General features: G+C 43.1%; 115 protein-coding genes, 1 tRNA gene, 3 pseudogenes and 1 CRISPR repeat array (1 of these 120 running past the window's edge). Of the genes and pseudogenes, 49 read left to right on the top strand and 70 right to left on the bottom strand.

Translation table 11 applies throughout. The annotated features are described in order from the left end of the window. Both secE and B0182_RS05615 read right to left on the bottom strand, forming a co-directional pair. On the bottom strand, positions 1–49 hold the 5' end (the start) of the coding sequence (gene secE / locus B0182_RS05620; RefSeq protein WP_029102315.1) for a preprotein translocase subunit SecE. The gene continues 461 nt to the left of window position 1, outside the view; only the first 49 of its 510 coding nucleotides appear in the window; its start codon is at positions 47–49; its stop codon lies off the left edge, out of view. 57 nt (positions 50–106) lie between these two features. After that, positions 107–182: transfer RNA gene (locus B0182_RS05615), tRNA-Trp, on the bottom strand. 132 nt (positions 183–314) lie between these two features. On the opposite strand from B0182_RS05615, the gene B0182_RS05610 reads away from it, so the two are divergent. Further along, positions 315–791: a DUF302 domain-containing protein gene (locus tag B0182_RS05610; protein ID WP_078273974.1), complete on the top strand. Its 477-nt coding sequence runs from the start codon at positions 315–317 to the stop codon at positions 789–791. 57 nt (positions 792–848) lie between these two features. On the opposite strand, the gene B0182_RS05605 is transcribed toward B0182_RS05610, so the two are convergent. The 3 genes from B0182_RS05605 to B0182_RS05595 form a co-directional block, all read right to left on the bottom strand. Then, a complete protein-coding gene (locus B0182_RS05605; protein ID WP_078273973.1) occupies positions 849–1,742 on the bottom strand; it encodes a DMT family transporter in 894 nt (297 codons plus the stop codon). A 130-nt stretch (positions 1,743–1,872) separates the two neighbouring features. Then, positions 1,873–2,265 (bottom strand): hypothetical protein, encoded by a 393-nt coding sequence (locus tag B0182_RS05600; protein ID WP_078273972.1) that lies wholly within the window; start codon positions 2,263–2,265, stop codon positions 1,873–1,875. Between the two features lie 46 nt (positions 2,266–2,311). Continuing rightward, positions 2,312–2,629: a BolA family protein gene (locus tag B0182_RS05595; protein ID WP_078273971.1), complete on the bottom strand. Its 318-nt coding sequence runs from the start codon at positions 2,627–2,629 to the stop codon at positions 2,312–2,314. Between the two features lie 110 nt (positions 2,630–2,739). Here B0182_RS05595 and B0182_RS05590 point away from each other — a divergent pair, with 110 nt between their 5' ends. From B0182_RS05590 to B0182_RS05570, 5 genes are all read left to right on the top strand, one after another. Next, positions 2,740–2,919, top strand: a complete 180-nt coding sequence (locus B0182_RS05590) for an oxidoreductase-like domain-containing protein (protein ID WP_078273970.1) — start codon at positions 2,740–2,742, stop codon at positions 2,917–2,919. Between the two features lie 133 nt (positions 2,920–3,052). Beyond that, positions 3,053–4,015, top strand: coding sequence for a ferrochelatase (hemH, locus tag B0182_RS05585; protein WP_078273969.1), 963 nt, complete (start codon positions 3,053–3,055; stop codon positions 4,013–4,015). Positions 4,016–4,141: 126 nt separating this feature from the next. Next, entirely contained in the window at positions 4,142–5,020 is an 879-nt protein-coding gene (locus B0182_RS05580; RefSeq protein ID WP_078273968.1) for a cell division protein ZipA C-terminal FtsZ-binding domain-containing protein, read from the top strand. Between the two features lie 95 nt (positions 5,021–5,115). Beyond that, on the top strand, positions 5,116–7,191 hold the full coding sequence (gene ligA, locus B0182_RS05575; protein WP_078273967.1) for an NAD-dependent DNA ligase LigA: 2,076 nt from the start codon (positions 5,116–5,118) through the stop codon (positions 7,189–7,191). Between the two features lie 512 nt (positions 7,192–7,703). Then, complete coding sequence (locus B0182_RS05570) at positions 7,704–9,089, top strand: APC family permease (protein ID WP_078273966.1); 1,386 nt, start codon at positions 7,704–7,706, stop codon at positions 9,087–9,089. Between the two features lie 89 nt (positions 9,090–9,178). Here the strand turns inward: B0182_RS05570 and B0182_RS05565 are convergent, their stop codons facing one another. After that, positions 9,179–9,886, bottom strand: coding sequence for a ParA family protein (locus B0182_RS05565; RefSeq protein ID WP_078273965.1), 708 nt, complete (start codon positions 9,884–9,886; stop codon positions 9,179–9,181). A 120-nt stretch (positions 9,887–10,006) separates the two neighbouring features. Here B0182_RS05565 and B0182_RS05560 point away from each other — a divergent pair, with 120 nt between their 5' ends. Both B0182_RS05560 and B0182_RS05555 read left to right on the top strand, forming a co-directional pair. Beyond that, positions 10,007–10,345, top strand: a complete 339-nt coding sequence (locus B0182_RS05560; protein WP_112742540.1) for a type II toxin-antitoxin system HicA family toxin — start codon at positions 10,007–10,009, stop codon at positions 10,343–10,345. After that, positions 10,326–10,661 (top strand): type II toxin-antitoxin system HicB family antitoxin, encoded by a 336-nt coding sequence (locus tag B0182_RS05555; RefSeq protein ID WP_078273964.1) that lies wholly within the window; start codon positions 10,326–10,328, stop codon positions 10,659–10,661. Before B0182_RS05560 ends, B0182_RS05555 begins: the two co-directional genes overlap by 20 nt. 9 nt (positions 10,662–10,670) lie before the next feature. Here B0182_RS05555 and B0182_RS05550 read toward each other — a convergent pair whose 3' ends face one another. Then, positions 10,671–11,429 carry a TetR/AcrR family transcriptional regulator gene (locus B0182_RS05550; protein ID WP_078273963.1) on the bottom strand — a complete coding sequence of 253 codons (759 nt, stop codon included), beginning with the start codon at positions 11,427–11,429 and terminating at the stop codon, positions 10,671–10,673. 261 nt (positions 11,430–11,690) lie between these two features. Here B0182_RS05550 and B0182_RS05545 point away from each other — a divergent pair, with 261 nt between their 5' ends. The 3 genes from B0182_RS05545 (at position 11,691) to truD (ending at position 15,501) form a co-directional block, all read left to right on the top strand. After that, on the top strand, positions 11,691–12,872 hold the full coding sequence (locus B0182_RS05545; protein ID WP_078274027.1) for an acyl-CoA desaturase: 1,182 nt from the start codon (positions 11,691–11,693) through the stop codon (positions 12,870–12,872). 645 nt (positions 12,873–13,517) lie between these two features. After that, entirely contained in the window at positions 13,518–14,285 is a 768-nt protein-coding gene (locus B0182_RS05540) for a carbonic anhydrase (protein WP_078273962.1), read from the top strand. 133 nt (positions 14,286–14,418) lie between these two features. Beyond that, the gene (truD, locus tag B0182_RS05535) at positions 14,419–15,501 is read left to right on the top strand and encodes a tRNA pseudouridine(13) synthase TruD (protein WP_078273961.1); all 1,083 of its coding nucleotides are present in this window, start codon (positions 14,419–14,421) and stop codon (positions 15,499–15,501) included. On the opposite strand, the gene B0182_RS05530 is transcribed toward truD, so the two are convergent. The 13 genes from B0182_RS05530 to murG form a co-directional block, all read right to left on the bottom strand. Then, complete coding sequence (locus B0182_RS05530; RefSeq protein ID WP_078273960.1) at positions 15,498–16,391, bottom strand: PHP domain-containing protein; 894 nt, start codon at positions 16,389–16,391, stop codon at positions 15,498–15,500. The two genes, truD and B0182_RS05530, sit on opposite strands and share 4 nt — an antisense overlap. 85 nt (positions 16,392–16,476) lie before the next feature. Beyond that, a complete protein-coding gene (gene ftsZ, locus B0182_RS05525) occupies positions 16,477–17,661 on the bottom strand; it encodes a cell division protein FtsZ (RefSeq protein ID WP_029102327.1) in 1,185 nt (394 codons plus the stop codon). 179 nt (positions 17,662–17,840) lie between these two features. Further along, entirely contained in the window at positions 17,841–19,163 is a 1,323-nt protein-coding gene (gene ftsA, locus B0182_RS05520; protein WP_078273959.1) for a cell division protein FtsA, read from the bottom strand. A gap of 105 nt (positions 19,164–19,268) precedes the next feature. Then, positions 19,269–20,015: a cell division protein FtsQ/DivIB gene (locus B0182_RS05515; protein ID WP_244893651.1), complete on the bottom strand. Its 747-nt coding sequence runs from the start codon at positions 20,013–20,015 to the stop codon at positions 19,269–19,271. Between the two features lie 388 nt (positions 20,016–20,403). Beyond that, positions 20,404–21,312 carry a D-alanine--D-alanine ligase gene (locus B0182_RS05510; protein WP_078273957.1) on the bottom strand — a complete coding sequence of 303 codons (909 nt, stop codon included), beginning with the start codon at positions 21,310–21,312 and terminating at the stop codon, positions 20,404–20,406. A gap of 46 nt (positions 21,313–21,358) precedes the next feature. After that, positions 21,359–21,652 (bottom strand): PIN domain-containing protein, encoded by a 294-nt coding sequence (locus B0182_RS05505; protein WP_158079641.1) that lies wholly within the window; start codon positions 21,650–21,652, stop codon positions 21,359–21,361. 26 nt (positions 21,653–21,678) lie between these two features. Then, positions 21,679–21,783 carry a type II toxin-antitoxin system VapC family toxin gene (locus tag B0182_RS15140; protein WP_143821674.1) on the bottom strand — a complete coding sequence of 35 codons (105 nt, stop codon included), beginning with the start codon at positions 21,781–21,783 and terminating at the stop codon, positions 21,679–21,681. 95 nt (positions 21,784–21,878) lie between these two features. After that, positions 21,879–22,040 carry a hypothetical protein gene (locus B0182_RS14270; protein WP_158079640.1) on the bottom strand — a complete coding sequence of 54 codons (162 nt, stop codon included), beginning with the start codon at positions 22,038–22,040 and terminating at the stop codon, positions 21,879–21,881. Between the two features lie 9 nt (positions 22,041–22,049). After that, entirely contained in the window at positions 22,050–23,501 is a 1,452-nt protein-coding gene (gene murC, locus B0182_RS05500) for a UDP-N-acetylmuramate--L-alanine ligase (protein WP_078273955.1), read from the bottom strand. Positions 23,502–23,673: 172 nt separating this feature from the next. Beyond that, positions 23,674–24,198 carry a GNAT family N-acetyltransferase gene (locus B0182_RS05495; RefSeq protein WP_078273954.1) on the bottom strand — a complete coding sequence of 175 codons (525 nt, stop codon included), beginning with the start codon at positions 24,196–24,198 and terminating at the stop codon, positions 23,674–23,676. Between the two features lie 68 nt (positions 24,199–24,266). Further along, positions 24,267–24,452: a hypothetical protein gene (locus B0182_RS05490; protein WP_143821673.1), complete on the bottom strand. Its 186-nt coding sequence runs from the start codon at positions 24,450–24,452 to the stop codon at positions 24,267–24,269. Next, a complete protein-coding gene (locus B0182_RS05485; protein WP_078273952.1) occupies positions 24,445–24,774 on the bottom strand; it encodes a type II toxin-antitoxin system RelE/ParE family toxin in 330 nt (109 codons plus the stop codon). The genes B0182_RS05490 and B0182_RS05485 overlap by 8 nt, the downstream gene beginning before the upstream one ends. Then, a complete protein-coding gene (gene murG / locus B0182_RS05480) occupies positions 24,771–25,853 on the bottom strand; it encodes an undecaprenyldiphospho-muramoylpentapeptide beta-N-acetylglucosaminyltransferase (protein WP_078273951.1) in 1,083 nt (360 codons plus the stop codon). The genes B0182_RS05485 and murG overlap by 4 nt, the downstream gene beginning before the upstream one ends. A gap of 347 nt (positions 25,854–26,200) precedes the next feature. On the opposite strand from murG, the pseudogene B0182_RS05475 reads away from it, so the two are divergent. Further along, positions 26,201–29,071 (top strand): annotated as a pseudogene (locus tag B0182_RS05475) (DNA translocase FtsK); the annotation flags it as partial. A 192-nt stretch (positions 29,072–29,263) separates the two neighbouring features. Here the strand turns inward: B0182_RS05475 and B0182_RS15315 are convergent. Further along, a pseudogene (locus B0182_RS15315) lies at positions 29,264–29,398 on the bottom strand (IS982 family transposase); the annotation flags it as partial. Between the two features lie 441 nt (positions 29,399–29,839). Between B0182_RS15315 and lgt the strand changes: the two are divergent. The 6 genes from lgt (at position 29,840) to B0182_RS05445 (ending at position 33,492) form a co-directional block, all read left to right on the top strand. Next, positions 29,840–30,715, top strand: a complete 876-nt coding sequence (gene lgt, locus B0182_RS05470) for a prolipoprotein diacylglyceryl transferase (protein WP_078273950.1) — start codon at positions 29,840–29,842, stop codon at positions 30,713–30,715. After that, positions 30,712–31,230, top strand: coding sequence for a hypothetical protein (locus B0182_RS05465; RefSeq protein ID WP_078273949.1), 519 nt, complete (start codon positions 30,712–30,714; stop codon positions 31,228–31,230). The genes lgt and B0182_RS05465 overlap by 4 nt, the downstream gene beginning before the upstream one ends. Then, positions 31,199–31,747, top strand: coding sequence for a hypothetical protein (locus B0182_RS05460; RefSeq protein WP_078273948.1), 549 nt, complete (start codon positions 31,199–31,201; stop codon positions 31,745–31,747). The genes B0182_RS05465 and B0182_RS05460 overlap by 32 nt, the downstream gene beginning before the upstream one ends. Beyond that, positions 31,744–32,586 (top strand): thymidylate synthase, encoded by an 843-nt coding sequence (locus B0182_RS05455; protein WP_078273947.1) that lies wholly within the window; start codon positions 31,744–31,746, stop codon positions 32,584–32,586. Before B0182_RS05460 ends, B0182_RS05455 begins: the two co-directional genes overlap by 4 nt. Positions 32,587–32,602: 16 nt before the next feature. Further along, positions 32,603–33,127, top strand: coding sequence for a dihydrofolate reductase (locus B0182_RS05450; RefSeq protein WP_078273946.1), 525 nt, complete (start codon positions 32,603–32,605; stop codon positions 33,125–33,127). 176 nt (positions 33,128–33,303) lie between these two features. Next, a complete protein-coding gene (locus B0182_RS05445) occupies positions 33,304–33,492 on the top strand; it encodes a hypothetical protein (RefSeq protein ID WP_078273945.1) in 189 nt (62 codons plus the stop codon). Positions 33,493–33,810: 318 nt separating this feature from the next. Here the strand turns inward: B0182_RS05445 and B0182_RS05440 are convergent, their stop codons facing one another. The 4 genes from B0182_RS05440 to B0182_RS05425 form a co-directional block, all read right to left on the bottom strand. Beyond that, positions 33,811–36,315, bottom strand: a complete 2,505-nt coding sequence (locus B0182_RS05440) for a TonB-dependent receptor (RefSeq protein ID WP_244893648.1) — start codon at positions 36,313–36,315, stop codon at positions 33,811–33,813. Positions 36,316–36,475: 160 nt separating this feature from the next. Beyond that, positions 36,476–37,069 (bottom strand): cytochrome c maturation protein CcmE, encoded by a 594-nt coding sequence (gene ccmE / locus B0182_RS05435; protein WP_078273944.1) that lies wholly within the window; start codon positions 37,067–37,069, stop codon positions 36,476–36,478. Positions 37,070–37,072: 3 nt separating this feature from the next. Further along, positions 37,073–37,279, bottom strand: coding sequence for a heme exporter protein CcmD (gene ccmD, locus B0182_RS05430; RefSeq protein WP_078274024.1), 207 nt, complete (start codon positions 37,277–37,279; stop codon positions 37,073–37,075). Between the two features lie 22 nt (positions 37,280–37,301). After that, positions 37,302–38,102 (bottom strand): heme ABC transporter permease, encoded by an 801-nt coding sequence (locus B0182_RS05425; RefSeq protein ID WP_078273943.1) that lies wholly within the window; start codon positions 38,100–38,102, stop codon positions 37,302–37,304. A gap of 313 nt (positions 38,103–38,415) precedes the next feature. Between B0182_RS05425 and B0182_RS05420 the strand changes: the two genes are divergently transcribed. From B0182_RS05420 to B0182_RS05385, 7 genes are all read left to right on the top strand, one after another. Beyond that, a complete protein-coding gene (locus tag B0182_RS05420) occupies positions 38,416–39,186 on the top strand; it encodes an ABC transporter ATP-binding protein (protein ID WP_078273942.1) in 771 nt (256 codons plus the stop codon). A gap of 56 nt (positions 39,187–39,242) precedes the next feature. Continuing rightward, positions 39,243–40,139: a transporter substrate-binding domain-containing protein gene (locus B0182_RS05415; RefSeq protein WP_078273941.1), complete on the top strand. Its 897-nt coding sequence runs from the start codon at positions 39,243–39,245 to the stop codon at positions 40,137–40,139. A gap of 32 nt (positions 40,140–40,171) precedes the next feature. Continuing rightward, the gene (locus B0182_RS05410) at positions 40,172–41,077 is read left to right on the top strand and encodes a transporter substrate-binding domain-containing protein (RefSeq protein WP_078273940.1); all 906 of its coding nucleotides are present in this window, start codon (positions 40,172–40,174) and stop codon (positions 41,075–41,077) included. Between the two features lie 84 nt (positions 41,078–41,161). Continuing rightward, a complete protein-coding gene (locus tag B0182_RS05405; RefSeq protein ID WP_078273939.1) occupies positions 41,162–41,959 on the top strand; it encodes a transporter substrate-binding domain-containing protein in 798 nt (265 codons plus the stop codon). Between the two features lie 191 nt (positions 41,960–42,150). Next, a complete protein-coding gene (locus B0182_RS05400; protein ID WP_078274023.1) occupies positions 42,151–42,882 on the top strand; it encodes an ABC transporter permease in 732 nt (243 codons plus the stop codon). Beyond that, positions 42,879–43,586: an ABC transporter permease gene (locus tag B0182_RS05395; RefSeq protein WP_078273938.1), complete on the top strand. Its 708-nt coding sequence runs from the start codon at positions 42,879–42,881 to the stop codon at positions 43,584–43,586. The genes B0182_RS05400 and B0182_RS05395 overlap by 4 nt, the downstream gene beginning before the upstream one ends. A gap of 616 nt (positions 43,587–44,202) precedes the next feature. Beyond that, a complete protein-coding gene (locus B0182_RS05385; protein WP_078274022.1) occupies positions 44,203–44,565 on the top strand; it encodes a diacylglycerol kinase in 363 nt (120 codons plus the stop codon). A gap of 55 nt (positions 44,566–44,620) precedes the next feature. On the opposite strand, the gene B0182_RS05380 is transcribed toward B0182_RS05385, so the two are convergent. The 3 genes from B0182_RS05380 to B0182_RS05370 form a co-directional block, all read right to left on the bottom strand. Then, positions 44,621–44,986: a DUF423 domain-containing protein gene (locus B0182_RS05380; RefSeq protein WP_029102349.1), complete on the bottom strand. Its 366-nt coding sequence runs from the start codon at positions 44,984–44,986 to the stop codon at positions 44,621–44,623. Between the two features lie 17 nt (positions 44,987–45,003). Next, positions 45,004–45,855: an RNA polymerase sigma factor RpoH gene (gene rpoH / locus B0182_RS05375; protein ID WP_208624110.1), complete on the bottom strand. Its 852-nt coding sequence runs from the start codon at positions 45,853–45,855 to the stop codon at positions 45,004–45,006. Between the two features lie 674 nt (positions 45,856–46,529). Continuing rightward, complete coding sequence (locus B0182_RS05370; RefSeq protein ID WP_143821672.1) at positions 46,530–46,892, bottom strand: sulfurtransferase TusA family protein; 363 nt, start codon at positions 46,890–46,892, stop codon at positions 46,530–46,532. 320 nt (positions 46,893–47,212) lie between these two features. Between B0182_RS05370 and B0182_RS05365 the strand changes: the two genes are divergently transcribed. From B0182_RS05365 to epmA, 3 genes are all read left to right on the top strand, one after another. Beyond that, positions 47,213–47,854, top strand: coding sequence for a YidB family protein (locus B0182_RS05365; RefSeq protein WP_078273936.1), 642 nt, complete (start codon positions 47,213–47,215; stop codon positions 47,852–47,854). A gap of 144 nt (positions 47,855–47,998) precedes the next feature. Then, positions 47,999–49,063 (top strand): 4-phosphoerythronate dehydrogenase, encoded by a 1,065-nt coding sequence (locus tag B0182_RS05360; RefSeq protein WP_078273935.1) that lies wholly within the window; start codon positions 47,999–48,001, stop codon positions 49,061–49,063. Further along, positions 49,056–50,024, top strand: coding sequence for an EF-P lysine aminoacylase EpmA (gene epmA / locus B0182_RS05355; RefSeq protein ID WP_078273934.1), 969 nt, complete (start codon positions 49,056–49,058; stop codon positions 50,022–50,024). Before B0182_RS05360 ends, epmA begins: the two co-directional genes overlap by 8 nt. On the opposite strand, the gene trmD is transcribed toward epmA, so the two are convergent. The 3 genes from trmD to nfsA all read right to left on the bottom strand — a co-directional run bounded on the left by trmD (position 50,025) and on the right by nfsA (position 52,202). Beyond that, entirely contained in the window at positions 50,025–50,783 is a 759-nt protein-coding gene (gene trmD / locus B0182_RS05350) for a tRNA (guanosine(37)-N1)-methyltransferase TrmD (protein ID WP_078273933.1), read from the bottom strand. It abuts the gene before it with no gap. Positions 50,784–50,789: 6 nt separating this feature from the next. Beyond that, positions 50,790–51,275, bottom strand: coding sequence for a pantetheine-phosphate adenylyltransferase (coaD, locus tag B0182_RS05345; RefSeq protein ID WP_078273932.1), 486 nt, complete (start codon positions 51,273–51,275; stop codon positions 50,790–50,792). A gap of 144 nt (positions 51,276–51,419) precedes the next feature. Further along, entirely contained in the window at positions 51,420–52,202 is a 783-nt protein-coding gene (gene nfsA / locus B0182_RS05340; protein ID WP_078273931.1) for an oxygen-insensitive NADPH nitroreductase, read from the bottom strand. A 344-nt stretch (positions 52,203–52,546) separates the two neighbouring features. Between nfsA and smpB the strand changes: the two genes are divergently transcribed. Then, positions 52,547–53,014: an SsrA-binding protein SmpB gene (gene smpB, locus B0182_RS05335; RefSeq protein WP_029102357.1), complete on the top strand. Its 468-nt coding sequence runs from the start codon at positions 52,547–52,549 to the stop codon at positions 53,012–53,014. 45 nt (positions 53,015–53,059) lie between these two features. Here the strand turns inward: smpB and infC are convergent, their stop codons facing one another. From infC to B0182_RS05320, 3 genes are all read right to left on the bottom strand, one after another. Then, positions 53,060–53,581 (bottom strand): translation initiation factor IF-3, encoded by a 522-nt coding sequence (gene infC / locus B0182_RS05330; RefSeq protein WP_036387272.1) that lies wholly within the window; start codon positions 53,579–53,581, stop codon positions 53,060–53,062. Between the two features lie 144 nt (positions 53,582–53,725). Continuing rightward, positions 53,726–54,139: a hypothetical protein gene (locus B0182_RS05325; protein WP_078273930.1), complete on the bottom strand. Its 414-nt coding sequence runs from the start codon at positions 54,137–54,139 to the stop codon at positions 53,726–53,728. Between the two features lie 18 nt (positions 54,140–54,157). Then, a complete protein-coding gene (locus B0182_RS05320; protein ID WP_078273929.1) occupies positions 54,158–54,817 on the bottom strand; it encodes a hypothetical protein in 660 nt (219 codons plus the stop codon). 436 nt (positions 54,818–55,253) lie between these two features. On the opposite strand from B0182_RS05320, the gene B0182_RS05315 reads away from it, so the two are divergent. Together B0182_RS05315 and B0182_RS05310 are read left to right on the top strand one after the other, a co-directional pair. Next, positions 55,254–55,913: a hypothetical protein gene (locus tag B0182_RS05315; RefSeq protein WP_078273928.1), complete on the top strand. Its 660-nt coding sequence runs from the start codon at positions 55,254–55,256 to the stop codon at positions 55,911–55,913. A 140-nt stretch (positions 55,914–56,053) separates the two neighbouring features. Continuing rightward, complete coding sequence (locus B0182_RS05310) at positions 56,054–56,455, top strand: hypothetical protein (RefSeq protein ID WP_078273927.1); 402 nt, start codon at positions 56,054–56,056, stop codon at positions 56,453–56,455. A 202-nt stretch (positions 56,456–56,657) separates the two neighbouring features. Here the strand turns inward: B0182_RS05310 and B0182_RS05305 are convergent. The 5 genes and pseudogenes from B0182_RS05305 to B0182_RS05285 form a co-directional block, all read right to left on the bottom strand. Beyond that, a pseudogene (locus B0182_RS05305) lies at positions 56,658–57,094 on the bottom strand (transposase family protein); the annotation flags it as partial. Positions 57,095–57,345: 251 nt separating this feature from the next. Beyond that, the gene (locus tag B0182_RS05300) at positions 57,346–57,567 is read right to left on the bottom strand and encodes a DUF2788 domain-containing protein (protein ID WP_062501070.1); all 222 of its coding nucleotides are present in this window, start codon (positions 57,565–57,567) and stop codon (positions 57,346–57,348) included. Between the two features lie 68 nt (positions 57,568–57,635). Further along, positions 57,636–58,829 (bottom strand): 5-demethoxyubiquinol-8 5-hydroxylase UbiM, encoded by a 1,194-nt coding sequence (ubiM, locus tag B0182_RS05295; protein ID WP_112742560.1) that lies wholly within the window; start codon positions 58,827–58,829, stop codon positions 57,636–57,638. Between the two features lie 27 nt (positions 58,830–58,856). Then, complete coding sequence (locus B0182_RS05290) at positions 58,857–59,294, bottom strand: hypothetical protein (RefSeq protein ID WP_078273925.1); 438 nt, start codon at positions 59,292–59,294, stop codon at positions 58,857–58,859. 283 nt (positions 59,295–59,577) lie between these two features. Next, positions 59,578–60,621 (bottom strand): FAD:protein FMN transferase, encoded by a 1,044-nt coding sequence (locus B0182_RS05285; protein WP_078273924.1) that lies wholly within the window; start codon positions 60,619–60,621, stop codon positions 59,578–59,580. A 200-nt stretch (positions 60,622–60,821) separates the two neighbouring features. On the opposite strand from B0182_RS05285, the gene cas12a reads away from it, so the two are divergent. From cas12a to cas2, 4 genes are read left to right on the top strand one after another with little or no spacing between them, the layout of a single operon-like run. Continuing rightward, positions 60,822–64,607 (top strand): type V CRISPR-associated protein Cas12a/Cpf1, encoded by a 3,786-nt coding sequence (gene cas12a / locus B0182_RS05280; protein ID WP_078273923.1) that lies wholly within the window; start codon positions 60,822–60,824, stop codon positions 64,605–64,607. Between the two features lie 46 nt (positions 64,608–64,653). Beyond that, a complete protein-coding gene (gene cas4, locus B0182_RS05275; RefSeq protein ID WP_078273922.1) occupies positions 64,654–65,208 on the top strand; it encodes a type V CRISPR-associated protein Cas4 in 555 nt (184 codons plus the stop codon). A 13-nt stretch (positions 65,209–65,221) separates the two neighbouring features. Beyond that, positions 65,222–66,250 carry a type V CRISPR-associated endonuclease Cas1 gene (gene cas1 / locus B0182_RS05270; RefSeq protein WP_078273921.1) on the top strand — a complete coding sequence of 343 codons (1,029 nt, stop codon included), beginning with the start codon at positions 65,222–65,224 and terminating at the stop codon, positions 66,248–66,250. Next, positions 66,247–66,516, top strand: a complete 270-nt coding sequence (gene cas2 / locus B0182_RS05265; RefSeq protein ID WP_029104087.1) for a CRISPR-associated endonuclease Cas2 — start codon at positions 66,247–66,249, stop codon at positions 66,514–66,516. The genes cas1 and cas2 overlap by 4 nt, the downstream gene beginning before the upstream one ends. 181 nt (positions 66,517–66,697) lie before the next feature. Then, positions 66,698–70,039: direct repeats of the CRISPR family, unit length 36 nt; unit sequence GTCTAACGACCTTTTAAATTTCTACTGTTTGTAGAT. 217 nt (positions 70,040–70,256) lie between these two features. Here the strand turns inward: cas2 and cmoB are convergent. Further along, on the bottom strand, positions 70,257–71,261 hold the full coding sequence (cmoB, locus tag B0182_RS05260; protein ID WP_078273920.1) for a tRNA 5-methoxyuridine(34)/uridine 5-oxyacetic acid(34) synthase CmoB: 1,005 nt from the start codon (positions 71,259–71,261) through the stop codon (positions 70,257–70,259). Between the two features lie 119 nt (positions 71,262–71,380). Beyond that, positions 71,381–72,181 (bottom strand): carboxy-S-adenosyl-L-methionine synthase CmoA, encoded by an 801-nt coding sequence (gene cmoA, locus B0182_RS05255; protein ID WP_078273919.1) that lies wholly within the window; start codon positions 72,179–72,181, stop codon positions 71,381–71,383. A 76-nt stretch (positions 72,182–72,257) separates the two neighbouring features. On the opposite strand from cmoA, the gene msrA reads away from it, so the two are divergent. Beyond that, complete coding sequence (gene msrA / locus B0182_RS05250; protein ID WP_078273918.1) at positions 72,258–72,776, top strand: peptide-methionine (S)-S-oxide reductase MsrA; 519 nt, start codon at positions 72,258–72,260, stop codon at positions 72,774–72,776. Positions 72,777–72,985: 209 nt separating this feature from the next. Here the strand turns inward: msrA and B0182_RS05245 are convergent, their stop codons facing one another. From B0182_RS05245 to B0182_RS05130, 24 genes are all read right to left on the bottom strand, one after another. Further along, entirely contained in the window at positions 72,986–75,103 is a 2,118-nt protein-coding gene (locus tag B0182_RS05245) for a PhoX family protein (protein WP_078273917.1), read from the bottom strand. A 184-nt stretch (positions 75,104–75,287) separates the two neighbouring features. After that, positions 75,288–76,238: a glutathione synthase gene (gene gshB / locus B0182_RS05240; protein ID WP_078273916.1), complete on the bottom strand. Its 951-nt coding sequence runs from the start codon at positions 76,236–76,238 to the stop codon at positions 75,288–75,290. Positions 76,239–76,260: 22 nt separating this feature from the next. Further along, a complete protein-coding gene (locus B0182_RS05235; RefSeq protein ID WP_078273915.1) occupies positions 76,261–76,725 on the bottom strand; it encodes a type II toxin-antitoxin system VapC family toxin in 465 nt (154 codons plus the stop codon). After that, complete coding sequence (locus B0182_RS05230; protein WP_078273914.1) at positions 76,722–76,961, bottom strand: hypothetical protein; 240 nt, start codon at positions 76,959–76,961, stop codon at positions 76,722–76,724. The genes B0182_RS05235 and B0182_RS05230 overlap by 4 nt, the downstream gene beginning before the upstream one ends. Before the next feature lie 8 nt (positions 76,962–76,969). Beyond that, positions 76,970–77,608 (bottom strand): orotate phosphoribosyltransferase, encoded by a 639-nt coding sequence (gene pyrE, locus B0182_RS05225; protein WP_078273913.1) that lies wholly within the window; start codon positions 77,606–77,608, stop codon positions 76,970–76,972. A gap of 124 nt (positions 77,609–77,732) precedes the next feature. Beyond that, on the bottom strand, positions 77,733–80,081 hold the full coding sequence (locus B0182_RS05220; protein ID WP_078273912.1) for a TonB-dependent receptor domain-containing protein: 2,349 nt from the start codon (positions 80,079–80,081) through the stop codon (positions 77,733–77,735). A 429-nt stretch (positions 80,082–80,510) separates the two neighbouring features. After that, positions 80,511–81,389, bottom strand: a complete 879-nt coding sequence (tsf, locus tag B0182_RS05215) for a translation elongation factor Ts (protein WP_078273911.1) — start codon at positions 81,387–81,389, stop codon at positions 80,511–80,513. 138 nt (positions 81,390–81,527) lie between these two features. After that, positions 81,528–82,280: a 30S ribosomal protein S2 gene (gene rpsB / locus B0182_RS05210; protein ID WP_078273910.1), complete on the bottom strand. Its 753-nt coding sequence runs from the start codon at positions 82,278–82,280 to the stop codon at positions 81,528–81,530. Positions 82,281–82,576: 296 nt separating this feature from the next. Then, positions 82,577–83,032 carry a chemotaxis protein CheX gene (locus B0182_RS05205; protein WP_029103043.1) on the bottom strand — a complete coding sequence of 152 codons (456 nt, stop codon included), beginning with the start codon at positions 83,030–83,032 and terminating at the stop codon, positions 82,577–82,579. A 135-nt stretch (positions 83,033–83,167) separates the two neighbouring features. Next, positions 83,168–83,530 carry a response regulator gene (locus tag B0182_RS05200; protein ID WP_029103044.1) on the bottom strand — a complete coding sequence of 121 codons (363 nt, stop codon included), beginning with the start codon at positions 83,528–83,530 and terminating at the stop codon, positions 83,168–83,170. A gap of 230 nt (positions 83,531–83,760) precedes the next feature. Next, complete coding sequence (locus B0182_RS05195; protein ID WP_078273909.1) at positions 83,761–85,935, bottom strand: ATP-binding protein; 2,175 nt, start codon at positions 85,933–85,935, stop codon at positions 83,761–83,763. Between the two features lie 840 nt (positions 85,936–86,775). Continuing rightward, complete coding sequence (locus B0182_RS05190; RefSeq protein ID WP_158079639.1) at positions 86,776–87,867, bottom strand: SPOR and LysM peptidoglycan-binding domain-containing protein; 1,092 nt, start codon at positions 87,865–87,867, stop codon at positions 86,776–86,778. A 137-nt stretch (positions 87,868–88,004) separates the two neighbouring features. Continuing rightward, on the bottom strand, positions 88,005–89,324 hold the full coding sequence (locus B0182_RS05185) for a bifunctional folylpolyglutamate synthase/dihydrofolate synthase (RefSeq protein WP_078273907.1): 1,320 nt from the start codon (positions 89,322–89,324) through the stop codon (positions 88,005–88,007). 125 nt (positions 89,325–89,449) lie between these two features. Continuing rightward, complete coding sequence (accD, locus tag B0182_RS05180) at positions 89,450–90,337, bottom strand: acetyl-CoA carboxylase, carboxyltransferase subunit beta (RefSeq protein WP_078273906.1); 888 nt, start codon at positions 90,335–90,337, stop codon at positions 89,450–89,452. Positions 90,338–90,407: 70 nt separating this feature from the next. Further along, positions 90,408–91,226 (bottom strand): tryptophan synthase subunit alpha, encoded by an 819-nt coding sequence (gene trpA / locus B0182_RS05175; RefSeq protein ID WP_078273905.1) that lies wholly within the window; start codon positions 91,224–91,226, stop codon positions 90,408–90,410. A gap of 121 nt (positions 91,227–91,347) precedes the next feature. After that, positions 91,348–91,821, bottom strand: coding sequence for an HNH endonuclease (locus tag B0182_RS05170; protein WP_078273904.1), 474 nt, complete (start codon positions 91,819–91,821; stop codon positions 91,348–91,350). Continuing rightward, the gene (gene trpB / locus B0182_RS05165; RefSeq protein WP_078273903.1) at positions 91,821–93,023 is read right to left on the bottom strand and encodes a tryptophan synthase subunit beta; all 1,203 of its coding nucleotides are present in this window, start codon (positions 93,021–93,023) and stop codon (positions 91,821–91,823) included. The genes B0182_RS05170 and trpB overlap by 1 nt, the downstream gene beginning before the upstream one ends. 20 nt (positions 93,024–93,043) lie before the next feature. Next, positions 93,044–93,421, bottom strand: a complete 378-nt coding sequence (locus B0182_RS05160; RefSeq protein ID WP_208624043.1) for a type II toxin-antitoxin system VapC family toxin — start codon at positions 93,419–93,421, stop codon at positions 93,044–93,046. Positions 93,422–93,429: 8 nt separating this feature from the next. Continuing rightward, positions 93,430–93,666 (bottom strand): hypothetical protein, encoded by a 237-nt coding sequence (locus B0182_RS05155; protein ID WP_078273901.1) that lies wholly within the window; start codon positions 93,664–93,666, stop codon positions 93,430–93,432. Positions 93,667–93,674: 8 nt separating this feature from the next. Continuing rightward, entirely contained in the window at positions 93,675–94,427 is a 753-nt protein-coding gene (locus B0182_RS05150) for an SDR family NAD(P)-dependent oxidoreductase (protein WP_078273900.1), read from the bottom strand. A 10-nt stretch (positions 94,428–94,437) separates the two neighbouring features. Beyond that, a complete protein-coding gene (locus B0182_RS14600; protein ID WP_208624044.1) occupies positions 94,438–94,680 on the bottom strand; it encodes a PIN domain-containing protein in 243 nt (80 codons plus the stop codon). Positions 94,681–94,853: 173 nt separating this feature from the next. Continuing rightward, positions 94,854–95,090: a hypothetical protein gene (locus tag B0182_RS05140; RefSeq protein WP_078273899.1), complete on the bottom strand. Its 237-nt coding sequence runs from the start codon at positions 95,088–95,090 to the stop codon at positions 94,854–94,856. 11 nt (positions 95,091–95,101) lie between these two features. Then, the gene (locus B0182_RS05135; protein WP_078273898.1) at positions 95,102–95,503 is read right to left on the bottom strand and encodes a hypothetical protein; all 402 of its coding nucleotides are present in this window, start codon (positions 95,501–95,503) and stop codon (positions 95,102–95,104) included. Between the two features lies 1 nt (position 95,504). Further along, positions 95,505–96,161 (bottom strand): phosphoribosylanthranilate isomerase, encoded by a 657-nt coding sequence (locus B0182_RS05130; RefSeq protein ID WP_078273897.1) that lies wholly within the window; start codon positions 96,159–96,161, stop codon positions 95,505–95,507. Positions 96,162–96,474: 313 nt separating this feature from the next. Between B0182_RS05130 and gdhA the strand changes: the two genes are divergently transcribed. From gdhA to B0182_RS05090, 9 genes are all read left to right on the top strand, one after another. Then, positions 96,475–97,815, top strand: a complete 1,341-nt coding sequence (gene gdhA, locus B0182_RS05125) for an NADP-specific glutamate dehydrogenase (protein WP_078273896.1) — start codon at positions 96,475–96,477, stop codon at positions 97,813–97,815. A gap of 322 nt (positions 97,816–98,137) precedes the next feature. Further along, entirely contained in the window at positions 98,138–99,166 is a 1,029-nt protein-coding gene (locus tag B0182_RS05120; RefSeq protein WP_078273895.1) for an aspartate carbamoyltransferase catalytic subunit, read from the top strand. Between the two features lie 9 nt (positions 99,167–99,175). Then, the gene (locus tag B0182_RS05115; RefSeq protein WP_078273894.1) at positions 99,176–99,406 is read left to right on the top strand and encodes a hypothetical protein; all 231 of its coding nucleotides are present in this window, start codon (positions 99,176–99,178) and stop codon (positions 99,404–99,406) included. A gap of 8 nt (positions 99,407–99,414) precedes the next feature. Then, entirely contained in the window at positions 99,415–99,771 is a 357-nt protein-coding gene (locus tag B0182_RS05110) for a type II toxin-antitoxin system VapC family toxin (protein ID WP_158079638.1), read from the top strand. Positions 99,772–99,773: 2 nt separating this feature from the next. Beyond that, positions 99,774–100,316: a Uma2 family endonuclease gene (locus B0182_RS05105; protein ID WP_078273892.1), complete on the top strand. Its 543-nt coding sequence runs from the start codon at positions 99,774–99,776 to the stop codon at positions 100,314–100,316. Positions 100,317–100,387: 71 nt separating this feature from the next. After that, on the top strand, positions 100,388–101,281 hold the full coding sequence (locus B0182_RS13880; RefSeq protein WP_158079637.1) for a tetratricopeptide repeat protein: 894 nt from the start codon (positions 100,388–100,390) through the stop codon (positions 101,279–101,281). A gap of 21 nt (positions 101,282–101,302) precedes the next feature. Further along, positions 101,303–102,445, top strand: a complete 1,143-nt coding sequence (locus B0182_RS13875; protein WP_143821669.1) for a dihydroorotase — start codon at positions 101,303–101,305, stop codon at positions 102,443–102,445. A 260-nt stretch (positions 102,446–102,705) separates the two neighbouring features. Beyond that, a complete protein-coding gene (locus B0182_RS05095) occupies positions 102,706–104,952 on the top strand; it encodes a TonB-dependent receptor domain-containing protein (RefSeq protein WP_078273891.1) in 2,247 nt (748 codons plus the stop codon). 374 nt (positions 104,953–105,326) lie between these two features. Further along, complete coding sequence (locus B0182_RS05090) at positions 105,327–106,826, top strand: mechanosensitive ion channel (protein WP_425319927.1); 1,500 nt, start codon at positions 105,327–105,329, stop codon at positions 106,824–106,826. 127 nt (positions 106,827–106,953) lie between these two features. Here B0182_RS05090 and efp read toward each other — a convergent pair whose 3' ends face one another. Beyond that, positions 106,954–107,523 (bottom strand): elongation factor P, encoded by a 570-nt coding sequence (efp, locus tag B0182_RS05085; RefSeq protein WP_029103061.1) that lies wholly within the window; start codon positions 107,521–107,523, stop codon positions 106,954–106,956. A gap of 97 nt (positions 107,524–107,620) precedes the next feature. Between efp and epmB the strand changes: the two genes are divergently transcribed. Beyond that, a complete protein-coding gene (gene epmB, locus B0182_RS05080) occupies positions 107,621–108,625 on the top strand; it encodes an EF-P beta-lysylation protein EpmB (protein WP_078273889.1) in 1,005 nt (334 codons plus the stop codon). Between the two features lie 79 nt (positions 108,626–108,704). Here epmB and B0182_RS05075 read toward each other — a convergent pair whose 3' ends face one another. After that, positions 108,705–109,277: an FxsA family protein gene (locus tag B0182_RS05075; RefSeq protein ID WP_078273888.1), complete on the bottom strand. Its 573-nt coding sequence runs from the start codon at positions 109,275–109,277 to the stop codon at positions 108,705–108,707. Positions 109,278–109,417: 140 nt separating this feature from the next. On the opposite strand from B0182_RS05075, the gene ruvC reads away from it, so the two are divergent. After that, positions 109,418–110,020 carry a crossover junction endodeoxyribonuclease RuvC gene (gene ruvC, locus B0182_RS05070; protein ID WP_078273887.1) on the top strand — a complete coding sequence of 201 codons (603 nt, stop codon included), beginning with the start codon at positions 109,418–109,420 and terminating at the stop codon, positions 110,018–110,020. Positions 110,021–110,164: 144 nt separating this feature from the next. Further along, positions 110,165–111,469 carry a solute carrier family 23 protein gene (locus B0182_RS05065; RefSeq protein WP_078273886.1) on the top strand — a complete coding sequence of 435 codons (1,305 nt, stop codon included), beginning with the start codon at positions 110,165–110,167 and terminating at the stop codon, positions 111,467–111,469. Between the two features lie 93 nt (positions 111,470–111,562). Here B0182_RS05065 and B0182_RS05060 read toward each other — a convergent pair whose 3' ends face one another. Further along, positions 111,563–112,066: a redoxin family protein gene (locus B0182_RS05060; RefSeq protein WP_078273885.1), complete on the bottom strand. Its 504-nt coding sequence runs from the start codon at positions 112,064–112,066 to the stop codon at positions 111,563–111,565. 201 nt (positions 112,067–112,267) lie between these two features. Then, positions 112,268–113,662, bottom strand: coding sequence for an FAD-binding oxidoreductase (locus tag B0182_RS05055; protein WP_078273884.1), 1,395 nt, complete (start codon positions 113,660–113,662; stop codon positions 112,268–112,270). Positions 113,663–114,373: 711 nt separating this feature from the next. Between B0182_RS05055 and B0182_RS05050 the strand changes: the two genes are divergently transcribed. After that, positions 114,374–115,057, top strand: a complete 684-nt coding sequence (locus tag B0182_RS05050; protein ID WP_280522578.1) for an MBL fold metallo-hydrolase — start codon at positions 114,374–114,376, stop codon at positions 115,055–115,057. Positions 115,058–115,101: 44 nt separating this feature from the next. On the opposite strand, the gene B0182_RS14595 is transcribed toward B0182_RS05050, so the two are convergent. Then, on the bottom strand, positions 115,102–115,343 hold a 242-nt coding region (locus B0182_RS14595), incomplete at its 5' end, for an integrase core domain-containing protein (protein ID WP_211271630.1).

Raw genomic sequence — 115,343 nt, 5'->3', positions numbered from 1 at the left:
CTAAATCGCTTTTGGTGTCGTTTTGGGGATTATTCTTATTGTCGCTCATGCAAAAGGTTTCCTTAAAATAAGGAAGTGATGATTAAAAAAAGGGGAAATAAAAAGATGGCAGGCGACGAGGGACTCGAACCCCCAACCTGCGGATTTGGAGTCCGCTGCTCTACCAATTGAGCCAGTCGCCTAAGGGTGTTAAGGACTGCTATTATATACATATTTTTGGCATTTGCAAGTATTTTTTTAAAATTTTACTAAAATTTTTGGCTTTCTTTTCATCTCATTTAGTGTTAGGATATTTTTATTTTTAGGAAATTATCATGAAAATATTCGCCCTACCCCTGCTCGCCCTAGCCTTATCGCTCGGTGCGTGTGCCACCACCAATCCTGTTCACGAACCCACAAAAGCCACCGCCATGACTCACACCACCCTAATCAGCTCTTATGATTTTGATACCACCGTTCATCGCCTAAAATCCACCATTGAAAGCAAAGGTATGACCGTATTTGCCGTCATTGACCACGCCAAATCTGCCCAAGAAGTTGGCATGAACATGCAACCTGCCACCGTCCTTATCTACGGCAACCCCAAAGCAGGTACGCCACTCATGCAAAAAGACCCTGGGTTTGCCTTGGTACTGCCCTTAAAAGTACTCATCACCGAAACAAACGGACAAGTGCAAGTCATCTACACCCCTGCCAATCAGCTGATTAAAGGCAGTCAAATACAGCCATCTGATGTGGCAAATACCCTTGCCAATGCCGAAAAGTTGATTAAAACGGTGTTGGGGCAATAATTCAAAACGGCAGTAAATTGGGTAAATTCCTTGCCCAATTTACTGCCGTTTTTTTAACTACCCCTTTCTAGGCGAACCCAAATAAATGGCAAACATTACCAAAAACGCCCCACCCCATTGCATGGCGTTAATTGGTTTATCTAGCCAAAAATAATCAATAATGAGCGTGGCAACAGGTTCAGTCAAAAGCAACAGCCCCGTCAAAGACAAGGCGATTTTTGGGATAGAATACGCAATCAGCCCCCACGCCATGCACTGCATGACCGCCCCATAGACCAATATCCAGCCCCATTCGGGCAGTGTGGTTGGCATGATTTTGCTCATATCAAACATCAGCATGAGTGGCAACAGAGCCAACGCACCGCCCACGCCCACCAAAGTCATCATGGGAAAAATCGCCACATCTGCCACTTCATGCGTGCGTCTGACAAAGGACATGGACACCGCCAAAAACACCCCTGACAAAATCCCCGACACAAAACCCCACAAAGCGGACGAGTTGTGGGCAAACTCAGGGCTTGCGATGAGTGCCACGCCAATCGACGCAAGTACCAGGCTAAACAGTTGTAATTTGGTCTGTTTTTCGCCAAACCAAAGAAAGGCGATGAATGCCAAAAAGAAAATCTGCAAGCTATTTAATAAAGTAGAAATACCCGGCCCTACGGCATAGATGCTCTCATGCCAAAGCCCCAAATCAAGCCCCAACGCACCGCCTGAGATGAGTGCCAAGATGACCTCACGGCGTGAACTAGGAAACGGCTGGCGAAATATCAGGGCAAGCGATAAAAATATGAGTGCCGACACACTCAGTCGCCAAAACGCCATGGCATACGCCCCCACGCCATCCACATGGGCGACAATCAGACTGCCAAGCCCAAACAGTACACAGCCGATGACTAAGCCTATCATGGAAAATAGGTTTTGGGTGTTGGGGGCGTTTACGCAGGGCATGGTCAGTCCTTTTTAACCAGAGCGTGTTGAGCCTTTATCACATAATGTAAATTTTAGAAATATTGTAGAAATAAACTACATGACCAAATCTTGTTTTTTATTGCAAATATAAAAGGCAGATACGCTCTAATTACTCGCCATAAATCTTGACATTTTGAGCAAAAGCACAGCCTTTTTGGCGGGCGGCGACAATCATCGCATCATGCTCGCCATAGAGTTTGGCTAGGGTGTTGGTTTTGGCTTGTCTTGCCCCACTGCCAAGCCCTGCCCCCACACTGATGGTTGGGTAGATACCGCCACGACCGCCAGCAAGACCAATGCCGATACCTGTGGCGGACAGTCCGATGTTTTGATTTTCGGTGGCTTTGGCGGTTTGGCTAATGCGAGCCACTTCGCTTTGTAAAACGGTGCAATCATGGCCTTGATAATTGGCAGGATTGACGTATTGGGGAGCGATGTTGGTGGTGGCACAGCCTGTGAGAGCGACAGCGACAACTGTCAGTAAGATGAGTGTTTTTTTCATAAAGATACCTATTTTAAAAAGGGTGTGTAAAGTATAAAGGCTGGGATTATTTATTTTGTCCGGCACAGTTGGGGCTGTTTGGGGCAGATGATAGGCTTGCCAATTCATCAGGCGTGTAGGCGTGAATGGCAAGGGCGTGTACCGTACCGCCTTGTGTGGTCAGATAGGGATTGACCAAACCATAGACAAGCTGATGACGAGACGCCAGACGTTTGCCGACAAATTCATCACTGACGATGATGAGTTTAAAATGACTCTCTTTACCGTCAAAGTACCCTGCGTGCATATGACTTTCGTTATCTAAGGTTATGTGCGTGGGGTGCAGGGCGGTTAGGGCATGGGTTAGGGCGGTTTGGGTGTTCATGATGTGGCTTTTATTTGTTTAAAAAGTTTAAAAAGGCTTAAATTAGGGGTTATAATACCATTTATCAAAACAATTATCAAAAATCATTTACCTAAACCGCGGAGACCATTATGAGCGACCATTCATTAGAAACCGAAATCCCAAACGGCATTCCACCCCCACCCGAACCGCCCGAAGATTATGAATGCTGTGATAATGGCTGTGATGAGCTGTGTGTATTTGAAATTTATAAAATGCAAAAAGCGGATTATGATGCCAAATGGGGTCATGTGATTGATAAAAATGAGTGATTGGGATTTTATGAGATTATCCAAAGATGATTAAAATTTCATTAAATTTCTCAATGATAAAATTTATCAAATAATTCTCGCAATTTTTCCAAAAAATGATAAACTAAGTTAAACTTTTAAATGATAAACATTCATGAAAACCGCCATTATCCTTGTCAATCTAGGCACGCCTGACGAACCAACCCCACAGGGCGTTCGCCGTTATTTGCGTGAGTTTTTGTCCGATACTCGGGTGATTGAGATTCCACCCTTTATTTGGCAAATTATCCTTAATCTGTTTGTATTAACCACCCGTCCCAAACGTGTCGCTCATGCGTATCAAAGCGTATGGACAAAAGACGGCTCACCCCTGCTAGCGATTTTAAAACAGCAAGCAAGCCTGCTTGAAGACCACCTTGCCAAGCAGGGCAAAAACATCCCTGTTGTCCCTGCGACTACTTATGGCAATCCTAACATCAAGGTGGTCATGGCGGATTTACAAGATAAAGGCTATGATGACTTTATCGTCTTTTCGTTGTACCCACAATATTCGGCAACGACCACAGGGGCGGTGTTTGATAAAGTGGCGGAGTACTGCATGAAAAAGCGTAATATGCCCGCCGTGCAGTTTACCAGAGATTATCACGACCACCCGTTATACATACAGGCGTTGGCGGACAGTATCCGCAAATTTTGGGCACAGCATGGGCGAGCGGACAGGCTACTCATGAGCTTTCACGGCATTCCTAAGCCCTATGCTGACAAGGGCGACCCTTATGCCGATGAGTGTCGTAAAACAGCAGTGCTAGTGGCAAGCGAGCTAGGACTTGGCACACACGAATGGGCGATAAGTTTCCAATCACGCTTTGGAGCCCAAGAATGGCTAAAACCCTACACCGATGAGCTTCTGACTGAATGGGGCAATCAAGGCATGTCGGTGCAAGTGCTAAGCCCTGCTTTTTCTGCTGACTGCTTGGAGACCTTAGAAGAGCTGGCGGTGGAGAACCGTGATAACTTTATCAACGCTGGCGGTAAGTCGTATGAGTATATCCCTGCTCTAAATATCGATGAGTTACATATCAAGCTCATGGCGGACATGGTGGGGCGGTATTTGTAAGTGTGCTTTGCTATGCCAATTTTATGCCCAAATGCCAAAATTTTACCGCCAAAATAGATGACTAAATCAAGCAGGCGTGATAAACTAACAAAATTTATTTGAAAAAGATTTTTGGAATTTGGTGCTATGAGTACTTTTTTGACGATAGTCGTTGTATTGGTCATTTTGCTGGGGCTGTGGTTGATTATCCGCAGTATGCTTGCCAAGGATTTTGAAGGCGATACCAAGACATTGGCGTACAAGGACGGTTTGCCGATTTTGCCCCGAGATGAGCGGGGGCAGTCGGCATTATCGGTGGGGACGCAGAGCCAAAATGAGACGGTCAGTGCCAAGCCTGTCAAATCAGGGCGAGAGCTGGCTGATGAGGCCAAAGCGGACGCTCTGTCAAGCCTTGCCATGGTCGCAAGCCAAGACCCTAATGCTCATAACGCCCCCCAAGATGATGGTGCCGACATACTAGCCGATGAACCCATTAAAAAAGAGCGGTTTACCGAGCCGTCAAGTGACTTTGTCCAAAACTCGCCTGTGCTTGACCGTCATCTCGAAGAACAGCAAGCCTTTGACCAAGACAACGACCCCTTGCTCAACGCCCAAGAGACAGTCACGGTCGTCATCACCCCCAAAGACCAATACAATGGACTCTCAGGCAGGGCGGTGCTTGATATCGTTAGAGCCTATGGGCTAAAATATGGCGTGATGAACATGTATCATCGTTATGAGCGTGAAGACGGCACGGGCAAGCTGTGGTTTAGCATGTTGGGTGTGGGCTATGACGGTTCGGTGGAAGGCTTTGATTTGAACACCTTAACTGACAGTCATTTTAGTGCATTATCGTTGTTCTTGTCTTTGCCACACCCCCATGCCTTGCGTGGTTTTGACAGCATGGTGTCGGTCGCTCAGATGATAGCCAAAGACATCAATGCCGATGTGCATGATGATGAAGGCTATATCTTAGACGGGGCGTATTTGGCAAAACTGCGTGCCAAAGTTGCCGATTACCGTTAATCAACCATGATTGAAAAGCCGTCTTTGATAGGGCGGTTTTTTAAACGTTAAAATTTACCTATTTTTAAATTATTCAATTAAAATCCTAAAACACCATGACTGATTTATTTACTTCTGCCGACTTATCTGCCGATACGCCTGCCAATGACGATAAAGCGATTATCACTCAAATGCGACAGCTTATCACCGCCCTAAAACGCCATAACCACGCCTATTATGTGCTAGACAACCCAACCATTACAGACGGCGAATATGACAGTTTGCGTGCCAAGTTGATTGAGCTAGAAAATGATTTTCCCACGCTAAAACAATCCGACAGCCCGACCGATAACGTGGGCGATACGCCCTTGCCGTTTTTCACCCAAATCACACACGATTTGCCCATGTTGTCGCTTGGTAACGTGTTTAATGCCGATGACATGGCAAATTTTGTCCGCCGTGTCAATGACCGTTTGGACGGCAAAAACCAAAATCCCGAATTTGAAATGGAGCTTAAACTGGACGGTTTGGCGGTGTCTTTAAAATATGTGGGTGGCGTATTTAGCCAAGCCGTAACTCGTGGGGACGGACGGGTGGGCGAAGACATCACGCACAACGTCTGCACCATTCGTAACCTGCCACTGGTGCTTGATGATTGCAGGGACATTAAGCTCTTAGAAGTGCGTGGCGAAGTGTTAATGCCAAAAGCAGGATTTTTAAAATTAAACAATGAAAGCCAAAAGCGTGGCGAGAAAACATTTGCCAACCCCAGAAATGCGTCCGCAGGGTCATTGCGTCAGCTAAATCCTGCCATTGCCAAAGCCCGTCCATTGGCGTTTTATGGTTATTCGGTCAATCAAGGCTTGCCCGATGACATCACGACCCAAAGCGGGGCGATGAGCTTTTTGCAGTCGCAGGGGTTTGATGTATCGCCCTTTAAAGTCGTGGCAAATTTACAAGATATTGATGACTTTTATCAGGCGACCATAGCAGGGCGAGATGAGTTGCCCTTTGAGATTGACGGCATGGTGGTTAAGGTAAACTTGCTTGCCCTACAAGATGATTTGGGTTTTTTAAGTCGCGAGCCACGTTGGGCGACCGCTTACAAATTCCCTGCCACGACCGCCACGACACGCCTTTTGGACATAGAATGGCAAGTGGGGCGGACAGGACAGCTTACCCCTGTGGGCAAACTTGACCCTGTCAATGTCGGGGGTGTTACCGTGAGCAACGTTACCTTGCACAACTTCGGCGAGATTGGACGGCTTGGGGTCATGATAGGCGACATTGTGAGTATTCACAGGGCAGGGGACGTGATTCCCAAAGTCTCAGGCGTGATGATTGATTTGCGTGATGACAACGTGCGTGCGATACATTTGCCGACCGCTTGCCCTGTCTGTGATTCGCCCGTGGTGCTACCAGACGGCGAAGCTTTGGCACGTTGTACGGGCGGACTTGTTTGCACCGCCCAAGCCCAAGAAGCTCTGATACATTTTGTTTCACGAAAAGCCATGGACATTGACGGTTTGGGTTCGCAGTGGCTCATTAAGTTTTTTGATATGGGACTAATTAAGACCGTGGCGGACATTTATCGTTTGACGGATAAAGTGGAAGTTTTACAAAACCTAGAAGGCTTGGGCGAAAAGTCGGTTGCCAATATGTTATCCGCCATTGACAAATCAAAAGCTACAACCCTGCCACGTTTTATTTTTGCCTTAGGCATTCGTGGGGTGGGCGAGAGTACGGCACTAAACTTAGCTGAGCATTTTGGCGAGCTTGATAAATTACAATCGGCAGGCGTGGACGAGCTATTAAAGGTGGTGGACATTGGCGAGATTACCGCCAAAAATATCCATGAGTTTTTTCGTGCCGAGCATAATATGGCGGTGGTTCGTGATTTGGTGGCGTTGGGCGTGCATTGGCAAGCGGTCATCAAGGATACAGGCAACGCTCCACTAGACGGGCAAACGTGGGTGGTAACAGGCACGCTTGGAGCAATGGGGCGAGACGAAGCCAAAGCCCACTTACAGGCGTTAGGGGCGAAAGTCTCAGGGTCAGTATCCGCCAAAACGAGCGTGCTACTGGCAGGCGAGAGGGCAGGCTCTAAACTAGATAAGGCAAATGAGCTTGGCGTGCGTGTGGTGGGCGAAGATGAGTTTATGGCACTGCTCGCCGAGCATGGGCGGGTGTGAGGATTGGTTATGTATTGATAAAAGTTGAAAACGTTTGGTAAATTGTTGTTTTAAAATCAGATAGGGCAAATTGCAATTTGCCCCTACGATATTCTGTCAAATCATGACAAATTTATCATGTCAAAACCGCTTACCTAGGGCGTGCTTGATAACACTATTTACAACTTAGACATATTTTAGAAATAAAGACTTACTTTTTATGTGGATTTTTTTGATTAAAAACCCATCAATGTTACAAAAATCTTGTTAGATATAAATGAAATTTTTAAAAACGCATTGGCATGGGTCAATTTTTGGGGTAAAATTAGCCGTTTTTTACGTCTGTAAAAATTTGCAAAGAGATTGCCATTTCGGTCAATCATTTTTTAACTCGGAGTTGATAGCTTAATCAAATCTCAAACACGCCCGCTAACAGATTTTATCTGCCAAAAGTACGTTTGATAACAGTATTAGCACCCCCAACGCCTTTTCTGAAGTTTTGCGTTTACGCACGCTTTTTGGAGGACTCTACGTTGAGTACACCTGTTACTACCCAAGCTGCAAAATTGCGGCGAAATCTTGGTCTATGGCACGTCATCATCATTGGTTTGGCTTATATTCAGCCGATGACTTTGCTTGATACTTTTGGTATGGTCTCCCGTGATAGTGGTGGACACGTGCCGATGTCTTATCTTTTTGCACTGTTTGCCATTTTGCTAACATCTATCAGTTATGGGCATATGATTCGTGCCTATCCATCATCAGGCTCTGCCTATACTTATACCCAAAAAGCGATTAACCCGTCTATGGGTTTTATGGTCGGTTGGTCAAGCTGGCTTGATTATCTGCTCTCGCCCATGGTAAACATTATCCTTGCCGTGCTGTATCTTGAAGCTCTATTCCCTGCAGTGAACCACTGGGTGTGGGTACTTGGTCTGACGGGGCTGATGACAGTGGTCAATATCTTTGGCTCAAAAACCGTTGCCTACTTTAACAGTTGGATTGTGGCAGTGCAGCTGCTTGTGATTGCCGTCTTTACCTACCTGATTTATAGCAAATTGCAGATGGCAGAGTACGCCGCCAACACCAATCCAGAAGACATCTATGAGCTGTGGAGCTTACAGCCGTTTTGGAGTGAGATGACTTCGGTGGGGGCGTTAATTACAGGTGCGACCATTTTGTGTTTCTCGTTCACAGGCTTTGACTCGATTTCTAGCCTTGCCGAAGAGACCAAAGACGTCAAAAACACCCTGCCAAAAGCGATGATTTTAACCACCCTAATTGCAGGTGCGGTGTTTATTGTTAGTGCTTACTTTATGCAGACTTATTTGCCAAGTAACCCTGAGCTGTATTTTGAAGCGGTAGACGAAACTCAAGCCGAAATCCTACTATTGGTGGGTGGTTCAGCGTTCCAAGCGATTGTGTTAGGCTTTGCCATTGTAACGGTGATGGCGTCTGGCATCTCGGCTCACGCTGGCGTGTCTCGCCTCATGTATGTGATGGGTCGTGATGGTGTGATTAGCAACAAAATCTTTGGTCAGCTAAGCCCCAAATTCTTAACCCCTGTCAATAACATTCTGATTGCAGGTGGTGTGGCTTTGACCGCAGGCTTTATTAGCTTGGAGACGGTGGTAAACCTAATCAGCTTTGGTGCATTGACGGCATTTAGCTTTGTAAACCTATCGGTCATTTTCCGCTATGCGGTGCGTGATAAGATGGTTAAAACGCCTAAGCAAATCATCAGCTATGTCGTGGTGCCTGTGATTGGCTTTATCAGTATTTTTTTGATGTGGCTAGAAGTGGACAGCACAACCTTTGGTGTGGGTCTGTTCTGGGCATTCTTGGGCTTTATCTGGCTTGGCATCAAGACCGGTGGCTTCAAAAAACCTGTACCACAATTCAAAGAAGAAGATGTATAATCATCTGCTTTATAAAAATCCCGTCTTATGGCGGGATTTTTTGTGGACTGTTAAATTTAAATTGCCAATATTAAAAAGGGCAAATAAGCCTAAAACCAACTGCCGTCCGTACTCATGCTCGAACATTTGCCGCTGACTGACAGCTTATTTTTGATGAGTGCCAATATCGGTTGCCATTGCCCTTTGGCGTTTTGGTAGGGCTTTTGTGTCTTGTCAAAGATGGTCAGTGCGTTATCGGCAAGCTGAGCGTAGGCACTTTTTTCACTGATATAAGCCAAAGGGCGTTGCCCTATCTCATCAAATATCGCCAACAGTTTGTCGCTTGGCACGCCCCCATCCATGAGTTGTGGACGTATGCGGTTGGCGATGAGATGAACGTCCACTTTGCCTTTTCTGACTCGCTTGATGTCGGCGATGTTCTTTAAAAATCGCTTGGTGCTGTCTATGTCAAAAAAGGACGGCAACACCGGCACAAACATCAAATCACACTCGCCAATAAGCCGTTCGGCACGCTTGCCTGCCACCGCCCCTGGAGCGTCGATGATGAGAACATCGGGCTTGGCTTTGTCTATCTTTTTAGTCAAATCACCAATGTCGTCGCTGTCTCGCCAGTCAATGCCCATGATGGGCGTGACGTCATCGGGGCGGTATTTTAAAAAACGCAAGGCGGACTTTTGGAGGTCGGCGTCTGCAATGGCGACTTTATAGCCTTCATGAGCCAAGGCGACAGCTAGGGTCAGACTGATTGATGTCTTGCCACAGCCTCCTTTTTGGTTGGCGGTGAGAATGGTGAGCATGCATTAATCCTTAATTGTCGTGTGGTCATTGGTGATGAATGATTGTACCGAAAATCAGGGGTAAATGCAATTGCATTATTTTTTACTTAGGTTTATAATAAAATGATACTATGAGATGATATCGTTCAAAAGAAACACCAAAAGACCCTACAAGCCATTTTTAAAAATCCCATATCCGCCAACATCAAATTTAAGGACATTGAGGCCTTATTTGTAGCATTAGGGGCGGACATCTCTGAGCGAGCAGGTTCACGCATGGCTGTGGCGCTAAACGGGCAAGTCATGGTTTTTCATCGCCCACACCCAAGCCCAAATACTGACAAAAGTGCGGTTATGAGCATTAGAAAATGGCTTGATGGCATGGGTATCACACCATTAGATGACGACAGCCAAACAGACGAATACGCAGACAAACAAACCGACGAACAGGAGCAGACTCATGAACACCATGACAATTAACAATCATAAAGCCTTAATCACTTTTGACAGTGAGTTAGGACTGTTTCGTGGGGAGTTTATCGGATTAAATGGCGGGGCAGATTTTTATGCTGACAGCGTAGATGGTCTCAATGAACAAGGGGCTTTATCCCTGCAAGCCTTTTTAGATGTATGTCAAGAACAGGGCATTAGCCCTTATCAGTCGTACAGTGGCAAATTTGTCACACGCCTACCCAAAGAGTTACATCAAAAAATCGCAGAAACTGCTACCGCCAAGGGTATTAGCCTAAACCAGTGGATTAATGAAACACTCAGCCGTGAAGTTGGCTTTGCCTGATTATTAAAATCACACCAAAGGCGGTGTTAATGGCTTAATCAGCTTGGGCGTGATAGCAGGGGCTTGCTCATCGCTGGTGGGGGCAATGTCCGTCTCATCGTTTGTCTGTGACGATATTGGCTTGACCGCAGTGTCTTGATTGGGGTCTTTAACAGCATGTTGGACAATGTCCTGGGTGTAGAGTTTTGGTAAGTCCAGCATTTGCACGACAAAGGCATACTTTAAGGTGTCTCTGTCACCCAGATAACGCTGATAAAAGCTAGAATTTAACAGCCCTGCCCCGCCTTGTCCCAACGCCCAAATGCTTGCCAAAAAATCTCGGGTCGCCATGGTGCTGTTCTGCTCAGACAGATACCGCTCGGCAATCTCATAAATACGCTTCATGCGTTCACGGCGAATCTTATACAGCTCACCGAACAGACGGTTTAGCCCCGACGCTGTCGATGACAGCTTATCTTCTAGGTGGTGAAACATCATCGCTCGCTGTGGACGCAAAAGCAGTTGTAGCACCATGCGAGCCACGCCCGCCCCCACCCCGTCATCGATGGCGTTCATCTCATACAAGCGTTTTTCGTACTCTATGAGTAGTCTTAGCAGTAACTCATCCTTACTCACAAAATGCTTGTACAACGTCCCCTTTGCCAAATCCAAATGGCGTGCCAAACTGTCCAAAGTCAAATCATAATCGCCTGATTCTAATAACAACTGTTCAGCAGTCGCCAAAATCTGCCGTTCTCGGTGCTCAAACTGTTCTTTACGACTGCTCATGTCTTAATTCCCTGAGTGGGCAAAAATGTAAAATTCTCTCAATTATAACAAAATTTTAAACATTGTGAAATATGTTAAAAACAACCACCCTACCACACACCATTCATTCCCAAAATTTTGATAAAAAATTATTAAAAAACAATCACTTTTTATTGCTTAACAAATGTTCATTTTTAATAAATTTTTTTGTGTATGGGCGTTCACATCTTTAGCAAATTCATGTATAATAGCACGCCAAAACAGGCAACACAGGAAAACACCATGACTGCCAAACACAATCCCCAAGATTTTGAAAATCCCCCCATTAACTGGGTGCCTGCTGTTTTTCTTATCAGCACGCCCTTGCTCGCCTTGATTTTGGTGCCGTGGTATCTGTGGACGCACGACACCAGCCCTGCCCTGTGGATTGCCTTTTCGCTGTTTATGGCGTGGACGGGGCTGTCTATCACCGCAGGCTATCACCGCTTATTTGCCCATAAGTCCTATGAAGCCCACCCCGCTGTCAAATATTTTTTGCTTATCGGGGCGACCTTAGCGGTACAAAGCTCTGCCTTTGACTGGTGTTCAGGACATCGTGTCCATCACCGCCATGTCGATGATGAATATGATGACCCCTACTCGGCACGTCGTGGTTTTTGGTTTAGCCACATGCAGTGGATGTTAAAAAAATACCCCAGCGGTCAATACGACTACAAAAACATCCCCGACCTAAAAAAAGACAAGGTGCTGGTACACCAACATGAACATTATGGACTGTGGGTGCTACTGACCAATGTCATCATCCTAAGTGCTGTCGGGCTTATCATTCGCGACATGCTCGGGGCATTTATCATCGTGGGGCTACTGCGTATGGTGCTGACCCATCATTTTACCTTTTTTATCAACTCGCTGTGCCACATGTTCGGCACACGCCCTTATACTGATGAAAACACCGCCCGTGACAACCCGATTTTGGCGATTTTTACTTGGGGCGAAGGTTATCACAACTACCATCATTATTTCCAATACGACTATCGTAACGGGGTCAAATGGTGGCAATACGACCCAACCAAATGGCTCATCGCAGGCTTATCCAAAATCGGTCTTGCCAAAGAGCTAAAAACGGTCGATGACCTAACCATCAAGCACGCCGAAGTCACCATGCAGTTTAAACGTGCCGAAGCTCGCATTGCAGGTGGGGATTTGTCCTTAGATGATAAACTCATGCTGTTTAAAGACAAAATCAGTGCCGAATACGACGCCTTTACCAATACCGTGGAAGGATGGCACGCCCTAAAAGCCAAATCCATGGAGCTAAAACGCACCGAATTTGCCAACCGCTTGCATGAAGCTGATGAATACCTAAAAGAACAGTTCGCCCAAGTGGAACAAAAAATCCGTGACCACAGCGAACGTGTAGAACAAGCCTTTATGCAATTAAAAGGTAAAGCCGTTAAGGGTTGATTGGGCAGATTAATCCATTAAGAGGGTAGATTTAGATTTACTCTCTTTACTCCAATCTCAAATTAAAATAGGGCGTGTTAAACATTGGTATTTGCAATGAAAAATAAGAAAAATCGCACGTTTTTCAAGGAAAAAACAAAGGCTGTGAGTTTTCTATCAGACAAGTTTTTATTATGAAAAACAATCCGACCGCTTAATTTTAAGAGATTAAGTTTTAAAAATCTTAAAAATCTACATGATTAAGTGGTCGGATAGCCATTTTTCATGCAAAAATTGATTGATATTGTCAAATTCTCATCTTGTTTTATAAAATGTTATCAATGTTCAACATGCCCTAGTAACTTATTGATTATTTAATAATTATTTTTTGAATTGTAGGGGTGAATTACATTTACCCTTGACAAATCAGTCATTTATGTCAAGTTGAAAATAAGGTACTGAAATAAGTGGAATGGAGGTTGAGATATGTATCATTAATGAATAATGAATTGATATATAATAACATTTTTACTTCTATTTATTGCTATTAAGTTGCGAGATGTTTTTTTATGGGATAAATGGGTAACGCATAGGTAAAATTTAGGATATAATGTAAGAGTTTTTAACCAAAGACAGTTGTTTTAATTTTGCTCAAAATAATCTCTTATGTTAAAGCCTACTCTTGCCATCAGCGTACTTGCCCTAGCCTTATCTGCTTGTACCACCACCCAAAGCGTCAAGCCTGAACACGCTCATGCTTATAGCCATGACCATCATCACGACCATGACCACGGCTGGGACTATGCCCATCTAGAAAAATGGGGCGACCTAGAAGTGAACAAACTGTGTGGCACAGTCGTAGAGCAGTCACCCATTAACATCGACACCGTAGTCAAGCCACGCCCTGACTCACAAGGCAACTTTACCCTAACCCCGAGCTACACCGCCAGCGATTTTGAAGTTAAAAACAACGGTCACACCATCGTCTTTAATGTCAAAGATGACAAAAACGCCCTAAATGTCAATGGCGTGGACTATAAATTGCTACAATTTCACTACCATGTACCTAGTGAACACACCGTGATGAATGCGTTTTATCCGTTGGAGATTCACTTTGTTCATCAAAATGCCAATGGCGGTTTGGCGGTGGTTGGCGTCTTGGTAGAAAAGGGGGCAACCAATATCAATCTTGGCAGAATCCTAACCGACCTATCCAAAGACAGCAAATATAAAGGCATACTCTCCACCTTTGATGTCTCCACCATCATGCTCAAAGACAGCAAAACTTATGCCTATAACGGCTCACTTACTACCCCACCATGCTCAGAGCAAGTGCAATGGCTACTAAAAGCCAAGCCAATCAGTGCCGACAGCGAACAGCTAAATAACCTTGGCAAGCTCTACAACGGCAACAATCGCCCTGTACAGCCATAAGGTGACCGTACTGTCTATGTGGTAGAATAATTGGCAACACTTGACAGTCATGCTAAAATACAAACGCTCGAGTCTGTGCTTGAGCGTTTTTCAATTTATAAGCAGTCACGCCCTAAATTTTAAGAGAATTGTCATGACTCATCACGCCCTACATCGCCCTTTTGCTCCTGCCATCATCTCGGCTGATTTTAAGACTTATCCTACTGATTTTATCGTCAAAGAGCTGATGACTGTTGATTTTAGTGGGCAAGGCGAGCATTTGTGGGTGCATGTCTGCAAAGTCGGTATGAACACCGCCTTTGTTGCCAAACTTTTGGCGGACTGGGCGGGCATTGCCATGCGTGATGTCGGCTACTCGGGACTAAAAGACCGCCATGCCCAGACGTATCAATGGTTTAGCCTAAGATTGCCCAAGCGTGGTATGCCTGCATTAGAGTTTGATGAGTGTGTCAAAAACCATTTAAAAGAGGGTGAAAGCCTAACGCTCATCGCTCATCACTGGCACGACAAAAAACTCCACCGTGGCACGCACAAAGCCAATGCCTTTACCATTACGCTAAGACAAGTGGCAGGTGAGATATCCGCCATCAATGCACAGCTTACTCATATCAAGCAGGCAGGCGTGCCAAACTATTTTGGCGAGCAACGCTTTGGGTGTGATGGCGATAACATCAATCAAGCCAAAGCCTTTTTTGAAAAAATACTCTCATCTGCCAAGCCTTATAAGCCCTTTAAAAAAGACATGGATAAGCACAGCCTATATGTGTCATCCGCCAGAAGCATGCTGTTTAATGCCTTGCTTAGTGAGCGAGTACGGCTTGGGTGTTGGAATAAGGCAGTGACAGGAGATGTGTTCAACCTAGACGGGGCGGGTTCTATTTTTTGTGCCGACATTGACGATGAGATAATTCGACGAGTATCAGAGCAGGACATTCATCCCACCGCCCCACTGTTTGGGGTGGGCGAGCCAAAAAATACCGATGAGAGCCTACGCATTTATCAGGCGGTATTGGCACAAGATGAATTTGAGCTTATCAAAAATGGACTCTTAAAAGTCGGGGTCAAACTGGCTCAACGCCCCTTACGTCTAAGGGTTTGTGAGCTTGACTGGCAATGGCATGATGACAGTCTAACGCTAGACTTTGAGTTGCCCACTGGCAGTTTTGCCACCAGTGTGCTGTTTGCTTTGTGTGAGAATTTGGTCGAGAACCGTTAAAACCGCTCCCACACTCCCACCTGCTCCGCCTTAGGTGTGGCGACTTGTCCAAGTTTTCGCCATGGCATGTTTGCCCCATGAAAATCCGACCCCACCGACACCATGAATCCATGCTCTGCTACACATCTGTCTATCATCGCTCGGGTAGACATGGGCTCGCTAGGGCTGGGCAACTCAACCGCCTGACCACCTAGCATGGCAAAGTCAGCGATGAGCTTACGCACACGAGTGGCGGACAAATCATAGCGAGTGGGGTGAGCCAGTACCGAAATCCCACCACATTCATGGATAAGCTCTATGGTCTGACCCATGGTTAAGCTATCAATGGCAACATAAGCTGGCTTATTATCCGCCAGATATTTATCAAAAGCATCTTGCACCGTCCGCACCACACCCAGTTCAAATAATACTTGTCCAATATGAGCCCGTCCCACGGCTTTGGCATTGCCGTTTGCCTTACCCAATACCGCTTGCCATAATACCTGATCATCAATATGAGCAAAATCCGCCATGTCTGCCAATATTTTCGCCATCTTTACCACAATGGCATGACCACGAGTTTCCCGAGAGTTTTGTAAATGGTTAAGTTTTTGATTTAATCGCTCTTTATCCTTAAAATTAAGGGCGACCACATGAATAGTCTTGGTTGTGGATTTATTTTTGCCATAGCCACCATTCATCTGATGATGACAACTAATCTCCGCCCCATCAATCAAACGCATGCCTAGCTCATTTGCCATTTGCCGTGCTTCATCAATGCCAGCGGTGGTGTCATGGTCGGTCAAGGCAAAAACTTCAATGCCCATCTCATGAGCCAACTTGACTACATGGGCAGGGGCGAATGTGCCATCAGAGCGGGTGCTGTGACTGTGCAAGTCCACTTTTATCATAGATTATTTATCTCATTTTACTGTTTATTTTTACCGTCAAATAAAACAAAACCCCACCGATGGTAGGGTTTACACAAAGAACATATCACTTATTATGCTGTTGTGATTTTAGGTAACTATTCACATCAATGCGTGTCTTGACCTGTGGAGCGGTCTGTGGCTGAGCCTGTGCTTGCACTGACTGTGCCTGTGGTTGAGCCTGTTGTGCTTGCTGCCTACTCTCCAAGGCACTGACATGACCTGCGGGGGCAGTTTGTAGGTTCTGAATCGGAGCTTGTTGTACAGCGACTTTTGGACGGTCATCCAAGGTCAAACCCGTAGCGATAACTGTAACATGAATCTCATCGCCCATGCTCTCATCTTGGACATAGCCATAGAAGATATTACCTTCTTCTAGGTCAGCAATCGATGACAACGCTTCGGCAATCTCCTCAGGCTCACTCATCATCAGCTCAGCTGCGGTAATGTTCACCAACAGCCCCTTGGCATTTTCAAGGCGAATGTCATCAAGCAGTGGTGAGCGAATGGCTTTCTCGGCAGCTTGTCTGGCACGGTCATCGCCACTGGCACGACCGATACCCATCATCGCATAGCCTTTGGCAGTCATGGCAGTACGCACGTCTCTAAAATCGGTGTTAATCACCACGTTATCCGCCGTATCCACGATTTGCACCAAGCCACTCACCGCATGCAAAAGTACGTCATCGGCTTTTTTAAGAGCATCTGTAAAAGAGATTTGCTTATAAATCTTCAACAATTTTTGGTTAGGAATGGTAATGATGGCATCCACAAGCTCTGTTAGTTGGCTAACGCCATCTTTGGCAGACTTCATGCGTTTTTTGCCTTCAAAGTCAAATGGCGTGGTTACCACAGCAACAGTCAAAATACCCATCTCTTTGGCAACACGAGCCACCACAGGAGCGGCACCCGTGCCTGTACCACCACCCATGCCTGCGGTGATAAATACCATATTATAGCCATCTAACATCGAGCGAATTTCATCTTCGTCTTCTTCGGCATAACGGCGACCTTCCTCAGGATTACCACCTGCACCCAAACCTTCCGAGCCAAGCTGAATCTTGTGTGGCACGGTCAGATTATCAAGAGCGGTACGGTCAGTGTTGGCAGCGACAAATGTCACCCCATTAAGACCTTCTTGCACCATATGCTCGACCGCATTACCGCCACCGCCCCCCACACCAAAAACGATAAAGCGTGCTTTACCGTAGTTTACTTGACCGTCATCTGTATCAAGACCATATTTAGACATTTATTTCTCCGAATTCTTTTATCATATTGACATAGAAACTATTTTGATATTATAACACCAATTCACCCCATATTAAATAGCAGGGTGAATGATTGGCTTGAAATAAGCTGTTAATGGGCAAATGTAGCCAAGATAGACGTTTATTATCTTTTACCCTAACCTTTAAAATCGCAATATCATCACAGTAGCTGTCTTAATTTATCAAACCATGATTGGCATTTTTGCCCAACACGACCAAAAAAGCCCACTCTATCCAAATCGCCAAACTGCCCACGCTCATCGCGAGCATACTGCTCACTTTGATAATACATGAGTGCCCCGATGATACTATGTAATTTCGGGTCGGACAGATGTGTTTTTAAAAGCCCGATATCATCATCGCTAAGCAGTTCAGTATGCACCGCCACCTTTGGGTTAATGTCCATTTGACGTACGCTGACACCAAACTGTCTTTCTATCAAGCTGGGCAAATCCCTCATGTCCGCCCCGCCACCTGCCAACACCACGCCCATGTCCATGAACTGGTCCAGTCCTTTGGCGGTCAATTCATCAAAAATCTCGTATAGCAGTGCCAGATAACGTGCTTCAATGATACTGGCAAGTTTATACAAATGAACCGTCAATTCGCTGTCATGATGACGTTTTTTAAGCGTGATAAAATCACTTTTGCTTTGTTTGCTGGCGTTCGCTGAGCCGTGATGTTTTTTTAAAGATTCAGCTTCTAATAAAGTCAGTCCAAGCGTACTGGCGATGTCCATGTCCACCAGTTGCCCACCCACAGGCAGACAGCGAGTGTAGAGCAGCATGCCTTCTTGGTACAGGCACACTTTGGTGAGTGCTGCACCGATGTCAATAAAGCACACACCACGCTGTTTTTCATCACTGCTTAGGGCGTATTCACTGCTGGTTATCCCATCAAAAAACATGGGATGAACTTCTAGGTTATTTGAGACCATCAAATCCTTGATTTGGGCATAAAACATGCTAGGCACGCTGATAAGATGATAGCCAACGGTCAGTTTATGAGCCAACATGCCCACAACATCTTTGCCACTTTGGTCATCATCAAGCCAAAAACGCTGTTGGCACAACTGCACGTCTTTATGTCCTTTTTGTGCCAGTCCTACCTTGGCATCATTTAAAATATCCCGAACATCATCATGGCTTATCTTACGTCCAAGGGTGTCGCCCGTGGGATTTTGTCCTGTGATGATTTTATCTTGAATGCCATTCTCGCCCATCATCGCAGGACTGGCAAAAGACAGCCCGACATAAGAGACTTGCACGCCTGCCATGTCAATTGCTTCTCGCAACGACTTATGAATGGCACTGAGTAGATGTTCACGATTGACGATTTGACCACCAAAAAACGCGTCCGTTTTGGCAAGTCCAAGCCCCATGATTTGGGTTTTTTTATGATGAACGTCAAAATATCCCACAACAGTATAAACCGCCGTGGAACTTAGATGAATCACCGCATGAATGTCAGAGTCGGGTATCATAATTGACCAAAATTAGGGGAAATCTCCTGCCCAAAAACAAGATTGTCAAAACACTTGTTTTAAAAATCTATCAAAAATAAAATAAATCAAATTTTAAAATAGCCTTTATTTCTTATTTCGCCACGCAATAGAAAAACCGTTTTTATAACGCAAATCAACCGACTGCATGTCATTGATACGCTCAGCAAATCGCTCATTTAAAATCTGTGCCAACTGATGAAGTTTTTGTGTGGTATTCTCATCATCAACAACCACCCTAAGCCCGTTATGAAAACGTACAACCCACGTGTTGCGCGGTGTCAATATCAAATCATCCACCGTCAGCCCAAGTGGAGCAAACTGCTGATTGACATACTGCATTTGACGCATGATGGCATCTGCCTGTGTCGCCGAGCCATGCAATGTGACCAAATCAGGATTCATGACATCGCCTTTATCGGCAGGTCTAAACACCACACCGTTAGCATCAATCATCTCTTGACTGCCGAAATTGGCAATAGGCTTGCGTGGCACCGCCTCAACCGTAATGCCCTGATACCAATCACGGCGTACGGTCGCATGCTCCACCCACGACAAGCTTGTCACACTGTCATGGATTTGGTGCAAATTACCCCCAAAAAAAGGTGTTTCTCCAAAAGGGGCAATTGCCTGCATCAATGACTGGTTCTCTGGTGTGGTCAAATTTGACGCTTCCACATGGATGGGTTTGGCAGGGCTTTTGCCGATGGTTTGCATGGCAAAAAAGCCAATGGCAAACATCAGCCCAAGCGTCACCAAAGCCGATTGCCATGATTTTGACAAATGCTTGTCATCATGCCCCTCATGCTCATGGTTGATATGGTCTGCTGTCATCTCTGCCACGGTTGCACCCAATTGGATAGCCAAATATCACAAATGTATCGCTAAAACAAGCTTAAAAATGAACGCTTGCGTACATATTTTATTAAACAAGGCTAAAATTTATATATTTTACCCTATTCTTATTTTAATTTAAAGTAAAAATCATCACTAAATGACTGTTTTTACATGGCGTTACATTTTACCAATAAAATTGTTGGGGTTAATTCGTACCAATCCCAACATTCAAAATATAAAACAATCATTGTTATCACTTAAAATATATGATAAGTTTAAAAACTAGGGCAAATCAGACTCGCCCTAGTTTAATATATCAATAAGCAAATTATAATTTACCCAGCAATCCAACCAATATTAGGCTTTATGGCAAACACATCATTATTTATAACGTCTGTTCTAAAATCTTCACACACAAATCCGCAAATTCAATCCCTGCTTCTTTGGCTGCCATTGGCACAAGGCTATGGTCGGTCATACCCGGCACGGTATTGATTTCTAGGACATACAGCTTGCCGTCATCAGATTTTAAAAAGTCCACACGAGACCAGCCACGCCCACCCATGGCAGAAAAAGCACGTTTGGCAAGCTCGCCCATTTCACGCTCTTGTTCGGCAGTTAAGTCAGACGGGCATTGATACACCGTGTCATCACGCAGGTATTTGGCTTCATAGTCATAAAACTTGCCCTTAGGGATAATGCGAATACTCGGCAAGACATCATCGCCAAGTAACGAACAGGCGTACTCGCCCCCTGTAATCGCTTTTTCTGCCAAAATCTCGCCATGATACTGTTTTAGCTTAGGATACGCCTTTGCCAAACCGCCTGTCTCTTCTATCATCATCACACCCACACTAGAACCCTCACTGGCGGGTTTGACAAATAACGGTAAGCCAAAGTCTGCCTCCACCGCATCAAAATCGCTGTCATCGTGCAACACCACATAAGGCACATTCGGCAAGCCTAGCGACTGCCACACCAAACGGCAACGAAACTTATCCATGGCAATGGCGGATGCTAGCACGCCACAACCTGTATAAGGAATCTTAAAGCCGTCAAGCACGCTTTGCAAACTACCATCTTCGCCAAAAGTGCCATGCAAGACATTAAACACACGGTCATACTCACGCAAGTTTGAAATGTCGGTCTCTTGTGGGTCAAAATGATGAGCGTCCACACCTTTTAAAAGCAGGGCATTTAGCACCGCCCTGCCACTATTTAAAGACACTTCACGCTCGGCACTAAACCCACCGCAAACCACAGCGACTTTGCCAAATTTTGTTACATCGTTCATATTTTATTCTCTATATAAGTGCAAATTGCACAAGGTTAATTGTTGGTTAATTATCAAACCAATTTTCAATCATCAAACCGTCAATATATTTAAAATCATCCACATTGCGAGTTACCAAAATGGCATGATTGGCTAAGGCAATGGACGCAATTTGACTGTCGGCAAAAGATAAAGTTTTGCCTTTTGCTCGGCATTCGGCACGGATTTTGGCGTGAATGTCGGCACATTCTTGGGTGCAGTGGTACATTGGTAAAGACAAAACATTATTAAAAAGAAAGGCAGAAATTCGCTCCTTCTTTTTAATTTCTTCGGCTTTAATATTATGTAGATCATATAACAATTCATGCCAAACCGTAATTGCCAAAATTAACTGTTTATTTCTATCTTTGGCACATCGCTCAAATGTTTGTCAGGTTGTTTTTTGGTCAATTCTGAAAAGATATTATTATCAGGCAAAATTAACTGTTTCATTCAAAACTCACTTCTCGCCCAATATCATTTCTATCCTTGGTATCCGCCCAAGAATTATCATTATCCAAAAATACCTCACTTTTATCATGCCAATTTTACCATGATTCAAAAAATTTTTGACTGGCATTCATTTCATCTTTTTCAATTTCTGATTGAAATACGTTTATCCAATCAATCATTTTTTGTTGGCGATTGATCGGCAATGATTGAATATAATTGACCGCTTGATTGATACTGGTAATAGGCTGTGTTTGCATATTCGCCCCCTATAAATACAAATTATTATCCCGAAGCTCCAAACAAATCTGCCCCACATTGCCCGCCCCTTGCGTGATAAGTAGGTCATTGGGCTGTAAGCCCGCTTTTAATACTTGGGCGATTTGTTCTTTGTCATTGACACTTAGCACAATCGGCTCAACCTGCCCACGCTCACGCAGTGAACGAGCCAAATCGTTGCTACTCGCCCCCTTAATCGGCTCTTCGCCAGCACTGTACACATCCAGCAAAACAAGCTTATCCACCTGCGATAAGACATTGACAAACTCACTAAAACAGTCCCGTGTACGGCTGTAACGGTGTGGCTGAAACATCATCACCAAACGGCGGTCGGGGTAGCTTTGGCGGGCAGCACGAATGGTCGCTTGCACTTCGGCAGGGTGATGACCGTAATCATCAACGAGCAGGATATTACCCCCGTCATGATTTACGTCCGCTTGCTGTTCAAAGCGTCTGCCCACGCCTGCAAATTTACCCACCGCACGCACAATCGCCTCATCGTCCACGCCTTCATCGGTCGCCAGCGTAATCGCCCCCAAGGCATTTAGCACGTTATGCTCACCGGGGATATTTAAGGTCAAGCGAAGCGGTTCACGGTCTTTACGCAATACGGTAAAATGCGTGCGAGTGCCGTCCACCACCACGTCCACCGCTTGCACGTCATTATGCTCTTTAAAGCCAAAAGTCAGCACAGGGCGAGCAATGTCATCAATCATGCCATATAGCTCATCATCATCGCCACACACCACCGCCAACCCATAAAACGGCATATTGTGCAAAAACTGAATGTAGGCTTGTTTTAGCTTATCAAAACTACCGCCATAAGTGTCCATGTGGTCTTCGTCAATGTTGGTAACAATGCTCGCCATGGGACGCAAACTCAAAAAAGACGCATCGGACTCGTCCGCTTCCGCCACAAGGTAACGGCTACTGCCCAAAGACGCATTTTTGCCAGAGGCGTTCAATTTACCGCCAATCACATAAGTTGGGTCAAGTCCCGCTTCGGTGAGCATCATCGTAAGCAGGCTTGTGGTTGTGGTCTTGCCGTGAGCCCCTGCCACCGCAATGCTGTGGCGGTATCGCATAAGCTCGCCTAGCATATCGGCACGGCGAACCACAGGCAGTCGGGCTTGCAAGGCGGTCTGAATCTCGGGATTGGTTTTGTCAATGGCGGACGACACCACCAGCACATCAGCGTTTTTGATATTGGACGAATCATGCCCGATAAACACCGTAATGCCTAGACTCTCTAAACGCTTGGTAACCACGCTTTCTTTGATGTCCGAGCCTGTAACCGTATAGCCTTGATTGGCAAGCACTTCGGCAATTCCGCACATACCTGCCCCACCGATACCGACAAAATGCACGGTGTTAATCCGTCTCATCTCTGGGATTTCAATGAGTTGTTTGGGCAGGGTTTTAACGTTGGTTGAATTTGGCATAACTTTTTCTCTATTTTAGGTGTTAAATAGGGCTGGCAAATAATTACCATGATTTTTTATTTGGATAACTTCTAATTTAAAATATCCAATTCATTTAAAATTTAACTGTTAATATATAAATAAAATTTCATTTAGTAAATCAAGAAAAATATTTTACCCCATTATTTTCAAATCAAAACCGATACATATAAACCGCATGGTTAATAATATCGCCATTGACGTTTTCATTATTGGCAATAATACCACAAAACTCAAATCCCAATCGCTCGGCGACTTGTCGGCTTGGGGCATTATGTTCGCCTGCCTTAATGTCCACCACATCCATGCCATAGGTATGTTTGGCAATGTCCATAATCGCACGCACAGCAAGGGTCATGATACCACGCCCTTGATATTCTTGGTGTAGCCAATAGCCAATCTCTGCCTTTTTTAGATGATGATAAATGTTATTTAAACTCACCGCTCCAATGATTTTATCATCATAAATAATATGGGTATGAATGGCTTTGTCATCGGCATATTGGTGTAAAGCAAATTTGACAAATTCACGATAGCTATTTTCACTAAAATTATTCGCCCACGGTAGCCATTTGCCCAAATAATCTTTTTGGGTATTAACAATGTCAATCATTTGACTGGCAAATGATGAATGCACCAAGGTTAGGCTTAATGTGTCGTTGATTTTATAATAAAACATTTTAATACCCAATTAGCTAAACTGAACACTTTTTTGATTGGTTATTACTTTGGCAATGGCACTGGCGATTAAACATTCAAACTTATCTCATTATTTTCTTTATCCAGTTTGGCACGGGCTTTTTCAGCCACCAAAAAGGCTTGTTTGATATGCTCTACGCCACCGCCATTTGTCATTGCCATTTCAAGAAATAATTCGATATCTTCATGGCTTTGCATATAATCAACTGGGTCAAATTTTTTTAATTCACTCATTTTCATTATCAATCTCCGATGATAGCAATTTGGCTTTTTTGATGTCATCTTGCTGGCTATCTTTGTCGCCACCACACAACAAAACAACTACCACGTTGTCACGAATAACATAACAAACACGATAGCCCGCCCCGTCATGAAATCTTAATTTACAAATACCGCCACCGACCGAATTGATGTCGCCAAAAAATTCTTCATTTTCAATGCGAAAAAGGCGTTCAGTAATTTGCATTTTTACACGTCTGTTGCGTAATTTGCTTAACGAACGGTCAAATACAGGCGTACTAACAACTTGATAAGGGGTTAATGGGGTATCACTCATGTCTTAACCACACGCTCCACAATATCCGCCACTTGCGTGGTCGTGTCTGTTTTGGCAAAGGATCGGGCGTTATTTGCCATATCTAGACATTGCTGACGGTCAAGACTGCCCAAAATCTGTGCAAGTTTTTCGCCCGACAGCTCATATTGGGGCAACAAAATCCCCGCCCCATGCTCGGTTAGGCTCTTGGCATTGGCGGTTTGGTGGTCGTCCACGGCGTGCGGTAGCGGAATAAAAATCGGAGCAACGCCCACACTGGCAATCTCCGTTACCGTCAAAGCTCCTGCCCGACAAATGATCACGTCCGCCCAACCGTACGCCTGTGCCATGTCATCAATAAACGGCATGACTTCAAACACATGACGGCTTGTGTCAATCCCTGCTTGTGAGTAGGCGACCAACATGGCGTTATGGTTGTCCTTACCGCATTGGTGTCGCACGGTTAGGGGCTTGTCGGACAACTTTAACAGCTCTACCACCGCTTCATTGATGGCTTTTGCCCCAAGCGAACCGCCCACCACCAACACTTTTAGGGGCGATATATCCGCTACGTCATAACGCTCGCTTGGCGGTGTGGCGTTGATAATCGCAGTGCGTACAGGGTTACCCACCGTAACAAGTCTGTCGCCCATGCCACTAAATGCCCCGTCAAAGGCTTGTAGCACTTTTGCCGAATGGGGGGCTAGGGTCTTGTTGCTCATGCCTGCAATGGCGTTTTGCTCGTGAATGATGAGTGGTTTGCCTGATAATTTGCTTGCCAATCCCCCCGGTACGGTAACATACCCACCAAAGCCGATAACCACCTCTATGTTGTTGTTTTTGATGATATTTTTGCTTGCCATAACCGCTTTAAACAGCATAAAGGGGAGCTTAATCATGCGTGCCAATCCCTTACCCCGAAGCCCTTGCATATCAATATGGTGCATGGTGTAGCCGTGTTTGGCGACAAGCTCATTTTCCATACCGTTTGGCGTGCCAAGCCAATGCACCACCGCCCCACGAGTTGTCAGCTCGTCCGCCACCGCCAACGCAGGAAAAACGTGTCCGCCTGTACCTGCCGCCATAATCAATACATTCATCGTTATTCTCTAATTTAAAATTTAACCCCCTATTTTGTAACAAAATGGGGGAAATTACAAGGGAAAAATGAGTGGGTGTAAGTTTTTCTTTTAGCTAAATTTGCCAATCTTACGGCAGTTGTGTAAAATTCTCTACAAATTACATTAGGTTTTCAAAATTCACGTTGCTACAAGCCATCAAAAAATTTTGATAAACTCTACCATTATTCGATATAATAGACCGCTTAACGTCTAAGCCATCCTAGCCCTAAAATTCACTCATGAAAAAAATACTACAAAATCAAAAAATCGCCGAGTTCATCAGTCAAATGCCCATCATCAAACGTCTATTTTTTAGCGTGTTTGGCACGACGGTGCTTGGGTTTTTGTTTTTATCATTATTATCCTATAACACCTTAGACCCTGCATGGTCGCATGTCGGTGGCAGACAGGAGATTACCAATGTTGGCGGTCGCCTTGGGGCTTGGGTTGCTGACATTCTGCATGTGTTTTTTGGTTATGGGTCATGGTGGCTGGTGCTGGTCATGATGTATGAAGTGGCACTTTTATGGTGGCGACAGTCGCAGGTCATGTGGCAGCTTCGGGTGCTTGCGTATGGTTTTTTGTTGGTGTGCCTTAGTGGGCTGTTGGCAGGATGGGGGACAGCAGGCGAGCATGGCACAGGACTTATCAGTGGTGGTGTCATGGGGGCTGGATTATATCAGGCATTGGTGCAGCAGTTTGGCAATGTGGCGACAGCGATATTTTTGCTGATTATAACGGGTGTTGTCACGGTGTTGGCATTTGAAGTGCGTCCATCAGCATTTTTTGACTGGTTTATGGGTTGGCTTGATGGCGATAAAAAAGTCAAACCTGCCGAATCGGTCAAGCCAAATCAAGAAGACACTAAGCTGTTTGAAGTGGTCAAGGATGACGCACCAATCGTGTCATCTGTTCATCACAATAGTGAAGACCTATCAGAGTTTTTGCAGACATCAGGGTTGCGTGATGAGATACTGGCAAATACTCAGCAGGGCAAACAAGACGGAGAGTCACAAGCGGGTCGTGTGGAGATTCATGCTGATGAAGTGGTATTAAAAGTAGATAATTTGACACTGGACGCCAATCAGTTGCATGCTCGGCAGGCAGATGGGATTCATCATGAGAGTGAGAGCAAGCCGTTAGAGTTCATGCATGATGATGAGATGATTGAGATTCTAAATCATGATTCTGATGATATCGTTGAGTTGACACCCAAAACTAAGGTAAAAATTGTCAGTACGAATGATATTGATGAGCAAGTAAATATCAATGATAATCAAACTGTTGATGCAAAGATGGGGATTGAGATAAATGTTGATGATGAGGTGGATTTTGTCTACCAAAACAACCGAACCAATCAAACCACTAACATCAGCCGTGATAATGTCTTTGACGATGAGTGGGTGAAACTGTCAAAGGATTTACTAAATCAAGAAATACAAGAACAGGATTTGCAGATTGATACACAAGAGAGATTAAATGAGAACATGCGAATAAATTCATCAGGTAAAGCTGATGTTAAAAACGATGTGACAACAGATGGAATGACAGGGATATTGGACGAAGAGCTGACCCAGCCACCTTTACATCCCGATAATTTTATCCCAAAAAAACCCTTGCCCGTAGAAGATACACCCAAGCAGGCACATTTTAAAGATGTAGGGGCGGATGCACCAAACCCACAGCGGTCACGAGCGATGGACACGCTCACCCATCGCATGAGCCTATCGCCTATTCCTGAGCTGTCTATCCTGGATAAGCCTGATGCCAACAAACAGCCGAGCTACACCGAGCGAGAGATAGAAAAGTTATCTGAACTGTTAGAGATTAAGCTAAAAGAGTTTAACATCAAAGCAAGTGTGGTTAGTGCCATGGTCGGGCCTGTGGTTACTCGCTTTGAGGTGGAGCTGGCGGCAGGGATTAAAGCAAGCCGAGTGACGGGAGCGGCACAGGATTTGGCACGGTCGCTTTCTATGGCAAGCCTACGTGTGGTCGAAGTCATACCAGGCAAGCCTTATATCGGCATTGAAGTGCCTAACAAAAAGCGAGAGATGGTGCGACTCATCGAACTGCTGGATACGCCTAATTATAAAAATCCTGATAAGCAAATCGGTGTCGCCATCGGTAAAGACATCGGCGGCAAGGTGGTCATCGCTGACCTTGCCAAAGCCCCGCATATGCTGGTGGCGGGCACGACAGGCTCAGGTAAGTCAGTTTTTGTGAACTCCATCTTGCTCTCCATGCTCTTTAAATACACCCCTGATGAGCTCAAACTGGTGCTGATTGACCCTAAACAGCTAGAACTTGCCAACTATGGCGACATACCACACCTGCTCACGCCTGTGATTACGGACATGACTGAGGCGACCGCTGCTCTGACATGGTGCGTGAGTGAGATGGAGCGACGCTATCAGCTCATGAGCTTACTGCGTGTGCGTAAAATCTCAGAATTTAACAAAAAAGTGCTACAAGCTGAGACGTCAGGCGAGCCGATATTTGACCCACTGTGGCGAGCGGACGAAAATGTCAGCATCAAGACCGCCCCCAAGCTCAAGCCTTTACCACTCATCGTTATCGTGGCGGATGAATTTGCGGATATGATTATGCAGTTAGGTAAAACTGCCGAAGAGCCGATTGTCCGCCTTGCCCAAAAGGCTCGTGCCGCTGGCATTCATCTGGTGCTTGCCACTCAGCGTCCAACGGTGAATGTCGTCACAGGTCTGATTAAGGCAAATATCCCCTCTCGTGTCGCCCTACGAGTGAACTCAAAGGTGGACAGTCGTACTATCATCGAAGAGGGTGGGGCGGAGAGTATGCTTGGTAACGGTGACATGATGTTCATCGGGCCGGGCGAGAACACCCCACGCCGTGTGCATGGGGCGTATGTGGATGATGATGAGGTTAACCGTGTCTGCGATGCGTGGCGTGAGCGTGGTAGTCCTGATTATATTGACCTGTCAAATAGTTACACTTTTGAAGGCGAAGGGTCAGGGGATGGGCTGGGTAAGGGCGGTGATGATGAATATTATCATCAGGCGGTGACCTTTGTCATGGAAAGTCGTAAAGTCTCCATATCCAGCATTCAGCGTAAACTGGGCATTGGTTATAACCGTGCCGCTCGTATCGTGGATATGATGGAAGAGGCGGGATTGGTCAGTCCGATGGATAATGCTGGTAAACGGCAGATTTTGATGTGATAAGATGACAATCTACCTTGATTGTAAAAAAGAGCCTAAACATAGGCTCTTTTAATAGCACTTATGGCAGTTCTCGCCTATCGCAAAGCACAAGGCAGCTAACAACCCCATTCCAGAAATGATGAGAGACAACCCAATAAGAGCTATCACAACATCGGCACAATGGAAATTTTGGTATTATATACCCTACTCTCAATTTAAAATCACCTCAAACCTAAGTGGTGGATTGCTAAGTTGTTTGTTAATCTGCACACAAAGACTGTAAGCCAAGGGCTTTCTAATCACACGATTAGACAGGTGCCATAAATCTCTTGCTTTGGTGGTTTTAAGTTAAGAGTGGGGTTATTCGATGTCATCAAACCATATCCACCACAACCAAAATATGCTACAATAATAACCCAAGCTGCAAGACAAACCACCGTTATTTACAGGATAGGCAAAATACTGCAAATGAACATCAAAAACACAGGGTTGCTCCCTTACCCCTGATCAAAGGACAGAGTATTATAGACAGACGGGAATATCTGTTTGTTGCGATACTGCCTGATAAAACAGGATTTACTGACAGCGAACACCGCAAGCAAGAGCTAAACCGTTTTGTCAATTTCTATAGCACCATTAAGCCACATTCATCTTTAGCCAAGAAAGATGACATTGCAGGAAAAACTTTGACCTTTACTTCTTGTGGGTGGTTAGAGTTTTATTTTAAACAAAATGTAAATAACGGGTGAAGTTTTTACATATCACCAATTTAGCTGACGATTTTTTATGGCAATCACACACCCCCAATTTGACCCTGTTGCCCTTGATTTGGGCTTTCTCCAAGTGCATTGGTATGGACTCATGTACTTGCTTGCCTTTTTGTCCGCCTACATATTGGCGACTTATCGTGGCAAAAAACGGGGCGATTTTACAGGCGAGATGGTCTCAGATTTGATATTTTTTGGGGCGATGGGCGTGATTTTGGGTGGTAGGATTGGCTATGTGATTTTGTACAATTTTGGCGAGTTTTTGGCAAACCCTGCTTATCTGTTTAAGGTATGGGAAGGGGGCATGAGCTTTCATGGTGGATTTATCGGTGTGGTCGTTGCCATGTTCTTTTTTGGACGTAAATACAAAAAACACGCCTTTACCGTGCTGGATTTTATCGCCCCTTGCGTGCCGTTAGGCTTGCTGTTTGGGCGGATTGGTAACTTTATTAACGGCGAGCTGTGGGGGCGGGTGTCACATGGTGATTATGCTCATCTCATGTACTTTCCCCAAGCGGTTCACGCTGACCATGAACTTATCAATGCTGACCCGAGTTTACATGAGATTGCCGTGCAAATGGGCGAATACTACCTACTGCCCCGCCATCCAAGCCAGCTTTATCAGGCATTCACCGAAGGCGTGCTACTGTTTATCCTCTTATGGTGGTTTAGTAGCAAGCCACGCCCACGCTATGCCGTGTCTGCTCTGTTTTTGCTGGGTTATGGGTGTAGCCGTTTTACCACAGAGTTTTTCCGTCAGCCTGATGTTGGCTATACGCTCATTTTTGGGTGGATGAGCAAGGGGCAACTATATAGCCTACCGATGATTATCGCTGGGGTAATTTTGTTGGTATTGGCTTATAAAAATAAGGTCTATGATTGGCAAAAGGCATGACGGATTTTAAGTTTAAAAACATGGAATTAACCTTCCCCATTTCGGTATTTATTTCTTTTAAAAATTACATCAAAGTTTTAAATATTTATTTTTGGATATTTGTTATCAGTCTTACCATAACAATATTAACCCAACTTAAATATAATTTTTATGCTTTGTGTACCTTTATTTTCTTGTTAATATTTTATGGTTTTTTTATATTTTTATTTCAAAAACCCAAACTTCTATTATATCCTGATAAAGTAGTTTTGGTTAATCACGGATTAGGCGAACCCAAAACACTTGCTTGGCAAGACTGTGTTTTTGATACAGACCATCGCATAGACGGTATGAATGATATGGATACCATCATTCTTTATTTATTATCCCAAAATAATAAAGGCAAAAAATATCGCTTTTGCGTGTTAAATTTAAATGCCATTCGTTTTAATGATAAACAATTTTCTATGGATGAGCATTTAGAAATTTTTAAAGCAATTAAGAATGGCAAGTTTAAAAATGGCGAATTTAAATAAAAACAGTCAAATGCAAAGTTTTGTCTTTAAAGATAAGACATTTGATTTTCCGATTGAAGTTTATCCTTATTTTTTGGATAAAGTTTCAATGAAAGCCTTTATTGTGATAATGATACTCACGGCTTTGGCAATGATATTTATCAGCATAATTACCGAAAATACTTTTGGGATTTGGTTGTTTGCCTTTGTGTCGGTTGCTCTTTTAATAATCTCTTATGCCCACAAAAAACCCAGATTTATCATTGAAAAAGATAAATTAATTTTGGTAGAACACGGCTTTATCAAACCCAAAGAATTGTATTGGAAAGACTGTATTTTATACCCCACTTTTAATAAAAGCAACGCCACAGGTCAAGAAATTCCTTTATTACATTTTTTATATAAAAATAACAATGGCGAAATGGAGCGGTTTAGTTGGCTGGGTTTAAAACAAATCCGCTTTAATGAACATCATTTTGATAAAGACGATACTTTAAAATTTTTTGAAAACATCAAATCATTAAGTGAAAAACAATGAAACAATATCTAGAACTCCTATCCCATATCCTAAACAATGGCGATGATAAAGGCGACCGTACAGGCACAGGCACTCGTAGCGTATTTGGCCATCAAATGCGGTTTAATTTGGCGGACGGTTTTCCCCTACTCACCACCAAAAAAGTCCATATGAAGTCCATTATTTATGAGCTTTTGTGGTTTATAAAAGGCGATACCGATGTTAAATACCTGCAAGACAATGGCGTAACCATTTGGGACGAATGGGCTACAGCAGAGCAAACCGCCCGTTTTGGACGAAAGGCAGGCGATTTGGGGGCGGTCTACGGTCATCAATGGCGTAATTTTGGGGCAAGCAAAAACGACAATGGCGACTATAATACAGACGGCTTTGACCAATTGTCTTGGCTAATTAACGAAATCAAAACCAACCCCAATTCTCGCCGTTTGATTATTTCAGGTTGGAATCCGATTGAAGCAGGGCAAGTTGCCTTACCGCCTTGTCATACTTTATTTCAATTTTTTGTGGTGAATAATAAACTCTCTTGCCAACTGTATCAACGCTCGGCAGATGTATTTTTGGGCGTGCCGTTTAATATTGCAAGCTATGCCCTTTTGACACATATGATTGCCCAAGTGTGTGATTTAGAGGTGGGCGAATTTATATGGACGGGGGGCGATACGCATTTGTATCATAATCATTTTGAACAAGCTAAATTGCAACTGACCCGTGAACCTTTACCACTTTGTGGGTTACAATTAAATCCTGATGTTAAAGATTTATTTGAATTTGACTTTGATGATATTAAGATTGTGAATTATCAATCGCACGAGAGAATAAAGGCAGATGTGGCGGTGTAAAAAATAAGGAGCTGTTATGACAAAAATCGTCCATGTGGTCGCCAAAGACCGTCAAAACTGTATCGGCAAGGATAATAATTTGGCTTGGCATATTCCTGCTGATTTAAAGCATTTTAAAGAAATTACCACAGGGGGCGTGATTGTCATGGGGCGAAAAACCTTCCAGTCGCTCGGTCGCCCCCTGCCCAATCGCACGCACCACGTCATCACAAAAGATACGACATGGACGGCGGACGGTGTGGCGGTCGCTCATGACTTGCCAACCGCTATCGACAACGCTAAGACGGACGCAGTGCGACTGGGCAAGGATAGGATTTTTATCATTGGTGGGGGCGAGATTTACCGCCAAAGCCTAAGTATGGCGGACATTTTGGAAATCACCGAAGTGGATTTGGACGTGCAAGGTGACACGCATTATCCTACCGTTACGGACGATTTTTGTGAAGTGTGGCGGTCAGATAGGCAGACAGACGATAAGAGCGGAATTGGGTTTGAGTTTGTGCGGTATGAAAAATCGGCATGGTTATTGCGTGATTATTGATGGTTTTTATTTTTCCATTTTAACAAGGTATTTTGGTAGTAGTCTGAAAAGTATGCCAAACTAGGTTTTCCGTTCGCCCTAAGCCTGCCTGCGGGTAGGAAAACCGTTAGGCTTCCCAACCTCGCCACGAACGGTTTTCTTTGTAGCATACTTTTTGAACCAGAGCCGGTATTTTTATGAAACATCTTAGCCTACTTGTCCTACTGGCATTCGCCCTAACTGGCTGTAACGCCATGACCGCCACTGCCGACAAAGCGATGAACAAACAAAGCTCATTTTCCCAAGAGCCCAGCACTCGCTATCCAACCGTTGATGAACAAAAAGACAGCGAGCAAGCCGAGTTCGGTCAGCAGACATTTGAATAATACCAAAAATCCCCAATCATGGGGATTTTTTATGCCATACTAGGACGTGCCTGCCTTTTGTATTTGCAATGAAAAATGCCCGTTTAAAAAAGCAGGGGAATCGCCCGTTTTTCAAGGAAAAAGTAAGGTTTGATAATCATTCTATCAAACAAGCTTTTATTATGAAAAACAATCCGACCACTTAACTGGGTAAATTTTTAAGAATTTTAACCTAATTTTTAAATTAAGTGGTCGGATAGCCATTTTTCATGCAAAAACATTGTTTTATTTCTAAAACAATTCCATGTTTTAAATTGTGTTATGAAGGTTAGGCACGCCCTAGAACTTAACGGTGGCACTTAGGCTAAAATTACGCCCCATTTGTGGCACAAAGGGCAAAAATGAGTTATGGATATACACTTTTTCATCAAGCACGTTATTGGCTCGTAGGGATAAGGTATAGTCTAGGTTGCCCCAGTGGTTATGATAGTCCAAGCCGAGATTGAGCATATCATAGCTGGCGGTCGCACTTTCTAGCTTAGATATGCGATTTTGCCCAAAGACGTGCGTATATTCTGCATCTGCCGACCAGTTGGCTGACAAATCCCCTTGCCAACGCAACCCCAAACGGGCAGGTGGCAATCTGGGTGTTGGCATGTTTGGTTGGGCAATGATTGGCTCATAGCTATAATTAAAATCATCGGTAAAATAATTATAATTACATCTTTGCATATTCTCTTCTGTATCTTCAGGTTTTGTCGTGGTGTAAGCTCCATCACAATAATAAGCCTTGGCGTAAGCATTAGGCAAATCTTTTAACTTGCCACGCACCAAATCGCCAAACAAACTAATGGCATGGCTGTCCATGTGATAAGTTACCATCCCCTCTAATCCATAAAAATCTGCTTTGGCTTGATTATGTCGTCTCATGAACAGATTGCCTTCACGGTAGATGTTTTCGTTATAAATGTAATTTTTAAAACGGCTGTGATAGGCATTGACCGCATAACTCCATTTGTCGCCAAAAAAAGAAATGCCCAAATCTAAGTTATCAGATTTCTCTTTATCCAGTCCGATATTACCAAATTCAAATGAATGCGTCGCCAGATGTTTGCCATGATAATAAAGCTCCATGGGTGTAGGCAGGCGTTCATTATGTGAATAAGTGGCAGACAGGCGGTAATCGGGTTTAAAATCCCACGTGGTACCAATACTGTATGAAGTGGCTTTTTCTTTATAAGTCGTTAAATCTGGCTCTTCATAATTTGGCGCAGGCAAGCATCCACTGCTAAATCCCCAGTCCCAACATTTTGGTTTTGGACGATAGCGGTCTAATTTGTCTTCCCTATAATCAATCGGAATGCTTTGTTTTTCAAAACGCGTCCCAAATTCCAATGCCCATTTGTCATTAGCCTGCCATCTCTCCAACCCAAAAATACTGACTTGCTTATTGGTATTGGCAATGAGTGGGTATCTTTGTCCTTCTTCTCTTTCATGGGGCAGATGAGCAAAACTCTCTTGCTTTTGCCACTGCACGCCCCACAGTCCCGATACATCTTTGACAGGTGTGTGATGAAATTCGACTCGGACATTTTTGCCTTGATTGCCAAAATAACCTGGCTTGTTATTAATGGTTTGTAGTCTGCCTGTGTATTTATCGAGTCTCTCAACTTCATGGTCATTTTCTTCGTGATAATAGTCTGATGATGTAAAAGACAGTGCGATTTTATCTAACCCCTTAAATGGCTTCTCCCACTGCGCCCTAACATCGATACGCTCAGACTCCATGTCAATCCAAGGCCCAGGGTGCGTGTGATCGTGTTCATAGCCCAAAGGGTGCTCATGACTCTGTCCTGGGTCATGAGCATGATCCGTACCGCAGTGAAAATGGGCAGATGAACTAAAATCCATATTCTGTATTAGATGGGGATAGGCTTTTAGATAATAGCGCGAGATGCTAGCTTCTGGAGTGAGTACATGTGCAATGCAGTTATCATAGGCGTGATTATGCCCTGGTATGCCATACTTATCCTGACGGCGACTGTATGACACGCCAATATGCCCCTTATCGCCGATATAGGATACGCCCACCGTACCAACGGTGGATTTATTATGGCTGTCAGGCAAATAGTCTAGCATGACATCAGACTGAAATTCTGGGACATCATAATCATCGGCACGGCGGGTCAACCCTTCGACTCGCACCGCCACGTTTTGCCCCACGCCCATATTAAGACTGGCAGTGGCAACTTTCTCGTTACTGCCTGTGTTATAGCGTAACAACATCTCGCCTTCGATGTTCTCCTTGGTGTTACCCTGTGGCATACGGCTAGGAATCCGCTCGTCAACGACATTCACCACGCCTGCCTGCGATGCTGTGCCATACAGTAGCGTACCCGCCCCACGCACCAGCTCCACACGGCTCGCCAGCAATGTATCGGCGGCGACCACATGGTCAGGTGATAGGGCAGACATATCAATGACGTCCGTGCCATTTTGTAGAATCTTCACTCGCACCCCGTCCTGTCCACGAATGATGGGCTTACTCGCCCCACCGCCAAAGGGATTAGAGTGAATACCCAGCTCGCCTGCCAAGGCATTACCCAGCGTTGCCGAGCGGTGTTTGAGTTTATCACGTCCCACCGTCATCTGCGTGCCGATGGACGGGTGGTCAATATAAATGGTCTCATCAGCAAGCACCACCGTCAGCTCATCGCTTTGGGTCTCATCAGCATAAGCAAGCTGAGCACTAAGGGCGACCGCCACCGCAAGGCATAAAGGGGTTTTGCTTGGGCGTTTGGGTATTTGATGATTGATCAAATGACGACTGGATTGTTTTAACACAATCTTACTCCTGTTTACATTACAATTAAAATTGAAACATTATAACATAACTATGATAAATTGAAATATTATAACATTTAAAAATAGCCGTCATTTAACAAAAAAGAGTGTCCATGATAGACACTCTTTTTATTCTATAAAATAAAATGGCTTTTACACGCTACTGCGGTGCATGGCTCTCATTGCTCTCATTCTGGGTTGGGCTTTGAGTTTGGCTGTCGCTTTGGGCTTGGGCTTGATTTTGACTTTGCTCAGCTTGTCTTTGGTCAATCTCCGCCATACTCGTGGCAGGGATAAATTGCCCGTTATTGACGTCCGTTCCCCGTTCGGCGTGTTCGGCTTTTAGCGATTTGGCAACTTCGGGGGGCATGTAGTTTTCATCATGCTTGGCAAGCACTTCACTGGCGACAAACGTCCCACCCTGCAACTCGCCTGTTGCCACTACCCCTGAATTTTCGGCAAACAAATCAGGCAATACACCCCGATACGTCATTGGTACAACCGCTTTATAATCGGTGATTTGAAATTGGATATTTAACGGGTCATTGGGATCTCGCTTAACCGAGCCTGCCACCACCATGCCCCCTGCACGGATACGCTTATTCTCAGGGGCTTTACCAGCAGTAATGGCGGTCGGGTCAAAATAATAATCTGTCTGCTGACGAATGGCGTACAAAATGAGTCCCACCGCCACCGCCACACCCACCAGCATGGCGATGACCCACATGAGTTTTTTTTGGCGTGCATTATTCATAACTTAACCCTTTGCCAGTGCTTGGCGTTGTTTGTTGGTGAGTTTTTTGGTCTGGGTGGACAGTTTGGCAATGGTCTTGGTGCGTTCGCTTTTGGCATACCAAATCATAAGCAGTATCGCCCCAAACACTAAGGCATAACACATCCACACATAAACCCCATGACCATTCATGTGGATAAAGTCTGCTAAATTTTGAAAATACGGTGTCATTGCTTGCCCCTTATTGAGCTGGCTATTTTTTGGCATTTAGGTAGTTGGCTACCCATGCTTTGTTGTGTTCACGTTGTAAAATCAAGGAATTGGTGCGATAAATGGCAAGAGCTGCCACCATAAAATACATACCGAGCATCATGATAAGCAGTGGCACCCACATACTGGCGGACATTTTTGGGGCGTTGGTTGCGGTAAACGTCGCCCCTTGATGTAGGGTATTCCACCATTCTACCGAGTATTTGATAATCGGCAGATTGACCGCCCCAACAATGGATAAAATCGCCGCCGCCTTGCCCCGATTTTGGCTGTGCTCAAAAGCACTAAACAGTGCCATGACCCCTGCATACAAAAACGCCAAAATCAGCATTGATGTCAAACGTGCGTCCCACACCCAGTACGTCCCCCATGTCGGTTTCGCCCAAATCGAGCCTGTCAAGAGACTTAGCACACAGCAGATAAAGCCAATCGGGGCGATCGCTTGGGCGACAATATTGGCGGTTTTGATTTTCCACACCAAAAAAATGACCCCAAGCACGCTCATGGCAAAATAAATACTCATGGCAAGGCTGGCGGTTGGCACATGGATAAAAATAATACGGTAACTGTTGCCCTGCAAATAATCAGGCGGAGCGAACATGAGTCCCCATACCGTGCCAATGCTCATGAATACAAAGGCAATGAGGGCAAGCCACTTGACCCACGGCGAGAAAATCTTAAAAAATCGCTCTGTGCCAACGGTCGTCAAAAAACCCTGCCAAAGACGATTAAAAAATCCTGAATTTTTGGCGGCTGGGGGACTGGCTTTTTGGGCGTTTGGCATGGCTCACCGTAACAATGTCAATGGCAGTAAAGGTAATGATTAAAATTGAGAATAGGACAATAAATGGCTAATTATAGCATATTTTTGGCGATTGTCAGTAATTGATAAACCACCAACAATGACCGACTTGGTAAAAAATCTGTCAAATTCGCTCATTTATAAAACAAATTTTTCTCATTTTGCCCTTTTTGCCTAATTATTTTGAAAAAATTAAAAATTTTTGCCGATTTTGGTAAAAATGATTTGCCTTTTTTATCAGATTTGTTCAAAATATACGATTAACTTTTGATTTTAAAAAATAACCGAGAAATTCATGACTGACCGCCCCATTGCCCTTGATTTACAAGACATTCACAAAAATTATGGCTCGCTTGAAGTCTTAAAAGGCGTCTCTTTGACCGCTTATGACGGCGATGTCATCAGTATCTTAGGGTCATCAGGTTCGGGAAAATCTACCCTGCTTCGCTGTATCAATTTATTAGAAAAGCCCAGTGCTGGCAAGATTTTTGTGGGCAATGAAGAACTACAACTCACCCCCAAAAAAGGCGAGCTTACCGCCAAAAACCCCAAACAACTTGAAAAACTTCGCTCTGAGATTGGCTTTGTGTTTCAATCATTTAACCTATGGCCACACAAGACCATTTTGGAGAATATCACCGAAGCCCCCATTCATGTGCTGGGCGTGAGCAAGGCAGACGCCATTGCCGAAGGTGAACGCCTGCTTGCCAAAGTGGGACTACTGGACAAAAAAGACGCCTACCCTGACAACCTATCAGGCGGTCAGCGTCAGCGTGTGGCAATCGCCCGTTCGCTTGCCATGAAACCCAAAGTTCTGCTGTTTGATGAACCCACGTCCGCCCTAGACCCAGAGCTTGTTAATGAAGTGCTGGCGGTCATGCGTGAACTTGCCAGCGAAGGGCGTACCATGCTTATCGTTACCCATGAAATGCGATTTGCCAAAGAAGTCTCAACCAAAGTCGTCTTTTTACATCAAGGACGAATCGAAGAGATGGGTACGCCAACCGAAGTATTTGAAAATCCCAAATCCGAGCGTGTCAAAGAATTTATGGCGTCTCATCAATAAAGTAAGCACCCAACCCTTTTACCGACTTTTTATCAACCCCGAACATAAGGATTGTTATGAACGCATTTGCCAAATTCTCCCTAAGCCTACTCACAGCCAGCACCCTAGTTGCCTGTGGGGGTGACAAGCCTGCCGATGTACCAAAGGCAGACGCCACCGCCCCACAAGCAGGCGAAGGCAAAAGTCTGATCATCGCCACAGAAGCCAACTACCCACCCTTTAATAACATGACTGCCGATGGTAAAATTATCGGTTTTGATGTGGATGTCATCAATGCCGTCTGTGCCGAGATTAAAGCAAACTGCGACATCGTGGCACAGGACTGGGACGGCTTATTACCCGGTCTTTTGACCAACAAATACGATGCGGTCATCGCAGGTATGTCCATCACGCCCGAACGCCAAGCACAGGTTGATTTCTCTGAGCCGTATTTTAGTAATACCATCGTGTGGCTCTCCAAAACGGACGGCTCATTTGACCCAAGTAACATCAAAAATCTGGTGCTAGGCAGTCAGCGTTCTACCACAGGCGCGGACTACATCACCCAAAAATATGATGGCAAAGACGGCAACCGTGTTCAGCTTTATGACACCTACACCAACTCTTATCTTGACCTAAAAGCAGGGCGAAATCATGCGGTCATGGCAGAGAAAGTCTCGGCAATGGACTGGCTAAAACAAGGCAATGACGGCTTTGGACTGGTCGGAGATGAGATTGACAACAACGACAATCTAGGCATTGCCGTGCGTAAAGGCGACGCTCTAAAAGCGGACTTTGATAAAGCACTCGCCACCCTAAAAGCCAATGGCAGACTTGCCGAGCTAGAAAAACAGCACTTTGGCGATACTGCCAAGCCAACACCAAGCGAGACTGCCGAGCCATCAGTGGTTGAACCTGCTGACACTGTCAAAGCAGAAGAGTCTGCTACTGCCGAGCCTGCAAAAAGCGAATAATTTAAAACCACCACCAACCAAAAGGTTTTATCATGAAAATCAAATACTTAGCCATCGCCTTAACCGCCCTTGCCCTAACTGCCTGCGGGGGTGACAAACCTGCCGATACCACCGCAAACACCGCCACTACTGGCACCAATGACGGCAAAAAAGTACTGATTGCGACCGAATCGAGCTTTAAGCCATTTAGCTATTTGGACAATACAGGCAATCTGATCGGTTTTGAGATTGACCTTGCCAATGCCCTATGCACCGAGATGAAAGCCGACTGCGACATCGTAGCACAGGACTGGGACAGTCTCATTCCAAGCCTACAAGCCAATAAATCGGATGCCATCATGGCAGGTATGTCTATCACGCCAGAACGCCTAGAAGTGTTGGATTTCTCTGATGCCTACTTTGATAACACGCTTATCCTAGTTGGCAAAAAAGGCGACAACATCACCATTAACGACCTAGCGGGCAAAACCGTGGGCGTACAGCAAGCCACCGTCTCGGGCGAATATCTTGCCAAACATCAGCCTAACGCTACCGTCAAGGCTTATGACAAGCAGGACAACGTCCATCTTGACCTAAGTGCAGGGCGTATTGATTATATGCTTGCCGACTTCGTGCCAGCGTCTGATTGGCTAAAAACCGATGCAGGGGCAAACTTTGAGATTAAGGGCGAGCCGATTGATATTAATGATAAAGTAGGTATTGCCGTGCGTAAAGATGATGCCCTAAAAGGCGAGTTTAACACCGCTTTGGCAAATCTAAAAGCCAGTGGCAAATATGACGAGCTTGTGGCAAAATACTTTGCAATCACTGGGTCTGCCAGTATTCCTGACAACGTTCCCACTCCTGCTGACACGCCTGCCCCTGCTGGCGATACCGAGCCTGTGAGCGAGCCTGCGGACGCAAACGCAAGCGAGACTGCCGAGCCTACCAAGAAATAATCAACACACAACGCATAGGGTAAGCCCTGTGCGTTTTTGTTTTATCAATCAACTTACTTGACTGACATTTATTAAGGACAATTAATGAAACATACTGCCTTAGTCGCACTTATTGGCACCTTACTGCTGACCGCCTGTGGGGGCGGTAAACCCGCCGATAATACCACCACAACAAGCACCAATAACACCACCCAAACCCTGCGCATTGCCACCGAAGGGGCGTACGCACCCTTTAACTACACCAACAATGACAGCTCTCTAGCAGGATTCGATGTGGACATTGCCAATGCCCTATGTGCCAAAATGGCAGTCACCTGTGAGATTGATGCCCAAGATTGGGACGGTATCATTCCTGCCCTAAAAACGGGTAAATTTGACGCCATCGTCTCTGCCATGTCTATCACTCCCGAACGCTTCGAACAGGTGAGTTTTAGCGAGCCATATTTTGTCAATACTTTGGTTTTTGTTGCCAAAAATGGCAGTACCTTTGACCCTGCCAATCCTGACCACATCAAATCCGCCAAAATCTCCGCCCAAGGCTCCACCATTTCTAGCCAATGGCTCACCCAAACCTATCCTGATGTCAAGCCAATTCTACATAGCACACTAGACAATGCCTTTTTAGACTTAGGGGCGAGCCGCTCGGACGTGATCATCAGCGACAAAATGCCTGCGATGACATGGCTAGGGAGTGAGCTTGGTAAGGATTTTGCGGTAAAAGGCGATGAGATTGACATTAATGACAACTTTGCCATCGCTGTTGATAAGGGTAATGATGAACTGCTTGCCAAATTCAACCAAGCCCTAGCCGACATCAAAGCAGACGGCACTTATGATAAAATCGTCATTGAGCATTTTGGCGAGAGTATGGTTAGTAAATAGCTATTCTTTTTGAGTTATTTTAAAAACTTAACACAAATTTACAAAAATTTGGTAAAATAAGCGTTTTACTCTATTTTACCCCTTTGATAAGGTTACCTCTTAACAAAGTGATACAGCCAAAATAGACAAGCAAGCCTTGTCTATTTTTATTGAACAGCCATCAACACAATAACCACAAAGACCGCCACACCATGTTAGAACTCCACGGATACACCGATTTACTTTGGCAAGGCACGATTTTGACCGTCAAATTAGGCGTAACGAGCCTGATTTTCGGCTTGATTTTCGGGCTATTGGGGGCGACTGCCAAGCTCTCTAATATTTGGCTGTTTAAAAGCCTTGCCAACATCTACACAACGGTGGTGCGTGGCATTCCTGAACTCTTGGTAGTCTTTGCCATCTATTTTGGGGGCGATATTCTTGTATCGTTTATTGCCAAAGAAGTCTTTGGTTATAGCGGACGGATTGATATTGGCAGTTTTTGGCCAGGTGTGGTCGCCCTATCGGTCATGTTTGGGGCATATGCCACCGAAGTGTTTCGCATGGCAATCCAAGAAATTCCCAAAGGACAGTGGGAAGCCTCCCAATCACTGGGCATGCGACCTGCTCAGACCTTTTTTCGCATTATCCTGCCACAGATGTGGGTGATTGCCCTGCCTGGTTTGGGCAATTTGTTTTTGGTGCTATTAAAAGACACCGCCCTTGTCTCGCTCATCGGGCTTAAAGATTTGATTTATTATTCATCTCGTGCCGCCCAGTCCACCCAAGAACCTTTTACCTTTTATCTTGTGGCAGCTCTTATTTATCTATGCCTGACAGCGGTCGTCACTGCCTGTATCAGCTTTGGAGAATGGCGAGCCAATCCTGCCAAACGTTACGCCCAAAAATTACTTAGACAAAAACATACGGGGGCAAACGCATGAGCTGGAACTGGCAAGCGATTATCACGCATTTTCCCGAACTTCTAAAAGCCTCCATTACCACCTTGGAGCTTGTGGCATTATCTAGCATTACCGGGCTGATTTTTGGGGTGGTTTTGGCACTGCTTAGACTCTCCAAAAATCCTTTGGTGCAGGTTTTTCCTTTTTTATACATTTTCTTTTTTCGTGGCACGCCCTTATTGGTGCAGATTTTTCTGATTTATTATGGCCTTGGGCAGTTTAAAGCCATTCAAGAGAGCGTACTGTGGAAGCCTGTGCTTAGTCAAGCCTACTGGTGTGCCATCATCGCCTTTACGCTAAACACCGCCGCTTATGTCGCTGAGATTGTGCGTGGGGCGATACAGGCAGTTCCTCGTGGCGAGCTTGAAGCGGCGGATGCTTTGGGCATGTCGCCTGTGCAGAAATTTACCCGCATTACCCTGCCCCGTGCCTTTGGGATCATGATACCTGCATACAGCAACGAAGTGATTTTTATGCTCAAAGGCTCGGCACTGGCAAGCACCATCACGGTCATGGACTTGATGTACGCCTCCAAAGTCATCATCGCCAAGACATACCTGACCTTAGAGATTTATTTTGCTGCAGGTATCATCTATCTGCTTATCTCATGGTTGATATTGGCACTGTTTCGCTTATTTGACCGCTCATTTAATAAGCACAAAAGATATAATCCTGTTCAAAAATAACAAAAACGGCAACTTGGTTTGCCGTTTTTGTTTGTTACAAATACATCTTTAACCCCCCAAAAAAATCTCTTGATATTTTGGAAAATACATCCACCGAACCCCAAAAAAATACCACAAATCCACATAAAATAAAGCGGGCCCACCTTCTGTATTTGCAATGAAAATCACGAAAAATCGCCCGTTTTTCAAGGAAAAAGTGAAGCTTGATGGTTATTCTATCAAACAAGCTTTTAAATTCGAGCCACAATCCGAACCATTCAACTGGGTAAATTTTAAGAATTTTAACTTAATTTTTTTAAATTTAAGCGGTTGGATAGCCATTTTTCATGCAAAATTGATTGCAATTTTAAGTTTTCACTTCGCTCTTAGGTTAAGACGTTAACTTATTGATTATCTGATAATTATTTTTTGGATTGTAGGGGTGAATTGCAATTTTCCCTTGATAAATCAATTACTTGTATGGATTTGAGAATGGGGTAGTTTTCATCTTATTTTATAAGAATATTATCAATGGTAGGCATGCCCTAGTATTTTAGCAGGTTTTGGGCGGATTGAAAAATAGATAATGGGTGGGTATAATGGCACAAATTTCCCATTATCAACCTACCAAATCGCCATGTCCGAATTTAACAAAACCAAAGGGCTAAAACGCATCATCAATACGCTGTCGTATTCCAAAGACGGCTTTAAGGTGGCCATCAAAGAGCCTGCGATTTTTCAGCTTATCCTGCTCCATATGCCTTTGATAATCCTTACGTTGTGGCTCGATATGGCGTTGGCGGTCAAGATGATGCTTGTGGCAGGGTCGTTTTTGTCGCTCATTGTGGAATTTTTTAATACCGCCCTAGAAGCTGCCGTTGACCACACATCTATGGAGCATCACCCCCTTGCCAAAATCGCCAAAGATGTCGGCTCGTCCGCTCAGTCGCTGGCACTTATTTTGGTGGCGGTGCTGTGGGGTATGGCGATGTTTGGATAAAAACAAAAAGAGCAAAAATTTGCTCTTTTATCATAATTAATCATCAATCAACCCATCAGCCATCAGACTTTTTGACAAAAACCAACATCAGCCAGCCGATGATGAGTAGCGTTCCGCCCATTGGGGTTATCGCCCCAAGCCATCTAGGCATCCCCAGTGCCATCAAGTAGAGCGTGCCACTAAAAATGGCAATGCCTATTTGTAAGGTCATGGCAACCCTATGAATGCGATAGGCAGATACCGCCCCTAATACGCCCAACGCCAATATCCCCAAGCCATGCACGAACAGATAGAGCGTGGCAGTCTGCCAAATATCAAGCTCATAAGGCGTGGCGATTTTCTTTAAGCCATGAGCCCCAAACGCCCCAAGTGCCACCGCTGTCGCAAGATTCACGCCTGCTACTTTTATCCAGTTTATCATCTGTTCATCTGTTCGTTCTAATCAAAGAGCATGTTATCAATGGTCATTGCTTCACGGATTTTATCCATGGCATTTTTCTCAATCTGACGCACCCGCTCGGCTGAGATGTTATAAACCGCCGCTAAGTCATGCAAGGTGGATTTTTGGTCGGCAAGCCAACGCTGAGTGATGATGTCTCGAGAACGCTCATCCAAGCCATCCATCGCTTCTTTTAGGGCGGTGGTCGTATTCTCTTCCCAGTCAGCATCTTCGACCATCTCGGCAGGATTGACCCCATCTTCTAAAAAAAGCTGGGGAGCATAACGCCCATCTTCATCGTCAGAGTCTTGTAACTCAAAGGACGCATCATAACTGGTCAAGCGTGATTCCATTTCTAGGACTTGCTTGACCGTGACGTTTAGGTCTTTGGCGATGGCTTCGGCTTCTTCTAAGGTAAGCTGATTGCTTGATTTTTTAAGGCTACGCAAATTAAAAAACAGCTTGCGGTGTGCTTTGGTGGTGGCAACTTTGACAATCCGCCAATTTTTGATGACAAATTCATGAATCTCCGCCTTAATCCAATGCACCGCAAAGCTCACAAGGCGTACGCCCTTGGTAGGGTCAAAGCGTTTGACCGCTTTCATGAGTCCCAAATTACCTTCTTGAATCAAATCCGCCTGCGACAGACCATACCCTGAATAACTGCGTGCGATGTGTATCACAAACCGCAAATGACTCATGACCAGTAGCCGTGCCGCTTCCACGTCGCCATCTTGATAGTACCGCTCGGCAAGCTCTCGCTCTTCATCGGGGGTCAAGATAGGAATCTGATGTACGGTATTGATGTACGCCCCCAAATTCACCCCAGGGGCGGTCAAATTGGCGGGCATGGCAGGCACCAAATCCTTGGTGGCGACATCATAACGTGGTACGGCACTGGGGGCGTGGCTAGTATGGTTGGCAAGCACAGGGGCAAGGCTTGCCCCATCATGGGACTGCTCGTCCGTTTCTAATCCACTCTCTGACTCATCGAATGCCAGCTCATCAGCGTCATCAATCTCATGAAAGCCGTCCAATTCGTCTAATTCATCAGATAACAACTCATCAGACAGTAGCTCATCAGAAAAACCGTCAAGCTCATCTAATCCATCATCTAGCTCATCTTCATCTAACATATCAGACGACTTAAAATCACGCTCATCGGCATAATCACCGCCATAATCGTCAAAGTCATCAAAACCATCATAATCATAATTTTTGGGCATGTTTTCTTTCTACCAACAAATCATCAGTTTAAATATCGCCCCATTTTAAGCCGAAATCCGCCCAAATGCTAGCGGTTTTTACACCTTTTTGTTAGGACGTGTGAACATTAATAACATTTATTAACATTTGGTGAAATTTTATGATTTTAAATTATTTTTGCATGAAAAATGGTCAAATCTTGTGGCTCGAAGTCAAAAGCTCGTTTGATAGAGTGGCTATCAAACTTCATTTTTTCCTTAAAAAACGGGCAGTCCCCTTACTTTTTTAAACAGGTATTTTTCATTGCAAATACCAACGTTCAACACGCCCTAATCAAAAAGTGAAAGATTGTATCTGTTTGCCCATACGCCCATGTCTTGACCGTCAGCCCGTTTTTTTGGCAATACGCCACAAGGTCGGTTTGTGAATTTTTATCGGTGGCAAGCAGATACAACCCCCGCCCTGCCCCCACATCTCGCAAGGTTACTTTTGCCTTTAACAAAGGCATGGGGCAAGGCAGACGGCGTGCATCAAAAAAATGACTGACACACGCCACATCATCGGCGGTTATCAGACGCTCAGTCAAAGCAAAATGCAAAGCATCCGTCATATTAACATCATCTACCACATCGGCAGGCAGAATGTCATAAATAAGGTCAAAAACAGCGGATAAATCGGTCATGGCAATGGCTCAAAAAATGGCTCAAAAAACAGCTTAGAATAATCCATCATGGGGGCAAATCCATGACTTTACAAGATAATCACGGGGCAAATCAATGTCCATACTATTTTTTATAAAAGCCAAATCATTATGTTTCTTATGTCAATTTTTGGCATGATGTAAAATAAAACAGACACCACTGTAAACACACCCACGTCGCTTAATACTCCATCCATTTACAAAAACCTTTAATAAAATAACGCAGGTTCACTAAAATTCTGATAAGATAATGCATGATTTGGCAATTTCGCCAATATTTACTTTATTTGATAGGATACTCCATGAGTTTATTACAAAACATCATCACCCAAGTCGCCCAAAATGCCCTAACAGGCGGTCAATCCCAACAAAACAGCGGACTGGGCGGTATGCTTGGGCAAGTGGTGGCAAGTCAGCTTGGCGGTGGTCAATCCCAAGCCCAAGGCGGACTAGGCGGGGTACTAGGCTCGCTCCTAGGCGGTGGTCAGACTCGCCAAAACGTGCCTGCCAGTGACCTAGGCAGTGTGTTGGGTCAAGTGCTTGGCAGTCAGTCCGCCCAACAAAAAGGCGGGTTTAACAAAAACACCCTACTCCTTGCTCTTATCCCCATCGTGCTGGGCTATATCCAAAAAAATGGCGGTCTGTCAGGCGTGCTTGCCAAATTCCAAGGCAACGGACTGGGCAATAAAGCCCAATCATGGGTAAACATCGATACCGATAATGACGGACTAGACGCCCAAGACGTGATGAGTCTGTTTGGCAAAGATGAGATTAACCGTGCCTGTCAGCAAACAGGAGCCAGCGAGACAGAAGTCTGCCAAGGCATTGCCGAGCTACTGCCACAAGTGGTGAACGACCTAACCCCCAATGGCGACCTAGCCACCGAAAACGAAGCCAATGCCGAGATTAGTCAGATTTTACAGCAGGTGAATACCAATCGCTAGTGATTAATTCAAGCCATTTTAATAGGGTGCTTAACTGCACCTTATTATTTTTAAAAGAAGTACAATTCTTATCTTCGGCTTAATTTACCAAAGTAAATAGTATTCACCCATCTAACACACCCATCCCGCCAAAGGCATGACCCCATGATAACCATTTTAGCCGATGAAAATATCGCCCATTTGGATGATTATTTTTGCCATGATAATACAGAGCTTATCAAATTAAAAGGGCGTGAGATTAACCAATCCGCCACCCACAAATACAACCCAACCGCCCTACTCATTCGCTCGGTAACACCCATCAACTCCGACACCATTGCCAACCCCCATAACATCAAATTTATCGGCTCGGCAACCATTGGTACAGACCATGTGGATAATAAATTTATTCATTTTAACAATATCCATTTTGCCAATGCCAAAGGGTCAAGCAAACATTCAGTTGCCCAATATGTCATTACTGCCCTTTTAACTAAATTTCCCAACTCAATCCATAAAAAAATCACACTGGGCATTATTGGCTTGGGCAATATCGGAGCAACGCTTGCCAAATATGCCAAAGACTTAAATTGGGATATTTTGGGATATGACCCTTATTTACCAACATCGGACATTAATAACGCAAATTTTAATGAATTATTAGCAAATAGCGACATTATCTCCATTCATACGCCATTAACCAAAACGGGTGATTATCCTACTTATCAATTATTTGATAAATCCGTTTTTGAACAATTAAAAAACAACGCTATTTTAATCAATACCGCTCGGGGTGAGATTATCCGCCAAGATGATTTATTATGGGCAATGGATAATAAAAATTTAAATGCAATATTAGACGTGTTTCCTTTTGAGCCAATGATTGATAAGACACTTCTTGATAACCTTACCCTTGCCACACCCCACATTGCAGGCTATACCCTAGATGGCAAGTTGCGTGGGACAGACATGATTTATCAGGCATTTTGTGAGCATTTTAATTTGCCTGTTTTACAGAATATGGATAAGCTATTGCCGTCCAATCATTACCATTGGCAAACATTAAAAAATGAATTATTAAAAGGAAATGCCGGTATTTTAAAAAGCTATTATGACATTTTAAAAGATGACAACGAGTTACGCCACATTTGCACCAATAACGTACATGGGGCGGATTTTGATAAATTAAGAAAAGAATATGATTTAAAAAGAGAATGGCCTTATGACTAATACCGATTACCGCCCAAGCATGACCTTAGATTTGGCAATGAGTAAAGCTGAGATGATTGGCGACATTCGTCAGTTTTTTAAAAGTCGGGGTGTGTTAGAGATTACCACGCCCATATTATCCAATCATGGCAATACCGATATTTTTATAGAAAGCATGAGTGTCAATTTTAAACAAACTGGTCAATTAAAAACAGGTTATCTACACACATCGCCAGAATTTGCCATGAAAAGAGTATTGGCGGATTATCAAGTACCGATTTATCAAATTTGTCAAGTGTTTCGTGATAATGAAAAAGGGCATAAACATAATATAGAATTTACCATGTTAGAATGGTATCGTCCGCATTTTAGTTTGGACGATTTGGCAGATGAATTAAATGCTCTCATCGGCGTGGCACTGCATAAAAATCTACCCTTTAAAACCTATCGCTACGCCCAAGCCTTTATGGATATGCTCGGCATTCACCCTTTTTCTGCCGACATTGAGACACTACGACAAACGGCATTACAGCAGGGCATTAACCTAGATATGGGCGATGATAAACAGGGTTGGCTGGATTTGTTATTTAGTCATGCGATAGAGCCGACTTTAGGGTTTGATTTGCCAACACTCATCACCGATTATCCTGTGGCGACTGCGTCTTTGGCAAAAGTGGCGACAGACGTGGACGGGCATGCCGTTGCCAAACGCTTTGAGCTGTATATCAACGGCATAGAGATTGCCAATGCCTATGATGAGCTTGCCAGTGGCGATGAGTTGTTAAAGCGATTTACACAGGACAATGTTGAGCGGGCAAAACTAGGCTTACCAATCATGCCGATTGATACAAACCTAATCCGTGCGTGCGATGATTTACCGCGATGTAGTGGGATTGCGTTGGGGCTTGACCGTCTGTTTATGGTGCGTGAGAAGCTCTCTGACATTAGTGAAGCGGTGATGATGATGACGAATAGGGCGTGACTATTCATTAAGCTCCGCCAACCACTTCGCCTGCTCTTTGGTGGGTTCAAACCGCTCCCATAAGTCAGGGCGACGCTCTTTGGTGCGTTTGACTTGCTCTAAAAACCGCCATTTGGCAATATTGGCATGATGACCCGACAGCAGGACATCAGGAACTTGTTTATCCTTAAAAATCAAAGGCTTGGTATAGTGGGGACAATCTAGTAGCCCATCGACAAAGCTGTCTTCTAGGGCGGATTGGTCATCATTCATCACACTTGGCAGACGGCGAATGACGCTATCCATCAGTACCATCGCAGGCAACTCACCCCCTGTCAGCACATAGTCGCCAATGGAAATCTCGCCATCGACATAGGCACTAAGCAGCCTTTCATCAATGCCTTCATAACGCCCACACAGCAGTATCATGCCATCGAACTGGCTACATTCTACCACCGTCTGCTCATCTAGGGTCTTGCCCTGTGGCGACAGATAGATGACAGGGCAGGTAGGATTGTCCTTACCCACGTTCCCAAAATGCTCATCAGCTAGGGCTTTGGCGTGCAATATCGCCTGCTCCAACGGCTCGGCAAGCATGACCATGCCCGGCCCCCCGCCAAAGGGACGCTCATCAATCCGCCGATAGTTATCCGTGGTAAAATCTCTGGGGTTAATGGTGTGTATCACTACCTGTCCACGCCCCACCGCACGCCCCGTAATGCCATACTCTGTGGTCGCCCCGAACATCTGGGGCAAGATACTAATGACCGCAAAAAACATGACGTCTTACCCACCGAACTTTTTGGCAAAGCCGTTAAGCACACAAGACGGCACAAACTTTGAGACATCACCACCGAGTTTTGCCACTTCTCGCACGAGCGTGGACGAGACGAATGAGTACTCTTGGGCGGGGGTTAAAAATACCGCTTCAAAGCTCTCATCTAGGCTACGGTTCATGTTGGCAAGCCCAAATTCATACTCAAAATCACTCACCGCACGCAGTCCACGAATGACCGCCACCGCATTTTGCTCCTTGACAAAATCCACCAGTAGCCCTTCAAAACCGACCACCGACACCCGTTCATTGCCCTTAAAAATCTCCTGCACCAGTGCCACTCGCTCATCAAAGCTAAATAAGGGCTTTTTGTGATGAGCGAACGCCACCGAGATGATGACTTCATCAAAGATTTTTAAGGCACGATTGACAAGGTCAATGTGTCCGTTGGTAATGGGGTCAAAGGTGCCGGGGTATAGGGCTTTTTTTGGAGTCATGGCTTGTATAATTTGCTAGAAATGATATTAAAAAGTGCTTATGGTAGCAAATTTTTGGCGGTTTTGGGGATTTTATTTTAAATTTTTATAAAAAAAGAAAAAGCCGACCTGTTGTCCGGCTTTTGTCCGACTTTTGGTGTTTTCTTAGCGTTTGGCAAAACCTTGCGATTGCAAATAGTCCAGCATAAACGGACGCACGTCCCCGCCAAAGGTCTCGGCAATTTGAGCCCTCCAGTCAAGCTCCAAACCACGACCGCCATAGTAAGCTTTAACTTCATCATTATAAGCGGACAATACGTCATCGCTTGGGGTTTGATAGGTATCAGTTGAGACGATAACATCAAGCGGTAGGCGTGGACGTTGCGATTGGTTGATTTTGGAATCCCAGTCAGGGTGTCCTAGACACAGCCCAAACAGTGGCACGACGTGTTTTGGTAGTGCCAACAGCTCGCCTGCTCGCTGAATGTCGTTACGCAGTGAGCCGATATAGACCCCGCCCAACCCTAGACTCTCGGCAGTTGCCAGCATATTTTGAGCCATAAGAGCCGAGTCAATCGCCCCGATGAGCATGACTTCTGTCCAGTCGGTATTGACATCGGCAAGGGCATGATGACGATAAGCGTCCATACAAAACACCAAATATTCGGCACAGTCTTCGACATAGCCATGTCCCAACCGCTTGCCTTGGGAGATAAGGTCGTTATATTTGTCTTCGCTTAGGTTGTTCGAGATTTGGCGAAATGCCGTCCGCTTTGCCTTATCACGCACACGCACCACGCTCACCGCTTGTAGGTAGCTTGATGTCGAGACAGCACGCCCTGCTTCCAAAATAGCAGTTAGCATCTCATCAGAGATTGGCTCGCCAGTGTATTTACGCACCGAGCGGTGATTTAGCAAGGTTTCTAGGGTTGGTTTTGAGTCAAGCATAGCAAATCCTATGATGATGAATTTGCCTTATCTTATCAAGTATTACCCCCAAAGGCAAATGCTGTTTTATTAGACAAATGTAACAGGGGCGGCTTTGTTTGTAATTATCCACCAAATCTTTTATAATAGGTAGGGCATGCCCACTCTTATAAAATAAGATGAAAATTTAACACTTTAATCCATTTTTGCATGAAAAATGGCTAAATCTGGTTTTTCTACGTCAAAATCCTTGTTGATATTTCAATATCAACGGCAGACTTTTCCTTGAAAAACGGACAATTTCCCCTATTTTTCATTGCAAACACCAAAGGCAGGCACGCCCTAGACAATATTGAGATACAAACATGGCAAAAAAACCGTCAAACCAAATCTGTACCAACAAAAAAGCCCGCCACGAATACTTTATCGAAGAAACCTTTGAAGCGGGTTTATCGCTTGAAGGTTGGGAAGTCAAATCAATACGAGCAGGCAAAATGGCAATCACGGATGCTTATGTGATTTTTAAAAATGGCGAAGCGTTTTTGTTCGGGGCTCACATTCAGCCCCTACTGACTAGCTCCACGCACATCAACCCTGACAATATCCGCACCCGCAAACTGCTTTTGCACCGCAAGCAGATTGACAAACTCTTTGGCATGGTCAATCAAAAAGGCTATGCAGTCGTCCCCTTATCCTGCTACTGGAAGGGCAGTCGGGTCAAATGCGAGATTGCCCTAGCCAAAGGCAAAAAACTCCACGACAAACGAGCCACACTCAAAGAACGTGATTGGCAAATGGATAAAAAACGTGGCTTTAAGGCGGACATGAGGTAAAATAAAACCCCAATCGGCATTTTGATTGGGGTTTTTGGATTTCACTCACTTCTTCTTAGCAGGCCCTAGTAGCATACCCATTTGGCGACCTTCCACCTTGGGGGCTTGCTCTACGCTGGCTATCTCTTCGGTATCTTTGATGATACGTTCAAGTTGGGCTCGTCCAATCTCTTGGTGGCTCATCTCACGTCCACGAAAACGAATGGAGACTTTGACCTTGTCTTTGTCTTCTAGAAATTCAACAATTTTACGCAATTTGACCTGATAATCAGCTTCTTCGGTACCAGGGCGTAGCTTGATTTCTTTGACTTGGGTCTGTTTTTGGTTCTTTTTGGCTTCTTTTGCCTTTTGTTTTTGTTCGTACAAATGACGTTTGTAGTCCATAATCTTGGCAACGGGCGGTTTGGCATCTGGGACAATCTCAACCAAGTCCAGATTGTTTTCACGAGCGGTCTCTAATGCCTGTTTTAGGCTTACCACGCCAAGCTGTTCGCCGTCAGCCTGTACTAGGCGGACTTCTTTGGCACGAATGTCTTCATTGACATTTAGACGATTTGACGGTTTAATGGGTCATACTCCAAATAAAAAGATAGACCCTTATTTTACTTAAAAATTGTGGGGATTTCAAGGGGTTTTTAAACATAACCCGTATTTTTGTTATTTAATATGGAAATTTACTTAATCATTTTGTATAAATACCAGAAAATCACATCATTCTTTTCTAAAAAAATAAAAACCACCTCCATAACTGCTATACCCCCAATCACCATTTAATTTTTCAACAATACGCTTGGCATAGCGTTCATAAATATTATCTTTTCGCTCGGTGCTTGATGTAAAACTAAAATGTTTAATTTCATCAACGCCCTTTTGATAGGGCGAGTGATTAACATAATTTACAATCGCCTTAATAATCCGCTCAATGGTTTGAAAAGGGTATTTGTTATAATTAACATCGTCCATTGTTTCATCATCAACATAAAATAATGCTGATTTGCCATATTTTTCCCTTAAAATTTTAAAGTCAGGAATTAAAGTAAAATAAAATCGTTTACCCGTATAATACACCTGATAATACCCACAATCAGGAATGCTAAATTTGTCAATGACGATTTCTTTGCTCATAAAACTCCATTAAAAGGATTAACTGATGATTTGATGAATGGACTGTTTAAGGCAATCTATATCAATATTATCAGAAAATTCTGCCGATAATAATTGCGTTTTAAACGCATCAATACCAATCAACTTTTTATCAAAAATAATGCTTGCCAATGATTGACAGGCGGTATGATATTTTAAAAGGTTTTTGAGTTGTTTTTGGTTTAATTCATCAATGCTTTGTACACCCAATCTTTGATAATTTAAATTACTTTTTAAATCAGACAATTTAACAATCATTGCTTTAAATGCCACTTCTTTTCCATCTAAATAATACTGATACAACCGCACCAAATAATCCACATAATTTTGTTTAAATAAACAATTTTTATTAAATGCTGTATCATTATCACTGTGCGGTTTGGTCATTAAGCGTACGCCATTTACAACCGTCTCGCCATAATTTGCTTGAATAATATTAAAAGACAAATCGCAATCTTCCATACTGTCGTGCAAAAGTCCAATTTCCATACAATCAAAAATAAAGTTTTCATCGCTAATGGCTAATTGCTCACAAATGCGTTTGGCATTGTCCGCCACTTCATACAAATGATGATAATAAGGGCTACCGCCTTTATCTACTTGATTTTTATGCAGTTCTTTGACAAATGACGCACAGGCATGATAACGCTCAATTCTCATAAATTGCTGGCAAAGATGATAAATTAAATGTCAGGTTGGCGAATTGCCGATTGAAAATGGGGGTAAGATGACGATAAAATCGCCCAAAAAGAGAAGTTACGCAATGAGTATAACCAACTCAATACAAAAAGTCAAGACCTACAAACCGCCAATTTTACTCCATATTGATTAATAAAATAAATATTAAAAATTTAAAAAATATATTGAAAAATAAAAGTTTGTATTGTAATATCTAAAAGTAATCAAAAAACACCCCAATTTCTCCATTCCTGCTCTCTTTATTAAATTTTCTCCAACTTTTCTTTAATTAAATTTATTGTGCGATGTTTGTTGTTTGATAAACATCAATGCCCTTTTGTTTTCTTTTTTTAATCCAATTACTTATTCAACCTTAATAACCCGCTTAGTTTATCAACCTTTATTGTGGAGTTATTCTATGAATAAATCAAATCGTGTGTCTATTAAAAACAGCACCCCAATTCTTTTTCAACAAGACATTGAATGTTTTATCCATAAATTTCAAAAACACGATGCGGTCATTATCACGGCATTGCATGATGATTTTTATAAATACAAACAACCTATCTTGAATAACAACAGAGCATTGTATTCGGCATTGTTTGCACTGGGTTATCCCATTACCGAACTTGACAGTTCTTATATTAAAGACTATCAAAAACTTTTAAAATTGAACAATGATTTCTTTATGGGGTCTTATTTGGTGGTCAATCGGTTTAATAAACCTGATTTTATTGAAACGATGGCAAAATTGGCAAATTATTATGGACAAGAATTTATTTTTGTCATTCAAGGGGGTGAAAATCCCAAAGGGTATTTTTTGGGGACAAAAGAAAAAGGCAGGTTAAAACTTGGGCAAAGATTGTTTTATCCAGAATGTCATTTTTTAATGAATAATCCTAAGTTTTTTAAACCATATCGTAACAGAAAATTTTATTTTACAGGGGCGATGAATGACGGTAAAATCGGTAATAGTGAAATGAAAGGTGTGTATCAACCTGCAAATTGGTTGGGTCGGTGGGCGTGTTCAACAATGGGCAAAAGAGTATTAAGGGAAATTGGAATTTTGTGTTCTTAATATTTGAAAATAAATTGAATTAATAGAAGGTAAATAATATGACGGTAATTGAATAATTAAATAACCTATTACATTTTAATAAAAAGTTAAGTAAAAAACTTGAAACACTTTTTCAAACCAATTTTACTTATCAAGAATATGTGAAAATTAAAGAACATATTCAATATCAGAGTAAATATTTAAAACCCAAATACGATTATGAAAATTTTGAAAGAGAGCGAGAAATGATTGGGTGTATTTTGTATTCTACCATTGGGCAAGAAAGTATGGATTGGGTAAAAGAATGGTCGGACATTCCTTATGAAATTTTTACGGGGACAGAACCCAATTCTTATGGATATGACCAAGTTAAATTATTTGTAGAGAATTATTATGAATTAATGAAAGAAACAGGGCGGTTAAAAATGTTTGTTAATGAAGATTATTATCTTAATAAATGGCGAGAAAAACACAAAGACAAAAAAGATGAAATACAACAAAAGTTAAAATATTATCAAGCGTTGGTAGAAGATTGTCAAGAAGCATTAAGGAGATTGGAATAGGATTTTTATAAATTTTTAAGCACTGTTTTATTGCGATAAAAAAAGAGTTGTAGTTAAAAAAATCCACTCAAGTAATTAAGTGGGTTTCTAATAACAATAATGGCTAACATAAAATAAAACCCATTCAAAACTTTGAATGGGCTTGGAAAATTAACGCACGTACACTTCAAATTTGGCATTAATCACTAAAGCTCTCTTCAAACTACCGCAACTCAAAATTATAAATCGCAGAAATCAGATTCGCTCTCAATCTAAATTTTTTCCTGCGATTGCGGTAGCGACATGATAAGAGGTTAAAACGCTTGAGCTTTCCAATGACGTGTTCATTGGTTACTCACTTAGATGATAACATGCGATTTGCTTTTTTATCTGCTTTGGTTAAAGGTTTAAGTTTTGTCTTTTTCTTTGGTAATTGGCTATTTGCATGAGTGCTGTCGCCTTTGCTTTTTTGGGTCGTTCTATGGGAATTTCTGTGGCATCGATAAGTGCCGTTTCAAGGTTGTTGTCTTGCCATAAGGCTTTTTTACTTGGCAAAGCAAAGTCTTGGGCGATGTGAAATTGACTGCGGTATTCTCTGTAGTGGTTTAAGGTTATCACAAGTTTATTCTCTAGGCTGATTTTGGCTTTTCTACCACCTTTTTATGTTGTTCGCTGTAGGCTTCTTGGAGTATTGTAAGCATGTGTTGATACGTGGTTCTTTTTATGCCAAAGTATCGTTTAAACTCACTGTCGCTTAGTTTTTTCAGCTTGCTTGGGTGTCATGTCTTGGTTTTTTGGGTTAAATGGGTATTATGGCATGTTTACTCTGGGGTTTGGAAAAGAGGTCTAATGATATATGGTGCAGGGACGTGCTGAGTACGTCCTTTGATGGTGTTGTTTTGGGTATTGCCCTAAATAAACCACGTCTTTAACACAAACTCAATCACGATTTTTAATAAAAAGCCGACAAACCCCGCCCCCAATGCCACAAAAATCCAAAACGTCCCTGCCTTGCCGGCATTGGTGCTTTTTGCCATATCCCACATGATAAAAAACAAAAAAGCAATGAACGCAGGCAGTAGCCCATACAGTCCAATCTTGACAATCAGTCCTTCGGAAATGGCAACAATCATAAAAACACCTGTGGATGAGTGAGTACAATAGTCTATTATAACATAACTTGATAAGATGGCGGCATGGCTTATTTACCCGTCAGTTGCCCTGCTATCCACCGTTTGACAGGCGGCAGATGGTTACTCACTCGCAGGGTCAAATCCCGCACCGTTTGCATGGGCGTGCTGTCATCGGTAAACATTTTTACCATCAAGTTGGTGCCGTGATATAGGGGACGGGTGTGGGCTTGGTGGCGGACGTTGTATTTTTGTAGTAGGGCAGGGCTTGCGATGTCTTGCCCTTTGGCGTGAGCGTCTAGGATGAGCGTGGCTAGCGTGTTCGCCCCCATAAGCCCTAGGTTAAAGCCGTGAGCGGTCACGGGGTGCATGCCCACCGCACTGTCGCCCACCAATGCCGAGCGGGTGGAGACAAAGGTTTTGGCGTGTACGCCCATGAGTGGATAATGGTGTACGGTGCCCGCTAAGGTCAGTTTGCCCAAGCGGTCGCTCATCATCCGCTGAACTTCTAAGACAAGCTCATCGGCATTCATGGCAAGCAGGCTGTTGGCTTGGGTATTATCTAGCGTGATGACACAGTTGGTCAGATGGTCATGTAGGGGCAATAGAGCGAGCGTTCTGCTGTACAAAAAGCACTCTCTGGCGGTCGCTTCGTTGGATAAAGGGTGTGATACCCGAAAGACGATGACCGTCCGCCCAAAGTCGTTCATCTCGGCTCCAATACCGAGCTTTTTACGCACAAAGGACAGACGGCTGTCCGCTCCGATAAGCAGGTTGGCGGTCAAGGTGCGACCATCTGCCAGGGTTACGCTCGTCCCTCGGCTGTCAGTTTTGATGTCTTGGACAGACTGTTCGGTTAGGATTTGTACATTGGGCAAATCCTTGACTTCATCATAAAAGGCTTGTCTGATGTTATGATTTGAGATGAGATTGCCCAAGCGGTCAATGCTGGTGAGCAGGTTCAAATCTTTTGGTACTTTAAAATGCAAGGCATAATTAAAATCACCATTATAAACCTTAGCATCGGCAAGTTTATAAATCTCATCATCGGGTATGCGTTGCCATGCCCCTAGGTTTAGCATAATCTCCCGAGAACGGTGAGTCAAGGCAATCTCACGCCCGTCATAAGCAGGATTTGCGATGGTATCTAGGGGGGATTTTTCGATGATGGTTACGGTCAAATCCACGCCCTTAAAATGCCGTGCAAACGCAAGACCTGCAGGCCCTGCCCCGATGATGATGATGTCGCTGTGTGCTGTGTTCATGATAAGCCTTATGATGGTGTGGACGGATTATTGGTGGTTGGCAAATTCGTTTTTTAGGGCGGTTTTTAGCCAGCCTTTTAGATCGTCAGAGACCTGTGCCATGTGTTCGCCCAAAAAGTCGTCAATTTGTTTGCTAAGCTTGTCCGTAATGCGTGCTTCTAAGACATCCAAATCCTTGGGGTGTAGCCGTTGGGCAGGGGCAGATGTCTCGCTAAATAGGGCTTGGGGTGTTTCTAGGTTGTGAATGATACGGGCAGGGATGGGCGTGTCATCTCGGTGGATAAAAAACAAATCTTCAACGGTCTGCCCAAAATCGGCATGGTTAAACTCAAATTCATGGGCAGGCGTGCTACCGTAGAGCATGTCAATGATGTCATCAAGCTCTTGATGAAAGGCGTTTTTGACGGCGGTGGGGGTGGCGTACCAACGCTTGGTAAATTGGGGGCTGGGGGAGAATGCGGTCATGATTATCCTTGTGGGGTTTTATGCTAGGGCGTGTTGAACGTTGGTATTTGCCATGAAAAATAGGGGGAATCGCCCGTTTTTCAAGGAAAAAGTGAAGTTTGATAGTTATTCTATCAAACGATCTTTTGACGATGAAAAACCAGATTTAGCCATTTTTCATGCAAAAATTGACTCAAAGCGTTAAATTTCATCATATTTTTAATAATGTTATCAATGTTCAACACGCCCTATTGTAATGTAAATTGGGGGATTTTTAAAGGCAATACTACCAAAGAGTTGATGGTTAATTTTTGCCCTGTTGTTCAAAGGCGATAAAGCCTTGGCTTTTATGGGTTTGCCAGTTGTCGCCATCTTTTGTGATAAATAAGGCGATGATGTCATTTTCATCGGCAAGTCTGATGGCATCATCTTGGGGTATGGCGGTCAAGGCGGTTGCCCAGCCGTCCGCCAGTGCGGTGGTGCTTGCGATGACAGTTACGCTTGGTACGCCATTTTCCACAGGGCTTGCGGTGTGGGGGTTGATGGTGTGGCTGTATGTTTTGCCGTCATAGTCAAGCGAGTTGCGGTAGTTGCCTGATGTCGCCATGCTTTGTCCTGATAGGGCAAGGGTGGTCATGATTTCACGGTTGGCGGTGGTGCTGCCCATGATGGGCTTGTCAATGGCGAGCGTCCACGGCAGTCCCTTGTCATTGACCCCACCTGTAGCGATTTCTCCGCCAATCTCTACCATGTAGTTGGTGATGTTGTATTTGGATTTTAGAACGTCTGCTATCGTATCCACGCCATAGCCTTTGGCAATTGCCGAAAAGTCAAGCCCCACGCCATCCGCCGTTTTGGATAATTCATTGCCATTTAGCACGATTTTGTCAAGTCCGATTTTATCACGTGCGACTAGGATTTCGGTGTCGGTGGGTGGATTTTGTAGGCGTTCTACACTCATCTTTGAGCCAAAGCCCCACAGCTCCACAAGCGGATAAACAGTCGGGTCAAAGCCGTGGTGCGACTTTTCATAGATGAGTCTACTATCGGATAGCACTTTGATAAAATCAGGGTCGATTTGTATCGTCTGCCCTGCACTTAGGGCGTTAAATTTACTAATCGTGCTGTCGGCTTGATAAGTGGACATGCTGTCGTTTATCTCATCAAGGCGGGTGTCTATGCTTGCTTGTATCTCGTCCGCAGTCGCCTCTTTTGGTAATTCAAAGGCGATGTGATAGCTTGTCCCCATCGTCTGCCCGTCTATTTTTTGGTAAGTACTGGCTGGTGGGGTGGGGGTGCAAGCGGATAAAGCAAGGATAGATAATGGGATAAGATATTGATATTTCATGATTTTTGCATATTCTCAATCTACAAACAGTAGAAATTACGGTGTCGTTAGACGGCTAAAATTATAACACAACATATCATAAAATGATATCTTTATCATATAATATATTCTCATAAAAAAATATTGACAAGACAAATCGCCTTTTATAAAATACAACTGTACCAAAACAGTACCCAGCCACCACTAAACGGAGATTTTTTATGTTATTTCAAGAGTTTACCCATTTATATCCCCTATCAAAAACCGTGCGTTTTGAATTAAAGCCCATTGGCAAGACATTAGAGCATATCCATGCCAAAAACTTTTTGAGCCAAGATGAGACCATGGCGGACATGTACCAAAAGGTGAAGGCGATGTTGGACGATTATCATCGTGATTTTATCGCTGATATGATGGGCGAAGTTAAGCTAACTAAGCTGGCAGAATTTTATGATGTGTATTTAAAATTTAGAAAAAATCCCAAAGACGATGGATTGCAAAAACAGCTAAAGGACTTGCAAGCAGTTTTAAGAAAAGAGATTGTGAAGCCCATCGGTAATGGCGGAAAATACAAGGCGGGTTATGACCGCTTGTTTGGGGCAAAGCTCTTTAAGGACGGCAAGAAGCTTGGTGATTTGGCGAAATTTGTCATCGCCCAAGAGGGCGACTCATCACCCAAGCTTGCTCACCTTGCCCATTTTGAGAAGTTTAGCACTTACTTTACTGGCTTTCATGACAACCGCAAAAACATGTACAGCGATGAGGATAAACACACCTCCATTGCCTATCGTCTGATTCATGAAAACTTACCACGCTTTATTGACAACCTACAAATACTGACAACCATCAAACAAAAGCACTCGGCGTTGTATGACCAGATTATAAATGAGCTGACTGCGAGTGGCTTGGATGTGTCGCTGGCAAGTCATCTGGACGGCTATCACAAGCTTTTAACCCAAGAGGGTATCACGGCTTATAATACCCTGCTTGGCGGTATCAGTGGCGAGGCAGGTTCTCGCAAGATAAAAGGTATCAATGAGCTTATCAATAGTCATCACAACCAACATTGCCACAAATCCGAACGTATCGCCAAATTACGCCCCCTGCACAAACAAATCCTAAGCGACGGCATGGGTGTGTCATTTTTGCCAAGCAAATTTGCTGATGACAGCGAAGTTTGTCAAGCGGTCAATGAATTTTACCGCCATTATGCTGATGTTTTTGCCAAGGTGCAAAGCTTATTTGATGGGTTTGATGACTATCAAAAGGACGGCATTTATGTTGAGCATAAAAATTTAAATGAACTATCCAAGCAGGCATTTGGTGATTTTGCCTTGTTGGGTCGGGTGTTAGACGGCTATTATGTGGATGTGGTGAGTCCAGAGTTTAATGAGAGATTTGCCAAAGCCAAAACCGACAATGCCAAAGAAAAACTAACAAAAGAAAAAGACAAATTCATCAAAGGCGTGCATTCCTTGGCAAGCCTTGAGCAGGCGATAGAGCATTATACTGCTAGGCATGATGATGAGTCTGTGCAGGCGGGCAAACTTGGACAGTATTTCAAACACGGTCTGGCAGGCGTGGACAATCCAATCCAAAAAATACACAACAACCACAGCACCATTAAGGGTTTTTTGGAGCGTGAACGTCCAGCAGGCGAGCGAGCATTGCCCAAAATTCAGTTAGGCAAAAACCCTGAAATCAGGCAACTAAAAGAGCTGCTAGACAACACCCTAAACGTGGTGCATTTTGCCAAGTTATTAACGACCAAAACCACGCTAGACAACCAAGACGGCAATTTTTATGGTGAGTTTGGGGCGTTGTATGATGAGCTTGCCAAGATTCCCACGCTTTATAACAAAGTGCGTGATTATCTGTCGCAAAAGCCATTTAGCACCGAAAAATATAAATTAAACTTTGGCAATCCGACATTATTAAACGGGTGGGATTTGAATAAAGAAAAAGATAATTTTGGGGTTATCTTACAAAAAGACGGTTGTTATTATTTGGCGTTATTAGATAAAGCTCATAAAAAAGTATTTGATAATGCTCCAAATACAGGCAAAAATATTTATCAAAAAATGATTTATAAATTATTGCCCGGACCTAATAAAATGCTACCCAAAGTATTTTTTGCCAAGAGTAATTTGGATTATTATAACCCTTCTGCTGAACTACTGGATAAATATGCAAAAGGCACGCACAAAAAAGGCGATAATTTTAATCTAAAAGACTGCCATGCGTTGATTGATTTTTTTAAGGCGGGTATTAATAAACATCCAGAATGGCAACATTTTGGTTTTAAATTTTCGCCAACCAGTAGCTATCAGGATTTGAGTGATTTTTATAGAGAAGTCGAACCACAAGGTTATCAAGTAAAATTTGTGGATATCAACGCCGATTATATTGACGAGTTGGTTGAACAAGGTCAGTTGTATTTATTCCAGATTTATAATAAAGATTTCTCGCCCAAGGCTCACGGTAAGCCCAATTTGCATACTCTGTATTTTAAGGCGTTGTTTAGCGAAGATAACCTTGCCGATCCAATTTATAAATTAAATGGCGAGGCACAGATATTTTATCGTAAGGCATCTTTGGATATGAATGAAACCACCATTCATCGTGCAGGCGAGGTATTAGAAAATAAAAATCCTGATAATCCAAAAAAGCGTCAATTTGTCTATGACATCATCAAAGATAAACGCTATACCCAAGATAAGTTTATGCTACATGTACCTATTACCATGAATTTTGGTGTGCAGGGCATGACGATTAAAGAATTTAATAAAAAAGTTAATGAAAGCATACAGCAATATGATGAGGTGAATGTCATAGGCATAGACCGTGGAGAGCGACATTTGCTATATCTGACCGTGATTAATAGCAAAGGCGAAATCTTAGAACAGCGTAGTCTCAATGACATCATCACCACATCGGCAAATGGTACACAAATGACCACGCATTATCATAAAATACTAGACAAGAGAGAAATAGAACGCCTAAATGCTCGTGTCGGTTGGGGTGAGATTGAGACCATAAAAGAGCTAAAATCGGGCTATCTAAGCCATGTGGTACATCAAATCAGCCAGCTTATGCTTAAATATAATGCCATTGTGGTGTTAGAGGATTTAAATTTTGGGTTTAAACGTGGTCGCTTTAAGGTGGAAAAACAAATTTACCAAAACTTTGAAAACGCCTTAATCAAAAAGCTAAACCATTTGGTATTAAAAGATAAGGCAGATGATGAGATTGGCTCATACAAAAATGCCCTGCAACTGACCAATAATTTTACTGATCTAAAAAGCATTGGCAAACAAACAGGCTTTTTATTCTATGTGCCTGCATGGAATACCAGTAAAATAGACCCTGAAACGGGCTTTGTGGATTTGTTAAAACCACGTTATGAAAATATCGCTCAGTCGCAAGCGTTTTTTGGTAAATTTGATAAGATTTGTTATAACGCAGATAAGGGTTATTTTGAATTTCATATTGATTATGCCAAATTTACTGACAAAGCCAAAAACTCTCGCCAAAAATGGACGATTTGCTCGCATGGCGATAAACGTTATGTGTATGACAAAACCGCCAATAAAAATAAAGGAACGACAAAGGGTATTAATGTCAATGATGAATTAAAATCGCTATTTGCTCGTCATCACATCAATGAAAAACAGCCAAATCTGGTCATGGATATTTGCCAAAATAACGATAAAGAATTTCATAAATCGCTGATGTATCTATTAAAGACATTGCTTGCATTAAGATATAGTAACGCCAGTAGCGATGAAGATTTTATTTTATCGCCTGTGGCAAATGATGAGGGTGTGTTTTTTAATTCGGCATTGGCGGATGATACACAGCCACAAAATGCGGACGCCAATGGGGCGTATCATATCGCATTAAAGGGCTTATGGCTATTAAATGAACTAAAAGACAGCGATGATTTGAATAAAGTCAAACTTGCCATTGACAATCAAACATGGCTAAACTTCGCTCAAAACCGCTAATCGCTAAAAGCTCAGTTTCGGCTGGGCTTTTTATTTGGGAGATGACATGGAATATCATACATTAAACATCAGTCAATTAAATGATTTTATTTTTTGTCCCTATTCTATTTATCTACATAACGTCTATCAGGCATTGGATGATGATACATATCATGATACGCCACAAGTCAAAGGGAAAATCGCTCATGAGGGCGTGGATAATGGCACATACAGCACCAAAAAGACCGTTATCACTGCCATGGCGGTGCATTCGGATAAATATGGCTTGACAGGCAAAATTGACCAATATTTTGCCGATAGCAAAAAACTCATCGAACGCAAACGCACGATTAAAACGATTTATGATGGTTATAAATTGCAGCTTTATGCCCAGTATTTTTGTTTGATAGAAATGGGGTTTGAAGTGGATTATTTGGGTTTTTATTCGATGACGGATAATAAAAGCCACGCTTTGGCTTTGCCTGATGATAAGATTATTGATTGGTTTGAAAATCATTTGTATAAAATACGTCATTATAATCCCATGACTGATAATATTTACATTAATGCCAATAAATGCACTCATTGTATTTATCAGCCTTTGTGTGATAAGACGGACTAAATAAGGAAAATCTATGCTTAGCATTTCGGACATCAAAGAAAAACAAATGATATTATTAAATAACTTGGAGGGCGGCTATCATCTTTGTATCTCGCAAGGCAATATCATCATCAAAAACAAAGACAGCGATGAGACATTAACCAAAATCACCCGCCATAAAGCCATGGCTCTGATGATTATTGGGTATTGTACGCTGACCAATGTGTTGATTGAATTTTGTCAAAAATATGGCATTGCCTTGATTTTATTAAATTCAAGATTAAGACCGATTTTGTTTGTCAGCTCTTTTGGTGAGGCAAATTATCTATTAAGACAAAAGCAATACGCCATTGGCGATAATCAAGTCTTGAATTTTGCCAAAAATTTTATAGAACAAAAAGCCAATAATTCTATCACTTTATTAAAAGGCATTCGTAAAAAAGACGATGAATTACGCCAAATGATAGAGACATTGACTGATTATCAAAGGCAGATTGGTCAAACCAAACGTTTGGATGAATTAATGGGTATAGAGGGTAATATTGCCAAAAGTTATTTTAAATATCATTTTGGGCAATTAAAACACATCTCTTGGCAAGGCAGAAAACCACGCCTGAAAATAGACTCTGTTAATGTGGTGCTGGATATGGGTTATACGCTATTATTTAATTATATAGAGATAAATTTGAGATTATTTGGTTTTGATGTTTATAAAGGCATGCTTCATCAGCTTTGGTATAAAAGAAAATCTCTGGTATGTGATTTGGTTGAACCATTTCGCTGTATCGTGGATAAGCAGGTATTAACATCATTTAATCTTGGGCAATTTAAAACAGAGCATTTTCATCAAATAAAAATGCAATACCAATTAAAACCCGAACATCAGCGAACGTATAATGCCATTTTAATGCAGGCAATCATCGCCCATAAAGTGCCAATATTTGTTTATATCAGGGATTTTTATCGTGCATATATGAAATATGCTGATAAAGATATGGCGTTTGATGAATTAGTTTTGATGTTGCCAAGCTTTGACATACAAGCAAATGGAGAAGATGTATGATAATCGTCAGTTATGATATCAGTGATAATAAAGTGCGTGGACGATTTGCCAAATTTTTAATGCAATATGGCGATAGATTGCAATATTCGGTGTACGAAATCCAAAACAGCGAACGCATTTTAAATATCATCACCGAAAAAATAAAAGCAGAATTTGAGCCTTTATTTACAGGGGCGGATAGTGTGATTATTTTTCGGTTTACAGAACGTGAAGTATTAAGGTTTGGCCATGCCAAACATCGCAATGAGGATTTGTTGATTTTATAAAAAGTCTTGGAAAAAATGATGAGGTTTGTTATAATAAGAGAGCTAAATCAAGCTAAAATATTTACTTTGCAAACCCCAGTCTTAATGCGTGATTTATCATGTTTTGTCGGTAAAAATGATTATTTTTTGTGCAAAAAACTTGCTAATTTCTCAAAAAATCATTAAAAATACCTCAAAACGGGTCTAACGACCTTTTAAATTTCTACTGTTTGTAGATACGATAATACCCCAACGGTGTATTTGTGGTCTAACGACCTTTTAAATTTCTACTGTTTGTAGATATAAAATTCTATGCAAGCGTTATTTTGTCTAACGACCTTTTAAATTTCTACTGTTTGTAGATGAGTAACCGCAGAATTAGCCACCATTAGGGTCTAACGACCTTTTAAATTTCTACTGTTTGTAGATCACTATAAAAAAATGTTGAGAATGTGGAGGTCTAACGACCTTTTAAATTTCTACTGTTTGTAGATATAGGCTAATTATATCCCAATTTTGGGATGTCTAACGACCTTTTAAATTTCTACTGTTTGTAGATTCATCGCTGTCGTGCATACGGCAGTTAGTCTAACGACCTTTTAAATTTCTACTGTTTGTAGATTAAACTCCATTGCTTTTATCACAAAAGTCTAACGACCTTTTAAATTTCTACTGTTTGTAGATAATTTCCAAAATCTCCGCAACATCAGGTCTAACGACCTTTTAAATTTCTACTGTTTGTAGATTGCAGGTTTTGAGCCGCTAACCGCCCTAGTCTAACGACCTTTTAAATTTCTACTGTTTGTAGATTTATTATGGAATGCGTCAGGGATTGAAGGTCTAACGACCTTTTAAATTTCTACTGTTTGTAGATAGTTAAAAACATACTCATTATACCCATATGTCTAACGACCTTTTAAATTTCTACTGTTTGTAGATATCGTCCGCTTTCGCTGCGGACGCTCTTGTCTAACGACCTTTTAAATTTCTACTGTTTGTAGATTACTGTGCAAATACCCCCTTGCATGGGTCTAACGACCTTTTAAATTTCTACTGTTTGTAGATACAAAGTGTCATCATCGCTTTTTTTATGTCTAACGACCTTTTAAATTTCTACTGTTTGTAGATGGCGTAAACCCCCATTGGCTCGCCACAGGAGTCTAACGACCTTTTAAATTTCTACTGTTTGTAGATTCGCCAAAACCTTGATTGGCACGATGTCAGTCTAACGACCTTTTAAATTTCTACTGTTTGTAGATTTAACCTAGAAAGGAAATGTCCTATGTCGTCTAACGACCTTTTAAATTTCTACTGTTTGTAGATCTATCATGAATGTCCGATGTGACAAATGTCTAACGACCTTTTAAATTTCTACTGTTTGTAGATTAAAACACTAATTAACAATACTTGTATTGTCTAACGACCTTTTAAATTTCTACTGTTTGTAGATTTATAATTCTATTGGCATAGATTACAGTCTAACGACCTTTTAAATTTCTACTGTTTGTAGATGATAATGCTTGTTGTGTTCCCGCCTTAGTCTAACGACCTTTTAAATTTCTACTGTTTGTAGATAGCGGTGTTGCCCCATCTTGATTTATGCGTCTAACGACCTTTTAAATTTCTACTGTTTGTAGATCCCCCAATCGTCCGATGGAACGTTACGCGTCTAACGACCTTTTAAATTTCTACTGTTTGTAGATCTAGTAAAGCCGAGAGTGAGACCACGTCTAACGACCTTTTAAATTTCTACTGTTTGTAGATAGAGAGAACGCCATTTTGTCGTATCTCATGTCTAACGACCTTTTAAATTTCTACTGTTTGTAGATAACTTATAGTTGCTTTACCTTTGATTAGTCTAACGACCTTTTAAATTTCTACTGTTTGTAGATATAGTTATGACTATAATACCCCCATCGTCTAACGACCTTTTAAATTTCTACTGTTTGTAGATACACCAAACCTTGCTGATAAGCAAGAAAAGTCTAACGACCTTTTAAATTTCTACTGTTTGTAGATGTTTTTGCATGATTGCACCTGTATTTTGTCTAACGACCTTTTAAATTTCTACTGTTTGTAGATGGTTATACACCATTTTTGGTGTAATCAAGTCTAACGACCTTTTAAATTTCTACTGTTTGTAGATCAGCTGTGTTAAGCCAATAAAAATTAAGTCTAACGACCTTTTAAATTTCTACTGTTTGTAGATGCCGAAAACGCACCTTAACCAATTTGGAGTCTAACGACCTTTTAAATTTCTACTGTTTGTAGATCTATCATCTCACAAGCGAGCTTTTGAAGTCTAACGACCTTTTAAATTTCTACTGTTTGTAGATGATTTGGTATTACAAGGCTCTCTAAAAAGTCTAACGACCTTTTAAATTTCTACTGTTTGTAGATCCCAATACATTCATACTCATTTGCGTGGAGTCTAACGACCTTTTAAATTTCTACTGTTTGTAGATGAGATTATAAAAAAGGCAGACGTGTGCGTCTAACGACCTTTTAAATTTCTACTGTTTGTAGATTTACTTTGGTTATAATACCCCCATCAAGGTCTAACGACCTTTTAAATTTCTACTGTTTGTAGATAAATAATATCTTTTGTCATAAATATCGTTGTCTAACGACCTTTTAAATTTCTACTGTTTGTAGATCCTAAAATATGGCGTTTCACATTCAATGGTCTAACGACCTTTTAAATTTCTACTGTTTGTAGATTGCACATACTCCACCGCTTGATGTACCTGTCTAACGACCTTTTAAATTTCTACTGTTTGTAGATACGACTTCATTAAGTTGGTTTAGATAAGTCTAACGACCTTTTAAATTTCTACTGTTTGTAGATAGTATACGCCGTCTTAGTCTTAGGCAGGTCTAACGACCTTTTAAATTTCTACTGTTTGTAGATAGTAATCGCCTAAGATGTTATAGCCTGTCTAACGACCTTTTAAATTTCTACTGTTTGTAGATTTTTTTTGGCGATTTCGGTTAAGGCTTGGTCTAACGACCTTTTAAATTTCTACTGTTTGTAGATTATATAGTCAAAACTTTTTAAAGGGTTGTCTAACGACCTTTTAAATTTCTACTGTTTGTAGATTTGACTATGGCAAAGCCTTTGACTGTGTGTCTAACGACCTTTTAAATTTCTACTGTTTGTAGATATAATTGGCGTATCTCATACCAAGTAAAGTCTAACGACCTTTTAAATTTCTACTGTTTGTAGATGGCTAGAAAATGGATTAACGCTCAAATGTCTAACGACCTTTTAAATTTCTACTGTTTGTAGATATTATGACAGATGACCGCTATCCAGACGTCTAACGACCTTTTAAATTTCTACTGTTTGTAGATGCCATTAAATAGCCCTTGTACCGCTATTGTCTAACGACCTTTTAAATTTCTACTGTTTGTAGATTGATAACTGGGATTGTATGGTTTGTGGGTCTAACGACCTTTTAAATTTCTACTGTTTGTAGATTACCTTCGTCCATAATCCAGCCGACGCGTCTAACGACCTTTTAAATTTCTACTGTTTGTAGATATCACAAATTTTCTCGTATTGGTTGGAAGTCTAACGATTTTTTTAAACTTCTAGGTGCAACACTTGTAATCCATTTCAAAATTAAGGGTATCTTTATGAAAACATTAAACCTCTTTCCAAACTAAAAACAACCCCTTATAAACACTGGGGTTAAAGTTTTTAAAAATCTATAAAAATCGGGGGTTGGAAAGAAGCCTATTAAATTTTTGGAATTGCATTAGGGCTTTTTGGCAATCATCACCGCCCGTTTGGGGGCAGGATAACCTTCGGCGGTTTTGGTCTTATCATCTTTATCCAAAAAGTCCACCAATGACTGATAATTCATCCACTCGGTCGCACGCTGTTCATCAGTGCTGGTTACATCAATATCCACACAACGCACATCAACAAAACCCACCTTGCCAAGCCATTTTGTCAACGCAGGCACGCTCGGCAAAAAATACACGTTATTCATCATCGCATAACGCTCAAACGGCACCAACGTGGTATGTTCATCGCCATCAACGATGAGCGTTTCTAGGACGAGCGTGCCACCGTGACGTAGCTGAGCCTTTAACTGCTCCAAATGCTCAAAGGGCGATGAGCGATGATACAGCACCCCCATGCTAAACACAACATCAAACCACCCCCCAGATGGCAACACTTCTAGTCCCACAGGCACATAATGCACGTCACACGCCCCCACAAAGTGCTTGATTGCCATAAACTGATGATAAAACAAGCACGACGGGTCAATGACCACCACCGACGTCGCCCCCGCCCCGAGCATGCGAAAGCCATGATAGCCCGAACCACCACCGACATCTAACACTCGCTTACCTGACAAATCCAAATGCGGAGCAACTCTCTGCCACTTCCAATCCGACCGCCATTCGGTGTCTATATGGATGAGTTTGTTATCCGAACCGATAAAAAAAGGGCCTTTTCGCCACGGCATGAGTGTTTTTAGCAGTGCTGTAGTTTTTTTATACTCGCCCATTTGCCAATCACCGCCCAGCGTGATGGCGACTTTATCGGTCAAATCTGTCGCCACAGGATGAACGTCAGGCAGTTTATTAATGGCGGACGCATAATAAGGAGCGTGGGCGTAGCGGGATTTGTCCTTGACATCGCCAAGCCATGTCGGCAGATGAGCAAGCCACTCATGAGCGACTGGGTTGTTTTTGGCAATGTTTAATAAAAACAGATACAAATCTTTTTCAAAATCGGCAATGGTAGTCATCAGTTATTCATGTAAAAGTTAAAATTTGGTGTATTTTTAGCAATAAGGGCGATTACAATTTATCTTGTAAATGGGTTTTAAAACCATCAATGATTTGTAAGATAAAATAAATACAGGCTTTATTTAAAAGCAATGATAGAGATAAAATTTAAAAAGCGAAACCACGTCATCTGTCTGGCAAAACCCACCGCCGTCAGTCGCTCGCTGTGCTGATATTCGCTGTCCGTGATAAGTACATTTTCTAAGGCATTTCGCTTACCACTGATTTCAAGCTCACTGTACCCATTGGCACGCTTAAAGTCATAGTACCGCTCAACTTGCCATGCGTCATTTTGCTCATCAAGCAAATGCACTTTTTCGGTCAATATCAAAATCCCCCCATCCGCCAATGCGTCATGGCATTTTTGTAAAAGTTCCGCCCGTTTGGCAGGCGGTAAAAATTGCAAAGTCAAATTCAGCACAATCATGTCGCATTCTAAAAGTGCCATCTCATTGACGTCATCGCAGATGATACTGATGTCATGATTAGGATAATGCTCACCCAACAAGGCAGTGGCACGCTCGGTCATGGGGTGCGAGTTATCAATGCCGATAAGCTCCACTTCATCCGCCCCAAACTCGCCTGCCAATGCAAACAGCACCGCCCCAAGCGATGTGCCTAAGTCATAGACACGGCTGATTTTTTTGCCGTTTTTGTGTTGGCGATGTCCCAGATGACGACGGGCAAAAATCGGCAACATAGCAAGCACCTGCCCATAACCAGGGACACTTCGGCGTATCATGTCAGGAAAGCACGCCACCACCTGCTCATCAAAGCTAAAACGGGCGTGTTTGTCAAGGGGCGTGGTAAACAGTGTGTCCGCACCAGTATTAATGACTGAGTTAATGGTCGGACTGGGGGTATGATCGCTGTGTGGCATGGGTCGTTGGACTTTTATAAAATATGTGCTATTCTACCACTATTAATCTATTTTTTCATAAATTAAAGGTGTGATTATGCAAGAGATTATCCTAGGGGGCGGTTGCTTTTGGTGTACCGAGTCAGTATTTTTGGCGGTCAAAGGTGTTGATTCTGTGACCAGTGGTTATGCAGGCGGACAAGCAGAGACGGCAGATTATGAATCGGTGTGCAGTGGACAAACAGGGCATGTGGAAGTTGTTAAGGTTGTTTATGATGAGCAGGTCATTGATTTATCAAACATTTTGGGTATTTTCTTTGCCATGCACGACCCCACCACCCTAAACCGTCAGGGCAATGACATTGGCACGCAGTATGCGTCTGTGATTTTTTATACTGATGAAGCGGATTTACCCATCATCAACGACAAAATCGCCATGCTAAAAGCAGACGGCATTAACGTGGTCACACGCGTGGAAAAAGCCCCAGCCTTTTATCAAGCAGAAGATTATCATCAGAACTTTTTTGCCAAAAACCCCACCCAAGGTTATTGCAACTTTGCCATCCCGCCAAAGTTACAAAAATTAAAGGCAGGATTTAGCACTCTTCTTAAATAATGATTCTCTCTGGTTCAATTGTAAGAGATAATTCTATTATAGAAATATTTTAGAAACAAAGCGATGTTTCTGTATGAAAAACTGTCATTCAACCACTTAATTTAAGAACTTATACAATTCATTGGTCGGATTATTTTTCATTGCAAATACAAAAGTTGAGTCTGAAGTAGCGTGTACAATGAAAATATCCGTTTAAAAGGCAGGAATCCCTACCCCTCCAGCAACTCCGCCAAAATCACGCCACCGTCTTTTTTGGTAATCACCACCGTGCCAGAGCGTGGGGTTTTGCCCCCTGCCACCGCCCCAAATGTACCCTCAGGGTGTTGAATATTGATAAACAACGCCTTACAATCAGGGGTTATGGTAATGCCTGTTACTTCACACCCTTTTGGTCCGACAAAAAAGCGTTTTAGCGTGTCGGGCGTGGCTTTTGCCCCCATGTGGGTGGTTTTGCCTGTGCTTGTGGTCAGGCTCGCCCCGTCTCCGATGTGGTTTGGCAGACTTGCCAGTAGCATACAGTTGGTCGTTTTGGTGTACGCCCCGTCATCGGTCTGAATCCACAGCACGCCACGGGGGTCAAAAAACAGCCCATCAGGGGACGATAAGTCATTCTCGGCGGTCAAGCCTGATAGGTTTTGCTCGTGCTTGTCATGGGGAGATGCAAACAGATAAATATCCCAAACAAACGTACCACCTACGCCCCCTGCCGTCTCGGCAAAGCGAATGATATGCCCGTGCTGATTGCCCTTGCCGTCATAACTTCTAGGGTTGGCTCCGTTCACGTCTTCTTCTTTACGCTTAGAATTGTTGGTCAAAGTTACATAAATCTCACGAGTCAAAGGGCTTACCGACACCCATTCAGGTCTGTCCATTTTGGTCGCTCCCACCTTATCGCCTGCCATACGGGCAAACACGGCAATCTCGGCATCGTTCTCAAAGTCGGCAAGCATGGGATTTTTCTTGGACGGCTCACGCCACTGCCCCGTGCCATCATCGTGGAACACCGCCACAAACAGCGTGCCTTTATCCAGATATTTATCGCCCACCGCAAGCCCACCGCCCACATCGGCATTCGTCCATTTGGCATAGGAGACAAATTTATAAATGTACTCGCCCCGAGCGTCATCGCCCATATAAAACACAAGCGGTTCGCCTTCGTTTGGTGGGGCAAAGGCGCAGTTTTCATGAGCAAACCGCCCCAAACTTGTGCGTTTGACCGCTTTTGCTTTTGGATTAAAAGGGTCAATCTCGGTGATATAGCCAAAGGTGTTAAAGGTATGGCGATAATCGTCCGTGGCGGTTTTGCCTGCCTTGGCGGTGATGTCCCAATGGTCAAACTCGCCTGCCTGTCCGTCCTTTGGCGTGTGCCAACTGTACGCAGGATCGTCTATCGTGTCTTCTTTTAAGCCATATCGGGCAAGGCGTTTGTCGTTTTTGTCGCCGATGATGTCCTTATCCGCCCCACGAGCGAACACGTTCAAAAAATTCTCTTCGGTCGTCAAATACGTCCCCCAAGGCGACAGCCCTGCCCCGCATTGGTTGTTAATACCCACGCTCGACAAGCCTTGTGGGTCAAGGCGTGTTTTGACAAATTCACTGCCCTTTGCCACGCCTGACAATTGGGCTGGCGTGCCACTGGTGTAGCGTTTGTTAAAGGGTGAATCCTTGATGAGCTCATAACCTGTGGGCGTGCGTTTGACTTCCACCACCGACACACCATGAGCGTGAATCTCACGGCGAACGTCATTGGCAAGTCGTCTTTTTTGAGAAATCTTGGGAGCGGTGTCGTCTTGGTCGGAGTAGTTTTCAATGGGATTTAGGTTTGAGTTGGTGTATTCGTGGTTCATGGCAAGCAGTCCCCGTTCGGACACATCGGGGGCGTCACTGCCGTTTTTTAAGCCAAAAAACCACATTCCGTCATGGTTGTCGCCCATGCGGTATTTAAAAGATTTGCCCACTACCATACGGTCGTCCGTCCACTCGCCAAGTCCGCTGACAATGGGCATTCCCATAGGCAAAATCAGCTCGGCACGGTAGCCGTCCGCCACAATCATGTCGCCCCCTGTGTAATGGGGAACGGCGGTAAATTTTAGGGCGGTTGGGCGTTTGCCTGCCCCATTGGTTGCTATTGTTGCCGTGCCTTCTCCTGTGGCACAGCCCATAAGGAGCAATGAGCTAAAGAAACTTGCAGTGATAAGCCCTGCCCCACCCTTTAAAATGGAGCGTCTTTTGATGAGCATATTGGCAAATTCGGGGTTGTCGGTCGGGTTTGAGTCTTCGATGATTTCGTCATCGTGGTCTAGGTCGGTGTTGCTGTGCAATGGCATGGCGTACTCCAAAAGTTATCAAAGTACGCATAGGATACGAGCTTTTTATGACGGTTTTGTGAATGGTTTATGATGATTTGATGAAAATTACCGCATCTGGTAAGGGCGTGATGAACACGTCCACGTGGCATTTCCTTAGAGTAAACTGCAATTTACCCCACAATCATAATAAATCAACCACAACTTATTTTACCAAATTTTCAATAAACTCAATAAAATCCACCGCAATGGTTGTGCCACATTGCTCGTCAATCTCACGCACGCACGTTGGACTGGTTACGTTAATCTCGGTAATTTTTGCCCCGATGAGGTCAAGCCCCACAAAATACAGGCCTTTTTCCACCAAAGTGGGGGCGACTTTTTCGGCAACGGCTCGCTCAGCGTCCGTAAGTGGCATGGCAACACCATGACCGCCCGCCGCCAGATTGCCCCGAGTCTCGCCCCCTTGCGGGATACGAGCCAAACAAAACGGCACAACCTTACCACCAACAATCAACACTCGCTTATCACCGTCTTTAATCTCGGGCAGGTATTTTTGAGCCATGATAGGCAAAGTTCCTAATTGGGTCAACATCTCCAAAGTTGAGCCGATATTGGGGCTATCTGCCGTCAAACGGAAAATCCCCATACCACCCATGCCGTCAAGCGGCTTGACAATCACGTCTTGATATTCATCAATAAACGAGCGAATGTGCGACTGTTTGGCGGTAACAATGGTCGGACTCATGAGCTCGCCAAACTGCGTGGCAAAGAGCTTTTCGTTACACGCACGCACCGAGTTTGGGTCGTTTGCCACCAGCACGCCTGCCCGTTTGGCGTATTCTAATAGGTGCAAGGCGTACAAAAAATTCATGTCAAAAGGCGGGTCTTTACGCATCAAAATCACGTCAAATTCGATGGCTTTGACGGTTGATTTTTCGCCCAATTTATAAAAATTATCAGGATTTTTAAAGACTTCCACGTCCTGTTTATCCACGCACAGCTCACCCTTATCAAGCCACAAATCATGAATGCCACAATACGCCAAGCCATGCCCACGCTCGGCTATCGCCCACATCATGGCAAGGGAGGTGTCTTTTTTGTAGTTAATGGTGGCAATATCGTCCATGACGATAAGAAAGTTAAGTTTTTTCATCAGATTTTCCAGTTAAAAATGGTTAAAAATTTTTAAAAATACCACGCCAATCTGCCAACGCACAGACATTGCCATGCTTTTTGGCTTTGGCGATATGGCGAGTGTCGGCACTGACAAACGTGATGTTGCGATTGATTGCCATTGCCTGATAAATGCCGTCATACATGGACGGATAGCCACTTTTGGCATTGCCGTCTTGGCAGATTTTGGTCGCCAGTTGCCAGTCGTCAAAGTCAGGCACTTGTAACACCAAATTGGTCGCCCGATAAGCTGCGAGTAACGTCAATATCTCATTTAACTCAATGTGCAATCGCACGCAAACCGAGATAACTTCATAATCAAAAAGTGTCGGAGCAACGATTAAAATATCGTGAGCAATGCAATAATCCAAAAACTTAAAGGCTAGCGGGCTGTCATGTTCGGCGTGTAGCAGTTTGACAAAAACATTGGCATCAATCACCACACTATCAGCAAAATAAGATTTCACACCTGTCCGCCTTGTCGCAACTGATAAATCATATCCGTGGTAGAAATGCCGTCAGGTACTTTGTCAGACTGGCGTAGCGTTTGCATTTTTTTAAGCAGTTTTTCCTTGTTGATTTGATAAATTTGTTTGGCAAGCACTTCGCTGACAAACTCTGACTGCTCATCAAAAAGCACAAGCTCGTCCAACTGCTTGGCAATACTTTCATCAATCACAAACGTTCTTTCAACCACCGCCATAACGCCCCCTATACGCCATACTGCTCACGGTAGGCTTGCATTTTTGCCAAATGCTCGGTCTCGCCTTTGTCTTGCAAAAAGGTGATAATATCATCAATATCCACCAAGGCAAACACAGGCACGCCAAAATCATCTTTGATTTGCTCTACTGCCGAACGCTCGTCCTGCCCACGCTCTTTACGGTCAAGGGCGATGACAATCCCCGCAAGGCTCGCCCCTGCATTCCTTAAAATCTCAACCACTTCACGCACAGCCGTCCCTGCGGTCATGACATCGTCAATCACCCACACCGATTTGCCTGACAAATCCGCTCCGACAAGGTTGCCCCCTTCGCCATGCGTTTTGGCTTCTTTGCGGTTATAGCCCCAAGCGGTGTCAATGCCATGCGAACGCCATAGGGTCTGAGCGGTGGTCGCCACAAAAGGAATGCCCTTGTACGCCGCCCCAAAAATTGTGGGATTATCGCCCAACTGCCCTGCCAAAATATCGGCATAGCCGTTTGAGAGCATATCCAATGCCTTACCGCTTGACAATAGCCCTGCATTAAAAAAATAGGGACTAACACGTCCTGATTTTAGGGTAAATTCGCCAAATTTTAAAACGCCATAATCAAGCAGTAGCCCAATAAATTCGTTTTTGTTAAACATAAAAATCTCCGATAAAATAAATGATTACAATAAATCGTAAAATAATCTCTATTGTACTCTGTTTTGACAAATTTCCCAAATTTTTTACAATAAAAAACGCACCGAGATAGTGCGTTTTTTGTCATTAAAATCGTGCTGTGACACCAACGGTAAAAGCTCTGGCAGGTAGCGGGGCGATATAACGCAAGGGTGAGTTATGCGGGCGAGCATCCTCATTAAGCAAATTTGTACCACCAAAACGCAACGTCATCGGACTGCCCAACCAATACACGTCTTTTTTCACATCTGCACTGATAAGTGTGTAGGCAGGTAGTGCTGTCTCGCTTTTGGCGTTTTGATAACGCGGCTCATCATAATACACACCATTAATACCCACTTGCCAATCCTGATACTGCCACTTCACCCCAAGTCCGTAGCGATTGGTTGGCATATTTGGCATATAGATACCGTCGTTATGTAAAGCCACTTCACCAGCATTTAGATGTTTGTTTTTAACCAAATCAGCAAATGACGATATCGTCATACTGCCATAACGCCCCAAATCAAAATCTCGACTCACATCTACTTCAAAACCCATTACCTGAACGTCATTTTGTTGCCAGTATTTTAATGGCATCCTCGCTCCACCTGTAATCGCCCCACTTGACGCCATATGAATGTAGTCGGTGAACTTATTTGCATACACTGATGCATTTACATCAAAATCCGAACCATCAAATGATACAGACAATTCTTTGCTTTTTACCCGCTCTGGTTTTAGGTTTTGATTGCCTTCTTCGTGTGCCATGATGCTATAATGTAAATTGGATGCATAAAGCTCATTAATGTCAGGTGCTCTTTGGCTATCGGCATAGCGAGCCTTAATGCCCACTCGGTCAAACGGACGAAAAGATGCTTGGATATCATAGCTATCTAGCCCATATTTTCTGCCTTCTAGCTTTGTATTCTTGGCGTTACGATGTGTGGCAAAGTCACCCACAATATCGTGTTCAACACGTTCATGGCGGTAACCCAATGTCAAATCCACAGGCTTAAATGATAGCGTTTCTTGTAAAAACACCCCATAAGTTGTTGTATTCACATTAGGCAGATACACCGATTCGCCCGCTCCTTGAACCTGTCTTTTAGAGCCGTTTACCCCTACCACACCCGACATAAATGATTGGGGCTGATGATAAGCCGATGTGGCAAATTGACTGGTGTGAAAACGGTAGTCATTAGCCAACTGCTCCCCCACATTCTCTTTACTCCGCTCATCAACCCAACCAGCATGAACGGTCATGCGATTTAGCCAAGGCGAAGCATGATGTGTCTGTGCTTCGACGGCCAGTTTATTTTGCGTGCCATCAATACGCACGGGCTGACCGCTTTTATAATCAAGCCCTGCTCCTAGATTTGACATGGAAAAACCCGGCAGTCCATAGCGACTGTGCTTTGTATCAGCAGATAAAGCGATGTAATTGCTTTTGCCATGTCCTTGCCAAAAATAACTACCTGCCACGCCCAAGCGATGATTTTCAAGATCGCTATTACCTAATTTTTTATGATAATTTTCGGTAATGTCCAAAATTTTATCCACTTTCTCTATCTTGTCAGGGGTGCCTGCGACATAGTGAGGATTGTCTTTATATCTGGGATTTGGCGTATTGGTGAACACATCTGCCAATTCAAGCCCCCAATCGCTGTATTTATCATGAATCTTGCCCGTTGTCATGTCATAATAATCGGGCATATAGTATTTTTTGGACGCGATGTTAAATTCGCTTTTGATGACGGGCTGGCGTTGGCATGAATTAACCAAATTCATGTTATAACCAAGCCCGTATTGGTTACTCGAAATTAATTGACTGTCACACACCTTCGCCTTGCTCGCCCCCACAATGTCATAGCCATCTAACTGCTGAGTGGAATACAAGACATTGACACTGATGTTTTTTTGGTTGTTAAAATTCGCCTTGATGCCATGCGAGTCAATGTCATTAAAACCTTTTTGCAAATGTACTTCAAGCCCCACAGGCTCATCATCAAGATGCTTCGGCACAAGACCGCCATCAATCTCTACGCTACCACCGATGGCATGACCACCTTCTTTTACGACATTATTAAACTTTTGCACACCAACCAAACGATGAAATACTGGGTCAAAAGCGACATTTGTCCCTGCACTCATGGCATTTAGCCCATTGACCACCATGCCGTTTTCTGTAATATTAACTCGATTGCCAGATAAGCTACGCACAACGGGCGAACCTGCATGCGGACCAAAACTACTACTCTGCACGCCTGAGATGCCTTTAACTGCATCGCCAAGTGTTTTATTATCTGATAATTTATTATAAATATAGGTGGCGTTTGGTGCTTTTTCATCAAGATAGATGGTCATTGCAGGTAATTGAACATTGGGCAACTCTTCTGCCATTGCCGTCTGAGCCAATATCGCCAACATCATCAAATTTAATGTACGTAAATGCATAATTACCTCAAAAAAAGTATATTATTACATAACAATTACGCAAAAACAACAAGTATCTTTACACAAATTTCAAGCTTACATACCAATGGAACCTAAAAATTAACACAAATTATAATGCGGGCAATGCACCATTTTGGACTTAGGCTTTTAATAGCACGTATTGTACACCTTAGCCCAAAAACAAGCTTGTAGCACTTTTGGAGTTGTTTGGGTATATCATGACATACAATTAATTAAGCTCAAAATACACCACATTAGGTTTTCCGTTCGTGGTGAGCTTGTCGAACCATAACGGAAAACCCTTCACCCGAAGGCATAGCTCAGGGCGAACGGTTTTGGTGTTTTTTGAAGTTAAATTGCCATACAAACCGTTAGTGCAGACAATAAAAAAACCCAATCACAAGATTGGGTTTTTTAGGTAGTGGCATATTAACCTTGGGCGGCAGCTTGGGCGGCAGCAACTTCGGCAGCGAAGTCTTCTTGCTTTTTCTCAATGCCTTCGCCAACTTCTAGGCGTTTGAAGCTAATGACAGTTGCGTTTTCAGCTTTTAGCACATCGCCAACTTTTTTGTCGTTGTCAATGACATAAGGCTGATTTACCAAAGTCACTTCGTTTAGGTACTTTCGAACACCACCAGTAATCATCTTCTCGACAACCGCTTCTGGCTTGCCTGACTCTTTGGCTTTGGCTTCGATGATGTCTTTTTCACGAGCTAGGATGTCGGCAGGCACGCTCTCTTCGTTTACCGCCAGTGGGTTAAAGGCAGCAACTTGCATGGCGACAGCTTTACCAAGCTCTTCTGAACCACCTTCATAAGACACCACAACACCAATACGCAGACCGTGACGGTAAGCGGCTAGGTTAGCACCTTCGATGACTTCGGCACGGCGAACTTGTACGTTCTCACCGATTTTTTGTACTAGGGCAACACGAGCTTCTTCTACACTCACGCCATCTTCATAAGACAATGCAGAGATAGCAGCCACGTCAGTGGTGTTATTTGCTAGGGCAAGCTCAGCCACTTTGTTGGCAAATGCGGTAAAGTTTTCGTCTTTGGCAACGAAGTCAGTTTGGCAGTTTACTTCCAATAGGAGTGCCTTGCCAGCCGTTTGGGCGATGATGATGGCACCGTCAGCGGCGATGTTACCTGCTTTTTTGGCAGCTTTGGCTTGACCTGATTTACGCAAGTTGTCAATGGCAAGCTCGATGTCGCCATTTGCTTCTTCTAGGGCTTTTTTACATTCCATCATACCAAGACCAGTGCGGTCACGGAGTTCTTTTACGGTTTTTGCAGATACTTGAGACATGGATTTTACCTTTTAAACTTATTTTAAATATTAGCATATCATACCATCATGAATGCTTGACGACAAATTTATCAAAAAAGGCATGAACGTTTATGCAGACATTCACGCCTTTTGCTTTATCAAACAGTAATTTGATAATTATTCAGCTTTCTCAGCGTTTGCTTCTTGCTCTTGCTCGCCACCTTTGCTTTGAGTTTTGGCATACTCTTTACCTGCGATGATGGCATCAGCCATGGCAGTGGCATATAAAGTTACAGCACGGATGGCATCGTCATTGGCTGCGATGACATAATCTACGTTGTCAGGATTTGAGTTGGTATCGACCACGCCAATCACAGGAATGCCTAGGTTTTTGGCTTCTTTAATGGCGATGGCTTCATGGTTAACGTCAATCACAAAAATCGCATCAGGCAGACCATTCATCTCTTTGATACCACCCAAAGCACGCTCTAGCTTTTCCATGTCACGGGTACGCTCTAAGGCTTCACGCTTGGTTAGCTTGGCAAAGGTGCCGTCTTCAGCTTGCTTTTCTAACTCTTTTAGGCGAGTGATGGATTGGCGAATGGTTTTCCAGTTGGTCAATGTACCACCCAACCAGCGATGGTCGATATATGGCATGCCTGCACGTTGTGCTTGCTCACGGATGGCTTGACCTGCAGCACGTTTGGTGCCGACAAATAGGATTTTGTTACGGTTGGCTGCTTGACCGTTAGCAAAGGTTAGAGCTTCATTGAACTGCTTAACAGTGTGTTCAAGGTTGATGATATGAATGCCGTTACGAGCACCAAAGATGTATTGATTCATCTTTGGATTCCAATAGCGGGTTTGGTGACCGAAGTGAGCACCAGCTTCTAACAAGTCACGCATGGCGATTTGAGTAGGATTTGACATGATGTGTCCTTAAAGTTTGGGTTATGCCTCCACGAACGAGTCTTAACGAATTTATCTTAATAAAGCCACAAAAGCATAGCAAGACAAACACCCCGATAAGCCAAAAGCAAGTCCTATGAAAATAAAAGCGTACATTTAGGACTTTAATTCGTGTGTGTCATTAAAGTTAAAAGTAAATGCTTAAAAAGCCATTTATTATAGCATAGATTGATCTTCTTGACAACAAAATCCGTCCACTCACCAATAAACTTTTAAAGTTATTTGCTTTGTGGAGGGATGTATGACAAAGGTTAGAATTAACTGCTATAGCCCACACAAATGCCAATCACGCCATCATGCTCACGCCAATGAAAAGGAATGACATAGGTACGCTTGTCTTTGGGCAAGAAATTTACACTTGGCGCCCCATCAACAATCTTAGGTGGCGAGATGATAAAATCTGAACCAAACTCTGTGCGTGCGTTACCCGATACCGTATTTGCCACTTCACCAATAAGGTCTTTTAATAGTGCCAAAGAATTCTCAGGCTCACCTAAAGTGATGAGCAGGTCACGCAGTAGTGGGGTCTCTGCACTCACATATACACAGCCCGTCAAAGGACCTGTAATGGTAATAATACCACTATAATCATAAGCCAATGGCGTGGCATTACTGTTTAAATAAGGGGTGTCCACCTCGGTTAATTTTTCACCAACTTGGTCAAAAAACGCCATCACTGAGCTGATAAAAACATTTAATTTTTCTGCTTTCATAATACTTCTCTTAATTTCTGTGCCATGCCCTATGTCAAAATAATTTTTCAAGTAAAGCAGGCAGGAAGCCACCCAAGGACTTCCATTGGTTACAAATTCTCAACAAGCGTACACTTAACACTCATCAAACAACAATCAGTCATGCATTAACTCATCGAGTGCTGCAATGAGTTCTTCGTCAGAAAATGGCTTGCATAGAAAACCGCTAGCACCTAGTGATAATGCTTGAATGCCTGTGGCTTTGTCAGAAAGTGCTGAAACCACCAAAATACGCACCTCTTCATCTAAAGCAACCAGCTTTTCAATGCACTCCAAACCATCCATCTGAGGCATGGTCAAATCCATGGTCACAACATCAGGTTTGTGCAGTTGAAATTTTTCAACTGCGTCCGCCCCATTGGATGCTGTGGCAACCAACATGAATTTTTCGTTATTGTAAGCACGTTGAATGCGATTTCTGATGATGTTTGAATCATCAACAACCATTAATTTATACATATAAACTCCATTATAATACCCGCAAGCCTTCTAAATAATACAGCACTTGCAGGTTTTTGTAGGGTGTGCCTACCCTTGATACATTTTTATGAAATATGATTAAAATTCAACACTTTCATTTAGGACGTACCTACCATTGATGATGTTTTATCAAATTCGGTAGAAACTTAAAGTTTTGATTGATTCTTTCATTGCAAATATCAAAGATAGGCATGCCCTATTAAAATTAATCACATGGGTAGTTTAATTACAAAGCGACAGAATTGACCATCTTCACTTTGAACATTAATTTTACCACCAAATTCCTTCACACGATCTTTGACAATGTCTAGTCCCACGCCACGACCTGCATCTTCATCGGTTTGGTCTTTGGTGCTAAATCCTGATGAGAACAAGGTGTTCAATAAGCGACTCTTTTCAAAGGCATACACCTCATCTTCAGTATAAGTGCCTTTGGCAATAATACGCTGACGAATCGCTTCATAGTCAATGCCCCTGCCGTCATCTTCCATACTAAAAATAAAGTCGCTCTTATTATCTCCTGCGTAAGACTGCACCATTACTTTTACGGTACCCATCTCGTTTTTGCCATTTTGGACACGAGCGGTGGGCGAGCCAATACCATGAACAATGGCATTACGAAGTAGCTGAACACACAACTCTTTAGTGACGGTTTTTAGGCGTGCAGGAATCTGTTGACCCTCCAACCCTTGAGTGTCTAGTTGTACAAGTTTACCTTGACGTTCGGCAATGTCTTGGGCAAACTGCTCTAAATACTCAACCAGCTCTTCTTTGGCATCCACAGCTTCTTCTTTTGCCACCTGAGTCATTTCACTTCTTAGGTAGTCTTCTTGGACTCTGGCACTAACCTCTTGACAACCATGACTCATCATATTACGTGCTGCTGCATTGATACGTTCGCCCAAACCAGCAATGGTATTAGACAGACTTAACAACTCATCTAGATGCACCGTTAATGGCAAGAAATCATTACCTGAGAGTGTTGCTTGGTTTTGTAATGCATGCAGTTTATTTTCTGCCTCAGAAGCAATCCTGGTAAAACTGTGTAGCTTAAGGGCTGACGCTTCACCTTTTAAGCTGTGCATTTCACGATACAGTGACTTAGTTTTGTTTTGCAGTTCAAATTGTGAATTACCTGGATTTTTGAGCGTATTATTCATCTTCTCAATATGCTTGTGCGTATTGTCAATAAACTCACTAATCACACCAGGGCTTACGTTCAAGATGGTGGTAAGCATCTCAATCTGCATGTCATTTTGGACACGTTCTTGTTCTAGACGTTGCTCTAGACGTACCGCATCTGAGATGTCATTAACGTTCACCAAGATACGAGCAATGTCTTTGCCTTCATATACCCGAGAGAATTTAAAGTCAAGATAGCGATTCTCACTGGTACCATCTTCACTCTCACGCTGAATCATTACCTTATTTAAAGGGTTTAAGCTGTCCACCAGTTTTTCTTTAACACGTGGGTTGTATAGCTGGTCGATGAATTTTTGTGTGGTGTCAAGGTCTTTATCTGAGATACGATTACGAAGCACAGTGGTCAAGTTCTCGCCACCTAAGCGATTAGTACCGATGATGTCACTCAGGGCTTTTGAGTGTTGCTGACCGATGTTTAGGTCTCTGTCAAGCAGGAACAAACCGGTGTTTACCGTCTGCATGATCTCAGCGGTTTCTTGACGTGCCGCTTCGGTCTTAGCATCCGACTCACGCAGACGTCTTAGCACGATGAGAATAAACACGGCAAAATACGCCAAAATCGCACCCACCCCAACAAGCTGAATAATACGAATATTGCGAGCCTGAGTTTCGGCAATGTTCGTTACGTCAGAAGTTAGATCATGCAAAGCGTCATTCATCGCCAAAGATGAAATTTTGGCTTGCTCACCTACCAAACGCAGTGGCGTACTAGAATCTGCAGTAATGTCGCTTGCCACCGCCAGATACACATCTACCCTAGGTTTTAGAGCATTCCATTGTTCTTGTGCCGCCTTTAACTGGGCGATTGCACTTTCATCTGTCACCTTTGGCAGCTGATGAGCATCACCATGCAAGTCATGGTAGATACCAGCATTTTCAATGGCAGTCAAAGTTGCATCAATAGATTTACTGGTGGCATCTAGACGAGTCAATACCGTTTTCATGTGGGGGGACGTGATGTCCTCACCATAGCTTAATTGCATGTCAAAAATATCTTTAATGAGTGACTGCGTGTCGTTAGCAACCCAATGTGTGGCGTTCGCCAAGGTAGAGTTGCGTTCTAACACGTTTGATGCATAAAACGTAAATGCAAGCAAGACAAAAATCAATGCCATAAAAAGCGACATCGAGAGAATCAAACCCTGATAACGCCCTGTGGCTGGTGTGGCATTTTGAGACATAAATACTCCTAACGAGAAGTGACTGATAACCTTATTGTGGCGCTATACATTCCTTTAATATTTTTATTACATCATAAAAATACCCGAACCAAGCAACAAGGCATCTTATTAAAGTCCGCCCAAATCATATCATCACACTCAAAACCATCATGGAATGACCCCATCAGCCATCGCAACAGGTTGTTACAAGTGTTACAGATTTATTTCAAAATTTGGGCATATACCTAACATTATAACACAACCAGCACAATTATCATCAAAAAATTATTAATTTATCAGGGCAATTGCACTTATATTTAATTTTCAGCAAGGCAAATTACCCTCATAAAGAAATCGTCAATTTCCAGACATAAATCATTAGGGCGTGCCTACCATTGATAACATTTTATTGAAATTTGATTAAAATTATTGAAATTTGATGATTTAATCAATTTTTTCACGAAAAATGGCCATTCGACCACTTAATCGTGTGAATTTTCAAGATTTTAACTTAATTTCTTTAAATTAAGTGGTCGGATTGTTTTTCTGCGTCAAAAACTTGTCTGATAAAAACTCACAGCCTACGATTTTTTCTTGACAAATGTGCAATTTTTCTCTTTTTTTATTGCAAATACCAAAATTTAACACGCCCTACACAGATTTATTGATAAAAATACCAATCAATCCCACCAAACTTGTTTTGTGATAAAACCATCAATCCTTATCGCTCATTACTTATTTTTGTAAAATTTTATAGCCCATTCATCCCACCAAAAAATCGCACAACTTCATCGGTCATGAGACTATATTTTATCACGGTTAATCAATCACAATAATCAATTTATCCAAACCCTCTTAGAGCTACTGCACACGTTTTACCCATGCACCACTGCCGTCCACACGACTGTCGTTTTTGATTTTGTCACGCAAAGCGGTGGCGGCGTCTTGGTTTTTCTCTGAACCGACCAGTACTCGTACGCCACGACTGGTCTGACTGGTACTGACCTTATAGCCAGCGTTTCGGTATCTTTTGGCAAGCTCATCAGCTTTGGCTTGGTTGTCAGCCAGCGACACCTGCACGCCATAGCGGGCATTACTATCGCCGTCACTGCCCTTTTGGCGGGCTTCTTTTAGGCGTTTATCAGCACTGGCGGCGGCAGCTTTTTGGGCTTCTCGCTCTTTGGCTTCTCGCTCTAAGCGTGCCACTTGTGCTTTTGATGGGATTTTGATGGTTTTGCCAAGCGGTAGGGGGTCGTGTCGCCCCATGTTGTTGGCTTCGGCAAGGGCGGAGACAGGCACGCCATACTGACGAGACAACTTAATCAAACCGTCGCCACGCACCACTTTGTGCTGACCATTATTGGCATTTTGTGGGGCTTCATCACGGGCTTTTTTGGCTTGTTCTTTTTTCTCTTTCTCAGCTTTGTCTTTCTTATCCTGTGATTTTTGGGCTTTTAGCTTATCGGCTTTGGCTTTCTCGTCCTGTTCTTTTTTGGCTTTTTCTTTGTCGTCTTTTTCACGCTGTTCTTGCTCTTTTTTGGCTTTTAGCTCTTTTTCTTTGGCAAGTTTTTCCAAGAGTTCACGCTTTGCCTGTGCCTTGGCGACAGCAATGGCTTCGGGGCGTGTTTCCACCGTCAACGTGTCGGCAGGCGTGGCTGTGGCTTTTTGCTCAGCGGTCGCCTTATCAAGAGCCAGCTGCTGGGCTTTTTCTTGGGCTTCGATGAGTGCCATGGCTTCTTTTTCTTGGGCAAGCGTGCGAGCTTCTCGGGCTTCTTGTTTGGCGCTCAAAAGTTTGCTCTCGGTCGCCATGTCCACGGTCAAAGGCTCAACGGTTGGGCGAACCACGCCGTCATCGGCAGTGGTCGCCACGTTGTCTGTTTGGGGGATGGTCTTAGCAGTTTGTACGTTTTGGGCGGTGTCGCTTTGTCCTTGATTGACGGCATATAAAATCACACCACCACCCAAAACCAAACTTAATCCTAATAATAACTGTTTTGAAATCATCGTCTTATCACGTCTGTTAGTAATGTTTTTATTTTACCATAAAAGACAATAAAGCCAATCGGATTTATCCTGATTTTACAATTTTCTTAGACAGAACGTGGGTCATCCGCTAGCCCCAGCGCAATCAAACTCTCGCCTATCGTATGAAACGAGCCAAAACACAAAATCACGTCATCATGATTCGCCTGCGTCTCCACACTCTCTACCGCTTTAGCAATGTTGTCATGGGCATAAACGGTACTGTTTGGCAAATGCGTGGCGATTTTGGTGTGTAGCTCATCCACTGCCACCGCTCGCACATTGTCAATCTTACCAATATGCCAAGCGGTGATGGGCAACTCAAAACTGCCAATCAAGGTTAATACTTCATCAATGTCTTTATCAGCAAGCATGCTAAATAAAAAATGCAATTTGGTATTTGGATTACTGTTTTTAACATTTTGCCAAAAAGGGATAAATGATGTCATCAAAAAACTAATGCCATGCGTATTATGCCCAACATCAAAAATCCATTGTTTGCCATTTATCATTCTTTTATCAAATCGCCCTGATAATTTGATATTGTTTAAGCCGTTTTTAATATCGTCTATGCTGACGGTTAATTCACTTGCCAATATCGCACTGATGGCATTACTGGCATTAATCAGGGCGATATTTGGTTTGGGCAAATCTAATGCCATCGCTCCATTGGCATATATCCAATTTTTATCATGTGCTTGATAAATAAAGTCCTTACCATATTGATAGTATTTGGCGTTTTTGTCATGAATCATTTGGGATACGCTATTAGGCATATCACGCTCGCCATATATCACAGGCATATCATCACGGATAATCCCTGCTTTTTCAAAACCGATTTTTTCTCTATCATCGCCCAGCCAATTAATATGGTCAATGCCGATATTGCTAATCACGCCAATATCAGGGGCAATGATATTCACCACATCAAGCCGTCCGCCCAAACCAATCTCTAATACCCAAACATCGCATTTTAATTCTTTAAAAATCCAAAATGCCGATAACGTCGTCATTTCAAAAAATGATAAAGAGACATCGCAGTCCGTGCGAGCTTTTTCACAGGCATTAAAGGCTTTTATCAATAACTCATCATCAACATCTACCCCATTGATTTTAATGCGTTCGTTAAAACTTATCAAATGAGGGGATTGATACAAGGCGGTTTTGTAGCCAGCTTGGGTGCAAATCTCGCTGATGAGAGCGGTGGTCGAGCCTTTGCCATTGGTGCCTGCGACTGTAAGGACATAGGGGCGGTGTGGCAAGTCGTCTTTTAATACGCCCAACGCTTGGGCGACAGGTAGCACACGGTCAAGCCCCATGTCAATGGCGGAGACATGGATTTGACCCAGATAATTAAGCCAATCGGAGAGGGTTTGGAGGGTGTTCATGGGTGTTTTTGGTGTTAAAAATTTAGGGTATTGTGCATGATTTTTGGGGTTTTTTCAATAAAATTTAAGGGCGTTAAAAGAAAAACCCCATTTAGCAAGCCAAATGGGGTGTTATGCGTGATGATTTAGCTCACATTCGGCAATTTCATCATCTTGGTCAGCAGTCTATACACCGTATCCACAAGCTCATGGCGGTGTACCACCATATCCACCGTGCCTTTATCCAGCAAAAATTCGGCACGTTGGAACGGTTCATCAAGTACTTCACGCACGGTCTGCTCAATCACTCGCTTACCTGCAAAGCCAATCATCGCACGTGGCTCGGCAATATGCACATCACCCAGCATGGCAAGACTTGCCGTAACCCCGCCATAGACAGGGTTGGTCAGCACCACGATATACGGCACGCCCGCCAAACGCAAGCGTTCGATGACCGCAGACGTGCGAGCCATTTGCATGAGTGATAGCAAGCCTTCTTGCATTCTTGCCCCACCGCTAGACGCAAAGCAAACAAGCGGTTTACGCTCGGCAAGGGCTTTTTCGCCCGCCATGACAAACCTATCGCCCACCACCGAACCCATAGAACCGCCCATAAATTTAAAATCAAACGCACAAGCAATCAGCTCCAAATTCTTGATTTTGCCATTCATGGCAATCAAGGCTTCGCTCTCGCCCGTGGTCTTTTGGGCTTCGCTCATACGCAAGGGATAAGGCTTGGAATCCGTAAATTTTAGGGGGTCGCCTGCTTGGTAGTTTTGCCCAAGCTCGCCTGTAATGCTGTCAAAAAACCACGCCAACCGCTTGCGAGCCGACATTGTCAAATGGTGGTCGCAGTCGGGGCAGACGTATTGATTAAAAATCAAGCTGGTGTTGGTCGTCAGCGTGTGGCAATTTGGGCATTCTGTGGACGGCTCGGTCTCCACCGCAGACGGCTGAACGATACGGTCTTGCTTGATAGACGGTACAGGGCGGTTTAGCCATGTGGTTGGCGTTTGGGCTTGGGTGTCAGTCATGGTATTCCTAATTCAATATCCAAATAGGCATAGTTTACAGTTGTTTTGATGATTTGGCAAATGGTTTTTGTTAAAGGCCATCAATGGCTTGGCGTAACTCGTCCATTTTTGAAAGCACCTTATCAATGGCAAGCTCCAGCTTGTCCTTGTCATCGCCCACATCAGCAAAATGACGCACCAATTCACTACCGACAATCACACCGTCCGCAAACTTGGCAACCGCTTTGGCACTTTCACCGTCTTTTATCCCAAAACCCACACAAACAGGCAAATCGGTATCGGCTTTAATGGATTGGACTTGGCGAGCCACTTCATCGGTATCCAATGCCTTTGAACCCGTTACGCCCTTGACCGAGACATAATAAATAAAGCCTGTGCCGTGCTTTAATACCGCTTGACGGCGGTCGGCTTGTGTGGTTGGGGCAAGTAAAAAAATCTGATTGATGCGTTTGTCGGCAAGTCTTTTGGACAGCGTGTCGTCTGTTTCATTGGGCGGTAAATCGACAAGCAATAAGCCATCCACACCATTTTGTGCACACAAAGTTAGAAAATCATCATAACCGATAATTTCCACAGGGTTTAAATAGCCCATTAACAAAACAGGTGTTGTGGTATTGGTCTTGCGAAATTCGCCCACCATTTGCACGGCTTTTTTGGTACTGGTGCCAGCGTTTAAAGCTCGCTCACCAGCTAGGCTAATCACCTGTCCGTCCGCCATTGGGTCGGAAAATGGCAAGCCAATCTCAATGATGTCCGCCCCTGCCGATACCAGCTCGTGCATTAAATCCACCGTAACGGACGGATTTGGGTCGCCTGCCATAATATAAGGGATTAGGGCTTTTTTGTTTTGCTGTTTTAGGGTAGCAAAGGTTTCTTGAATTCGAGTCATCATTTATTCCTATTTAGAAATTTCTAATGGTAAATTTAATAAACGATAATTTTTATTATCCTATTACAATTAAATTTACATGATTAATTTGCGAAAGTTAAAATGGCATATTGATTTTAACCTATTTAATACCTTTCTTTAATTCACGCATTTTTGCCACAGCATTATCAAAATCTTGTTTTGCTTGATTGATGATGTTATTCATTTCTTGCTGTATGCGTAAATCCATGATTTGACAATCTTTTTGATTGTACCAAGATTGGATTTTTTCATAACGTTTTTGAAAAACTGATTTTGGCAAATTTTGGCATTTTAATGTTAAAAATAATACCCAATCCTGCTCACGCTTTTCATCGCCATTGCAATGACGGCACGCCAACACAAAATTATGCTTGTGATTTGTACCGCCATCGCTGATTGGGATTAAGTGGTCTAAATGTCCGCTTCGTTCAGTGATTTGACAATCGCAATACGCACAGCGATGATTAAAATATTGCCAAATTTGCCGTTTGTCGCTGGTTGTGGGATAGCCAAAAATAATTTGCGACAAGCTTCGCCCAATGGCGTTTTTTGCCCTTGACGGAGTCACGGACATTAAATCTCAATCCCGTCAATACTCATCACGGTATGCAAATCTTTATCGCCACGCCCTGACAGATTGATAATTATAGACTTATCTTTATCCATGGTTTTGGCAAGTTTTAACGCATAAGCGACCGCGTGCGAGCTTTCTAGGGCAGGGATAATGCCTTCGGTTTTGGTCAAAATACGAAAGGCTTCTAGAGCTTCATCGTCATTGATGACAGGGTAATTGACACGCCCAGCGTCCTTTAAAAAGCTATGCTCAGGCCCTACACCAGGGTAGTCAAGCCCTGCCGATATGCTGTGCGTGTGCAAAATTTGACCATCATCGTCCGCCATAAGGTAGGTACGATTGCCGTGCAACACGCCCACACGCCCTGCATTTAGGGGGGCAGAATGCTCGCCTGTGTCAATGCCGTGTCCGCCTGCTTCCACGCCATAAATCGCCACATCATCGTCATTCAAAAACTCATAAAACAGCCCCATGGCATTAGAGCCACCACCCACGCAAGCGACCAAAGCGTCAGGTAATTTGTTTTCTTTTTCAAGGTGTTGTAAACGAGCCTCTCGTCCAATAATTGCCTGAAAATCTCGCACCAAAAGCGGGTAAGGGTGCGGACCTGCCACCGTACCAATCACATAATAAGTATCGTCCACATTGGTTACCCAGTCTCGCATCGCTTCGTTCATTGCGTCTTTAAGCGTGCGAGAGCCACTCGTTACAGGCACGACTGTCGCCCCCAAAAGTTTCATACGATAGACATTCATTTTTTGGCGTTCTACATCGTCCGCCCCCATATAAACCACGCATTCCAACCCCAGTCGTGCTGCGATGGTGGCTGTCGCCACCCCATGCTGACCCGCCCCTGTCTCGGCAATGATACGCTTTTTACCGACCAATTTTGCCAAAAGTGCCTGACCGATGGTGTTATTGACCTTGTGTGCACCTGTGTGGTTTAAATCTTCTCGTTTAAGATAGATTTTTGCCCCGCCTGTTTCCGCTGTTAAGCGTTTGGCAAAATACAAAGGCGTGGGACGACCGACATAATTCACCAAATCGTCATTATACTCTGCCCAAAATTCTGGGTTATTTTTGACCGATAAATAAATGCGTTCTAATTCTTCCAACGCACTCATCAAAGTTTCGGACACAAAGCGTCCACCGTGGATACCAAAATGCCCTGATGTATTGGGGAATTGGGTGTAGTCTGTCATAGGGATTTTCCTTTAATTTTTCACCAAATAACATCAATTGGAAATGCCATTATTTCATTATCACAACTGATTAATGTTAAATTTTCAATTTGAGCTTGAGCGGACAACATTCTATCAAATGGGTCTGAATGTTTTAAGGCGTATTCGCCTGATAATTTGGCGTGTCGCCAATTTACCGACAAAGGTTTAAAATCAGCATCAATCATTAGCTCTTCAAAATTTTCTAATATTTTTTGAGCTTTGCCTAATTTGCCTTTTCGGTGTTTGGTTGCCATTTTCCAAACACTTGCCGAACTGACATAAATTTGATTATCATCATTGGTTAAAATATCAATGGCTGTTCTGGATAATTTCTCAGGTTCGGTATAATACCACAATAAAGTATGGGTATCTAACAAATATCGCTTTACCATTTTTCCAATTCATCCTTATCCAAAGGCTCATAAAAAGCAGGGTCAGCTTTATAATCAGACAATCTGCCTAATTGTTGTTGGCGTTTGCTGATTTTTGCTTTTGGTTGTTCATGGATTGAAAATGGCTCGTCCAAAAATACAACCATAACTTGACTGGGTTTATCAAATGGCGGTAATTCATTTAATGAAATTTTACCACCTTGATAAATGCCGCTAATTGTATAATGCATAATTTTTCCTATATATCCTTCACGACCGTCAATCCCGCAAAAGTTTGGGCGGCAGGCATGACTTCTAGTCGGTTAATATTAATATGTTTGGGCTGATTGATAAGCCATAATACCATATTACTAATGTCTTCAGGGCGAATAAATTCCACATTTTCATAAACCTTGCCCGCACGGTCATCATCGCCATAAAAACGTACGTTACTAAACTCCGTGCCACCGCACAAACCAGGTTCTACGTTTGTAACTCGCACTTTTTTGCCAATCAAATCGGCTCGTAAATTGAGACTAAACTGCGTAACAAATGCCTTAGTCGCCCCATAGACATTCGCTCCAAAATACGGATAATTGCCTGCCGTTGATGAGATATTGATGACATAGCCGTCATTTTTGGCAACCATAAATGGTAAAATCTCGTGCGTGATATTAACAAGCCCCAAATTATTGGTATTTATCATCGTTTGCCAATCGTTAATATCCGCTTTATCGGCAGATTCCAAACCAAGTGCCAACCCTGCATTATTGATAAGCACATCAATATTTGCCAAAATGTCATTAGGCAAAGTTTGCAAAGCCATTTTTGTGGCGGATATGTCGCCAATATCAAAGCACAGCGGAATAAAATTATCACCAAGGTCGTTTTTTAATTCATCAAGTTTATTTTGACGGCGACCTGTGCCAATAACGGCAAAGCCGTTTTTAATACAATCAATGGCAATTTGTTTGCCAAAACCTGATGTTACGCCTGTGATTAGAATGTTCATAGATTTTTCCTTAAATAAATGGATTGATGATTTTTATGGGTAAATTTGCAAAATCTTTTTCATTGCGAGTTACCAAGATAAGATTATGATATTTAGCAATGCTGGCAATCCAAGCGTCATTCTCTGCTCGTGGATTTGGTGTATGAAATTCGGCACAAATCAAACTAATATCAAAATTAATGGATAAAATTCTACCACCAAAATAAGGCATTACAAAATTATCAAACCATTCTTTTAAATGCTTGCCTTGCATTGGGTCTTTTCGCTCTTTTCATAAAACGCCACAATATAATTCCATTATCACGACATCAAAAGTAAAAATTTGACTTTTTGGTTTGTCTTTTATCCAATCTACAACACCTAGATTGGCTTTGCCTGATTTGATTTTGCGTAATTCTGAAATAATATTATTATCCAACAAATACATCAATCAAGCTCCAAAAAGCGATTTTGGCTGGAAATAGGGTCGACTTCATCAAACTCAATATCCGATACATCAGCCCCATCATAAGCAATTGCCCATTCGTATAAGGTTTGGTTATTATCCATTTGATTACCTATGGTGCTCGCAACAATTTTTCCTTGATTAACAAAGTTAATTTGTTCGCCTTGTATGATGGCTTGTTGCACCATTATGAGTAATAAACTAATTTCTACAATCATATTTACTCTTCTTATCTTATCTGATTAATAATTGCGTGACTATCTTTGGTTAAAATTTTGGTGATTATACCATACTTAACGCACATAATGCATATGCACAAAAACCAAAAAATAATCCAACATAAAAACAATATTAACCAAATTAACCTTCTATATCTAAAATACCAAAATCCAGAACCCAAACTTAGCATAAAACACGCAGATAAAAAATAAGTTTGTTTAATAGCTTCAACGCCTTCATGATAAGTGGTTCTAGCACCCCTAACACCGCCAATGCTAATTGCCTGTTCAGTTAAGGCAATAAAAATCATCGTGCCAAATACTATCATTCCCAAAATACCAGCACACCAAATGATGATTTTTAGACTTTTATCGTGATTGTCTCGAATGATTGGTTTGCCAATTTGACTCATTTTATTTTACCATATTTTTTATAAACTCACTCATTTTAATTTCACACTTCACCCCCTTTTCCTTTTCAATTCCCCCACTGACATCAACGCCTTTTATTTTTGCCATTAATGCTTGATTGTTCACAATTTCGCCAATCGCATCAGGCGTTAATCCCCCTGCCAAATAAATCGGCAAAGGCGAATTGTCAGGGATTTTTGTCCAATCAAAGACAAGCCCTGTTCCGCCATACGCCGTATCGCTAAAAGCATCCAAAATCACGCCACTTGCTCCGTACGCTTTTAATGCGTTGATTTGATTTAACAGCGTGTCGCTGGTGTCGTCATTTTTTACCCGAATGGCTTTTATCCAGCGTTTATTAACCGCACGGGCAAGCGTTTGGCACTTAGCAGGCGTTTCATCGCCGTGAAATTGGATAATATCAAAGGCGACTTCTTTTGCCAAATTGACAAGTTCATCCTGCCCCATATTGACGACCAAAGCAACAATCGTGGTAAACGCTGGCACGGCTGACACAAGCGTCTGGGCGGTGGCAATGCTGACAGCACGGGGGCTTAGCGGATAAAACACCAGTCCCACCGCATTCACGCCAAGAGCAATGGCGGTCTGTAAATTGTCCGTGCGAGTAAATCCGCAGAATTTGACGGCTAAGTTTTTCATTTTAACGACTTATTTATGGGGTAAAATTTTCTTAACTTACCATTATTTTGTGTGATTGTCTATGGTCTGTGAGACTATTTTCTAAGAGATTTTAATTTATAATAAAAATTAATTAAATATTCATTTTTTATGATAATTATCCAATAATCAATGACATAAAATCCTTGTCTTTTTGGCAAAAAGTAGGTATTATTAACTTCACTGATATATTCATTAATTTTTATGATATAAATCATTGTGGCGATAGCCATTAATTAAATCAATGAATGTACCTTTCACTCAATCCATACTTGACCAACCTAAGGAATATGCCATGACTATCCAGTCCGCCATCGCCAAAGTCGAGCAAAACTACGCTCATCAGCCAGAATTCATCCAAGCCGTCAAAGAAGTCGCCATGACTATTGAGAAGGTCTATGCCGACAACCCAAAATTTGAGACCCTACAAGTCTTTGAACGCCTATGCGAGCCTGACCGTATCATCTCTTTTCGTGTCAATTGGGAAAACGACAAAGGCGAGATTCAGGTAAACCGTGGCTGGCGTGTCCAATTTAGCAACGCCATTGGTCCATATAAAGGCGGTATCCGCTTTCACCCAACCGTAACCGAGGGTACCTTAAAATTCTTGGGCTTTGAGCAGATTTTCAAAAACGCCTTAACAGGCTTGCCTATGGGCGGTGCTAAAGGTGGCTCTGACTTTGACCCCAAAGGCAAAAGTGAGGCTGAAATCCGCCGTTTTTGCTATGCGTTCATGCGTGAACTTCACAAAAATGTCGGCAAAGACATGGATGTACCAGCAGGCGACATCGGTGTGGGCGGTCGTGAAGTGAACTATATGTTTGCGATGTATAAAAACCTAACCCGTGAATTTGAAGGCGTACTCACTGGCAAAGGCGTGGGTCACGGTGGCTCGCTCATTCGTACCGAAGCGACTGGTTATGGTCTCGTGTACTTCCTTGACAACATGCTAAAAGTCAATAACGACAGCCTAGAAGGCAAAACGGTGCTGGTATCAGGTGCAGGCAACGTGGCTCAATATGCTGCCGAAAAATGCCTACATTTGGGCGGTAAAGTCATCACCTTCTCTGACTCAAAAGGCACGCTTGTGGATAAAGACGGCTTTACGGCAGAGAAAATCGACTGGGTCAAAAATCACAAAGCCAACGGCAAGGCATTGGCGGATTATGTCGCAGAATTTGGTGGCGAGTGGCTGGCAGGAGAGCGTCCTTGGCAGTTTGATGCTGATGTGGCTCTGCCTTGTGCCACCCAAAACGAAGTCAGTGAGGCAGATGCTCACGCCCTAGTCAAACATGGCGTAAAATACGTTGCCGAAGGTGCAAACATGCCACTGACTGCCGAAGCCATCGATGTGGTGCGTGAGCATGGTGTTGCCTATGCCCCTGGTAAAGCTGCCAACGCTGGCGGTGTGGCGGTGTCTGGCTTAGAGATGAGTCAAAACTCAGTGCGTAAATATAAGTCGTTTGAAGATTTGGACTTAGAACTACAAAAAATCATGAAAAACATTCATGAAAGTGCGTTGGAAGCTGGCAAAAAATACGGCACAACCGAAGGTACGATTGACTATATGACAGGTGCGAACGTGGCAGGCTTTACCCAAGTTGCCAATGCACTGGTGGCGTACGGTTATCTATAAATCGCTGACTTGCGTGAATTGTTAATAAAGAAAATCCGTCCAATATGGGCGGATTTTTCTATTACCTTAGTGCAGGTCTAGCTTTTGTATATTTGCAATCAAAAATGAGAAAAATCGCCCATTTTCATTGCAAATACAAAAGGCGGGCACGCCCTAATTTTGTGTCTAAAAATTACCAATTTTTTAAAAACATAATTTTATCTGCTAAAAATTAAATATAGCGCGATTGCTCTGAAAATACCATCAAGAAATATTCCCAAATCCTCCAAACTTTGCTAAAATGACTTAATTTGTTTTTTTGGTAAGTAAAAAAGGATAAAAAATGCACTCCACCCCCAGTCTAAACCTTAGTCCAAATGACCTAACCGCCAAACTGCACCGCTCCCAATCCGCCCCCCAGCTTACGCCTGACGGCAAACTCTGCCATTTTTTAAGCGTGGAAGGGTTAAACAAAGACATTTTGACCCAAATTATCCATAAAGCGGGCAGTTATTTGCTCCCAAACGGTCAAATCCAAAACTCCACCGAGCTTGACGGCTGTACGGTGATGAACCTATTTTTTGAAAATTCCACCCGCACCCGCACCACTTTTGAAGTCGCCGAAAAACGCTTGGGGGCAAATGTCCTAAACCTTGACATTGCCAAATCGTCCACGAGTAAGGGCGAGAGCCTTGCCGACACGCTGTGGAATTTGCAGGCGATGACGGCGGATATGTTTGTGGTGCGTCATTATTCGTCTGGGGCGATGCACTTTATGGCAGAGAAGGTCTGCCCAAGCGTTGCCGTTATTAACGCAGGGGACGGTCAGCACGCCCACCCCACGCAGGCGATGCTGGATATGCTGACCATTCATCGTGAAGCCAAAAAGCCCTTTGACGAGCTGTCCGTTGCCATTATTGGCGATGTTAAGCACAGTCGTGTCGCTCGCTCGGACATTTGTGCTTTGCAGACTTTGGGCGTGAAAGACATTCGGGTGGTCGCCCCCAAAACCTTACTCCCCAAAGGCATTGAACGCTATGGTGTGTCGGTGTTTGACGATATGGACAAGGGCATTGCAGGCGTGGATGTGCTGATTGGACTTCGCATTCAAAATGAACGCATTGGTTCGCCCCTTTTGCCGTCCACTGCTGAGTATTTTAAAATGTATGGCATTACCGACAAACGGCTTAAACTCGCCGACAAAGACGCAATCGTAATGCACCCTGGCCCGATGAATCGTGGTGTGGAAATTGCGTCCGATGTGGCGGATGGCGTGCAATCGGTGATTTTAAAACAGGTCAATAATGGCATTGCCGTTAGAATGGCGGTAATGGCAATGGCAATGGAAGGGCAAAGAAGTTTGAGAAACTAAGGATAAAAAATGACAGCAATTACCCTTAATTTATCAGATAATTTGGTTTATGAGGCTAAACAAGCAGGCATTTATAATGAAGTGCTTTTGACGCAAACTTTAAATGAATTTTTAAAAACACAATTAAGCAACAAACAAAAATCAAAATCCGAAGTTTATGATTTTATAATGAGTTTGCCGAAAGCCAATTATGCCGATGACGGATTAACCATTCAACAAAAATTGCGAGATGAATGGTAATGTGTTTATTGGACACTAATTTTGTTATCAATTTACAAAAGCGTAAGTCTGACGAATTGCAATTTTTATTGGATAATCAGGTAAAATTTGATGAATGTTTTGTTAGTGTGATTACAAAACTAGAAGTTTTGGGATTTCACGGTCAAATTGCTGATGAAAAAGTGGATATGGAAAAACTAATTGGTAACTTTCGTTGTTTTGAGTTGGATTTTGTTATTCAACAAAAAACCATTGAAATCAGAGAACAGCGAAAAATAAAACTGCCAGACAGTATTATTTTGGCAACTGCTTTGGTTAAAAACAAACGATTGGTTACGGCTGATGTTAAATTAAATTCGGCTTATCAGTTTTTTAAAGGAAATTAATAATGTCCGCCCTAGAAAAAATCGCCCACCTCTCTGAACAAGAGTATTTATCTTATTATGATAAATTGCAGGGGCAAAAATATGAATTGGTTGACGGTCATATTTATGCCCAAGCAGGGGCAAGCCGTACGCATAATAAATTGGCGGTTAATGTTGGCACAAAATTGCAAACGCATTTAAAAAACAATCCTTGCCAGCCTTATATCAGCGATTTAAAGGTAAAGGTAGAAAATAACTATTTTTATCCTGATGTGGTGGTAAATTGTGGCGATGATGAGTGTATTGCCGATAAACCGATTTTGATTATTGAAATCTTATCCAAATCTACCGCCTTTTTGGACAAAACCAAAAAACTTTGGGAATGTGCCCAATTAGAAACCGTACAAGAATACGCCACCGTTGAACAATCTTTTAAACAAATCACTTTATATCGCCGTGAAAACGATTGGCAAGCCGAAATTTTTGAAACGGGCGAGATTTATTTTAAAAGCATTGATTTGATTGTAAATATTGATGAAATTTATCAAGGAATTTTGGTCAATTGATGTTGGTTTTAACATTGGGCGTAAGGTGTGTATGATGCACCGTATTTTAACCATTTAATAATAGAATAATGATGTTTAAAAAACTTTTGATTACCTTATTATCATTAAGTTTGGCACCTTATGCAATGGCTGAAACTCTAACAGGTTTTTATGGAAATCCAATTCCAAAAGAGCAACAGCAAGAAATGGAAAGGCAAGTTAAGGAATTAGAACTTCAAGCCAACACGGGAAATATAGAAGCAATTTCTGAACTTACTCAATTTTATTTATATTCTGGCAATAAACAAAAAACCCTTTATTGGGTTGATAAAATGGTGGAAAATGGCTATCCAGATGCTTTGACGATATTAGCCGATGCTTATGAAAATGGCTATTATGGGTTTGAAAGAAATACCGAAAAAGCATTTGAATATTATTTAAAAGTAGCCAATTTAGGAGAATTGCATTCACAATTATGGCTTATAGATTATTATCTTGGTAGAAGGGTGGTGGAAGGTGGCTTTTGTAATTGTGGCAATATAGATTATCAAAAAGCCTTAGAATGGGCAGAAAAAGCCAGTAAACTAGGTTCTAGTGAAGCGAACCGAAAGATTGCTGAAATTTATCTTAATCGTGATGAAAACAACCCAAATTATCAAAAGGCAATAGAATATTATAATTTGGCAATTAAACAAATAAAAGTAGAGCTAGAAAAACAGCCAACTTACAGTAGTCATAAATTGCATTTGGTTTGGTCTTATACTGATTTGGGTGAAATTTATTATCAATTAAAAGATTATCAAAAAGCTAAATTAAACTTTGAAAATGCCATTGATGTGGCTGATTATCATTCATCTAGGGCTTATTATGGATTGTCATTGCTTTATCATCATGGTTATGGCGTACCAAAAAATATTAAAAAAGCCGATGAATTGCATAAAAAATCTTGTGAACTTGGTTATGTACCTGCTTGCGAAAATCAATAAACTTAAAAAGATGAGAATTTTATGAAAAACCTACTCCCCCCCACTTGGCAATCGCCAACCCTAACCAAAAGCGACACAGACGACAAATGGCTTATTCCGCCCATTGTGGATTTGTGCGGTGTGATTGCAAATGACGAACACGCCACGATAGAGAGCGAGAGCATTTCGGCATATCACAATGGTATTTTGCACATTTGTACACCGCCTGCCAGCTCTCGCCCACTGGACAACCCATCTTTGATTGACGACATTCGCCACAAGGCAAGTAAATCAGGCGTAAAGCTCTATGCCATTGGGGCTTTGACCGCATCGCTTGGCGGTGAAAAACTTGCCAACATTGCAGGGCTAAAACCCAAAACGATAGCGGTGTCCAATGGGCGATCTGGGTTTGCGAGTGATGATGTACTTTTGCGAGCGTTGGAATACGCCAAAACCTTTGATGTTAAAGTGTTTTTTTACCCAGACGAGCCGAGCCTTACCAAAGATGGCGTGGCTCACGATGGCTATGTGGCAAGCTATCATGGTCTTTCGGGCATTCCGTGGATTGCCGAGACGGTCGCCCTTGCCAAACAGCTTCTTATCGTCGAAGAAACGGGCGTGTCGGCTCATTTTAGCCAGATTAGCTGTAAATCGTCTGTGGAACTCATTCGCACCGCTAAGGCAAAGGGCTTGCCCGTTACCTGTGATGTGGCGATGCACCAGCTTCATCTGACGGACGATGCGATTGACGGCTACAATACTTTGGCGTTTGTCTATCCGCCTCTTCGCTCCGAGACTGACAAGCGGGCATTGATTAAGGGCTTGCAGGACGGCACGATTGATGCGATTTGTTCTCATCATCAGGCGGTTTCTATGACCGCCAAACTTGCCCCATTCCCCGAAACCACCGCTGGGATTAGCAATTTTGATACTTTTGTCAGTTTGGGGTGTCAGCTGGTGGCGGACGGCATTTTGACCGCCGAACAACTGGTGGAAAAGATTTGCACCAATCCTGCCAAAATCGCAGGCATTGAAACGATTTATCACGAAAAAGGCGGGGCGGTGCTGATTGACCCAAACTGCGAGTGGACGATCAGCGATGAGACGATGTTGTCAATGGGCAAAAATACGCCGTTTACTAACCAAACATTGGTAGGTAAAGTAGAAAAAGTATTTTTTGATTGATTGTATAAATTAAAAAATCATTTACTATTTAAATTACCTATCAAATAAAAAGACTTACTATATGTAAGCCTTTTTTTGTTTATAAAAACTTAGCAATGGACATTATTTTACAAAGAAATAAAATTATCAAATAATAAAAAATATTATTTACTTTTAAAAATAAAAATGTTAATATTATTGCCAGTTTATTACCAATCCTTACATGATGTAGGGTTTGTTCCTTTGTTTTGATAGTTATATTTTGCTATTTAGGTGATTTTATGAAACAAAAAACCTTTGCACTACGTCATCTGACCTTTGCAGTCATTGGCACGATGACAGCGACCGTTGCCATGGCAAACACTGCCGAGAGCGGGCCGACGGTTGATTTGGGGCATGAAGTGATTACCATTGACCGTCAAGGCACCAAAGTTAAGACGAACGTGGTAACTTTGCAAGAAAAAGATGAGTCTACCGCCACAGGACTGCGTGAACTTTTAAAGTCTGAACCTGCCATTGATTTTAGTGGCGGTAATGGCACATCATCTTATCTAACCATGCGTGGTATGGGTCAAAACTCCATTGATGTTAAAGTGGATAACGCCTACTCTGACAGCCAAATCTTATATCATCAAGGTCGTCATATGCTAGACCCTAGCCTTGTCAAAATCGTCTCTGTACAAAAAGGTGCAGGTTCGGCGTCTGCTGGTATCGGGGCGACCAATGGTGCGATTGTTGCCAAAACAGTAGATGCTCAAGATTTGCTAAAACACACTGATAAAGACTGGGGTGTGAAAGTTAATGCGGGTTATAGCAGTAATGATGAACATAGCTATGGCGTAACAGGCTTTGGCAAGGCAGGTAACTTTGACTTTTTGGTTGATTATAACGAAACCAGTCAAAATAATTACAAACCTGGTAAAAAAACAGGTCAAAAAGACAGTGCAACACCACCTGGCAAATATCGTAGCTCCTACACTGCCAGCACAAACCCAGCTCCTGCCTCAGAATGTGCCTATCGTACTAAAAAAGATGGCACTATTACAGATACGTTTTGTAAAGACCCAAATCACCCCAGTGATGAAGTGGCATTCCAAGCAATGGATAAAGAAAGCTACTTAATTAAAGCAGGTTACAATCTGGGTGAACATCGTTTTGTACTTAGCCATTTTAACACAACCAATAAAGGTATGCGTAACGTACGTGAAGAATTTGATTGGGTTGTTATTCCAGGAGAGCTAGATACTTCAACCAAGGTTAAACTTGACAAAGAAGGTAAGCCAAAGGCTGGTGCCATCAACTATGGTGGACATCGTAAATTATCCATGCAAAACACCAACCTTGAATACAAAGGCAAAGCAGGATTGTTGGGTGAGGCAGAAGCCAATGTTTATTTTATGAAAAATGAACGCAAATCTGGCAATGATAAATTCAGTGGTTATGCAGGCAATGTAGATGCTCCAAACGACACTTCGGTTAAAACCACAGGAGCAAATTTAGGTTTTGATAAATACATCAATGATGACACACTATTTAAATATGGTGCAAACTATCGCCATCAAGAAACCACCCCTAACCGTGCTCACAACGACAAACTACAAACCACAGAAAAAGATGATATTGGTGTGTATGGTGAGATTATTGCTGATATTGGCAATTTTACCTTAACGGGAGGTATGCGTTATGATCACTTCAATTATACTTCTATCAGCAACAAGAAAGTTTCTGATGGTGCATTCAATCCAAGCGTAGGCATTATTTGGCAAGCCACGCCCGATCTTAGCTTCAATGCTGTGCACAACTACGCCACTCGCAGTCCACGTCTTGTAGATGCTCTGCTATCATCAGGAAGTCGTGCTGCTGATATTGCTGATGGTACAAAAGCAGAACAAGCCAAAAACACCGAGATTGGTTTTAACTACAACAACGGCAATCTATCAGTTGATGGTACCTATTTTTGGCAAGAGATTGATAATCTGCTAACCAGTGGTGCACGTCATCGCCCAGGTGATGAACATAATACAATCTTTAATGTGGGATTTGCCAAAAATAAAGGGTATGAAATCAATACTCGTTATAGATGGAATGGCTTTACTGCTCGCTTAGGTGTGGCTGAGAGCGATCCTGAATATTACAGTGGTAACAATGCAGAGGGCAAACCAATCCGCTTTGATAACCGTGAATTTGGTAGTAACATTGGTCGTACTTGGACAGCAGGTCTTGCCTATCGCTTTGCCAATCCAAATTTAGAAATTGGTGTCAATCACCGCAAAGTTGATGATGTAAAAGGTCAAAGTGCCTACATGACCCCAATCTCAGGCTCTCGTGGTAACAACTTAAATCTAATCAAGTATGGTTATGACGTAACTGACATTTATGCCAACTGGAAACCATTCAATAACGACAAATTAAATGTAAACTTTGCCGTTAACAACGTCGGTGATGAGTTCTACTATTCACACTCTGCTATCAAGGGTTTGCCTGGTGCTGGTCGTGAATACCGTGTCGGTGTAAACTTCACTTACTAATCTTTTACCAATCCTACCCTGAATATTGTCCTTTTCTCCACCACCCAACTTTCATGTTTGAAGGTTGGGTTTTTAATCATTAAAACAAAGGATAAATAAAAAGTTTTGTGAAAAATTGGTTATATCGCTAGCATTGTAGCGGGTGTTTGCGATAAACTGATGGTGGTAGTGTGTTGTTTTGTTAATTTGTCTTGGCTTTTGTAAACTTTGTGTCACTAAAAGCGGTTATCATGCTATTGTATTATAAGCAAGGCATGATTTTTGCAAGGCTGTTAGCTGGATTTATTTTCCATTGTAAAAATTTATCTGTAATATTGGTTTTAATTTAAGGGGCGTATATGCATCCAAATTCTTTTATGGTATTTAACCATTACATGACCAGTCCAATAGGCTCGGTTATTGGGGCGATTTTGATTTTCTTGGTGGGCTATTTTGCCGCCTTAATTTTTGGCTCTTTGACCAAAAAAGTCTTAACCAAAATCAATCTTAATCAAAAAATGAACACTCAAACAGGCAAAACCTACGATTTGCATAGCCTACTTAGCAAAATCGTCTTTTGGTTTGTGTTTGTGATAGCCATCTCGGCAGCTCTAAATCAGCTTAATCTTGCCACCATCTCAGCACCGTTTGCCAACATGGTCAATCAAGTACTGCTATTCGTGCCAAACCTGCTTGCCGCTGCTGCCGTGGGTGTGATTGGCTGGGTGGTTGCCATCGTTACCAAAAACGCCACATTGGCAGGTCTATCCAAAACTACGCTAGATGAGAAATTAGCTCAAGAAGCATCAGTTAAACCCATGAGTGGCACGATTGCTGATATGGTGTATTGGCTGATTTTGCTTGTGGTGCTCACCATGGTACTGGGTCGTTTGGGTCTAAACGGACTATTCACACCACTGACCAACATGATTGATAAGATGTTTGCCTTTGTGCCAAATATCTTTATCGCAGGCGTGATTTTCTTTATCGGCTTTGTTGTTGCCAAGATTGTTAAGGGCATTGTCTCTAACTTGGTCGGTTCGCTAAACATCCAAGCCCTAGCCACTCGTGCAGGCATCAGCGAGAAAAACAGCTTGCCAAATATCGCAGGTTCGCTGGTGTTCTTATTTATCATTGTGCCGTTTACCATTGCTGCCCTTGATGCCCTAAAAGTAGAAGCCATCAGTCGTCCTGCCACCAACATGCTTAATAAAATCATGTCCGCCTTGCCAAACGTCTTTACGGCGGCGGCGATTTTGGTGGTTACCTATTTTGTGGTGCGTATGGTTGCCGACATCATCAAAGGGCTACTTCAAAACACCCAAGTGGACGCACTACCTGCCAAGCTTGGTGTACAAGAAGCCCTAGGCGAGCAAAAAGTATCAGGCCTGGTGCGTTGTGGTATCATCTTCTTTGCCATGCTGTTCGCGTCTGTGGCAGCCGCTGATGTGCTAGGCTTTGTCCAAATCAGTGACATCGTCACAAGCTTTATCCACTTTGGCGGTCAGATTATCCTAGGTGCGGTTATCTTGGTTATCGGTTTTTGGCTCTCTGGCATTGTTGCTGGCGTGATTGAGCGTTCACAGCAAGGCTCAAAATGTCTAGCCAACATCGTGCGTACGCTGATCATCGGGCTTGTGCTTGCCATGGGTCTAAAAGCGATGGGTATCGCTGATAGTATCGTGAACCTCGCCTTTGGTCTAACGCTAGGCTCTGTGGCGGTGGCGTTTGCCCTTGCCTTTGGTCTGGGCGGTCGTGAAGCAGCAGCTCGCTATCTGGCTCGTATGCAAGACAAGCTAGAAGCCGAAAGCGACAACAAAATCATTTTACCAACCGATGAAACCACCAAAACAGAAGTATCATCAACGTTTAATAGCGATGATTTGAAAAAATAATCAGCTCATCATACAAAAACCCAAAAGTGTTATGCTTTTGGGTTTTTTATTGCCATAAAAAAGCAAGGTATGTACTGTACTAAAAACAAAAAACAGCCCATTTGGACTGTTTTTTTCGTGTCAAATATCACACACGAGACAGATATTCTCCCGTACGGGTATCTACTTTAACCACTTCATTTTGTTGGACAAATAGTGGCACACGCACCACCGCCCCTGTTTCTAGTTTGGCAGGCTTACCGCCACCGCCTGAGGTGTCGCCACGCACACCAGGGTCGGTCTCAACGATTTCAAGCTCCACGAAGTTTGGCGGAGTAACCGACAGTGGCGAGCCGTTAAATAGGGTAATGGTGCAACGAGCGTTTGAGTTTTCTTTTAGCCATTGTGCTGAGTCGCCCATGGCGTTTTTGTCGGCTTGCATTTGCTCAAAGGTCTCAGGGTGCATGAAATGCCAAAACTCGCCGTCATTGTACAAGTATTCCATCTCGGTATCCACCACGTCCGCCCCTTCTAGGCTGTCGCCTGATTTGAAGGTTTGTTCTAGGACTTTACCGGTTTTTAGGTTACGCAGTTTGACACGGTTAAAGGCTTGACCTTTACCGGGTTTGACGTATTCGTTCTCTAGGATAGAGCAGGGGTTGCCGTCAAGCATGACTTTTAAGCCTGCTTTAAAATCATTGGTAGAAAAACTTGCCATGAAAATTACCTTAAAAAATAAAAATAAAAAGTAAAATGCGTTATAATGACGCATTTTAACCGTCTATTATACTGAAAATTACTAAGTTTTGTCAAAAATGAACGACATTTTTTTTAATCAGCCCAACTGGCAAAAAGAGTTATCGAATGCCATAAGCGACGTGGCAAGCCTTTACGAGTTGTTAGAATTGCCCTTACCAAACGAATTTCATGCCCCTACCAAGTTCCCCTTAAGAGTGCCACACGCCTTTATCCAAAAGATGAAAAAGGGCGACCCCAACGACCCTTTATTACGTCAAATCCTACCCGACATTGCCGAGAGTTTGCCTGTGGCGGGCTATACTGCCGACCCATTGGACGAAAATACTCATAACCCTATCAAGGGATTATTGCACAAATACCAAAGCCGAGCCTTAATCACGGTAACGGGGGCGTGTGCGGTGCATTGTCGTTATTGTTTTCGTCAGCATTTTGACTATGGGGCAAATTTGCCAAACAGCCAAGACATTCGCCAAATCTGCCACTATATCGCCAATGACAAAAACATCAATGAAGTGCTATTAAGCGGGGGCGACCCATTAAATATTAACAATCGCCGTTTTAATGAATGGATTAGGGCGTTGTCTGATATTGATAATATTAAGACCATTCGCATTCATACCCGACTGCCTGCGATATTGCCAAACCGTATTGATGATGAGTTTATTGATATATTGGCACATTGCCCAAAAAATATCGTCATGGTGCTACATATCAATCACGCCAATGAAATAGACAACGCCCTTGCCCAAAAATGCCAAACCCTAAAAAAACATGGCGTGGTATTATTAAATCAAAGCGTGTTATTAAAAGGGGTTAATGATAATGTAGAGATATTGTGCCAATTAAGCCATGCGTTATTTGATATTGGGGTGTTGCCGTATTATTTGCATATTTTGGATAAAGTGGCAGGGTCGGCTCATTTTGATTTGCCGACAGACAGAGCGATACAGATTTATTGGCAACTTTTGGAAAAATTATCGGGCTATCTTGTGCCGAAACTGGTGCAAGAAGTGGCGGGTAAACCATATAAAGTGCCGATTGATATTTATAAAAATTGTTAAATTTAAAAATCGCCTAATTTGATATTAAGCGATTTTTTATTAATATTAAGATTAATTTAAATAATGATTTAAGGTTAATTTAATCATCATTTGCTGATTTTTTAACTGTTTTGGCCTGTCCGTCAATGGTGGTGCGAGAATTACCATAATTACCGCCAAAACCGCCATTACCAAAGGGATTGCCTTGTCCAAAAGGGTTATTGGGGTTCACACCGCCCATGTCACCAAAGGGGCTTTGTCCACCCATTTGTTTTGCCATCATTGCCATCATTTTTTCTTGGTTGTTCATGGCGTAGTTTTTGGCTTTGGTGGTCAGCACCTTTTGAATGGCAGGTAGGAGTAGCAAAAACGCTCCGATGTCGGTCAAGATGCCCGGTAGGACAAACAAAATCCCTGCAATGCCGATCGCTACTGATTTGGTAATGGTGGACTCGGGGGGCTGATTGGCAGGGTTGGGGATAACGCCATTTTTCATCTGCTGGGCCATGGGGTTTAGAGTGCTGGCAGCTTTTTTGATGAGTGCCAAGCCAATAAAAAACGCCACAACAAACCACAAAAACACAAGCCAACCGCTCATAAATTGAGCCAACAGATACCAAATCAGCATTTCAATGATGAACCACACCAAAGCAATACCCACAACAACGCCCATACGTTTTCCTTATTAGTTTAGAAATTTAACACAAAATAGTTTATAATACCAAATGTTTGTGCTAACGCCAACTTTTTAAAGGCAAGGGTAACAATTTTTAACATTTATCTTTTAATATTTTTTGGGTAGATTTCATTAATATGACACTCATCATCGGCATAGACCCTGGCTCTCGCATGACAGGTTATGGCATTGTGCGTGCGGTGGGCGACCGCTTGACCTTTATAGATGCAGGGACGATACGCACTGACAGCACGGATATGCCGGTGCGCATCAGTCAGATTTTTAATGGCATTGCACGCATTGTCGGTCATTATCAAAAATACCACGATGAGCCCATACATTCTGCCATTGAGCAGGTGTTTATGGCGACCAACCCTGATAGTGCCCTAAAGCTCGGGCAGGCTCGGGGGGCGGCGATTGCGTCTTTGACGGCACAGGGTTTGACGGTGTCAGAATACACCGCTCGGCAAATCAAGCAGGCGGTGTGTGGCTATGGGGCGGCGGACAAAGAGCAAGTAACGGCAATGGTGTGTCGTCTGCTCGCCCTTGATGTTGTGCCACAAGCGGATGCGGCGGACGGGCTGGCGTGTGCGATTTGTCATGCTCATTCTAGCCATTCCATGCACAAACTTTTGGGCAACACTGCCCTAAAAGGTCGCTCGGCAAGTAAGAAAAAAGGGCGTTGGCGACTGTCTGAGACCGATTTGCTAAGCCAAAATAAACTGATAAAGCCACAATAGTTAAGGCATGCCTGCCCTTTGTAATACAATTGCATTTTAAAATTTGTAGAAACAGAAAAGACAAGCATACTCTAAGGCGATGATTTTTAATTGTCGCTTTTTTATAAAAATGAAAATCTAAATTTAAAACGATAAGGTAAAAATATGTCATTCTTTCCCAAATTCACCCCCTACAAAGGCGACATTGCCACAAGTCCTGTTGCCACCTATGAATACTTGCCCCCTGCTCAGACGGTCATGCTTGGCATTCAGCACGTCCTTGCCATGTTTGGGGCGACCGTGCTTGCCCCCATTTTAATGGGCTTTGATGCCAATCTTGCCATTATGATGAGTGGGATTTGTACGATTTTGTTTTTTGTCATGACAGGCGGACGAGTGCCGAGCTATTTGGGGTCGTCCTTTGCCTTTATTGGCGTTGTGGCGGCGGCGACCGCTCATGCGACAGGCTCTGGGGCGAACCCCAATCTTGGCGTGGCACTCGGTGGCATCATCGCTTGCGGTGTGGTCTATGCCTTGATTGGTTTTATCGTCATGGGAACAGGCACTCGCTGGATTGAAAAGCTCATGCCCCCTGTGGTAACAGGTGCGGTCGTCATGATTATCGGACTAAACCTTGCCCCCGTTACGGTGTCAAGCGTGGCAGGTAAGCCCTTTGAGCTTGCTATGACACTAGTTACAGTGCTTTGCATGAGTGGTATTGCGGTGTTTGCCAAGGGCTTTGTAAAAAGACTCCTGCTTCTATTAGGTCTGGTGCTTGCTTATGCTATTTATGCCGTTGTCGCCAATGGCATGGGGTTTGGTAAGCCGATTGATTTTGGTGTGATTGGGCAGGCAAGCTGGTTTGGCGTGCCAAACTTCTCCGCTCCTGTGTTTGACATGAACGCCATGCTTATCATCGCCCCTGTGGCGTTTATCCTTGTGGCGGAGAACTTGGGGCATATCAAGGCGGTGGGGGCGATGACAGGCGAGAATCTTACCCCACAGCTTGGCAAAGCATTCGTGGCGGACGGTGTGGCAACAGCACTCTCGGCAGGGGTAGGCGGTACTGGCATGACGACTTATGGCGAGAACATTGGGGTCATGGCGATTACTCGGGTGTACTCTACGCTCGTGTTTGTTGTGGCGGGGGTGTTTGCGATTTGTCTAGGCTTGTCACCAAAATTCGGGGCGTTAATCCAAACCATTCCCACGCCTGTGCTGACAGGTGCGTCCATTGTCGTGTTTGGTCTGATTACCATTGCAGGAGCGAAAATTTGGATTGACAATAAGGTGGATTTTAGTGATAACAAAAACCTGATGGTCGGGGCGATTACCGTGATTTTGGGCACGGGTAATTTTGGTTTGATGATTGGTTCGTTTGATTTGGGTGGTATCGGCACGGCAACCTTTATGGCGATTTTGTTAAATTGGGTGCTGGGGATGGGTAAGGATAAAGATGGGATTATGTAGAGCTACATAGAACTGACCAGAACTGATGCACGATGGGACAAAGTGGGCATGGTAAGTTTTTGGTATTCATACTAAAAGAATTGGGGGCAAGCCCTAATACAGTCCTACCCACCACAGCCGTAATTTTAACAGCCAAAGCGGTGCAATGCCTGTAAAACTTTGAGCGACTTTGCCATCATCTAATATCACAAAGGATGGTGTTACCTGTCCACCCCACTCGCCAAATACCGCCCCATGTTGGTCATTGATGGTATAAAAATCATAGCCGTGTTTGTTCATATAAGCAAGTAATTCATTGTCATCGCCCGATGACACTGCCACGCTTAGCACATCACGACCATCAGCGTGCAGGGCTTGGACGTTAGGGCTGGTTGTGCGACACACCCCACACCACGACCCCCAAAAGTAGATAAGCACAGGCGTATCATAACTTTGTGAGACGACATCGACCACCTGCCCTGTGCTGTTTTGATAGACAAGTTTGGGACTGTCAGGCATGACAGGCGACCGCCACAGATTGACCGCTGTGTAGATGACGACAAACATCACAAGGTAAGTCAAGGCGGAAAATAAAGTTTTGCGAAGTTTTTTTATCATTTTACAAATAAAAACTGTCTTATAGCTAACGAACTTGATATTTACCACAGGCTTTGTAAGGGTGTGCTGTACACACCTATGAAAATAACGGCATATTAAAGGACGTGCTCAGCACGTCCCTACATTTATATATCATAAATTTGTGGTAATTTAAAACTCTTTGATGAATTTATTAAGATGGGTTTTTAAATTTAACAATCCTTAACTATCAAAAATCTTACCACGGTTCATAATCCCATTAGGGTCAAACACCGCCTTCACCGCTTTCATGTATTCAATCTCGGCAGGCGAGCGAGTGTAGTCTAGATATGGCTTTTTGGTCATGCCCACGCCATGCTCGGCACTGATTGAGCCTTTGTATTTTTTGACCGTTTCAAAGACGTATTTATTGACCGTTTGGCATTTGGCAAAAAAGTCGTCTTTGGTGAGATTGTCAGGTTTTAGGATATTTAGGTGCAAATTACCATCGCCAATATGCCCAAACCAGCAAATCTCAAAATCCGGATAATTGTCCTTGACAATCTGCTCAATGTCATTGATAAAATCGCCCAAATGCGTAATCAGCACCGACACGTCATTTTTGTAAGGGGTAAACGCCGAAATCGTCTCAGAAATGCTCTCACGCAATTTCCAAAGTTCATGCAGTTGCCCCACGCTTTGGCTCATCACACCGTCTTCAATAAGACCGTCTTCGGTGCAACTTTCAAATACACTCATGGCGGTGTCTAGCACGTCATCGGAGACGGCTTCAAATTCTAGCAAAACATAAAAAGACGTACGGCTCTCAAAGGGTTCTTTGGCGTGTCCTGCGGTCAATACCTTATCGATTGCCACGCTGTCAAAAAATTCAAAAGCGGTCAAATGTAACGCCTTGCCAAACTTATCAAGCAGTTTGACCACCGAACCAAAATCAGGCACACCCAAAACCATTGCCGTTAGATTCACAGGCTGTTTTTCAAGTTTTATCAATGCACGAGTTACAAAGCCAAGCGTGCCTTCTGCTCCGATAAACAGATGACGAAAATCGTACCCTGTGGCGTTTTTTAGCATACCGCCATTTAGCTCCAAAATGTCGCCCTTGCCTGTTACCACCGTCAAGCCTAGGATTTGGTTACGAGTCATACCATAGCGGATTACCTTAATGCCACCTGCGTTGGTGCCGATATTACCCCCGATTTGGCTTGACCCCGATGAGGCAAAATCCACCGCATAGTATAGATTTTTGGATTCGGCAAACTCTTGCAAGGCTTTGGTGACCACGCCAGCTTCGACCTCCACCATGCGGTCGGCTTCATAAAACGTGCCAATGGCATTCATTTTATCAAAACTTACCACCACTTCACCATTGCTTGCCACCGCCCCTGCCGATAAGCCTGTCCGTCCACCGCTTGCTACAAGGCAGATGCTATGGGTGTTGGCAAGGCGGACGATGTGGGCGACTTGTTCGGTTGTCTTGGGAAAAACAACGGCATTTGGGGCAGGAGCAAAATGCTTTGTCCAGTCCTTGCCCCAGTTGTCTAGGCTGTCAGGGTCGGTTTTGATTTGGCTGTCGTCAAGTATATGACGAACCTCATCCAAAAACGTGGTGTGGGTCATGATGGCTCTCTATGTCTCATTAAAATTTGAAATGTATTAATATCATACAATGACGCATTATAACCTTTCAAACGTGCGGTGTAAACGACAAAAAAGTTGTGATATTAACAACAAAAAATTAAGCACTCATCCAAAAAACACACTGTAACAAAAACCAAAAAGACAGCTTAAACAAAAGTTAATATTTTACGGTTTGAAGACGCAAACTGGGTGTTTCATTATATTAACCATGGGTGGGTGCAGCATGGTTTTTTGGCTACTACCATATCTTCAATTATCACAAAAACCCCAAAAATCACTCTCCGGCGTTCAAAAGCATAAGGGGCAAGTGGGGTGGTTGCCGAAAAAGCGGCGTAGGATTTGACAGGGTGGGTCATTTTGTGTTCCTAACTGGTTAATAAATGGGGGGTATTATAAGGGATTTGGATTATTGGCGATAATGGATAATTTTGATAGGTAGGTATTAGTTGGGGTTATAAATGAGAGGGGTTGGGCTGAAATTTGCATAATGATAAAAATTTTGGCAATTATGCTATACTAACTTGCAGATTTAAAACAATTTATCACAAAGGCAAACAATGGCAAAATCCACTTTTTTCAGGCAGGCTACTGCACCCACCCTGCTTGCGTGGCGGTGCGTGGGGCAGGATTTGGGGCGTGTGAATTTCCTGCTCGGGTGTTTTTATTGGAAGCCAATGGACGCTTTTGGCTGTGGGACACAGGCTATGCCGAGCATTTTTTGCCAGTCGGGGCGTGTATGCCTTGTACGCCAAAATCACGCCTGTGTTTTTTAATCCGTCCCAACACATTTGCCATCAATTACAAGAATTTGGCTTGAACATTAGGGAGTTGGAAGGCGTGATTATTTCCCATTTTCATGCCGACCACATTGCAGGCTTAAAGGATTTTGCCAACATTGCCTTGATTGGCAGACGGCTTGCCTTGGATTTTTTAAGACCCTTAAAAGGCATTAAAGCCCTAAAACAAGGCTTTTTACCCGATTTAATGCCAACCGATACAGAGAGCCGATTTGTGGCGGTGGAGCAATTTTTACCCAAAGCCCTACCACAAAACCTATGTCTTGATATGCCACACGCCCCCAAAACGGCTTGGGAATTACCCCACAGCAATGGCGAGATTTTGCTTGTGCCACTTGATGGACACGCCATTGGGCAGATTGGGGCGTTTGTTTTGACCGATACGGGCTGGGAGCTGATTGGGTCCGATTCGGCGTGGTCAGCACAGAATTTTTTGGGGTCGCCCCCTGCCAAAATCAGCCATTTGAGTATGCACGATGTTCCTGCGTTTTATCGCACGCTGTCGCAGTTGTCTAAGTGGCATGGGCGTGGCGTGGCGATTCATTTAAGCCATGAATTTGGCGAGAAACTTGGTTGATTTTGTAAAACAAATGGCATACAATAGGATTATCTGTAAAAACCTCACCCGTTATTTACACTTTGTTTAAAATAAAACTCTAACCATTCATAAGGCGTAAAAGTCAAAGTTTTTCCTGTAATCTCATCTTTTTTGGTTAAAGATGAATGTGGTCTAACAGTGTTATAGAAATTAAGAAATCTGGTTAATTCTTGCTTTCTATGTTCACTGCTGACAAACTCATGTTGATGATGCCAAAGCTCCATCAATGTTCGTATCTCCTGTTCAGCTTTGCCATTGGTTTGTG

The organism is Moraxella bovis, from assembly GCF_002014975.1.
Classification (GTDB): Bacteria; Pseudomonadota; Gammaproteobacteria; order Pseudomonadales; family Moraxellaceae; genus Moraxella; species Moraxella bovis.
Note: the sequence above shows the minus strand (reverse complement) of the source record. Positions and strands in the feature narration are given on the sequence as shown.

Excerpts from the sequence above, each read along its gene's own strand:
- B0182_RS05610 (WP_078273974.1), top strand. The coding sequence starts at position 315 with ATGAAAATATTCGCCCTACCCCTGCTCGCCCTAGCCTTATCGCTCGGT.
- B0182_RS05605 (WP_078273973.1), bottom strand. The coding sequence starts at position 1,742 with ATGCCCTGCGTAAACGCCCCCAACACCCAAAACCTATTTTCCATGATA.
- B0182_RS05600 (WP_078273972.1), bottom strand. The coding sequence starts at position 2,265 with ATGAAAAAAACACTCATCTTACTGACAGTTGTCGCTGTCGCTCTCACA.
- B0182_RS05595 (WP_078273971.1), bottom strand. The coding sequence starts at position 2,629 with ATGAACACCCAAACCGCCCTAACCCATGCCCTAACCGCCCTGCACCCC.
- B0182_RS05590 (WP_078273970.1), top strand. The coding sequence starts at position 2,740 with ATGAGCGACCATTCATTAGAAACCGAAATCCCAAACGGCATTCCACCC.
- hemH (WP_078273969.1), top strand. The coding sequence starts at position 3,053 with ATGAAAACCGCCATTATCCTTGTCAATCTAGGCACGCCTGACGAACCA.
- B0182_RS05580 (WP_078273968.1), top strand. The coding sequence starts at position 4,142 with ATGAGTACTTTTTTGACGATAGTCGTTGTATTGGTCATTTTGCTGGGG.
- ligA (WP_078273967.1), top strand. The coding sequence starts at position 5,116 with ATGACTGATTTATTTACTTCTGCCGACTTATCTGCCGATACGCCTGCC.
- B0182_RS05565 (WP_078273965.1), bottom strand. The coding sequence starts at position 9,886 with ATGCTCACCATTCTCACCGCCAACCAAAAAGGAGGCTGTGGCAAGACA.
- B0182_RS05555 (WP_078273964.1), top strand. The coding sequence starts at position 10,326 with ATGAACACCATGACAATTAACAATCATAAAGCCTTAATCACTTTTGAC.
- B0182_RS05550 (WP_078273963.1), bottom strand. The coding sequence starts at position 11,429 with ATGAGCAGTCGTAAAGAACAGTTTGAGCACCGAGAACGGCAGATTTTG.
- B0182_RS05545 (WP_078274027.1), top strand. The coding sequence starts at position 11,691 with ATGACTGCCAAACACAATCCCCAAGATTTTGAAAATCCCCCCATTAAC.
- B0182_RS05540 (WP_078273962.1), top strand. The coding sequence starts at position 13,518 with ATGTTAAAGCCTACTCTTGCCATCAGCGTACTTGCCCTAGCCTTATCT.
- truD (WP_078273961.1), top strand. The coding sequence starts at position 14,419 with ATGACTCATCACGCCCTACATCGCCCTTTTGCTCCTGCCATCATCTCG.
- B0182_RS05530 (WP_078273960.1), bottom strand. The coding sequence starts at position 16,391 with ATGATAAAAGTGGACTTGCACAGTCACAGCACCCGCTCTGATGGCACA.
- ftsZ (WP_029102327.1), bottom strand. The coding sequence starts at position 17,661 with ATGTCTAAATATGGTCTTGATACAGATGACGGTCAAGTAAACTACGGT.
- ftsA (WP_078273959.1), bottom strand. The coding sequence starts at position 19,163 with ATGATACCCGACTCTGACATTCATGCGGTGATTCATCTAAGTTCCACG.
- B0182_RS05515 (WP_244893651.1), bottom strand. The coding sequence starts at position 20,015 with ATGACAGCAGACCATATCAACCATGAGCATGAGGGGCATGATGACAAG.
- B0182_RS05510 (WP_078273957.1), bottom strand. The coding sequence starts at position 21,312 with ATGAACGATGTAACAAAATTTGGCAAAGTCGCTGTGGTTTGCGGTGGG.
- B0182_RS15140 (WP_143821674.1), bottom strand. The coding sequence starts at position 21,783 with ATGAAACAGTTAATTTTGCCTGATAATAATATCTTTTCAGAATTGACC.
- B0182_RS14270 (WP_158079640.1), bottom strand. The coding sequence starts at position 22,040 with ATGCAAACACAGCCTATTACCAGTATCAATCAAGCGGTCAATTATATT.
- murC (WP_078273955.1), bottom strand. The coding sequence starts at position 23,501 with ATGCCAAATTCAACCAACGTTAAAACCCTGCCCAAACAACTCATTGAA.
- B0182_RS05495 (WP_078273954.1), bottom strand. The coding sequence starts at position 24,198 with ATGTTTTATTATAAAATCAACGACACATTAAGCCTAACCTTGGTGCAT.
- B0182_RS05490 (WP_143821673.1), bottom strand. The coding sequence starts at position 24,452 with ATGAGTGAATTAAAAAAATTTGACCCAGTTGATTATATGCAAAGCCAT.
- B0182_RS05485 (WP_078273952.1), bottom strand. The coding sequence starts at position 24,774 with ATGAGTGATACCCCATTAACCCCTTATCAAGTTGTTAGTACGCCTGTA.
- murG (WP_078273951.1), bottom strand. The coding sequence starts at position 25,853 with ATGAATGTATTGATTATGGCGGCAGGTACAGGCGGACACGTTTTTCCT.
- lgt (WP_078273950.1), top strand. The coding sequence starts at position 29,840 with ATGGCAATCACACACCCCCAATTTGACCCTGTTGCCCTTGATTTGGGC.
- B0182_RS05465 (WP_078273949.1), top strand. The coding sequence starts at position 30,712 with ATGACGGATTTTAAGTTTAAAAACATGGAATTAACCTTCCCCATTTCG.
- B0182_RS05460 (WP_078273948.1), top strand. The coding sequence starts at position 31,199 with ATGGCAAGTTTAAAAATGGCGAATTTAAATAAAAACAGTCAAATGCAA.
- B0182_RS05455 (WP_078273947.1), top strand. The coding sequence starts at position 31,744 with ATGAAACAATATCTAGAACTCCTATCCCATATCCTAAACAATGGCGAT.
- B0182_RS05450 (WP_078273946.1), top strand. The coding sequence starts at position 32,603 with ATGACAAAAATCGTCCATGTGGTCGCCAAAGACCGTCAAAACTGTATC.
- B0182_RS05445 (WP_078273945.1), top strand. The coding sequence starts at position 33,304 with ATGAAACATCTTAGCCTACTTGTCCTACTGGCATTCGCCCTAACTGGC.
- ccmE (WP_078273944.1), bottom strand. The coding sequence starts at position 37,069 with ATGAATAATGCACGCCAAAAAAAACTCATGTGGGTCATCGCCATGCTG.
- ccmD (WP_078274024.1), bottom strand. The coding sequence starts at position 37,279 with ATGACACCGTATTTTCAAAATTTAGCAGACTTTATCCACATGAATGGT.
- B0182_RS05425 (WP_078273943.1), bottom strand. The coding sequence starts at position 38,102 with ATGCCAAACGCCCAAAAAGCCAGTCCCCCAGCCGCCAAAAATTCAGGA.
- B0182_RS05420 (WP_078273942.1), top strand. The coding sequence starts at position 38,416 with ATGACTGACCGCCCCATTGCCCTTGATTTACAAGACATTCACAAAAAT.
- B0182_RS05415 (WP_078273941.1), top strand. The coding sequence starts at position 39,243 with ATGAACGCATTTGCCAAATTCTCCCTAAGCCTACTCACAGCCAGCACC.
- B0182_RS05410 (WP_078273940.1), top strand. The coding sequence starts at position 40,172 with ATGAAAATCAAATACTTAGCCATCGCCTTAACCGCCCTTGCCCTAACT.
- B0182_RS05405 (WP_078273939.1), top strand. The coding sequence starts at position 41,162 with ATGAAACATACTGCCTTAGTCGCACTTATTGGCACCTTACTGCTGACC.
- B0182_RS05400 (WP_078274023.1), top strand. The coding sequence starts at position 42,151 with ATGTTAGAACTCCACGGATACACCGATTTACTTTGGCAAGGCACGATT.
- B0182_RS05395 (WP_078273938.1), top strand. The coding sequence starts at position 42,879 with ATGAGCTGGAACTGGCAAGCGATTATCACGCATTTTCCCGAACTTCTA.
- B0182_RS05385 (WP_078274022.1), top strand. The coding sequence starts at position 44,203 with ATGTCCGAATTTAACAAAACCAAAGGGCTAAAACGCATCATCAATACG.
- B0182_RS05380 (WP_029102349.1), bottom strand. The coding sequence starts at position 44,986 with ATGATAAACTGGATAAAAGTAGCAGGCGTGAATCTTGCGACAGCGGTG.
- rpoH (WP_208624110.1), bottom strand. The coding sequence starts at position 45,855 with ATGCCCGCCAATTTGACCGCCCCTGGGGTGAATTTGGGGGCGTACATC.
- B0182_RS05370 (WP_143821672.1), bottom strand. The coding sequence starts at position 46,892 with ATGACCGATTTATCCGCTGTTTTTGACCTTATTTATGACATTCTGCCT.
- B0182_RS05365 (WP_078273936.1), top strand. The coding sequence starts at position 47,213 with ATGAGTTTATTACAAAACATCATCACCCAAGTCGCCCAAAATGCCCTA.
- B0182_RS05360 (WP_078273935.1), top strand. The coding sequence starts at position 47,999 with ATGATAACCATTTTAGCCGATGAAAATATCGCCCATTTGGATGATTAT.
- epmA (WP_078273934.1), top strand. The coding sequence starts at position 49,056 with ATGACTAATACCGATTACCGCCCAAGCATGACCTTAGATTTGGCAATG.
- trmD (WP_078273933.1), bottom strand. The coding sequence starts at position 50,783 with ATGTTTTTTGCGGTCATTAGTATCTTGCCCCAGATGTTCGGGGCGACC.
- coaD (WP_078273932.1), bottom strand. The coding sequence starts at position 51,275 with ATGACTCCAAAAAAAGCCCTATACCCCGGCACCTTTGACCCCATTACC.
- nfsA (WP_078273931.1), bottom strand. The coding sequence starts at position 52,202 with ATGCTTGACTCAAAACCAACCCTAGAAACCTTGCTAAATCACCGCTCG.
- smpB (WP_029102357.1), top strand. The coding sequence starts at position 52,547 with ATGGCAAAAAAACCGTCAAACCAAATCTGTACCAACAAAAAAGCCCGC.
- B0182_RS05325 (WP_078273930.1), bottom strand. The coding sequence starts at position 54,139 with ATGAGCAAAGAAATCGTCATTGACAAATTTAGCATTCCTGATTGTGGG.
- B0182_RS05320 (WP_078273929.1), bottom strand. The coding sequence starts at position 54,817 with ATGAGAATTGAGCGTTATCATGCCTGTGCGTCATTTGTCAAAGAACTG.
- B0182_RS05315 (WP_078273928.1), top strand. The coding sequence starts at position 55,254 with ATGAATAAATCAAATCGTGTGTCTATTAAAAACAGCACCCCAATTCTT.
- B0182_RS05300 (WP_062501070.1), bottom strand. The coding sequence starts at position 57,567 with ATGATTGTTGCCATTTCCGAAGGACTGATTGTCAAGATTGGACTGTAT.
- ubiM (WP_112742560.1), bottom strand. The coding sequence starts at position 58,829 with ATGAACACAGCACACAGCGACATCATCATCATCGGGGCAGGGCCTGCA.
- B0182_RS05290 (WP_078273925.1), bottom strand. The coding sequence starts at position 59,294 with ATGACCGCATTCTCCCCCAGCCCCCAATTTACCAAGCGTTGGTACGCC.
- B0182_RS05285 (WP_078273924.1), bottom strand. The coding sequence starts at position 60,621 with ATGAAATATCAATATCTTATCCCATTATCTATCCTTGCTTTATCCGCT.
- cas12a (WP_078273923.1), top strand. The coding sequence starts at position 60,822 with ATGTTATTTCAAGAGTTTACCCATTTATATCCCCTATCAAAAACCGTG.
- cas4 (WP_078273922.1), top strand. The coding sequence starts at position 64,654 with ATGGAATATCATACATTAAACATCAGTCAATTAAATGATTTTATTTTT.
- cas1 (WP_078273921.1), top strand. The coding sequence starts at position 65,222 with ATGCTTAGCATTTCGGACATCAAAGAAAAACAAATGATATTATTAAAT.
- cas2 (WP_029104087.1), top strand. The coding sequence starts at position 66,247 with ATGATAATCGTCAGTTATGATATCAGTGATAATAAAGTGCGTGGACGA.
- cmoB (WP_078273920.1), bottom strand. The coding sequence starts at position 71,261 with ATGACTACCATTGCCGATTTTGAAAAAGATTTGTATCTGTTTTTATTA.
- cmoA (WP_078273919.1), bottom strand. The coding sequence starts at position 72,181 with ATGCCACACAGCGATCATACCCCCAGTCCGACCATTAACTCAGTCATT.
- msrA (WP_078273918.1), top strand. The coding sequence starts at position 72,258 with ATGCAAGAGATTATCCTAGGGGGCGGTTGCTTTTGGTGTACCGAGTCA.
- B0182_RS05245 (WP_078273917.1), bottom strand. The coding sequence starts at position 75,103 with ATGCCATTGCACAGCAACACCGACCTAGACCACGATGACGAAATCATC.
- gshB (WP_078273916.1), bottom strand. The coding sequence starts at position 76,238 with ATGAAAAAACTTAACTTTCTTATCGTCATGGACGATATTGCCACCATT.
- B0182_RS05230 (WP_078273914.1), bottom strand. The coding sequence starts at position 76,961 with ATGGCGGTGGTTGAAAGAACGTTTGTGATTGATGAAAGTATTGCCAAG.
- pyrE (WP_078273913.1), bottom strand. The coding sequence starts at position 77,608 with ATGTTTAACAAAAACGAATTTATTGGGCTACTGCTTGATTATGGCGTT.
- B0182_RS05220 (WP_078273912.1), bottom strand. The coding sequence starts at position 80,081 with ATGCATTTACGTACATTAAATTTGATGATGTTGGCGATATTGGCTCAG.
- tsf (WP_078273911.1), bottom strand. The coding sequence starts at position 81,389 with ATGTCTCAAGTATCTGCAAAAACCGTAAAAGAACTCCGTGACCGCACT.
- rpsB (WP_078273910.1), bottom strand. The coding sequence starts at position 82,280 with ATGTCAAATCCTACTCAAATCGCCATGCGTGACTTGTTAGAAGCTGGT.
- B0182_RS05205 (WP_029103043.1), bottom strand. The coding sequence starts at position 83,032 with ATGAAAGCAGAAAAATTAAATGTTTTTATCAGCTCAGTGATGGCGTTT.
- B0182_RS05200 (WP_029103044.1), bottom strand. The coding sequence starts at position 83,530 with ATGTATAAATTAATGGTTGTTGATGATTCAAACATCATCAGAAATCGC.
- B0182_RS05195 (WP_078273909.1), bottom strand. The coding sequence starts at position 85,935 with ATGTCTCAAAATGCCACACCAGCCACAGGGCGTTATCAGGGTTTGATT.
- B0182_RS05185 (WP_078273907.1), bottom strand. The coding sequence starts at position 89,324 with ATGAACACCCTCCAAACCCTCTCCGATTGGCTTAATTATCTGGGTCAA.
- accD (WP_078273906.1), bottom strand. The coding sequence starts at position 90,337 with ATGACTGACACCCAAGCCCAAACGCCAACCACATGGCTAAACCGCCCT.
- trpA (WP_078273905.1), bottom strand. The coding sequence starts at position 91,226 with ATGACTCGAATTCAAGAAACCTTTGCTACCCTAAAACAGCAAAACAAA.
- B0182_RS05170 (WP_078273904.1), bottom strand. The coding sequence starts at position 91,821 with ATGTCCGTGACTCCGTCAAGGGCAAAAAACGCCATTGGGCGAAGCTTG.
- trpB (WP_078273903.1), bottom strand. The coding sequence starts at position 93,023 with ATGACAGACTACACCCAATTCCCCAATACATCAGGGCATTTTGGTATC.
- B0182_RS05155 (WP_078273901.1), bottom strand. The coding sequence starts at position 93,666 with ATGCATTATACAATTAGCGGCATTTATCAAGGTGGTAAAATTTCATTA.
- B0182_RS05150 (WP_078273900.1), bottom strand. The coding sequence starts at position 94,427 with ATGAACATTCTAATCACAGGCGTAACATCAGGTTTTGGCAAACAAATT.
- B0182_RS14600 (WP_208624044.1), bottom strand. The coding sequence starts at position 94,680 with ATGCAAGGCAAGCATTTAAAAGAATGGTTTGATAATTTTGTAATGCCT.
- B0182_RS05140 (WP_078273899.1), bottom strand. The coding sequence starts at position 95,090 with ATGATTGTAGAAATTAGTTTATTACTCATAATGGTGCAACAAGCCATC.
- B0182_RS05135 (WP_078273898.1), bottom strand. The coding sequence starts at position 95,503 with ATGAGTCAAATTGGCAAACCAATCATTCGAGACAATCACGATAAAAGT.
- B0182_RS05130 (WP_078273897.1), bottom strand. The coding sequence starts at position 96,161 with ATGAAAAACTTAGCCGTCAAATTCTGCGGATTTACTCGCACGGACAAT.
- gdhA (WP_078273896.1), top strand. The coding sequence starts at position 96,475 with ATGACTATCCAGTCCGCCATCGCCAAAGTCGAGCAAAACTACGCTCAT.
- B0182_RS05120 (WP_078273895.1), top strand. The coding sequence starts at position 98,138 with ATGCACTCCACCCCCAGTCTAAACCTTAGTCCAAATGACCTAACCGCC.
- B0182_RS05115 (WP_078273894.1), top strand. The coding sequence starts at position 99,176 with ATGACAGCAATTACCCTTAATTTATCAGATAATTTGGTTTATGAGGCT.
- B0182_RS05105 (WP_078273892.1), top strand. The coding sequence starts at position 99,774 with ATGTCCGCCCTAGAAAAAATCGCCCACCTCTCTGAACAAGAGTATTTA.
- B0182_RS13880 (WP_158079637.1), top strand. The coding sequence starts at position 100,388 with ATGTTTAAAAAACTTTTGATTACCTTATTATCATTAAGTTTGGCACCT.
- B0182_RS13875 (WP_143821669.1), top strand. The coding sequence starts at position 101,303 with ATGAAAAACCTACTCCCCCCCACTTGGCAATCGCCAACCCTAACCAAA.
- B0182_RS05095 (WP_078273891.1), top strand. The coding sequence starts at position 102,706 with ATGAAACAAAAAACCTTTGCACTACGTCATCTGACCTTTGCAGTCATT.
- B0182_RS05090 (WP_425319927.1), top strand. The coding sequence starts at position 105,327 with ATGACCAGTCCAATAGGCTCGGTTATTGGGGCGATTTTGATTTTCTTG.
- efp (WP_029103061.1), bottom strand. The coding sequence starts at position 107,523 with ATGGCAAGTTTTTCTACCAATGATTTTAAAGCAGGCTTAAAAGTCATG.
- epmB (WP_078273889.1), top strand. The coding sequence starts at position 107,621 with ATGAACGACATTTTTTTTAATCAGCCCAACTGGCAAAAAGAGTTATCG.
- B0182_RS05075 (WP_078273888.1), bottom strand. The coding sequence starts at position 109,277 with ATGGGCGTTGTTGTGGGTATTGCTTTGGTGTGGTTCATCATTGAAATG.
- ruvC (WP_078273887.1), top strand. The coding sequence starts at position 109,418 with ATGACACTCATCATCGGCATAGACCCTGGCTCTCGCATGACAGGTTAT.
- B0182_RS05065 (WP_078273886.1), top strand. The coding sequence starts at position 110,165 with ATGTCATTCTTTCCCAAATTCACCCCCTACAAAGGCGACATTGCCACA.
- B0182_RS05060 (WP_078273885.1), bottom strand. The coding sequence starts at position 112,066 with ATGATAAAAAAACTTCGCAAAACTTTATTTTCCGCCTTGACTTACCTT.
- B0182_RS05055 (WP_078273884.1), bottom strand. The coding sequence starts at position 113,662 with ATGACCCACACCACGTTTTTGGATGAGGTTCGTCATATACTTGACGAC.